The organism is Micromonospora sp. NPDC048907, assembly GCF_055586885.1.
This window is the reverse complement of the sequence record NZ_JBVJHI010000009.1, coordinates 1-113,563: the sequence shown is the minus strand read 5'-3', so window position 1 is coordinate 113,563 and position 113,563 is coordinate 1. Positions and strand designations below refer to the sequence as shown.

Below are 113,563 nucleotides of genomic sequence, written 5' to 3'. Positions count from 1 at the left end.
CTCCCACTGGGAGGAGGCTGACACCCGGCTGCGCCTCAGGGCACGGCTGGCTCGGCCGACCTACCCTCGGTTACATGTCAGCGACCTCGTCTGCCGGCGTCCCGCTCCCCGCACGTCTGAGTCGGAGCGCGGGCCGCGCCCAGGTCCCCGGCTCCGGCCGGGGCACCACCGGGCGCGCCCGCGCGACCGACGCCCGCTGGTACCCCTCGCCCGACGACGAGCCGCGCCCCGGCGGGCCCGGGGGTCCGGGCGGACCGACCGGGCCGGGCGGGTCGGGCGGCGGCGCCGGCGGTCCCGGCCGGCGCGGCCCGCGGCCGCGGTGGGGTCGCATCGGCCTGGTGGCCGGCGTCGCGGTGCTGGTGCTGGCGCTGCTCGGTGGAGCGGGCGCCTGGCTCTACGCCCGCAACCTGAACGGTGACCTGGCCCGGACGGACCCCTTCTCGCAGATCACCGGGGGCCGGCCGGCCAAGCAGGTCGACGGCGCGTTGAACATCCTGCTGGTCGGCAGCGACTCGCGGGACCCGGACGCCGAGGTCGACGCCGCCGGCAAGTGGCGGGCGGACACGTTGATCGTCATGCACATCCCGGCCGACCACAAGCAGGCCTACCTCGTCTCGATCCCGCGTGACCTCTACGTGCCGATCCCGGAGAGCGCCGGCGCGTCCTGCGACTCGGGCTCGCGCAACAAGATCAACGCGGCGTTCGCGTTCGGCGGCCTCCCGCTCGCTGTGAAGACGGTGGAGTGCTTCAGCGACGTCCGGATCGACCACGTCATGGCCATCGACTTCGGCGGCTTCAAGGAGGTCACCGACGCCCTCGGTGGCGTGGACCTCAAGGTGGAGCGCACCATCACCTCGATCCACAAGCCGTACCGGACGTTCACCAAGGGCGTGAACCACATGAACGGCGCCGAGGCGCTGGACTGGGTCCGGCAGCGCAAGCAGTTCCCCGACGGCGACTTCGCCCGGATGCGTCACCAGCAGGAGTTCCTCAAGGCGCTGATGGACAAGGCGGCCAGCACGGGGACATTGACCAACCCGAAGAAGCTCAACGACTTCCTCAAGGCGGTCACCGCCGCCGTCACGGTCGACCAGGGATTCTCGTTGACCGACATGGCGCTGCAGTTCCGGAACCTGCGCGGGGAGAACCTGACCTTCCTCACCAGCCCGAACCTGGGCGGCCAGACCGTCGACGGCCAGTCGGTGGTGGTCTCCGACCGGGAGAAGGCGCTGGCGATGTACAAGGCCATCGCGGCGGACACGATGGGCGACTGGGTGAGGGCCAACCAGAAGACCGACAGTGACGGGAGCGGCGGCTGACGCCGCCCCCGCGAGGCAACGCATCCGGTCGGCGGTGAGGCTCTTCCCATGGTGAGCCAACCGCCGACCGGATCTTTTCAATTGGCCGTTCGGTCACAACCCCGAGCCATTGGCCGAGATTGACGGGAATAGCCCTCACATGAGGTCGCGAGAACGGGAACAGATACGTACAGTGGTCCCGCCCCCGATCACCGAGCTGGAGCACGCATGCCGGTCCAGACCAGCCGTCGCCCTCAGTCACTGGAGCCCGGTTCGCCCGGGCGGGTTCCCCCGATCATCCCCACGCAGCCCGGCCATGGCGGCCACGGGCCCGGCGGTGGAAAGAAGCGCACCAAGCGCAAGGACCCGTTCTGGGCCAAGCTGACCGTGATCTTCGGTGCCGTGCTGATGATGACCAGTGGCGTCGCGATCGTCGGCAGCAAGGCGGTGATCGGCCAGGCGACCAGCAGCATCGACCAGGGCAACCTGCTCGGCGAGGCGGGCAAGACCGACGCCGAGGGTGGCAACAGCCTCGAAGGCCCGATCGACATGCTGCTGCTCGGCGTGGACGCGCGCCAGCGCTGGGCCGCCGACGACGTCCGGTCGGACACGATCATCATCCTGCACATCCCGGCCACCCACGACCAGGCCTATCTGATCTCCATCCCCCGGGACACCGAGGCGCAGATCCCGGCCTTCGAGAAGAACGGCTACCGGGGCGGCACCGACAAGATCAACGCAGCCTTCCAGATCGGCGCCCGCAACGGCGGTGGCTGGGAAGGCGGCGCCCAGTTGATGGCCAAGACCATCAAGTCGATGACCGGCATCAGCTTCGACGGCGCCGCGATCATCAACTTCGGCGGCTTCAAGAACGTGATCGACGCCCTCGGCAGCGTGCGCATCTGTGTGAGCCACGAGGTCAAGTCGCACCACATGTCGATGGTCGACGGCAAGCCGATGTGGAACGCGGACGCGAAGAAGACCGGCAAGTCGTACACGCCGGTGGTGCACAAGAAGGGCTGCAAGGAGATGGAGGGCTGGGAGGCCCTCGACTTCGCCCGCCAGCGCTACGGCCTGCCGAACAGCGACTACGACCGGCAGCAGAACCAGCAGCAGCTGATCAAGGCGATGGCGAAGAAGGCCACCGACAAGGGCATGCTGACCAACCCGATCAAGCTGAACTCGCTGATCAAGGCGGCCGGCAAGGCGTTCATCCTGGACACCGGCGGCGTGCCGATCGCGAACTTCATCTTCACGCTCAAGGGCGTCAGCGGGAACGACCTGGTCACCCTCCGGACCAACGGTGGCACCTACAGCAGCGCCGGCAACGGCCGGGAGAAGTTCAACGAGACGACCATGGACATGTTCCAGGCGGTCAAGAACGACAAGCTCGCGGACTTCGTGGTGTCGAACCCGTCCGTCCTGTCCACCCGCAAATGACCTGGTGACCGGCCGGTAGCCGCGCGAAAGCGGCACCGCCCGGAGCTTCCCCCCGTAGCCTGACGTGAGCGGGTCTCATGTCGCGGCTACGGGGGGACTGTCACGTCCAGGCCAGCACGGAACGCACGCGGGCGGGGTCGACCCGCCCGCTGGCCCCGGTTCCTGCTCGGCGCCGGTCTCGCCCTGCTCCTGCTCGCCACCCTCGGCGTGGCAGGGCTGCACTGGCTCACCAACCGGTACGACCGCACCGTCACCAAGCAGCAGCTGCTCGACGCGGCGGCCCGGCAGTCCCGCACCGACCTCTCCGGCCCGCTCAACTACCTGCTGATCGGGTCCGACCACCGGCCGGGCGCCAACCCCGAGGACCAGCGCTCCGACAGCATCCTGATCGTGCACGTGCCGGCCGGGCTCCGGCAGGCGTACCTGATCTCCGTCCCGCGCGACCTGCTGGTCGCCATCCCGGCGGCGCCGGGATTCGGCGGCGGCCAGGACAAGGTCAACGCGGCGTACGAGCACGGCGGCGGTGGCGAGGCCGGGGCCCGGCTCCTCAGCGCCACCCTCGCCCGGCTCACCGGGATCCGCTTCGACGGCGCCGCCCTGATCGACTTCTCCGGCTTCAAACAGGTCATCGACCTGCTCGGCGGCATCCGGATGTGCGTCGACACCCCGGTCCGGTCGATCCACACGAAGACCCAGTTCGACACCGGCTGCCAGCAGATGGACGGCGCCCGGACGCTGGACTACGTGCGGCAGCGCTACGACCTGCCCGGCGGCGACTACGACCGGCAGCGGCACCAGCAGCAGATGCTCCGGGCGGTGCTCGACCGGGCCGGCGAGACGCACCTGCGCAGCGACCCGGTGAAGCTGGACCGGGTGCTCCGGGCGGTCGGCGGGGCGCTGACCCTGGACAGCAACGGCGTACCCCTGGAGGACCTGCTCCTCGCGCTCCGCGGGCTGCCCGCGGACGCCCTGCACGGCGTCCAGGTGCCGTCCTACCCGCAGACCATCGACCAGGTCTCCTACGTGGTGCTGGACAACGGCGGCGGCGGGCTCTTCGACGCGCTGCGCGGCACCCGGATGCCGGAGTGGGCCGCCGCCAATCCCCGCTGGGTCAACCGCCTCTGACCGGACGGGCCCGTCTAGGCTTGGTAGCCGTGTTCGGACCACAGGTTCCCACCGTGCCCGCGTCGGCCGTGCCCGACGACGTCTACCTGCTCGACGTCCGGGAGGACGACGAGTGGGCCGCCGGCCACGCGCCGGCCGCCCACCACCTGCCGATGACCGAGCTGCCCGCCCGGATCGCCGAGATCCCGGACGACCGCGAGGTGGCCGTGATCTGCCGCTCCGGCGGGCGGTCCGCGCAGGTGGTCGCCTACCTCATGCGCAACGGCTGGGACCAGGTGCGCAACGTCGAGGGCGGGATGGGCGACTGGGCCGCCGCGGGCCGCCCGGTGGTCACCGACGACGGGCGACCGGGCCGGGTCGCCTGAGAGCGACGCGGCCATGGCAGTCCCCCTGGTCTTCGCACACCGCGGCGCGTCGTACGACCTGCCGGAGCACACCCTCGCCGCCTACCTTCGCGCCCTCGACGAGGGCGCGGACGGGCTGGAATGCGACGTCCGGCTCACCCGGGACGGGCACCTGGTCTGCGTCCACGACCGGCGGCTGGACCGGACCAGCAACGGACACGGGCTGGTCAGCGCGCGGACACTCGCCGAGCTGGAGGCGCTCGACTTCGGCTCCTGGCACCCCGGCGGGGTGCCGGCCGACGGGGACGAACAGCTCGACGAGACACACACCCGGCTGCTCACGCTGGAGCGGCTGCTCGACGCGGTGCTGGCCGCCGGCCGGCCGGTCCGGCTGCTGATCGAGACCAAGCACCCGTCCCGCTACGGCCGGGACGTCGAGCGCCGCCTGGTCACCGTCCTGCGCCGGTACGGGCTGGCCGAGCCCGGTCCGGACGACCCGGTCACGGTCACCGTGATGTCCTTCTCCCCGCTCGCCGTACGCCGGATCCGCGACCTCGCGCCGGCGCTGCCCACGGTGCTGTTGCTGGAAGGGCTGCCGCGTTGGCTGCGGCTGGGCCGGCTGCCGTTCGGCACCCGGATCGCCGGGCCGGGGATCGGCCTGGTGCGGGCCCGCCCCCAGCTCGTCCCGGCGCTGCGCGCCGCCGGCAACCAGGTCTACGTCTGGACGGTGAACGAGCCGGAGGACCTGGAGCTGGTGCTGGCCGCCGGGGTCGACGGGGTGATCACCGACCGCCCGGCCCGGACGTTGGCCCGGTTGGGCCGGTGAGGCCCGCCGGTCCGACCGGTGGGCGGTCGCCCGGCCGGGGGTGTCCCCGCACCGGGCGGCGGGGCACACTCGGGACATGCCGGAGCGAATTGACTTCACCGCCCTCATCGCCGGCCACACCAGCGTGATCAAGATGATCAACTCGGGGGAGTCCGGCCTGGCCGTGCTCACCCGGCTGCTCGGCGAGGTGGAGCCCGCCCTCGGCGCGGCCGGCCTGGTGTTCGTGGAGTTCGCCCCCACCGGCGGCCGGGTGATCGCGGCGACCGGCAGCGCCGAGTTCGTCACCGGCCGCCCGCTGCCGGCCACCGACCCGGCCACCGTCTGCCTGCTCTCCGGTCCGCCGGTGCGGGAGGTCCGGGTCGACGCGATCCCCGGCGCGCTCGCCGACGAGGTCGCCGCGCGCGGGCTGCGCCGGATGATCCTGGCGCGCGCCGAGATCGGCGGGCTGACCGTGGGCAGCCTGCACGCCCTCTACCCGGACGGCGAGCCGCTGGACGCCGCCCAGCACGCCGTGGTCGGCTACGTGGCCGCCTGCATCGCCCACATGTACGGCGACCAGACCGGCCTGCCCGTGCACGGCGACGGCCCGGTGGTGGCGGCGCTCGCCGACGGCCTGGCGGTGGTGGACCGCGAGCACCACGTGCGGCTCTGGAACCCGGCCGCCGCCCAGGTGACCGGGCGGCCGGCCGGTGACGCGCTCAACCAGCCGCTGCCGTTCCCCCTCCCCCCGTCCGGGCAGGTCCTCGACCACCGGCTGCCGGACGGCCGCTGGCTGCGGATCACGTCCGGCGAGCTGCCGGGGCCGGGCACGCTGCGGGTGGTCACCTTCCGCGACATCACCGACCAGCAGCGGCGCGACAACGACCGGGACCTCTTCGTCGCGGTCACCAGCCACGAGCTGCGCACCCCGGTCACCGTGATCAAGGGGTACGCGGACACCCTCACCGACCACTGGGAGTCGCTCAGCGACGACGACCGGCGGCAGGCCGCCCGGATCATCGGGCAGCGCGCGAACGAGCTGGCCCGGCTGGTCGACCGGCTGCTCACCGCCGCCACCGAGAACCGCCCCGGCGGCGAGCCGGCCGCCCCGTTCGACCTGGCCGACGCGCTGCGGGCGGCGGTGGCCGACCTGCCGGCGGACGTCCGGCACCGGGTGGTCCTCGACCTGCCGGCCGACCTGCCCAAGGCCCTCGGCGACCGGCACAGCCTGGCCACCGTGCTCACCGAGCTCAGCACCAACGCCGGCAAGTACTCGCTGCCGGACACCCCCATCGAGGTCTGCGCCGAGGCGAACGAACGCACCGTCTCCTTCCGGGTCGCCGACCGGGGCATCGGCATCCGGCCCGAGCACGTGGAGCGGGCGTTCGACAGGTTCTGGCAGGGGGAGTCCGGCGACCGGCGCCGCTACCCGGGGGCCGGGTTGGGGCTCTATCTCGTCCGCCAGATCGTTGAACAGCAGAATGGATGGGTATCCCTACGACCGAGAGCCGGTGGGGGTACGGTCGCAGAGGTGCGGCTGCCGCGGGGGTGACCCGGCCCGCACAGGGGTGGGGAAGGAACGACGGTGGGGACGGGTTCGGTCGAACGATCATGGTGCGTGGTGGTGCCTCACCACGCCACCGGCGCGCGCCTGGCCCGGCACCGACTCGCCGACGAGCTGGCCGACGTCGTACCCCCGACCCTGCTGGCCGACCTGGTGGCCGTCCTCGCCGAACTGGTGGGCAACGCCGTGCGGCACGCCGACCCGCTGCCCGGGGGCGTGGTCCGGGTGGCCTGGCGGCTGCGGCCGGTGGCCGGCGGGCAGACCGTCCAGCTCCGGGTGACCGACGGCGGCTCCGCCTCGGGCCCGCTCATGCGGATCGCGACCCCGGACGCCGTCGACGGGCGCGGCCTGCACATCGTCTCCGGGCTGGCCAGCCGCTGGGGCGTCGAGCGGGACGGCCTCGGGCAGAGCGTCTGGGCCGAGTTCGACCCGACCGGCTCGACCCGACCGGACCTGGTCGTGGCCGGTTGAGGCGAGCGGGCAGGCGGGTCCGGCCCACGGCCGCCCGCTCCGGCATCTAGGCTGTCTCGCCGTGAGCAAGCGTCGAAAGAGCCAGCGGGCCGCCGAAGCCACCCCGAAGCGGGAGAAGGTGCGCGACGTCTTCGTGCCCCGACCGTTCGAGGGCCTGGTCGACGAGCCGGAGTGGATCGCCCTGCGCGAGCTGGTCCCGGCCGCCTCGGCCCCGCTGCGGCTGACCCCCGAGCTGGTCGAGGAGCACGGCGACCGGCCGGTCACCCTGGCCACCGTGCTGCCGATGGCCGCCCCGGCGATGACCAAGCCGGACGGGCGGGTCTTCATCGGGCTCCAGCGGCACCAGCAGTCCGGCGACGTCTCGCGGGACCTGGCCGACGCGCTGCTCTGCGCGCTGCGGGCCGAGCCGGGCGGTCAGGTGAGCGTGCCGCCGCTGCCCGGGCCGGGCCCCCGCCTCCAGGACATCCTGGTGGACGGGCCGCTGGAGATCAGCATGCACGACGGCTTCGAGTTCTGGCTCGACCCGGGCGCCGCCGACGACCCGAACGTGCAGGCGTCCCTGGAGCGGGCCAACGCGGCGATCTACCCGACCGTGAAGCTGGCCGCGGCGCGGGCCGCGTACTGGTGCCAGGTGCCGGAGAAGGCGCACGTGCGCTGGGTGCTGCCGGACGACGAGGACGTGGCGCTGGACGCCCTGTCCCGGCTGAGCGTGGCCGGCACGCTGACCCTCGGCGACGACACCCGCTTCGCCGGCATGTTCCGGGCGCACGGCCGCCTCGTGCCGGTCTGGGACCTGCCGGAGGACGTCCCGGCCACCGCTTGGGAGGAGCCGGTGACCGGGTTCGCCAAGCGGTACGCCGAGGCGCTGGAGGAGCGGGAGCCGCTGGACGCGGCCGGCCGCCGGGCCCGCCAGGGCCTGCTCGGCCGCCAGCTCACCCTGCGCTGAGGGTCAGCGGTTCGCGGACCAGCGGGCAGGACATGCAGCGGGGGCCGCCCCGCCCGGAGCCCAGCTCGGACCCGGCGATGGCGATCACCTCGATGCCGGCCCGTTCGAGCTGGGCGTTGGTCTCCACGTTCCGCTCGTAGCCCACGCAGAGCCGGGGGGCGAGCGCGAGGGTGTTGTTGCCGTCGTCCCACTGCTCCCGTTCCGCGGTGACCGGGTCCAGCCCGGTGTCGATCACCCGGAGCTGGTCGAGGTCCATGGCGTCGGCGGCGGCCCGCAGGAACGGCGCCGGGCCGTCGACCCGCGGGTCCTCGCCGTCCGCCCCGGCGATGACCGTGTACGCGGAGAGTTCGCTCGCGATGTTCGGATACATCAGCACGGCGTCGACGTCGACCATCGTGCAGACCGTGTCCAGGTGCATGGTGGCCCGTTCCTGGGCGATCGGCACCACCAGGATGGTGTGCGCCAGCCCGGCGGCGAAGACCTGCCGGCCCAGCCGCTCCGCCCCGGCCGGCGTGGTCCGCTCGCCCACGCCCACGGCGAGCACCCCCGGTGCGAGCAGCAGCACGTCGCCGCCCTCCAGGTGCTCCAGCTCCGGGTGGTAGACGAACTCGGTGCCGACGAACCGCGGGTGGTAGCGGTAGATCGCGTTCGTCAGCGTGGTCTCCCGCCGGCGGGCCGGCATGGCCAGGCTGGTCACCCCGACCCGGTCCCCGATCCAGACCGACGAGTCGCGGGTGAAGAGCAGGTTGGGCAGCGGGTCGACGATGAAGTCGTGCCGGTCCATCAGCGTCCAGACCAGACCGCCGGGGCGGTCCGGGCCGATCCGCAGCTCCTCGTGGGCGAGCCCGGCGACGAACACGTCGGCCAGCGCGGCCGGGTCGAGGTACGTGAGGTGGTCGGCCACGCGGCGGCGCAGGGTGTCGCCGAGCCGGGGTGAGCGGAGCACCAGCTCGGTCAGCTCGGCCCGCGCGTCCGGCACGGCGAGGGTCTCGGCCAGCAGGGTGGCCAGGTAGAGCACCTCGACCCCGCGGGACCGCAGGGCGGCCGCGAAGGCGTCATGCTCCTCCTGCGCCCGGCCCACCCATGGGATAGCGTCGAAGAGCAAGGAGTCGTTGTTGCGTGGGGTGAGGCGGGCGAGTTCCGGCCCCGGGCGGTGCAGCAGCACCGTGCCGAGGCGACCGACCTCGCTGTCCACGTAGTGGGTCACCTTCGCAGCCTAGGACAGGCTTCCGCACCATCCGAGAAAAGAAGTGTGAATGAATATGGCATTCATCCGCACTCATTCCGGCGCTCCAACTTGCCGAGCACCGGGGTGTGCAACGTAGGGTAGTGGAGACATAACTTCGAGAGACCTTTTGCCGGAGGTCGCGATGACTGTCTTTCCCGCTCGCCGAGCCGTACCGAGCCGGGCACTGCCGCCCGTCTCGGTGCCGCACCCCCGGGCCGAGACCACCTCGGTGCTCGAACCGGCCCGACCGACTCCGCTGGAGTGGGCCCGCCGTCGGCGGGCCGAGCGGGGAGCCCGCCGGTTGGAGGCGGCCGGGGCCCGGGCCCTCGGTCAACTCGACCACCTCGGCCCCGCCTGGCACGTCATCGAGTGGCCCCGCACCGACGCCGCGGACATCCTGCTCGACCGCACCCGGGACGAGCGGGCCGGGTTCCTCGCCATCGGGCCCAGCGGGCTCTTCGCGGTCACCATCGCCGACCACGGCCGGGCCCGGGTGCTCGTCGCCGGCGACGTCGTGCAGATCAACGGCAAGCGTCCGCCCTATGTGGCCGAGGCGCGCCGCGACGCCAAGCGGGCCAGCAAGGCCCTCTCCGACGCCGTCGGCCTGCCGATCCCGGTGACCCCGGTGCTGACCTTCGTCGGCTCCGGGGTCATCAGCGTCTACGGCCTGCCCAAGGACTGCCTCATGGCCACCCACCGGGAGCTGGACCGCCTGCTCGTCGCCGGTGGCAACCGGATCAGCCCGGCCACCGCCGAGAAGCTCTCCCGGGTCGCCCAGGCACCGTCGACGTGGCTCAACGGCACGTACCGTCCAGCGGCCGACTACCGGTGGTACGACGAGGGCCGAACGGCCGCTGACAAGCGGGCCGCCCGCCGGTAACGTCTGCGGCGACGCCACGCGGTCCGCGGGTCCGCCCCGGTGGTCCCGTCGGCCCGCGCCGTCGCCGGCCGCCCGACACCGGGCACCGTCGCACCGACACCTGTCCCCCGGTCCCGCCGAGCCCCGGATCCCCGCGCGGCTCCGGCCACCGGAGAAGCCGCACGGGGCGGGCGGTCGTCGTGACGACCGGCTAGCGTGGACAGACCGTCGGTGTACATAGGAGGCGCGGTGGCCCACGTCGAACTCTCGCTCTCGGAAGTGTTCGTGCCCCCGGCGGGGACACCGACCGAGCAGGAGTCCGACAACGTCGGGCGGTGGTCCGGCATGGTCTCCCAGGCCGCCGAGCCATGCCTGCTGATCGACGCCGACACCACCGTGGTGGCGATCTCCTCGTCCGGCTGCGACCTGCTCTGCCTCGGCGCCCCGGAGGACGTGATCGGCCGGCCGCTGCTGGAGGGCGGCCTGCGCCTGGTCGACTTCACCGCCAGCCCGAGCGAGCTGACCGAGCAGGAGACCGACAAGATCCCGCCACTGCTGGCGCTGCACTCCGGCCGGCTGGCCCGGGGGCTGCTCCGGGTGAAGAGCCCCGGCTCCGACGCCGGCACGACGGTCGACGCCATCTCCACGCCGGTGCTCAGCGACGGCCAGGTGGCCGGCTCGCTCACCTTCTTCTCGGCGGTCTGACCTGCGCCGACGTGTGGCGATCGCCGCACCGGGCGGTGCTGGGGCACAGCCACACCGAGGCCGTAGGGTGCCCTCATGCTCGATGTCGCTCTGTTGCCGGGCGCGTACGCGGTGTGCCGCCTGCCGGCCGGCGCCGTGCTGCCCCCGCACATCTGGGGCGAGCTGGGCGACCGCGACGTGGTGACGGTGAGCTGGAGCGCCGACGGCGTCTCGGTGATCTGTCCCGCCGAGCGGGCCCCCGCCGGGGCCGACCTGGAGACCGAATGGCGCTGCCTGCGGCTGGTCGGCCCGCTCGACGCGGCGGTCACCGGCACCCTCGCCGCGCTTGTCGACCCGCTCGCCCGCGCCCGGGTCAACGTGGTGGCCTTCTCCACGTACGACACCGACCACCTGCTGGTGCCCGCCGTGCGGCTGGTCGAGGCGACGGGCGCGCTGGAGCGGGCCGGCCACCGGGTCCGGACGTGACTTCACCCGCCCGGGTGATCCTCCTACGATGGGCTCGGCCGTCCGGCCATGACGACATCCCTCGATGCCGAGGATCGCACCGTGCCCTGCACCCCGCCCCACCCCGCCCGCCGGCGACTCCCGGTGGTGCTGGCCGTCCTGCTCGCCCTCACCGGCTGCGGCGCACCACCCGAGCTGACTGACCCGGCCGCCTCCGCGACCACCGCTCCGACGGCCTCCGCCACCTCCACCCCGAGCGCGACGCCGACCGCGCCGGTGACCCCGACCGGGCCGGCGCGCACCGCGCCGGCCCCGGACCCGACCGCCACACCCTGCCGCTCCGGCCCGTCCGCCGACCGGGTGGTCGCCCTGCTGCGCGGGTCGGCCCGGGTGCTGCCCCGCGACGTCCGGGTCACGGTGCGGACGGGACCGCTCTGCGCGGAGGGCTGGCAGTACACGGTGCTGGCGGTGAGCGGACACGAGGAACTCCAGGTGGTCACCCGGGGCCGGCCCACCGCCCTGGAACTCGTCACCGCCGGCACGGACGTGTGCGGCGTGGAGGTGCGCGCCGCCGGCCCGTCCGGCATCCGGACCCTGGCCTGCGACGGCACCCCGGGTGCGTAGTCTGGGCGGCATGCCGGGAACACCGCCGACCCGCTTCGTCTACCTGGGGCCCGAGGGCACCTTCGCCGAGCAGGCGCTGCGCACCGTCCCCGCCGCCGAGCGGGGTGGCCGGACGCCGGCGCGCAGCGTGGGCGAGGCGCTGGACGCCGTACGGGCGGGCGAGGCCGACGCGGCGCTCGTACCGCTGGAGAACTCGATCGGCGGCGCGGTCGGGGTGACCCTGGACGAGTTGGCCGAGGGGGAACCCCTGGTGATCACCCGTGAGGTGATCCTGCCGGTCGAGTTCGTCCTCGCCGCCCACTCCGGCATCGCGCTGGCCGACGTGCGCACCGTGGCGGCCCACCCGCAGGCGTCCACCCAGTGCCGGGGCTGGCTGCGCGACCACCTTCCCGACGCCACGGTGGTCGACGTGCTCTCCAACGGCGCCGCCGCCGCGGGCGCGGCGAACGGCGAGTACGACGCCGCCATCTGCGCCCCGATCGGCGCCACCCGGCACCGGCTGGCCGTGCTCGCCGACAAGATCGCCGACCACCCGGACGCGGTGACCCGGTTCGCGCTGGTCTCCCGGCCCGGCCCGCCCCCGCCCCCGACCGGCGACGACGTGACCTCGCTGGCGGTCTACATCGCGCACGACCGGGTCGGCGCGCTGCTGTCGGTGCTCACCGAGCTGGCCACCCGCGGGGTGAACCTGACCCGGATCGAGTCCCGCCCTACCGGCGAGGCGCTCGGCCGGTACGTGTTCTTCCTCGACTGCACCGGCCACGTGGCCGACGTGCGCCTCGGCGAGGCGTTGCAGGGGCTGCGTCGGGTCTGCGCGGACGTGCGCTTCCTCGGGTCGTACCCCCGGCACCGCTGGAACCCGGCGGCGGGCGACCGGCCGGTCCCCGCGCCCGCCGGCCTCTCCGACACCGACTACGCCGACGCGGCGGCCTGGCTGTCCCGGCTGCGCGCGGGCGAGCTGAACTGACGGTGCCGGGGCGCCGCCCGGAGGAGGCGCCCCGCACACCCGGTGGTCACTGCAGGAGGCCGCCGAGCAGGCCGCCCTGCTGCTGCTGGGCGCCGCTGCCCTGCACCGGAGGCTCCTCGGAGGGCTGGACCACGACGAAGCCCTGACCGGCGAAGCTCATGGTGAACGCCTCGCCGGTGCTCCGGCCGAGCAGCGTGCCCAGGCCGAGCTGCTCGGCCCGGTGGTAGCCGGTCTGGAGGTTGGCCGACCAGCAGACCGCGGCCTGCGGGTCGACGTACGTGGGCTGGTCGACGTTGAGCACGACCGGGGTGCCCTTCGTGGTGATCGCGATCCGGCCGTGGCCGGTGAAGACGCAGTTGAACAGGCCGGACGAGGACGCCATCCCGGCGCCGCCGACCATCTTGATGTCGTACTGGAGCGTCGAGTCGAAGGCCAGCACGCTGGAACCGTTGATCGACAGCGCGTCGCCGGGCTCCAGGTCGATGATGTGCACGTCCTTGGCGAGCTCGGCGAGGAAGACGTCGCCGCGCCCGGAGAGCTTCATCAGCGGCACGCCCTCACCGGTGAGCCGCTGCTTGATGAACTTGCCGATGCCGCCGGAGCCGAGGGCCTGGAACTGCACCTGACCCTGGTACGCGACCATGGACCCGACGCGGGCCATCGCCTCGCCGTTCAGCTCGATCTTCAGCATCTTGGAGTTCTGCAGCCGCATGCCCGGCTGCTGGGACTCCTTCTCAAGGTTCTCCGCGGAGAACAGCGCGCTGCGCATGGGTTTCCTCCTGCATCGGGATGTGCCTGCACCGGAGGTTAGGGGACCCGCGCAACAGCGGGGATCGGCCAAGCGGGGCGCGCCGCGGGCCCGGTCAGCCCCAGCCGAGGGCGTGCAGGCGCTCGTCGTCGATGCCGAAGTGGTGGGCGATCTCGTGCACCACCGTCACGGCGACCTCGTCCACGACGTCGTCGTCCGTGTCGCAGATCCCCAGGATGGGGTTGCGGAAGATGAGGATGCGGTCCGGCAGCACGCCGGCGTAGTCCCAGCCCCGCTCGGTGAGCGCGTGCCCCTCGTAGAGCCCGAGCAGGTCCTCGCCCGGCGGCGGGTCGTCCTCGACCAGGATGACCACGTTGCTCATCAGCCCGAGCAGCTCCTCGGGCACCTCGTCGAGCGCCTCGCCGACGAGCTCCTCGAACCGCTCCCGGCTCATCTCCACGGCCACGCGGCCCGGTCACCCCTTCACGGTCGGCACGCGGCGCGGCAGGGGCGCCCAGGCCGGGCACCCCTGCCGCGCCGGGCGCGGTCAGCCCAGGCGGGCGTTCAGCGTGATCTGCGCGCCGGGGGAGAGCAGTCGGGAGATCGGGCAGTTCTCCTTGGCCGCCTCGGCCAGCTTGGTGAACTCGGCCTCGTCCAGGCCCGGGACCTGGCCGACGGTCTCCAGGTCGATCCGGGTCACGGTCATGCCCGCGTCGGTCTTGTCGAAGTGCACCTTGGCGGTGGTCTCCACCGAGGTGTCGGTGGCGCCCGCGTCGGCGAGCTGCTTGGAGAGGGCCATCGAGAAGCAGCTGGCGTGCGCGGCGCCGATCAGCTCCTCGGGGTTGGTGCCCTCGCCCTCCTCGAAACGGGACTTGAAGGAGTAGTTGCCGGACAGGCCGCCCTTGCCGGTGCGGACGGTGCCGGACCCCTCGGTGAGGTTGCCCTGCCAGCGAGCGGAAGCGGTACGGATAGGCATGGCACCGACGCTAACGGAAAGCGGCCGCCCCCGCACCGGCCTGTGGCCCTTGTGGTCCCCGTCATCCCGTGCCGGCCGTGTCATGATTCGGGGCAGGCCCGCGTACGGGAAGGTGGCCGATGTCCCAGGATCTCCCCATCCCCAGGCAGGACAACCGGTCCGACGACACGACCGTCGTGGAGTGGGGCGACGCCGAACCGGCCCCGCCCGGCCGCGTCGGGCGCTCGCTCGCCGGCCTGGGCCGGGACCACCGCCTCCCGCCGGTGCTCGCCGGTCTCGGCGCGGTGGCCGCGGTCGCCTCGCTGATCGGCGAGTGGCTGGTGATGACCGTGCCCGACGAGGGCCCGGACGGGAGCAGCACGGTCCGGCTCCCGAGCGGGGTCGCGGAGGTGGGCGGCTTCGGGGTGGCGTACCTCGTGGGGTTGCTCGGCCTGGCGGTCGCCGTGGCCCTGGCGCTGCGCGGCGCGCCGGCGGTGCGGCAGCACGCCCGGATCGCCGGTCTCGGCCTCGCGGCGGGCCTGCTGGCCGTGCTCGTCGCGACCGCCTCCTCCCTCCAGGAGGTGAGCCGCCGCGCCCTCTTCTTCCCGACCGAGCAGCGGTTGCAGGTGGAGCACGGACGTGGCCTGGTCACCGCCTTCCTCGCCACCGTGCTGCTGGCCGCCGCGCTGCACCTGTCCGGCCGGGCCGCCGCGCCGGCCGGCCGGGCGGACGAGCGCCGGGCGGGGCCGGCCGACGGGGAGCCGGACGGCTGGTCCGGCCGCGGCCGGCGCCGGGCCACCGAGGACGAGCTGCCGCCGGCCCCGGCCGACCTGAGCGTGCAGCCCACCACGCCCTTCGCCCGGCCCGAACCGCCCCGCTGACCGGCCGTCGAGCAGGGCCGTTCCCCGACCCGGAACGCCCGGCGTGAGCCCTGCGCAGCCAGCCGCAAGGGACACCGGACGGCCGCCGCGGGTTGGTGTCCGATTCGCCGAAAAGCCATGGTTGCGACCCGTTCCGCGAGATACGGTTGCTGCCCGCCGTCCGGTGGCCGCGGCACCGAGGACCTGGACGGCCGACGCGACGGCGGCGGGCGAAGGAGGAACCATGACCCGCCCGGGCCTGCCCAAGCTGATCGCCACCGACCTCGACGGCACGCTCGTCCGCAGCGACGAGACCGTCTCGGCGTACACCCACGAGGTGCTCGACCGGGTGCGGGCCGCGGGGATCCCGGTGGTCGGCGCCACCGGCCGGGGACCCCGCCTGACCGAGCTGACCCGCAACGACATCCGTGCCGCCGACTTCCTCGTGATGGCCGGCGGGGGCCGGGTGGTCGACCAGAGCGACCCGGCGGGGCCGCTGGTGCTGCGCGACGAGCGGCTGTCGGGCAGCGTGCTGGCCCGGATCCTGGCCGACCTGGAGGCCGCCGTCGGTCCGCTCACCGTCATGGTGGAGGCGTCGGACGAGCCCGACGCGCCGCTGTGGGGCGACTACCACCCGAGCTGGCCCTACCCGGACCGGTTCGAGGCGCGCAGCCGGGCCGAGTGCCTCTCCGGGGACGTGCTCAAGGCGTTCGCGCGGACCGCCGACCACCACGTGGACGAGCTGCTGGCGGCGGCCCGCCGGATCGTTCCGGCCGGGCTGGCCACGCTCACCCAGGCGGGGCTCGGCTTCGTCGAGATCTGCCCGCCCGGGGTGGACAAGTCCACCGGGCTCAGCGTGGTCGCCGAGCGGCTCGGCGTCGACCCCGCCGAGGTGCTGGTCTTCGGCGACCAGCCGAACGACCTGCCGATGTTCGCGTGGGCCGGCTGGGGCCGCGTGGCGGTGGCCAACGCGCACCCGGAGGTGCGGGCCGCGGCCGACGAGATCACCCTGCGCAACGACGACGACGGCGTCGCGGTCTACCTGGACCGACTACTCTCCCGGTGATGGGAGAGGCACCTCGGCTCGTCGCGACCGACATCGACGGCACGCTGCTCCGGGACGACCGGACGCTCAGCCCGCGCACCGCGGCGGTGCTGGCCCGGATCTCCGCGGCGGGCACGCCGGTCGTGCTGGTCACCGGCCGTCCCATCCGCTGGCTCCAGCTCGTGTACGACCAGCTCGCCGAGCCGCTGCCGGCGATCTGCGCGAACGGCGCGGTGGTGTACGACCCGGTCACCGACGAGGTGCTCCGCGCCGACCCGCTCGCCCCCGAGCTGCTGGCCGAGGTGGCCCGGCGGCTCCGGGCCGAGGTGCCCGACGTGAGCTTCGCGGTGGAGATCGTGGACAGCCGGCAGATGCGGCACGAGGCGCACTACCCGCTGCGCTGGGACGCCGACGCCGAGGCGATCCGGGCCATCGAGTCACCCGAGGAGCTGCTCGCCGCCCCGGCGGTGAAGCTGCTGGCCCGGGCCGGTGAGCAGGACCCGGACGTGTTCGTCCGGGTGGTGGCCGGCGCCCTGCAGGGGCTGGCCGAGGCGACCCACTCGTCGTACAGCGGGCTGGTGGAGATTTCCGCCGCCGGTGTCACCAAGGCGGCCGGCCTGGCCTGGTACGCGACGCGGCTCGGCATCGACGAGCGGGAGGTGCTGGCCTTCGGCGACATGCCGAACGACGTGCCGATGCTGACCTGGGCCGGGCGGGCGGTGGCGGTCGCCAACGCCCACCCGGCCGTCCTGGCGATCGCCGACGAGGTCACCGGGGCGAACACGGAGGACGGTGTGGCCGCGTACCTCGAACAGGTCTTCGGGGTGGCCTGAGCGGCCGGCCGGTCAGAGGTACTGGCCGGGGGTGTGACCCTCGTTGCCCTGCGGCATGCCCGGCATGCCCGGCACCATGCCGCCGCCCGGGCCGCTGGGCAGCGCCTGGCGGCCGGAGCGCATCTGCTCGAGCTGGACCCGGGCGGCCATCTGCTGGGCGACAAGCGCGGCCTGGATCCCGTGGAACAGCCCCTCCAGCCAGCCGACGAGCTGGGCGTGGGCGATCCGCAGCTCGCCCTCGCTGGGCGCCTGGTCCTCGGTGAAGGGCAGCGAGATCCGTTCCAGCTCCTCGCGCAGCTCGGGGGCGAGGCCCTCCTTCAGCTCGACGATCGAGCGCTCGTGGATCTCCCGCATCCGGTTCCGGCTGGCGTCGTCCAGCGGCGCCGCCTTGACCTCCTCCAGCAGCTGCTTGATCATGCTGCCGATCCGCATCACCTTGGCGGGCTGCTCGACCAGGCGGGTCGGATCCTCGCCCTGGCCCTCGTCGGTCTGCACCGTGCCGACCGGCCGGCCGTCCGGCCCGACCACCACCACGGTGCCGGGGATGCCATCGTTGCCCTGTTCGTCGTCCTGTCCGGCGAAGCGCGCTTCGGTCATGGGACCCATCTTTACCCACCTCCACCACGCGCACGCGCCCGGTCCGGCTGCCGCGCCGGGTACCACCCGGCCCGGGCGCGCTACCGTCGCCGTCATGCCCGCAGACCCGCGCGCCGTACTGACCCGGCCGGCCCCGCCGCCGGACGCCACCGTCGCCTACGGCGACCACCCGGACCAGTGCGCCGACCTGCGCCGGCCGGCCGGCGACGGGCCGCCCCGCCGGCTGGTGGTCGTGGTGCACGGCGGTTTCTGGCGGGCGGAGTACGACCGCACCCACACCGGCCCGATGGCGGCGGCGCTGGCCGCGCTCGGCCACCCGGTCGCCCAGGTCGAGTACCGGCGCACCGGCCAGCCGGGCGGGGGCTGGCCCCACACGCTCACCGACGTGCTGGCCGGGGTGGCGGCGCTGCCCGGGTTGGCCGCGGCCGCGCTGCCCGGCGTGGTGGCACCCGCCCCACCGATCGTCGTGGGCCACTCGGCCGGCGGGCACCTGGCGCTGTACGTCGCCGCGCACGCCCCGGCCACGGTCGGCGGTGTGCTGGCGCTGGCGCCGGTCGCGGACCTCGCCGAGGCGTACCGGCTGGATCTGGACTCCGGCGCGGTGGCCGCGCTGCTCGGCGGCGGCCCGGCCGATGTCCCGGACCGGTACGCGGCGGCGGATCCATCGGCGTTGGTGCCGATACGAACACGTACAGTAGTCATGCATGGACTTCTCGACCGGCAGGTCCCGATCGCCATCAGCCGGTCCTGGGTGGCGGCCGCACAGGCCGCGGGCGGTCCGGCCACGCTCATAGAGCTGCCCAATTGCGAGCATTTCGGGCTGATCGCGCCGGACTCGGCGGCCTGGCCGCGGGTGGTCGACGCGTTGCGGTCGCTTCACGATGATCTTCCGGGCATTGACGCAGCGTCGCCGAGCAGGTAGAACGCCGAGGGGGCGTTGCACCCTGGCCGCTCCATCGGGAAGGAAATCGGTGTCACAGATGAACCGCAGGCGGGCGCTACAACTGCTGGCCGCACTGGGTACCACCGGGCTGGCGGCGGGCTGTGGCTCCGGAACCGACACCGCCGACGAGGCGAAGCCCGGCAGCCCGATCAAGATCGGTCTGATCGTCCCGGGCAGTGGCCCGAACAAGGTCATCGGGGACGAGATCACCAACGGCTTCCAGATGTTCCTCACCCTCAACGAGGGGCAACTCGGCGGCCACCCGGTGACGCTGGTGCCGGCCGAGGAGGGCGACACCGCCAAGACCGGCCAGGCCGCCGTCGACCGGCTGGTCAAGGAGGGCGTGCTTGCGCTCACCGGCGTGGTCAGTTCCGCCGTGATGCTGGGCATCCGGGACGCCGTGGAGCAGGCGCGGATGCCGCTGATCGGCTCCAACGCCTCCCCCATCAGCCTGCAGAGCGTCGTCTACATCTGGCGGACCTCCTACGTGCTGAACGAGCCGGGCGAGGCGCTCGGGCAGTACCTGCGCGACAAGCTGGACGCGTCCAGCCGGATCGCCATCTTCGGCACCCAGGGACAGAGCAGCCGGGACGTCATCGACGGCCTCCGGCGCGGCTACGAGCAGGGCGGCCGCCGGCTGGCCGACGACCCGATCCTCACCCCGGACTACCCCAACCCCGGCAAGGGCGCCTACACGGGCTCGATCAACAAGGCCCTGGACCGGCGGCCCGCGCCCGACGCGGTCTTCTGCCACTACTCCGGGGCGCAGGCGGTGCAGTTCGTCAAGCAGCTCTACGCCGCGGGCTACCGGGGCCCCGTCTACGCGCCCGGCTTCCTCACCGAGGGCACGGTGCTCGGCCAGCTCGACGACGGCGAGAAGGGCGAGGAGCGGGGGCTGATCGAGAGGTACGGCATCGAGACCGCGCTGAACTACTCGGCCGACCTGAACAACACCGCCAACCGGGTGTTCGCCTCGGCGTACCGCAAGACCTACAACGTCTCACCCACCACCTACGCGATGGCCTCCTACGACGCCGCCCAGGTGCTGGACAAGGCGATCCGGCTCGTCGGTGACAACCCGACGCCGCAGCAGGTCAACCTGGCGCTCGGCAAGATCGGCCAGATCGACAGCCCGCGCGGCGCCTGGCAGTTCAACCAGTCGCGCACCCCGCAGCAGAAGTGGTACCTGCGCCGGGTCCAGCTCGACGGCCGGATGCTCGCCAACGTCGTGATCAACGAGCTGGCGACGCTCGGCTGATCCACCCCCCGTACGGGAACGGGCGGCCTCCCCCCTCGGGGAGACCGCCCGTTCCCGTACGTTCAGTGGCGCAGCTCGGCGATGCAGCACTTCACGCTGCCGCCGCCCTTCTTCAGCTCGGCCAGCTCGACCGGGACCGGGTGGTAGCCGGCCGCCTTGAGCTTGCCGGCCAGCCGGGTCGCCTCGCTGTTCAACACCACGTTGAGCCCGTCGCTGACCAGATTGAGGCCGAAGGCCAGGGCGTCCTCGTCGTCCGCGACCACCGCGTCGGGGAAGAGCTGGGTGAGCACCTTCTGGCTGGCCGCCGAGAAGGCGCCCGGGTAGTAGACGATGTTCTCGTCGTCGATCGAGGCGAGCGCCACGTCCAGGTGGTAGAAGCGCGGATCGACCAGGCGCAGCGAGACCACCGGCCGGTGGAGCGCCTCCTGCGCCTCGGCGTGCGCGGCCAGCTCGGTGCGGAACCCGTGGCCGGCGAGGATCAGCCCGCCGTGCGCCTCCGGCAGGTAGGCGAAGTCACCCTCGCCCTCGTTGGTCTCGCTCGGCGCGATGAACCGCCAGCCGTTCTCCTCGTAGAACGCCCGGTGCGCGGCGGCCTCGGCGGCCCGCTGCTCGTGCTTGAACTGCGCGCCGTAGACCGTGCCGTCCACCACGAACGCGCCGTTGGCGGCGAACACCATGTCCGGCAGCCCGCGCCCCGGGGTGAGCAGGTGCACCTCGTGGCCGAGGCCGACCAGGGTCTCGCGCAGGCGGTCCCACTGCTTGACCGCCAGCTCGGCGTCGACCGGGGCGGTCACATCCATCCACGGGTTGATCGCGTACTCGACCGCGAAGTGCTCGGGCGAGCACATGAGATATGTCCGCTTTCGCGGGACTCGCTGCTGGTTCACGGTCACCAAGAGTAGGTACGGTACAACTTTGGTAACAGCCACAACCATTGCTTCCCAGAGGCGGAACGTTGCAGATAGACGCGGTCGACCAGCGAATCATTGCGTTGCTCGTGGCGGATGCTCGCGCCTCGTACGCGGACATCGGCACGCGGGTGTCACTCTCCGCCCCCGCCGTCAAGCGCCGGGTCGACCGACTCCGATCCGCGGGGGTCATCCGGGGCTTCACCGCGGTCGTTGACCCGGCCGCCGTCGGCTGGACCACCGAGGCGTTCGTCGAGCTGTTCTGCGCCGGCCGGACCACCCCCGCCCAGATCGGCGCCGCCGCCCGGAGGCATCCCGAGGTGGTCGGCGCGTACACGGTCTCCGGCGAGGCGGACGCCCTCGTACACCTGCGGGCCGCCGACATCGCGCACCTGGAGGAGGCGCTGGAACGGCTGCGGGCAGAGTCCTTCGTCACCTCGTCCCGCAGCACCATCGTCCTCTCCCGGCTGGTCGAGTCCCCCGGCGTCGGCCCCTCCTCCGCTTGACCTGAACCGCACTTCAGGTCGTCAACTGGGACCGGACGTACCGGGGCGGCAAACGGGAGGCGACGTGCGGGCGGTGTGGCTACGGGAGTTCGGCGGGCCGGAGGTGCTGGTCCCCGGACCGGCGCCGGATCCGGAGCCCGGCCCGGGACAGGTGCTCGTCGAGGTGGCGCACGCGAACATCACCTTCGTCGAGACGATGTTCCGGGCGACCGGGTTCGGCCCGTTCGCCGCGACGCTGCCGGTGATCCCGGGCAACGGCGTCGGCGGGACGATCACCGCGGTGGGCCCCGACGCCGATCCGGCGCTCATCGGCCGGCGGGTGGTCAGCACCACCGGCGGCACCGGCGGGTACGCCGAGCGCGTGGCGGTGGACCAGGGTGCGCCGCTCCCCGTACCGGACGGGCTGCCGCTGGACGCGGCCGTGGCGCTGCTCGCCGACGGCCGGACCGCGCTCATGCTGGCCCGGGCGGCCGCGCTGCGGCCCGGCGAGCGGGTGCTGGTCGAGGCGGCGGCCGGTGGGGTGGGCGGCCTGCTCACCCAACTCGCCACCGCGGCCGGCGCCCGGGTGGTCGCGGCGGCCGGCGGGCCCCGCAAGGTCGCCCTGCTCCGCGAGCGCGGTCTCGACGCGGCGGTCGACTACCGGGAGCCGGACTGGACCGACCGGGTCCGGGCGGCCGTCGGCGGGGTGGACGTGGTCTTCGACGGGGTGGGCGGCTCGCTCGCCCGGGCGGCCTTCGACCTGCTCGACCGGGACGGGCGGATGGTCAGCTTCGGGCTGGCCGGCGGCGCCTGGGCGGACGTGCCGGAGACGGAGGCCGCCGCCCACGGGGTGACCGTGCTCCGCCCGCGCGCCACCCCCGACGAGCTGCGCGCCCTCACCGAACAGGCGCTCGCCGAGGGGGCCGCCGGCCGGCTCCGGCCGCTCATCGGGCAGCGGTTCCCGCTGGAGCGGGCCGCCGACGCGCACGCCGCCATCCAGGCCCGCGCCACGGTCGGCAAGACCCTCCTCGACGTGCGCTGACGCCGCCGGGCCGTGCCGCCGCCGTCAGAGGTACATGCCGGTGCGGTGCTCCTGGCTGCGGGCCGGCTTGTCCCCCTCGCCGAAGAAGCGCTTGCCGCCGAACTCCCCGTGCAACCGGTCGTCCAGCTCGTCGGCCAGCCCGGTCATCACCTGCACGGCGAGCATCAGGTGGGTGGCCTGGAAGTTCCGGCCGAACACCGGGATCGAGGCCCACACGGTGTCGTCGGCGCAGTAGAGCCGGCCGATCGGCATCCGGTTGGTCAGCTCGGAGAGCTTCACGTAGAGACGCTCGGTCGGCTCGACCTCGGTGAGCACCGGGGAGAAAACGTCGACCAGGGGCGGATTGTCGCGGACCCGCACGAAGACCATCGCCGAGCCGGCGCGGATGTTGATGTCGCCGTCCGAGTCGACCTGCACCTGGTCGGCCTTGGACTTCAGCATCGTGGAGACGACCGTGCGGACCCGCTCCTCCAGGGCCAGCACGTCGTTCTCGCCCGCCTGCGCGGATGCCGCGGCAGCCAGCGCCTCGTCGAGGTCGGCCTCCACGTCGCGGTCCGGGCCGAACTCGCTGCGCGCCGTGCCGAGCGGCTCCTCCGGCAGCGGCTCCCCCTCGGCGTCGTGCACCAGGTAGACCAGGAAGGCGGGGTGCGGGGCGCCGTAGACGTCGCGGAGCGTCCGGGACAGCACGGCGGACAACCGCGTCGCCTCGTCGGCGAGACAGTCCAGGCCGAACTGCTCACCGGAGCCCGCCACCACGCCGGGCGGGGACCAGCCGAGCGCGATCATGTCGGCCACCGCGGCCCGGTCCAGCCGGTAGCCCTGCGGCAGGGTCGCGTTGCCGACCGCCCGCGCCGAGAGGCGGCCCTCCTCGCCCGCGTCCACGCTCACCGAGTAGACGGCGTCACCGGTGCCGGAGGCGGTCGGGTCGAGGGTGACCTCCAGGTGCGCGCCGGCGGGCAGCCGGCGCAGCCGGTCGGCCAGCGCGCGGGCGAACTCCCGCCAGGCCTCGGTCACCTTGGCCCGCAGGTCGGCCGTGGTGGGCTCGTCCAGCAGGATCGACTCCTGCTGCTCCGGCGTCGCGCCGGCGGGCTCACCAGCCGGCGCCGAGGGGTGGTCTGCCGTCATGATCGCCTCCGTCCGTCCTCGCCACCCTACCCACGGACGACGGGGGCCCAATCACCCCGACCGGCATCGGACAGCGGGCCGGAGGCACTAGTCGGCGGGGGCGGTCCCGTCCAGCTCCACGGGCCACGCGCCGGCCAGCGCGCCGAGCCGGGCGGCCGCCGCGGCCGGGTCCGCGCCGCGGCCCACGGCCACCCCCAGCAGGTACGCGGTGACCGGCGCCCCCGGCCGCAGCACCTGGTGCGCCACGTCCTTCGCCAGGTCGAGCACTGTCGGCACCGGCACCTCGGCCGGGTCCAGCCCCAGCTCGGCACAGGCCGCCGTGACCCAGTCGTCCATCACCGTCATCGCGTCCACTCCTCGGCCCGCCGTACGTCCTCGTCAGTGTCGCAGTCGAACCACGGCGGCGGCCCGGACCAGGACCAGGACACCTCCCGCACGGTCGTGCCGGTCAGCAGGCCGCGCACCGGCGCCCCGTCGACCGTGCCGCCGCGCTCGGCGGCGAGCCGGTCCAGTGCGGCCCGGAGCGCGCTCACCCGCCACACCGCGCAGAGCTGCTGCCGGCGCCCGCCGTCGTCGACGTAGCACGCCATCCCGGCGGCCGAGCCGTCGAGGGCGCCCCGCAGCTCGGCCACCGCCGCGGGCGTGAGCAGCGGCAGGTCCGCCGCGAGCAGGGCGACGGTGGTGGTGCCGGGGTCGAGCAGGGCCAATCCCGCCGCGGTCCCGGCCACCGGGCCGCCGCCGGGCGGCTCCTCGCGGGTCACCCGCACCCCCTCGGGCACCGGGCCGGCCGGGCCGACCACGATCCGCTCGCCCGCGTCGGCCACCGCCGCCAGCACCCGGTGCAGCATGGGCCGGCCGCCGACCGGCCGGGCCGGCTTGTCCACCCCGCCCATCCGGCGGGCCGCGCCGCCCGAGAGCACCACCGCCGCGTACGCCGTCACCGGCCCACGGTAACCGCGGCGGCGTCGCCGTGCGGGTGGGCCGGGGCGCGGGGCAGGATGGGCGGCATGGGACGGGCGACTGACCGGCGGGGCGTGCTCCGGATCGACCTCGACGCGGCGGCCGACGGGCGGGCGCGGATCCGCCGACAGGACAGCCTGGCGGTGGAGGAACCGCTGGAGATCCGGGTCGGCGGGCCAGGCCCCGGCCGGCGCAAGCCGCTCGCGGTGACCATGCGCACCCCCGGCGACGACCTGGACCTGGCGATCGGCTTCCTGCTCACGGAGGGGCTGATCCGGTCGACCGACGACGTCCGCACCGCGCAGCTCTGCGCCGGGGCGGAGACCCCCAACACCTACAACGTGGTCGACGTGGTGCTGGCCCCCGGCGTGCCGGAGCCCGTCACCGACCCGGCCCGGAACTTCTACACCACCAGCTCGTGCGGGGTCTGCGGCAAGGCGAGCATCGACTCCGTCCGGACCCGCTCGCAGTTCGCCGTCCGCGAGGACCCGCTGGCGGTGACCGCCGAGCTGCTCGCCGGGCTGCCCGACCGGCTGCGCGCCGCCCAGCGCGCCTTCGACCGCACCGGCGGTCTGCACGCGGCCGGCCTCTTCACCGCCGGCGGTGAGCTGGTGGTGCTGCGCGAGGACGTCGGCCGGCACAACGCGGTGGACAAGGTGGTCGGCTGGGCCGTCCGGGAACGCCGGCTGCCGCTGGCCGGGCACGTGCTGCTGGTGTCCGGCCGGGCGAGCTTCGAACTGACCCAGAAGGCGTGGATGGCCGGCGTCCCGCTGCTCGCCGCGGTCTCCGCGCCCAGCACGCTCGCCGCCGACCTGGCCGAGGAGGCCGGGATGACGCTTGTCGGCTTCCTGCGCGGCGGGACCATGAACGTCTACACCGGCGCCCAGCGCGTGCCCGGCTGAGCCGGTCACCGGCGGGGACGGCGCCGCCGGCGGCGCAGCACCGTGCCGGCGGTCGCCGGCCAGCCGTCCAGCTCGGACGGGGACATCCCGCGCCGGAGCGCGTCGTCGAGGAGCACGGCGAGCGGGTAGCGCGGATGTGCGGCGAGCACCCGTTCCAGGGCGACCGCCGCCAGGGCGCCGTGCCCGGCTCGCCACGCGGCGAAGGCCAGGAGGCAACCCGGGGCGGCGATCAGCTCCGGCTCGGCCCGGCGCAGCACGTCGGTCCAGAGGCCGATGTCGGCGTCCCGGCCGTCGGTGCGGGACCAGGCGTGGTCACGGACCGGAAGGTGGGTGAGGAGGACGGTCAACCAAGCCACCTCGTCGTCGCCCAGGCGCTCGCCGCGCCGGTGCCGCCGGAACGCGTCGCGCACCGCCGCCACCCCCGCGGACGTGACCGCAGGGCCTCCGGCGAGCCCGGCCAGCCGGCCGCGGGCCCGGGTGGTAGCACGGCACATGGCCACCCGCACCGGCCCGCCGATCGGGGCGACCTGCGCGGCCAGCGCGGCACGGTCGGGGAGGGCGACCTGACCGGCGAACACGGCCGCCGCGCTGACCGGGCTGGCCGCCGGGTCGTAGGGGGTGCCCTCGGGCGGGCAGCAGGCCGGCTCGGCGCAGAGGTAGGACCACCAGCGCCCCTCGGTCACCCGGAGCGCGTCGAGGACCACGAGCCCGGCCCGGTCCAGGGCCTCGCCGACCGCGTCGACAGCCCCGGTGACCCGGGAGGCCGGGCCGTAGCCGAGCACGGTGGCGGCGTCGGCGCCCTGGCGGGCCACCACCTCGGCCAGGTGCCGCGCGGCCGGACGCGGATCGCTGCCCGGCTCGGGCAGGTCGCCCCGCGCCGCGAAGACGACCCGCCGGCCGCGCACCGCCACCACCACGACGCTGTCGGCGGGATGGAAGCCGAGCAGGTACGGCACGGCGGCCACGAGGTCGGCGGGCGAGCGGACGGCGAGGCGGGGGCGCTCCGTGGAGTTCATGCCGGGAGCGTGCGGCGCACGGGCGTCGGCCCGACAGGCCCTGTGGACGACACGCGGGTTGTCCACAGACACGGAGAGTATCGGGCCAGGTGGGCGAGGAACGGCACACCGCTGAGCCGTGCACGGCCCCCGCCGGCCGCGCCGACCGGCTACGTTGCGCTCATGGACCTGGCGTACCTGCGGGCACACCCGGAGCACCTGCCGACCTTCCTGACCCACCAGCGGATCCGGGAGACGCCGGTCTCCGGCGGGGACATCTGCGCCGCGTCCCGGCTCACCCTGGACGACGGGCATTCGGTCTTCGCCAAGACCTGGCCCGAGCACGCGGAACGGGCCGCGCCCGAGGGCTTCTTCACCGCCGAGGCGGCCGGGCTGCGCTGGCTGCGCGAGGCCGGCACGGTCGCCGTACCGGACGTGGTGGTGGCGCTGCCCGAGTTGCTGGCGCTCGACTGGGTCGAGCCCGGCGAGCCGACGCCGGAGGCGGCCGAGCTGTTCGGCCGGGAGCTGGCCGGGCTGCACCGGGCCGGCGCCCCCGCCTTCGGCGCCGAGTGGCCCGGGTTCATCGGCGCGCTGCCGCAGGACAACGCGCCCGACCCGGGCCCGTGGTCGGCGTGGTTCGCGCGGCGACGGCTGCTGCCCTACCTGCGGATGTCGGTCGACAACGGCGCCCTCACCACGGCGGAGGCCGGCCCGGTCGAGGAGCTGGTCGACCGGATCGCCGAGTTCGGCGGCGACGAGCCGCCGGCGCGGATCCACGGCGACCTCTGGCCCGGCAACCTCCTGTGGGGCATCGACGACCGGGTCTGGCTGGTGGACCCCGCCGCGCACGGCGGCCACCGCGAGACCGACCTGGCCCAGCTCGCCCTCTTCGGCGGCCCGCCGCACCTCGACCGGATCACGGCCGCCTACCGGGAGGCGTGGCCGCTGGCCGACGGCTGGCGGGAGCGGGTGCCGCTGCACCAGCTCCACCTGCTGCTGGTGCACACCGCGCTGTTCGGCGCCGCGTACCGGGCAGCGGTGGACTCCGTCGCCCGCGCCGCACTGCGCGGCGCCGGACGCGCTACGGTCGACGGGTGACCGCCGCCCCGACGACGACCGACGGGGTCCTCGTCGACCGCTACGGCCGGATCGCCCGGGACCTCCGGGTCTCGCTGACCGACAAGTGCAACCTGCGCTGCACCTACTGCATGCCCGCCGAGGGGCTGCCCTGGCTGGCCGGGCCGCAGCTGCTCGACGACGACGAGATCGTCCGGTTGATCGGGGTGGCCGTGCAGCGGCTCGGCGTCACCGAGGTGCGCTTCACCGGCGGCGAGCCGCTGATCCGGCCCGGCCTGGCCCGCATCGTGTCGGCGGTGGCCGCGTTCGAGCCGCGCCCGCGCATCTCGCTGACCACCAACGGCATCGGCCTGGACCGCCTCGCGCCCACCCTGCGCGCCGCCGGGCTGGACCGGGTCAACGTCTCGCTGGACACCCTGGACCGCGCGCGGTTCGCCGACCTGACCCGTCGGGACCGGCACGCCGACGTGCTGGCCGGGCTGGCCGGCGCGGCGGCGGCCGGGCTGACCCCCGTGAAGATCAACGCCGTGCTGATGCGCGGCGTCAACGACGACGAGGCGCCCGCGCTGCTCCGCTTCGCCCTGGCTCACGGCTACGAGCTGCGGTTCATCGAGCAGATGCCGCTGGACGCCCAGCACGGCTGGGACCGGTCGACCATGGTCGTCGCCGACGAGATCCTCGCCGCGCTGCGCGCCGAGTTCGCGTTGACCGCCGACCCGGGCGAGCGTGGGGCGGCCCCGGCCGAGACCTGGCTGGTGGACGGCGGCCCGGCCCGGGTCGGCGTGATCGCGAGCGTGACCCGCCCGTTCTGCGGCGACTGCGACCGGACCCGGCTCACCGCCGACGGTCAGGTCCGCAACTGCCTCTTCGCCACCGAGGAGTCCGACCTGCGCGGCGCCCTGCGCGCCGGGGCGGACGACGAGGAGCTGGCCCGGCGCTGGCGTGCCGCGATGTGGGGCAAGCGGGCCGGGCACGGCATCGACGACCCCACCTTCCTGCAACCCGCCCGCCCCATGTCGGCGATCGGAGGCTGACCGGTGCAGCTCACCGTCCGCTACTTCGCCGGCGCGCGGGCCGCGGCCGGGCGCGCCGAGGAGACCGCGGCCGCCGGCCGGTCGCTCGACGCGCTCCTCGACGAGCTGACCGAGCGGCACGGCGAGCGGCTGGCCGTGGTGCTGAAGGCGGCGAGTTTCCTGGTCGACGGGGTGGCCTGCCATGATCGTCAGGCACCGCTGCCGGCCGGGGCGACGGTCGACGTGCTGCCGCCCTTCGCGGGCGGCTGAGGGAGGCTCCCGTGTTGGCGATGGCGTCGTTCGTGGGCTTCGCCGTGCTCGTCACCGCCCTGATCCACCTCTACCTGTGGAAGCGGCTGGTGCGGGACACCACCCGTCCGGGCCGCGTGCGCAAGGCCGGCGGGGTGGTCGCGCTGCTGCTGGCGCTGCTGGTGCCGGCCACCATGGCGGGCACCCGCAGCGGCGCGCAGTGGCTGGCGTGGCCCGGCTATCTCTGGCTGGCCCTGATGTTCTACCTGCTGGTACTGCTGCTGGTCCTGGAGGTGCCCACGGCGGTCGTGAAGCTCGTGCTGCGCCGCCGCGAGCGCGCCGCCGCCACCGCTTCCGAGCCGGCGCTGTTCACGGCCGGATCCACCGCCGGTCGGGGGGACACCGCCGTCGGGCAGGACCCGGTGCCGGCCGGCCGCGCGTCGGCGGCGCCCGTCGCGCTCGCGGACCCGCCGGCCGGGCCGCCGGAGGCGCCGGCCGGCGAAGGCGCCCCCTCGGCCGGCGGTCCGGGCGATCCGCCGCCCGGCACCGACACCCCGGCCGCCGCGCCGGACCACGACCCGTCCCGCCGGTTGCTGCTGGCCCGGGGGGCCGCCATCTTCGCCGGGCTCACCGCCGCGAGCGTCACCGGGTACGGGGTACGCACCGCCATGGGACCGCCCCGGCTGGACCGGGTGCAGATCCCGCTGGCCAAGCTGCCCCGCGCCATGGACGGGCTGCGCATCGCGACCGTCTCGGACATCCACCTCGGGCCGCTGCGCGGCCGGGCGCACACCGAGCGGATCGTCGCGATGATCAACCGGCTCGACGCCGACCTGGTGGCCGTCGTCGGTGACCTGGTCGACGGCTCGGTGGCCGAGCTGGGCCCGGCCGCGGAGCCGCTGCGCGACCTGCGCTCGCGTTACGGCAGCTTCTTCGTCACCGGCAACCACGAGTACTACTCCGGTGTGGAGGAGTGGGTGCGCGAGGTGGACCGGCTCGGCCTGCGGGTGCTCCAGAACGAGCGCCAGGAGATCCGGGCGCGGGGCGGCGTGCTCGACCTGGCCGGCGTCAACGACGTCACGGCCGCCGGCACCGGGCTGGCCGCCCCGGCCGACTACGCCGCCGCCCTCGGCGACCGGGACCCGTCCCGCCCCGTGGTGCTGCTGGCCCACCAGCCGGTGGCCGCGCACGAGGCGGCGAAGTTCGGCGTGGACCTCCAACTGTCCGGGCACACCCACGGCGGCCAGATGGCACCGTTCAACCTGCTGGTGAAGCTCCAGCAGCCGGTCGTCTCCGGCCTGGGCGAGGTGGACGGCACCAAGGTCTACGTCACCAACGGCGCCGGCTTCTGGGGCCCGCCGGTCCGGGTGGGCGCGCCGCCGCAGGTGACCCTCGTCGAGCTGCGCGCCCCATAGCGCGTCCGGGCCGCCCGGTCCAGCACCGCATTGCTCAGGTCACGCGTACGCGTGGCGGCGGGCGGCCGGAGGACCGGGCGTGACAGGATGCGGCGTGCCTCCGTTCAACGCCGCACCCCCCGGTGGCCCCCCGTCGTTCGTCGCGGACCTGCACATCCACTCGAAGTACTCGCGCGCGTGCAGCCGTGACCTGACCCTGCCGAACCTCGGCTGGTGGGCCCGACGCAAGGGCATCGGCGTCCTCGGCACCGGCGACTTCACCCACCCCGCCTGGTACGACCACCTGCGCGAGACCCTCCACCCGGCCGAGCCCGGCCTGTACCGGCTGAGCCCGGAGGCGGAGCGGGACATCGCCCGGCGGTTGCCGCCCCGGCTGGCCAGTGCGGCGGAGGCGGACCCGGTCCGGTTCATGCTCAGCGTGGAGATCTCCACGATCTACAAGCGGGACGACCGGACCCGGAAGGTGCACCACCTCATCTACCTGCCGGACCTGGACGCGGTGGCCCGGTTCAACGCGGCGCTGGGGCGGATCGGCAACCTGGGCTCGGACGGCCGGCCGATCCTCGGGCTGGACTCCCGCGACCTGCTGGAGATCACGCTGGAGGCCAGCCCGGACGGCTACCTGGTGCCGGCGCACATCTGGACGCCCTGGTTCTCCGCGCTCGGCTCGAAGTCCGGCTTCGACGCCATCGCCGACTGCTACGCCGACCTGGCCGAGCACATCTTCGCCGTGGAGACCGGCCTCTCCTCCGACCCGGAGATGAACTGGCGGGTCGGCAGCCTGGACCGCTACCAGCTGGTGTCGAATTCGGACGCCCACTCGCCGCCCGCGCTGGCCCGGGAGGCCACCGTGCTCGACTCGGCGCGGGACTACTTCGCCATCCGCGAGGCGCTGCGCACCGGCGACGGGCTGGCCGGCACCATCGAGTTCTTCCCGGAGGAGGGCAAGTACCACGCCGACGGGCACCGGCTCTGCGGCGTGAACTGGTCCCCGGAGCGCACCCGGGAGGCCGGCGGGCGCTGCCCGGAGTGCGGGAAGCCGCTGACGGTGGGCGTGCTGAGCCGGGTGGCGGAGCTGGCCGACCGGCCCGAGGGGCACCGGCCGGCCCACGCCCGCGAGGTGACCCACATGGTGCCGCTGGCCGAGATCCTCGGTGAGCTGAACAAGGTCGGCGCGCGCTCCAAGAAGGTCGAGGGGAAGCTCCACGAGCTGATCGCCGCGCTGGGCCCGGAGCTGGACATCCTCACCCGTACCCCGCTGGACGAGATCGGCCGGGTCGGCGGTGAACTGCTCGCCGAGGGCATCGGCCGGCTGCGCCGCGGCGACGTGCGCCGGGTCCCCGGCTACGACGGCGAGTACGGGGTGATCACGCTGTTCGACCCGGCCGAGCTGGGGTCGCCGACCGGGGGCGCCGGCCAGGACACGCTCTTCGACGTACCCGTGCCCGTGCCCGCGCAGCGGAAGCCCGCGGAGCCGGCGGCGAAGCCCAGGGCCCGGCGCCCGGCGGCGGCCAAGGCGGAGCCGAAGCGCAAGCCCGCCCCGCCGCCCCCGCCACCGATCGCGCCGGCGCCCTCCCCCCACGAGCCGTTCGAGCCGATGCTCGCCGGGATGGAGGAGGTCGGCACCGGGCTGCTGGACCGGCTCGACGCGATGCAGCGGGTGGCCGCCTCGGCGCCGGGCGGCCCGCTGCTCATCGTGGCCGGCCCGGGCACGGGCAAGACGCGGACGCTCACCCACCGGATCGCGTACCTCTGCGCGGAGCTGAACGTCTTCCCGGAACAGTGCCTGGCGATCACCTTCACCCGGCGCGCGGCCGAGGAGTTGCGGCACCGGCTGGACGGGTTGCTCGGCCCGGTGGCGGAGGACGTCACGGTCGGCACCTTCCACTCGCTGGGCCTCACCATCCTGCGGGAGAACGCGCCGGCCGCGGGACTGCCGGCGGACTTCCGGATCGCCGACGACGCCGACCGGGCCGCCGCCCGCGCGGAGGCCGGCGAGGACGACGAGCGGTACGCCGGGCTGCTGCGCAAGCGGGACCTGGTCGACCTGGACGAGCTGCTCACCCTGCCGGTGGCGCTGCTGAGGGGCGACAAGAAGCTGGTCCGGGAGTACCGCGAGCGCTGGAAGTGGATCTTCGTCGACGAGTACCAGGACGTCGACGCCGTCCAGTACGACCTGCTCCGGCTGCTCAGCCCCGCCGACGGCAACCTCTGCGCGATCGGGGACCCCGACCAGGCGATCTACTCGTTCCGGGGCGCGGACGTCGGCTACTTCCTGCGCTTCTCCCAGGACTTCACCGACGCCCGGCTGGTCCGGCTGAACCGCAACTACCGCTCGTCGGCGCCGATCCTGGCCGCCGCCGTGCAGGCCATCGCGCCGTCGTCGCTGGTCCGTGGCCGCCGGCTCGACCCGGCCCGGCTCGACCCGGAGGCCCCGCTGGTCGGTCGCTACGCCGCGACCTCCGTCGCGGACGAGGCCGACTTCCTGGTACGCACCATCGACGACCTGGTCGGCGGCCTCTCCCACCGTTCGCTCGACTCGGGCCGGATCGACGGGCGGGCCACCTCGCTGTCGTTCTCCGACATCGCGGTGCTCTACCGCACCGACGCGCAGGCCGCGCCGATCGTGGACGCGCTGGCCCGGGCGAACATTCCCGTGCAGAAGCGCTCGCACGACCGCCTGCGTGACCGGCCGGGCGTGACCGCCATCGCCCGCGAGCTGCGGCACGCCGGGCTCGACGGTTCCCTCACCGCCCGGGTACGGCTGGCCGGCCAGGTCCTGGCGGAGCGCTTCGCCGTGCCGACCCTCGACGGCTCCGGCGCGGTACGCCCCGAGGACGTCCGCACCGCGGTCGACCTGCTCACCCCGCTGGCCCGGCGCTGCGGCGACGACCTGGAGCTGTTCCTCGCCCAGCTCGCCACCGGGGCGGAGGTGGACGCCCTCGACCCGCGTGCCGAGGCGGTCACCCTGCTCACCCTGCACGCGGCGAAGGGGCTGGAGTTCCCGGTGGTCTTCCTGGTCGGCGCCGAGGACGGGCTGCTGCCGCTGCGCTGGCCCGGCCGGGAGCCGGACGACGACGCGGTTGCCGAGGAGCGGCGGCTCTTCTTCGTGGGGCTGACCCGGGCGCAGGACCGGCTCTACGTGAGCCACGCGGCCCGGCGTACGCGGCACGGGTCGGAGCGCGAGTGCCGCCCCACCCCGTTCCTCGACGTGATCGACCCGGGCCTGTTCGAGCGCTTCGGCGACACCGAACCCCGCCGCCCCAGGGACCGCCAGCTCCGGCTGATCTGAGCGGTTGACACCGGCTGGGTGGCGGCAACTCGGCACAGCCGGGCCCGGGTCAGGCGAGCAGGACCGCCAGCCACGCGCCGGCGAGGATGGCCGGGCCGAACGGAACGGGGGTGTCCCGGCGGACCCGGCGGGCGGTGAGCAGGGCGAGGACGATCACCCCGTTCAGCAGGTGCGGGAGGAGCAGGCCGAGGCCCAGGGCCGGCCAGCCGAGCCAGCCGAGCGGCAGGCCGAGCGCGGCGGCGAGCTTGACGTCGCCGAAGCCGAGCCGCGAGCGGGGAAGCAGGGCGAGCAGCACGTAACCGGCGCAGGAGAGCGCCGCGCCGGCCAGGGCGACCAGCAGGCGACCCGGCGTGCCGCCGAGCAGCGCCGCCCCGACCAGACCGGTCGCACCCGCGCCCGCGGTGGCGGCCACCAGCCGGTCGGGCAGCCGCAGGCAGGCGAGGTCCACGAGGGCGAGTGCCAGCCCGGGCGCCGCCATCACCAGGAACGCGGGCAGGGCCGGATCACCGCCGCGCGCGGCGGCGAGGCCGCCGAACACCGTCGCCCCGGCCAGCGTCGCGCGGAGCCGGTTTCCGCGGCGGCTTAGCCAGGCATCGGAGGGCGCGTCGCGACGGCCGGTCGAACCTCGCGGGCCGGCGAAGCGGCGGGCGAGCGGCACGGCGGCCCGGCCGGCGAGCGCGCCGAGGAGCGCGACACCCGCCACCAGCCCGGCCGACACGGGCCGGAACGTTACCGGCGGGCCGGCTCCGGGGCCGCCCCGTCGACGGGTGGTGCCGCCGACCGGCGCGGACGCTCGGTGCTCACCACCACGGCGACGCCGACCACGATCACCGCGCCGCCGAGCAGCACCTGCGCGGTCACCGGCTCGGCGACGAACAGCGCGCCGAGCGCCACCGCGACCGCCGGGTTCACGTACGCGTAGGTGGAAACCAGGGAGATCGGGGCGTGGGCCAGCAGCCAGACGTACGCGGTGAAGGCGACCAGCGAGCCGGCCACCATGAGGTACGCCAGCGCGGCCCACGAGCGGCCGGTCACCTCGCCCGGGGAGAAGCCCCGCAGCTCCCCCCGGACGGCGGCGATCACGGCCAGGGCCACCGCGCCGGCGACCATCTCGTAGACGGTGGCCACGAACGGGTCGTCCGGCATCCGCATCCGCCCGGAGAGGTAGGAGCCGACCGACCAGCTGACCGCGCCGGCCACGACGGTCAGCGCGCCGACCATCGGTACGCTCCCCGACCCGCCGCTGGGCAGGACGAGCAGCACGAGACCGACGAAGCCGACGGCGACGCCGGCGAAGGTCCACGGCCGGGGGCGGTCCCCGCCGACGGTCCGCAGCAGCACCACGAGGAGCGGGACGGTGGCCACCAGCAGCGCGGCGATGCCGGAGGGCACCGCGGTCCCCTCCGGGCCGGACTCGGCGAGCACCACGAGGCCGTTGCCGCCGGCCAGCAGCAGCACGCCGACCAGCGCGGCCGAGCCGAGCTGCCGCCGGTCGACGCGGAGCGCCCCCGGACCGCGGCGCAGCCGCAGCACCAGGGCGAGCACCGCCGCGGCCGCGGCGAACCGCATGGCGGCGGAGGTGAGCGGCGGCAGGGATTCGACGGCGACCCGGATGCCCAGGTAGGTCGAGCCCCAGAGCACGTAGACCAGGACCAGCGCGGTCCAGATCAGGGCGGGACGGGCCGGGTTGGCGGCGTGGTCGACGGCGGGCGTCGCACTCGTGGGGCGTGAGCTCATCGGTGGACCACGCTACGGTGACCACGGCGTCGGCGTCCCCTGATGGTGGCCGGCCTCTCAGCACTGGCGTACCCAGGAGGGCGTTCATGTCGAACTTCGGACCACCGGGCGGCGGCTCCCCCGAGCCGTGGGGTGGACGGCGCCCCGACGACGGGTACGCTCCGCCGGCCGATCCCCGCTACGACCCGGGGTACGGCGGGCAGCCGGGCGGCTGGGAGGAGCCGCCGACCCGGCACTACGAGCCGCCCGCCCAGCGCTACGACCAGTCGGCCCCGCGCTACGACCCAGGCCCCGCCTGGAACGCCGGCCCGCCGCCGGCCGCGCCGCCCTACCAGGGTTACCCGGCCGACCCGGGCTACGGCGGCCAGCCGCCGTACGCCGAGCCGGCGCCGCCGAAGCGTGGCCGGGGGCCGCTGCTGGTGGTCCTGGTCGTGCTGGCGGTGCTGCTGCTGGGCGGGGCGGGAGCCTACTGGTTGCTCGGCCGGGACGACGCGGGCGAGGGCGGGACGGCGTCCCCCTCCGCGCCGCCGGCCGCCCCGACCGGGGCCGCGAGCGATCCGGCCGGTGCGCCCACCACCCCGCCGGCCCCGGCCTCCTCGACGGACCCGCGCTTCGTGAAGGCGGGCCAGTGCGTCGCCAACGAGGGCGGCTCCGCCGAGCCGAAGCTGGTGATCACCGACTGCGCGCCGAAGACCTACCAGGTGCTGCGCCGCATCGACGGGTCGACCAGCGGCAAGAAGGACGCCGAGTCGAAGTGCGCCAAGGTCGAGGGCTACACCGACTGGTACTTCTTCGACAGCCGGCTCGACACCCTCGACTTCGTGCTCTGCCTGAAGCGACGGTAGGGCCACGGTAGTCAAAACTAGGGCTGTCTAGCGTGGACGCTAGACAGCCCTAGTTTTGTCTCGACGGGCCGACACGCGGTAGCCGCATCTACGCATGTCTAGCCCCGCCGCTAGACGGCCCGATACTGTGCGATTCGTGGATCCGGTCCGCAACCCCTACGCCCCCGGCGCCGGCCAGCGCCCGCCCGAACTCGCCGGGCGGGGGCGGGAGCTGGACGTCTTCGACGTGGTGCTGGAGCGGATCGCCCGCGGCCGGCCGGAACGCAGCCTCATGCTGACCGGGCTGCGCGGCGTGGGCAAGACGGTCCTGCTGAACACGCTCCGCTCGCAGGCCATCAACCACCTCTGGGGCACCGGCAAGATCGAGGCCCGGCCGGACCAGTCACTGCGCCGGCCGGTCGCCGCCGCCCTGCACATGGCGGTCCGCGAGCTGGCCCCCCGACACCGCGCGCCCGACCGGATCGACGCCTTCCTCGGCGTGCTGAAGGCGTTCGCCCAGCGCGCCGCCCCGGCCGGGCGCGGCGGGGCCGCCCCGAAGCTGCGCGACCGCTGGCAGCCCGGCATCGACGTGCCGGCCAGCAGCGGCCGGGCCGACTCCGGCGACATCGAGATCGACCTGGTCGAGCTGCTCACCGACGCCGCCGCGGTGGCCACCGACGTGGGCACCGGCATCGCGATCTTCATCGACGAGATGCAGGACCTCGGCGCGGAGGACGTCTCCGCGCTCTGCGCCGCCTGCCACGAGCTGTCCCAGCTCGGCGCGCCGCTGATCGTGGTCGGCGCCGGGCTGCCGCACCTGCCGGCCGTGCTCAGCGCCGCGAAGTCGTACTCCGAGCGGCTCTTCCGCTACCAGCGGATCGACCGGCTGGACCGGATCGCCGCCGACCAGGCGCTCTGCGCCCCGGCCGAGCGGGAGGAGGTCGAGTACGAGCAGAAGGCCCTCGACCTGCTCTACGAGAAGTCCGGCGGCTACCCGTACTTCGTCCAGGCGTACGGGAAGGCCACCTGGGACCACGCGCCCCGGTCGCCGATCACCGCCGCGGACGTCCGGGTCGCCGCGCCCGAGGCGGAGGCGGAGCTGGCGGTGGGCTTCTTCGGCTCGCGGTTCGAGCGGGCCACCCCGGCCGAGCGCGAGTACATGCGCGCCATGGCGACGCTCGCGCTGGTCGACGGCGAGGAGGGCGGCCGCGACGACATGGACGCGGCGGTGCCCACCGCGGAGATCGCGCGGGCGCTCGGTCGCAAGCCGGCCAGCCTCTCGCCGGCCCGGGACGCGCTGATCAAGAAGGGCCTCATCTACTCGGGCGAGCGGGGCACGGTCGCCTTCACCGTCCCGCACTTCGGCCGCTACCTGCGCACCCAGCCGGCCTGACCGCGGCTCAGACCTTCGACCAGGGCGGCGGGAAGACCACCTCGCCGGTCGGGGGCGGCGGCTCGTCGCTGGTGGACGGCGGCAGCACCAGCGCCTGCCACGGCTCACCCAGCCCCGACCACGGGCTGGTCAACCCCAGCCGGTCCGCGCGGCCGAACCCGAACCGCCGGTAGTACCCCGGGTCGCCCAGCACCACCACCAGCCGCTCGCCCAGCTCGGTCGCGGCGTCGAGAGCGGCCTGCACCGCCGCCGCGCCGTGCCCGATCCGCTGCCGGTGCGGGGCGACCGCCACCGGGCCGAGCGCCAGCGCCGGCCAGGCGCCACCGTCGGTGCGCACCCGCACCCGGGTGAGCAGCGCGTAACCCACCACCTCGCCGCCGTACTCGGCGACCATGGCCAGCTCCGGGATCCAGGCGTCGCTGCGCCGCAGGTCCTCGACAAGCTCCACCTCGGGCGGGGTGGCCACGTCGGGCCGGGCGAACGCGGCGGCCAGCACCCGGGCGACCGGCTCCTCGTCCGCCGGGTCCTCGGGTCGGAGTCGCAGCGTCGTCACCCGCGCGACCTTACCGCCCGGAGCCGGTCCATCTGCGACGGTCGCTGAAATCGGTACGCTCCGGACGTCCACGTCGGCCGATCCCTTTCGAGTGTTGCGGGGGTGGCGGGGGCCGCAACGGGGTATGACTGAGCCATGAAGCCCGTGCGCTCCCTCGCCCGCGTCATGTTGAGCGGCATCTTCGTGGTCAGCGGCGCCCGCAACCTGCGGAACCCGGGACGGCTGGTCCCGGCCGCGCAGCCGATCACCGAGAAGGTCACGCCGCTGCTCCAGAACATCAACCCCCGCATCCCCACCGACACCGCGACGCTGGTCCGGGCCAACGCGGCCACCCAGCTGGTCGGCGGGCTCATGCTGGCGACCGGCAGGTTCACCCGGCCGGCCGCACTCGTCCTCGCCGCCACCCTGGTGCCGACCACCGCCGCCGGCCATCCCTTCTGGAACACCGAGGACCCGGCCGCGCGGAACAACAACCAGATCCACTTCCTGAAGAACCTCGGACTCTTCGGCGGTCTCCTCCTCGCCGCCGCGGACACCGAGGGCAAGCCGGGGCTGCGCTGGCGCACCGGCCACCGGATCAACCACTCGCGCCGCTCGGTGAAGCGCGCGGTCCGGACCGCCCGCCGGGAGGCGAGGATCGCCGTACGCTCGGCGGCCACCGCCCGTCGAATCCCCGGCTGACCTGCATCAATACGGCCGCCACCCCCCGCAAGGCCGCTAATCACCTGAACCGTCCGAGACCCGTTAACGCGGTGGAAATGTCAAAAACACGTGTGGGATCGGACACGGTCGCATAACGCGGGAGGCACTGACGTGAGGCGCCGTTCTAGGCTCCGTGCTGGACCTGGACGGGCAGGACGACCTTGGTACGGGGGTGGCCACGCCATGCCGACGACAGTCGGTAGACGGATGGACCGCCTCGCTCCCCTCCAGCGCGTCACGCGCGGGATCGACGGCCGGACCGTCGTGCGGACCGGCATCGTGGCCGCCGTCGCCTACGCCGCCTGGCTCGCCATCGGCGCCTTCGGGCGGCCGTACAACTTCTTCGACATGAAGATCTACCACGGCGCCGTGGTGTGGTGGGCGAGCGGCAACGAGCTGTACGACTTCATCGCCCCCTCCACCACCCTGGGCTTCACCTACCCGCCGTTCGCCGCCCTGGCCATGCTGCCGATGTCCTGGCTGCCGGTCGACGCCGCGGGCGGGCTCAACGCCCTGGCCAGCATCGCGGCGCTCGCCGTCGTGCTGGCCGCGCTGCTGCGCCCCATCGTCGACCGGCTGGGCTGGTCGCTCTGGTTCACCGTCGGCATCGCCACCCCGCTGGCCGTCGCCATCGAGCCGTCCCGGGAAACCCTCGGCTACGGCCAGGTCAACCTGCTGCTCTTCGCGCTGATCATGGCGGACCTCGTCGGCCTGCGCTGGCGGGCCCGGCGCGGCACCCACCACGACACCGCCGACTCGGCGCTGGCCCGGTTCGTCTACAGCGGCACCTGGGCCGGGGTCGGCATCGGGCTGGCCACCGCGGTCAAGCTCACCCCGGCGCTGTTCCTGGCCTACCTCGTGATCACCCGGCAGTGGCGGGCCGCGCTGACCGCCGTCGCCACCACCATCGGCGTGACCCTCGCGACCTTCGGCCTGGTCGGCGCGGAGTCGCGCACGTACTTCACCGACGTGCTCTGGCAGACCGAGCGGGTCGGCGCTGCGGACATGACCGCCAACCAGTCCCTCGCCGGCCTGCTGGCCCGGCTCTACGACTCGATCGAGACGCCCGGCCTGCTGTGGCTGGCCTTCGCGGTGCTCATGCTCGCGCTCGGGCTGTCCCGGGCGGCCAGTGCCCGCGCCGACGGCGACGAGCTCACCGCGTTCACGCTGGTCGGGCTCACCGCCAACGTGGTCAGCCCGATCTCGTGGTCGCACCACCTGGTCTGGGTCATCCCGGCGATCATCGTGCTGGCTGACGCCGCCGTACGCCGCCGCGAAGCCAGCCGCGGCGTGCTGCCCCGGGCCACCGGCACGCCGCCGGCCACCGGGGTGCCGGCGCTGCGACCGCCGATCTGGTACCCGACCCTGACCGGGCTCCGGCACGGCGTCGGCGCGCTCGGGCTCTACCTGCTGTTCCTGATCTCACCGATCTGGCCGTACGAGCACCAACTGCCCGAGGTGTCCCACTACCAGGACGGCCTGTTCGGCGCGCTCATGGAGAACTCGCTGGCCCTCGCCCTGATCGTGCTGGTCGCGGCCCTGCCGTGGCGCCCCGGCGCGGAGCCGGCCTTCTACCACGACCGGCTCGCCCGGGTGGCGCAGCCCGCCGGCCGGCGCTGAGCCTCAGGGGCAGTTCACCCACTCCTCGGTGCCGTCGGAGAACACCTGCCGCTTCCAGATCGGCAGCCGCGCCTTCACCTCGTCGACCAGTCGCGCGCACGCCGCGAAGGCCGCCGCCCGGTGCGCGGTGCTGACCGCCGCCACCAGGGCCACGTCGCCGATCTCCAACGGGCCGATCCGGTGCGACACGGCCACCGCGTACACGTCGGGGTCGGCGGCGATCTCGGCCGCCACCTCGCGCAGCACGGCCTCGGCGGTCGGGTGGCCCTCGTACTCCAGCAGCATGACCGTCCGGCCGTGGTCGTGGTCGCGGACCGCGCCCTGGAACGAGACCACCGCTCCGGCCCGGCGGTCGGCGACCGCGGCCTCGTGCGCGGCCAGGTCCAGCGGCCGGTCGGTCACCGCGCCGAGCACGACCTCGCCCGCGCTCACTGTTCCTCCTCGGTTCGCGACTGCGGGGCTCGCAAACCCCGGCTCACTCCTCGCGCTCACTGGGCCTCCCCGGTTCGCGACTGCGGGGCTCGCAACCCCGGCTCACTCCTCGCGCTCACTGGGCCCGCTCCCCGGGAGTCAGCGGCAGCGGCACGAGCGGCACCCGGTCGCCCGCCGCGCCGCTGGTGCCCGGCCGGATCACCGCGAAGCCGTCCGCGCCGGCCAGGCCGCGCAGCATCGCCGAGCCGACGTGGCGGACCGGGTGCGCGGTGCCGGCAACCGGGTCCCACCGCACCAGGGCGAGGTGGGTGTGGTCGCCCCGGCCCGGGACCGGCTCGGCCAGGGTGACCTGCGGCAGCACCGGCATCGGCCGGCCCTGCAGGCCGGCGAGCAGCGGCGCGACCAGCGACACCAGCGCCACGATCGCGGACTGCGGGTTGCCCGGCAGGCCGGCCACGAAGCGCACCCGGCCGTCGCCGTCCACCAGCCGGGCCAGCAGCATCGGGAAGCCCGGCCGGACCGCCACGGTGTTCACCACGTAGTCGGCGCCGAGCGTCTCCAGCGTCGGGTGCAGGTGGTCGACGGGGCCGTGCATGGTGCCGCCCGTGGTGCAGACCAGATCGGCGTCGGCGAGCGCGGCGCGCAGCGCGGCCACGTGGGCGGGGAGGGTGTCGGCCACCGGACCGACCACGTCGGCCGGGCGCACCTGGCAGCCGTACCGGCGCAGCCAGGCGGGCACCGCCGGGCCGAGCGCGTCCCGGACCCGGCCGGCCCCCGGCGGGCCCGCGGTCAGCAGCTCGTCACCGAAGACCAGCAGCGCGGCGCGCGGCCGGCGGCGGACCCGCAGGGTGTCGTGCCCGCAGGAGGCGGCCAGGCCGATCACCGCCGGGTCGACGGGCGTGCCGGCGGGCAGCAGCTCCTCCCCGGCGTACGCCTCCTCGCCCGGCTGCCGCCACTCCGGTGCCGGCCGGGGCGTGCCGGCCACCCGGCCGTCGTCGGTCCGGGTCGACTCCTCGATCCGGAGGATCGCCGTCGTGCCCTCGGGGACCATGGCGCCGGTGGCGATCTCCACCGTGCTGCCGGCGGCCTCCAGCGGGGGCGGGGTCTGCCCCGCGAGCACCCGGCCGACCACCTGCCACGGGCCGTCCCCGCGCACCGCCCAGCCGTCCACGCTGGAGGTCGGGAACGCGGGCAGGTCGGTGCGCGTCGTCAGCGGCTCGGCCAGGGTGTGCCCGTCGGTGTCGGCGAGCGGCCGGCCGGCGGTGGGGAGCGCGGCGGCGAGACCCACCGCATACACCCGGGAGCGGGCCTCCTCCCACCCGGCCGGCGGCGGCGCGGCGACCCCGGCCGCGGCGGCTGCGGTTTCCGTGCTCATCGGCCGAGCCTAGCGCCGGCGCGGCGGGGGTGTGTGGTCAGTGGTCGCCGCCGCGGAGCTGGTCGACGGTGTGCCGCAGGATCGGCCCGAGCACCGCCAACCCGTCCTTCGCCCCGCCCCGCGACCCGGGCAGGTTGACGACCAGCATCCGGCCGGCCACCCCGGCCAGCCCGCGCGACAGCGCGGCCGTCGGGACGGCGTCCCGGCTGTGCGCCCGGATCGCCTCGGCGATGCCGGGGATCTCGTAGTCGAGCAGCGGGCGGGTCACTTCGGGGGTGCGGTCGGTCGGGGTGACGCCGGTGCCGCCACTGGTCACCACCACGTCGACGCCCTCGTCGCGGGCCGCCCGCAGCGCCGCGCCGACCGGCTCGCCGTCGGGCACCACCACCGGCTCGTCGGTCTCGCAGCCCAGCTCCCGCAGGCCGGCGACGAGCAGCGGGCCGCTGGTGTCCGCGTAGACCCCGGCGGCCGCCCGGTTGGAGGCGACGATCACCCGGGCCCGGATCACGGCCGGTCCTCGGGGCGGACCCACTCGCCGGTCTTGCCGCCCTCCTTGCGCAGCACCCGGACCGCGTCCACGGAGGCCGCCGGGTCCACCGCCTTGACCATGTCGACCAGGGCGAGCCCGGCGACGGCCACCGCGGTGAGCGCCTCCATCTCGACGCCCGTCCGGTCGGCGGTTTTCGCCGTGGCGGTGATCTCGACGGTGTCGTCGGTGAGGCACAGGTCGACGGTGACGCCGTGCAGGGCGATGGGGTGGCAGAGCGGGATCAGGTCGGGGGTGCGCTTGGCCCCCATGATCCCGGCGAGCCGGCCGACGGCCAGGGCGTCACCCTTGGGCAGCCCGTCGCGGCGCAGCAGATCCACCACCTCGGCGGTGGTGCGGAGCCGGCCGGCGGCGACCGCGAGCCGGCCGGAGATCGCCTTGGCGGAGACGTCGACCATCCGGGCCGCGCCGGCCGGGTCGACGTGGGTGAGCTGCGCGGGTTCGGTCACGGCCGCGAGCCTATCCGTCCGGTACGACCGGACGCGGGCTTCGGGCCGTCGGCGGGGAGGGGCACCGCGGCCTCTCCCGCACCTGCCGCCGTCGACTCGCTGAGGGGTAACCGGACGGTGGAGGCGTGGTCGCGCTGCTCTCCACCCCGGACAGCCCGGCGCGATGGGTGACCGGGATGTTGTCGTCTGCCCAGCGAGACCTGGGCCGGCCCCCACCACCCCTCAGGAGCCCCCCAGGAGCCGGACGTCCACCAAACCCTTTCCTCCGCAGTGCCGAATTGAATAACCACTGCATTTCCCGCCAATATATGCAGAAGACGCCTTAGCGGAAGATTGTGCGCGATCCGCCGCACGACTTCAAAAGATATCAGAGAGCGACGACATTTTTCCGGTCCGTGGACCTGCGGGGTGTGATGCAACCCCGTGCCCGAACGACTAGAGACATCGCGCATGGGGGACTCGATAATCCCATTGGAACGTCGCTCTAATACGCGTTCAGTCTTCAGGCAAAGACACTGAGTGACAAGATGCGGCGGCATTAGCGCATTCTGCGCATATGGACATCTAATGTTACCAACTCGGCCTAAACGTCATAAGCTGTCGTGCGTCGGTGGGGGTCGACGACAACGGCTCCGCAGGATCGAGCGAAGGGCTGAGCACATGCGCGGCAACGACTGGCTCTGAGGGATCTTTCCGGGCGCCTGAGCGCCCCGTACAGTACGGGTGCACGCACCGCTACGAGATGGGCGCGGTGGAGGGCCAGGACGTGACTCGCACCCTTGCACGCGACAATGGGACCGATCGGCGGCTACGGCTGCTAGTCGGTCTCGTCGTGTTTACCGCCGGCGTCTCGGCGCTGGTCAGCATCCGACTGATTGACAGCCGGGGTCTGGTGACCGAGGCCAACCTCACCCGGGCCGTCGCACTCACGTTTCTGGTCGCCGTCGCCGCGACCGTCAATGTCCGCATCCGCATCCGCGCCACCACTCACGGCATCTCGTGGACGGACGCCGCGACGGTCGTCGGGCTGGCGGTCGCCCCCGTTCCGTGGGTGATCCTCGCCACCGGTGTGGGCGTCGGGATCGCCCGCGCGATCACCCGGCTGACCCCCGTCAAACTGGCCTTCGGCATCGCCAAGGAGATGACGCTGGCCGCCGCCGGCGGACTGGTGCTGGTCACCGCCGGCTGGACCTGGCCGTGGTCCGGGTCGATCAGCCGCTCGCTGCCCGCCCTGGTGCTGGCCTACCTGACGGTCGTGGTGCTCGACGAGCTGCTCATGTTCCCGGTCCTGGCGTTCGCCACCGGGACGCCGATCCTCAACCGCTTCCGGCAGCAACTCGACCTCCGGTTGGCGAGCGTGCTCGCCCGCTTCTCGGTGGTCCTGTCCACCCTCCTCATCCTCCGGATCAACCCCACCTTCCTGGTGGTCGTCCCACCCCTCGTTCTGAGCCTGCACCTGGCCAACTCCAGCCGGGTGCGCAGCCGGGCCGAACGGGAGGCCTGGCAGCGCCTGGCCCGCACCACCGACGCACTGAACGTGGTCGACCTCGACCAGGTGCTCACCACCGCGGTCACCCAGGCCACCGAACTCTTCTCCGCCGACGAGGTGGACATCGAGCTGCGCGAGGAGGGGCGCTTGGTCCGGGGGGCCGGCGGAGCCATCACCCTTCGGGGACCGGCCGGCACGCCCAGCGCGATCGAGGGCTCGGTGCTCACCACCCGCCTCGAAGGGCACGACCAGACCGCCGACATCGGAGTGCTGCGGCTGCGTTTCACGGGGCCGGTCACGCTGTCCGAGCGCGAGCAGTACACCCTGCGCACCTTCGCCTCGGCGCTCTGCACCGCCGTCCGCAACGCCCAGGCGTACGCCGAACTGGCCCGGATCGCCGACGAGCACGCGTACGCCGCCACCCACGACGCGCTCACCGGGCTCTCCAACCGGCGGCACCTGCTCGACGAGGGCACCGAGCAGCTCACCAACCGGCACGCCGACGGCGTCACCGCTCTGGTGCTGATCGACCTCAACCACTTCAAGGAGGTCAACGACACCCTGGGGCACGGTGCCGGCGACCGGGTGCTGATCCAGGTCGCCGACCGGCTGCGTGGCGCGGCGCGACGCGACGACCTGGTGGCCCGCCTCGGCGGCGACGAGTTCGCCGTGCTGCTGCGCGGCCTGCCCGCCCCGGCCGTCGCCGCGCACCGGGCCGAGGCCCTGCTGGCCGCGCTGCACGAGCCGCTCGACCTGGACGGCATGCGGATCAGCGTGGAGGCCAGCGGCGGCATCGCGGTCGCCCCGGCCAGCGGCGGGATGCCCGAGCTGCTGCGCCGCGCCGACGTGGCGATGTACCAGGCCAAGCGGGCCGGCCAGCGGGTCGCCACGTACGCACCGACCCGCGACACCGCCGACCTGGGCCGGCTCACCCTCGGCGGCGAGCTGCCCCGGGCGGTCGCCGACCACGAGTTCATCGTCAACTTCCAGCCGATCGTCGACCTGGGCAGCGGCGAGGTGATCGGCGCCGAGGCGCTGGCCCGCTGGCACCACCCGACGCACGGCATGATCGACCCGCTGCGCTTCCTGGAGGCCGTCGAGCGCTCCGGGCTGCTCCCCGCCTTCGCCGAGGCGATCCTCGACCAGGCGCTGATCGCCGCCGGCTCCTGGCGGGACGCCGGCTTCGACCTGCCGGTCTCGGTGAACGTGTCGCCGCGCAGCCTCCTCGACGCCCGCTTCCCCGGCGCGGTGCTGGCCCGGCTCCGGGCGCACGACCTGCCGCCGGACCGGCTGGTGCTGGAGCTGACCGAAACCCTGACGCTCAGCCAGCTCGACGTCGTCGACCGGGTGCTCAGCCGGCTCCGCGACTCCGGCGTACGGCTCGCGCTGGACGACTTCGGCACCGGCTACTCCTCGCTCTCGCTGCTCTCGCGGATCCCCGTGCACGAGCTGAAGATCGACCGGAGCTTCGTCACCGCGATGGAGAGCGCCGCCGAGGCCGCCGCGGTGATCCGCTCCACCCTGGACCTGGGCCGCAGCCTCGGCCTGACCGTGGTGGCCGAGGGCGTGGAGAGCGAGCCACAGCGGCGAGCCCTCTGGGAGCTGGGCTGCGCCGCCGGGCAGGGCCACCTGTTCGCCCGGCCGCTGCCGTCCGGCGCGCTCCTCGCCGCCCTCCAGCGCGGCGCCGGCGGGCGGCCGGGCGCCCTCGCGCCGCCCCTGCACGACGCCGGCGCGGTGATCCGCCTGCCCGGCCGCCGCACCGGCGGCGGACGCAACCGCACCGCCACCCCCTGACCACGACCCGCCAAGATCCGCAGGCCGGGACGCCGTACCCGTCTGCCAGACTGGCCCGCGTGACCGCCGACGCCGACCGGACCGCCCCCGCCCTCCGCCGCTGGCAGGCGATTGACACCGCCGCCGGCGGCCTCGCCCTCGACGTGGGCCTCTACGCCGTCTCCGCCGCGTTCGCCGCCGTCACCGCCGTCACCTCCACGCTCCTGCCGCACCGCGCCTGGGGCACCCTCGCCACCATCGGCTACGCCCTGGCGGCGCTCGCCGCGACCGCCCAACTCCTCGCCCGGCGCCGGCGACCCGGCACCCGACTCGCCGGGCTGCCCGCCCGCTGGGCGGTCACCGGCTTCGCCTGGGCCACCACCACCCTGCTCCCGGTGGTCGCTCAGAGCATCCAACGCGCCGGCGGCCGGACCGACCGGGCGCAGGAGGAAGTGGTCGTCGTCGAGCACGCCGGCGCGCGGCTCGCCGAGCACGGCACCCCCTACCTCGGGCACGACGCCATCGCCGCCCTGCCCCCCGGCGAACAGCTGCTCGGCTACACCCCCTACCAGCCCGGCATGGCGCTGTTCGGGCTGCCCCGGGCCGCCGCCGACGCCTGGTGGACCGACGCCCGGGTCTGGTTCGCCCTGGTCACCGCGCTGGCGCTGGCGACCGCCGTGCACACCCTGCGGACCACCGCCGGCCCCGCGGCATCCCGGCCCGGCGCCGCCGTGCTGCGCGCCGCGCAGGCCGCCACCGTCCTGCCGATCTGCGCGCTCACCCTGGCCACCGGCGGCGACGACCTGCCCGTACTCGCGCTCTGCCTGCTCGCCCTCGCCCTCGCCGCCGCCGGCCGGCCCGGCCGCGCGGGCCTCGCGGTCGGCGCGGCCGGCGCGCTGAAGCTCTTCGCCTGGCCGGTCGCCGTCGTGCTGGTCTGCTGGGCCGCCACCCGCCGCGCCGGCCTCCGCACGGCCCTCGGAGCCCTCGGCCTGCCGGTCCTTGCGCTGCTCCCCGTGCTCCTTGTCGACCGCGACGCCCTGGTGGAGAACGTGCTGCGCTTCCCCCTCGGGCACGGCCTCGTCACCAGCCCCGCGCAGTCCCCGTTCCCCGGCCACCTCATCGCGAGCGCGCTGCCCGCCGGCCGGCCGGTCGCCGCCGCCCTGCTGGCCGCCGTCGCCGTCGCGATCGCCGTGCGGCTGCTGCGCCGCCCGCCGCGCACCGCCGCCGCCACCGCCCTGATCTGCGGGTACGGGCTGCTCGCCGCGATCCTGCTGATGCCCTCGACCCGCTTCGGCTACCTGCTCTACCCCATCGCCCTGCTCGCCACCGCCCCCGCCCTCGCGCTCGCCGGCCACCGCCCCGAGGCCGCCCCCCAGCCGTCTTTCCCGGCAACTGGCCGGCACGGCCCCGGCGGAGGGCGTAGACCTGAGGCATGACCACCTACCGCGACCGGGCCGAGGCAGGACGCATGCTCGCCGACCAGCTCGGCGAGCTCGCCGGGCGACCCGACGTCATCGTCCTCGGGCTGGTCCGCGGCGGCGTACCCGTCGCCCAGGTGATCGCCCAACGGCTCGGCGCGCCGCTGGACGTGCTGGTGGTCCGCAAGCTCGGCATGCCCTGGGCGCCCGAGGTCGCGTACGGCGCGCTCGGCCCCGGCGGGGTGCAGGTGCTCAACGAAATGATCGCCGACCGGATCGACGCCGACGAACGCGCCGAGGTACGCCGGCGCGAGCAGGCGGAACTGGACCGCCGCGAGCAGCTCTACCGCGGCGACCGCCCGCAGCTCGACCTGGCTGGCCGGACCGCCGTCATCGTCGACGACGGGCTGGCCACCGGCGCCACCGCCCGCGCCGCCGTGCAGGTCGCCCGGCACCTGGGCGCCGCCCGCGTGGTGGTGGCCGTCCCGGTCGGCTCCGACCAGGCGTACGAGATGCTCGCCGCCGAGGCCGACCAGGTGGTCTGCCCCCAGGTCCCACCCGACTTCGCCGCCGTCGGGGCCTACTACGACGACTTCCACGAGGTCGCCGACCACGAGGTGACGCAGGCGCTCACCGCCACCGCGTGAGGTGACCGGGTACCTTCGGTGTCATGCAGCTCACCTGTCCCAAATGCCATGGAGAGATGCGCCAGTACGAGCGCAGCGGAGTGATCATCGACCAGTGCGGCGAATGCCGCGGCATCTTCCTCGACCGCGGCGAGCTCGAAAAGCTGTTCGAGGCCGAGGCGAACTGGAACCAGCAGCACGGCGCGCGGCAGGCCGCGCCCTCCGGAGGCGGCTACGCCCCGCCCCCGCCGCCACCGCCCGCCGCCGCACCCCACCAGCCCGGCTACGGCGCCGTCCCGCCGCCTCCGCCCCCGCCCGGCCACGGCTACCCGCAGCCCGCCTACGGCCACGGGCAGCAGCAGCACTACGGCTACCACGGCCACTACCGCCGGAAGAAGAAGCACGGCGGCTTCCTCGGCGAACTGTTCGACTGACCGTCACCACGCCGGGCCGGCGACCCACCGGCCCGGCGCCGCCGTCGTGCCGACCCCGCCACGCCGTGGCAGGCTGCACGACATGACCGCGATCCGGCCGCACGAGGCGCTGGCGCAGGCGTACGACGGCATCACCGCCGTCGTCACCCGACTGGACGACGCCGGCCTGCAACGCCCCACCCGCTGCCGGGGCTGGCTCGTCGCCGACCTGCTCTTCCACGTGCTCTGCGACGCGCAACGGGCGCTGGTCGCGCTCGCGAGCCCGGCACCCGGGCCCGCCGACGTCGACGACGTCAGCTACTGGCGGGCGTTCACCCCCGGCGGCGACGACGAGGCGAGCGTCAAGCACGCCTGGTGGGCCCGGCGCTCCGCCGCCGCCTTCGACCGGCCCAGCGGCGTCGTACGCATCTGGTCCGACACCGCGCCCGCCGCCGTCCGCGCGGCCGCCGCCGCCGACCCCGACGGGCACGTCACCACGCAGGGGCACGTGCTGCGCGTACCGGATTTCCTCGCCACCCTCACCACCGAGGCGGTCATCCACCACCTCGACCTGGTGGTGGACCTGCCCGACGCTCCGCTCCCGGCCGAGGCGCCCACCCGGGTGGCGGTGGCGACGGTGGACGGCCTGCTCAGCGACGACGCCGTCCGGCCGATCGGCTGGGACGACCGGGACTACCTGCTCAAGGCCACCGGCCGGGTGCCGCTCACCGACCGGGACCGGCTGGAGCTCGGCGAGGCCGCCGGCTGGTTCCCACTGCTCGGCTGACGTCGGACGCTTTCGATTCAGGCCTTCTCGCGCTGCCGCTCAACCATTCTCGGCGCCCACGCGGCGGGGCGGCACTCCGTTGCGACGGAGGACGCCCGGATCGCCTGCCTCGTCATGTCGTAACGCAGGCCGATGGCCGTGATGGTCTCGCCGCCGGTCGCACGGGCGAGGATTTCCTCCCGTTCAGCAGGAGTCAGCCGGCGACCAGCCCGGGTCATACGATGGCCATGTCCACGAAGCGCGACAGGTGGAGTTGAGCCGCCACGGTCACCGTGTCGGTCGGGCCGTTCCTGTGCTTGGCGACTATGAAGTCCGCCTCGCCCGCCCGCGGCGACTCCTTGTCGTAGTAGTCGTCGCGGTGCAACAGCAGGACAACGTCGGCATCCTGCTCAATTGATCCCGATTCACGCAAGTCGGACAGCTGGGGGCGCTTGTCGGTGCGCTGCTCCGGGCCACGGTTCAGCTGGCTCACCGCGATCACCGGGCACTCGACCTCCTTGGCCAGCAGCTTGAGGCCACGCGACAGGTCCGCGACCTCCTGCTGCCGGCTCTCGGTGCGCTTGGGCGAGGTCATCAGCTGGAGGTAGTCGACCACGATCAGCTTGAGGTCGTGCTTCTGCTTGAGCCGCCGTGCCTTGGCCCGGATCTCCATGAGGTTCATGCTCGGCGTGTCGTCGACGAAGAGCGGCGCCTCGCTGATCTCGCCCATGCAGCGGGCGAGCTTGGTCCAGTCGTCGTCGGAGAGCTGGCCGCTGCGCAGCACGTGCAGCGGCACGCGCGCCTCGGCCGAGAGGAGTCGCATGACGATCTCGACCTTGCTCATTTCCAGCGAGAAGATCGCCGAAGCCTGGTTGTAGCGGATGGCCGCGTTCCGGGCGAAGTCCATGCTCGCCGTGCTGTTGTGCGTCGGAATCATGGACCGGCCAGCCAGATAGAGGTGGTCGGGGTTGTCCACGGTCACGCAGCGCACCGGGACGCTGGGCACCGGCCGGACGTCCACGATGAAGCGGGAGGTCGTCCGGACGTCCGAGGCGGTCCGGCGCAGCGCCGCGTGCGCGGTCCGCTTCCGTTCCAGCCGGAATACCGGATCGGGCGTGGAGAAGTTCAGGGTGTAGGCCGTCGATGACGCCTCGGTCCGCCCGCGGACCTGCTTCTCGTTGACCGTGCACCGGTAGCCGAGGCCGACCACGAGTTCCCGGACGCCCTCGATCAGCCGTCGGGAGGTGGACGTGTACTGGAGGTTCCCGGTCGGTGCGGCCGTGCCGTCGGTGTCCATCAGGCCGGCGAGCAGCGCCCGGCGCTGTGCCACCGATGCCCGCAGGTACTCCTGCGGGATGTGCTTGTCATAGGCCACCCCGGCCCGACGGAGCAGGGCCAGGAAGGAGCCGTTCCGGCTGTGGCAGCCGGCGCACCGGCGGGTGGCCGGATTCTCCCGGAGCGCCCGGGTGGAGCCGCCGCAGTCGACGCACGTCCCGTCGGGACTCGCCGCGGAGGCCGGAAGCAGGATGGTGAAGACCATCGGCCCGCTGGGGCGCACCACGAAGCCGTCCTGCGCCACCAGGTCGACCATCTCGGCGTCCGCCGTGGTGAAGCGGCTGGCTCCGGTGTGCCCGTCGCCGAGCCACACCCCCAGGGTGTACGGGGGGACGACCAGCTCGCGCTCCGGCAACTGGAGCGGCGCGCAGTTCTCCACCGCGTGGTTCAGCCGGCGGTCCGCCGTGTCGGTCCGGAGCGTCGCGGCGATCTGGGCGGTCGTCACCACACCGCCGTGGCTGGTCCGGACACTGCTGTCGGCCTGCCGCTCGGCCCGCTCACGGAGCCCGTTGAGGAGCGCTCCGGCGGGGTAGCCCGGCGTGGTCCAGTTGCGTACCTTGCCCCCCCGGCTCACCGGGCGGCTCACCCGGCCGTTCGCACCGACCTGCCGGGCCACGACGTGCAGAACGTTGCGGAACTCGGGACCGACCTGGTCGAGGGTCTGCGCGAGGGTGACCAGGCGGTGCGGCTCGACACCCGCCGCCGCCTCGACGGCCCGCACTCTCGCGAGGGAGGTCTCCGACCAGTGTCGGCGGGGTGGGGCCTCGGTCTGACGGCGGCTGGCCCGGGTGGTCGTCTTCCACAGGTGTTCGGCGTCGGCCACGATGACGGAACCGTCGGAGAACTCGACCTCGTAGCAGGGGCGGTCGTACATCACGTCGAAGACGTTGGTGATGGTGGTCGGGGTGCCGTCCGCCGCCAGCAACTGGTCCCCGAGGCGTACCTCGCCCATCGTGGTCCAGCCGTCCGGAGTGGGCAGCGGGGTGTCGAGCGCCAGCGCCTTGCCCAAGCCAGGCCGGCCAGCCACGATGATGAGCTGCCCCGGGTGGAGGCCGTTGAGCAGTCGGTCGAGGTCGCTGAAGCCGGTCGGGACACCACTCATCACCCCGCCCTGCGCGCCCACCGCCTCGATCTCGTCGAGCGTCGGCTGGAGCATGTCGGCCAGGACGGCGAAGTCCTCGCTGACCCGCTTCTCGGTGACCTCGTAGACGGCCTGCTGGGCGAGGTCGACGATGTCGTCGACGTCGCGGCTGCCGCCCTGGCCGGTGCCGTAGCCGAGCTGGACGATCCGGGTGCCGGCCTCGACCAGCCGGCGGAGCACCGCCCGCTCGCCGACGATCCGGGCGTAGTAGGCCGCGTTGGCGGCCGTGGGGACGCTCGCGATGAGCGTGTGCAGGTAGGGCGCGCCGCCGATCCGGGCCAGGTCGCCGGAGTCGGCGAGCGCCGCGGCGACGGTGATCGGGTCGGCCGGCTCGCCGCGGCCGTAGATGTCGAGGATCGCGTCGAAGATGGTGGCGTGCACCGGGCGGTAGAAGTCGTTCGACTTGAGGATCTCGACGACGTCCGCGATGGCGTCCTTCGAGAGCAGCATGCCGCCCAGGACGCACTGCTCGGCGGCCACGTCCTGGGGCGGGGTCTTCTCGAACTGGCCGTCTCTCTGCGCCGGGGTGGGCTGCTGCCCCCCGGCCCGCTCCGAGCGCGTCTCGTCGGTGACCGACACGGGTCCCCCCTTGCTGCGTCGGATCGGATCCAGCTCTACCGCCGGGGTGTGACAAGTTCCGCCGACCCTCCGGTCGATCGGGGGCCATCGCCCGGACGGTCGGGGGACCACGATACGGAACCCGAGGTCAGCCACTCAACAGCACCGGTGGACGAGCCTCGGGACAACCTGTGGACGCCGGTGGGCAGGCATGTGCGCAGGGTGTGCACAGGGTGTGGATAAGTGATGGGGAATTTGGGCACGCTCGGCTCTGACCTGCGGTTTTACGATCCCCACCCTGTGGACGGAAGATTTCGGGTCGAGCTTGGCCGCCGTTCGTCCCGTACTATCTTGGCGAACGGCTACACCTGGACTGCGGATTGCACTTTCGGTCGAGAAGGGTCACGCTCCCGCCGTGAGAAACCGGGACTGGGGAAGCGGGGAGGGCAGCCCGCGCGAGCGCCGGCCGAGCGCCTCCTGGGACGCTCCCGCCGGTTCGCTTCCGGCCGGTTCGTCCGCCGCCTCCGAGAGCTACCGCACGCCGAGTCGTCGGCGTGCCGTCGAGCGCGGCCAGGACGAGCCGGTGGACGCCTATCTTCCCCGGTGGGCGCTGGAGTCCGGCATCCGTCGGGCCGACGGCGGCGGTCGGCACGCCGCTCGCGACGACGACGAGGACGTCGACCCGCCGTACTCGGGCGGGGGTTGGCGGTCGGACACCGGCTGGCGCCGCGAGGACGACCGCCGTGATCTGCGGGCCATCGGCGCCGGCCCGGTGTCGGAGCACACCGCCGAGTGGACCCTGGACACCCCGCAGGACCAGGGGTACGTCGGGAGCCGGCGCGCCGACGGGATCGAGGGTGAGCCGGTCTCCGGGGTGGCCCCGCGCAGCCGGCCGCGCCGGGCGGCGACCCGGCGGCCCCAGGTGACGTGGTCGGGGCTGGAGGAGGCGCCCGCGTCGGGCGACGACGGCGACCGGTGGGACGCCGAGCGGCCGACCCGGCGGAGCCGGCGCGCGACGACGGATTCGTGGTCGCGGCCGGCGGTGGACCCGTGGGAGCGCGGCCGGGCAACCGAGCCGGACCCGGCGGAGCAGCCGGCGGTCGACCCGTGGGACGCGTCGGGCGTGCACGCGTGGGGTCGTCCCGCCACGGCCGGCCGCTGGGATCAGGCGGAGAGCCGCTGGGACCGCACGGAGCACACCGGTCAGTGGGACCGGTTCACGGATACCGGCCAGTGGGAGCGGCAGGCCGACACCGGCCCGTGGGACCGGGTCCGGGAGGCTGGCGCCCGGGACCGGTACGCGGAGGTCGACCAGTGGGATCGGACGGCGCCGCCGGTGCCGGTGCGGGAGGGTTGGGCGTCGCCGGAGCGGGCGGAGGCGTTCTGGTCCGGGACGCGGCTGGCCGGTGACGATCCCCGCTGGACGGAGACGCCGCCGTCGGCCCCGCGGTCGCCGATGGTCGCCGCGCCCGTGCCGCGTCCGGCGCCCCGCCGTCGCCCGGTGCAGCCGGTGGTCGCGGGGCGGGCCGGGGCGTCGGCGCCGCGGCGGATGGAGCCGGTGGGCGGCGGGTCGTGGGGCCGCCCGCTGGAGGACGACCTGCTCGATCCGGATCCGGGTGGGCCGCTGCGGTCGCTGGTCTACACGGCTTCGTGCTACCTGGTGCCGGCGTTGCTGCTCATCGTGGGGTTGCTGTTCCTCGACGGGCAGCCGCCCGCGGGGTGCGTCACGGACATCACCGGGGGCGGTTGTGACTCGCCGCGGGCGCACGCCATCGCCTCGTTGGTGGCGGGGGCGCCGCGGTTCGGGTTGGCACTGCTGAGCAGTCTCGTGGTGGCGGTGGTGCTGCGGCGGGTGGGCACGACCTGGCGTTCGGCGACGGTGGCGCTGGCGGCGGCCGTGGTGGGCGGCGGGCTCTCGACCGTGGTGATCAGCGCGGTGACGGGCCAGCCGATCGGGTGACGGCGTAGCCCCTCCGACATGCGGAAGGGCCCGCACCGGATGTCGGTGCGGGCCCTTCCGTCGTGCTGGGGTGTGTCAGCCCTTGACCACGTTCAGGTCGAACTTGGCGCTCACCTCGGGGTGCAGCCGGATGCTGACCGGGTAGGCGCCGAGCGACTTGATGTGGCTGGGCAGCACCAGCCGACGACGGTCCAGGGTCGGGCCGCCGGCCGCCTTGACGGCGTCGACGATCTCGGCCGGGGTGACCGAGCCGAAGAGCCGCCCGCCGTCGCCGGCGCGGGCCTTCAGGTTGACCTTCAGACCCTCGATCTGGGCCTTGACCTCGTTGGCGTGGTCGAGGTCGCGGATCTCGCGGGCCGCGCGGGCCCGCTGGATGACCGTGACCTGCTTCTCCGCGCCCTTGGTCCAGGCGATCGCGAAGCCCTGCGGCAGCAGGTAGTTACGGCCGTAGCCGTCCTTCACCTCGACGATGTCGCCCGGGGCACCGAGGCCGGACACCTCCTGAGTCAGGATGATCTTCATATCGGTGCCTCCTCTCAGCGGGTCGTGGCCGTGTACGGCAGGAGCGCCATCTCGCGGGCGTTCTTGACCGCACGGGCGATCTGCCGCTGCTGCTGCGAGGTGACGCCGGTCACCCGCCGAGCGCGGATCTTGCCGCGGTCGGAGATGAACTTGCGCAGCAGCGCGGTGTCCTTGTAGTCGATGTAGGTGATCCCGTCCTTGTCGAGCGGGTTCACCTTCTTCTTCGGCTTGCGAAGTGCCGCAGCCTTGGCCATTGCTCTTGCTCCTGGTTTGCGATCGCGGGCGCTCGGCGCCATTAGAACGGGGGCTCCTCGTCGAAGTTTCCGCCGCCCGAACCACCGCGCGAGGGAGCCGGTGCAGCCGAAGCCCAGGGGTCGTCGAAGTTGCCTCCGCCGCCACCCTGGCCACCACCACCACCGAAGCCGCCGCCACCGCCGCCCGATCGGGACATCTTCTGCACCTTCGCCGTGGCGTAGCGCAGCGACGGGCCGATCTCGTCGACCTCCAGCTCGATGACGGTGCGCTTCTCACCCTCGCGCGTCTCGTACGACCGCTGACGCAGCCGGCCGGACACGATCACCCGGGCGCCGCGCTGCAGCGACTCGGCGACGTTCTCGGCGGCCTGCCGCCAGACCGTGCACGAAAGGAACAGCGGCTCGCCGTCCTTCCACTCGCCGGACGCCTTGTCCATGAAGCGGGGCGTCGAGGCGACCCGGAACTTGGCGACCGCCGCCCCGGAGGGGGTGAACCGCAACTCGGGGTCATCGGTCAAGTTGCCGATGACCGTGATGGTGGTGTCTCCTGCCATGACCATCTCCTCGCGCACTCATCTCTGTGCCCTACAGGCTCTCAGAGCCCTCCGACAGCGTCGATGAGGCTTGATCCGGACGTGCCGGGTCTAGATGCTCAGCGCATCTCCGGGCGGATGACCTTGGTGCGCAGCACCGACTCGTTGAGTCGGAGCTGACGGTCCAGCTCAGCCACGGCCTCCGGCGACGCCTGGAGGTCGATGACGGCGTAGATGCCCTCGGCCTTCTTGTTGATCTCGTACGCGAGGCGCCGGCGGCCCCACACGTCGGTCTTCTCCACCGAGCCACCCGCGGTCCGGATCACGTTCAGGTACGTGTCGAGCGACGGGGCGACGGTGCGCTCCTCGAGGCTGGGGTCGAGGATCACCATGACTTCGTAGTGACGCAAGACGTGCTCACCTCCTGTGGGCTAAGCGGCCACGGTCCTTCCGTGGCAGGAGGTCGTGCGTCGTTGCCGTGACCGGTGCCGGGGGAACCCGGCCGGACGCGGACAACCGGACCAGGATACCCGGTCCCGACGATCATGCCCGGGCCGGTCGTCCACGGGGTCCGGGCGCGGTGACAGGGGCCCACCTTCGGCGTCGCGTGCCGGAAGGTGGGCCCCTGTCCACAGGGCCGCGGGGCGTCCCGTCCGCATTCCTTGGGTGGGACCTGGGGAGGAACGACCACACCGATGAGGTTGGATCGAGGACGCCCCGCGGAGCTTTATCGTGTTGTTACCTGGTCTGACCATACAACGGCTCTCGTCACCTCTTGGGGGAAATGGAGGAATTCGCCGGACTGGTTCGGTGGCCAGTCTCCGGGTCTGACGAGCGAGGATCCCGCCCCGTCGTGCCGGGCCGCACGGCGGGGCGTCCCGTTACCGGGGGCCTCCGCCTCGCCGCACGCGCTGTGGACCCGCGTCCGGCCGGAGCGTCGACCATCGATCCCACCTCGGACAACGACCACCGGGCCGGCTGGTGACGCGATCCGTACCACGGAACCCCCGCGCGCGGGAGCCCCGCGCGTCGGGGGCGCGACGTAGGCTGCCCTGCATGCGAATCGGAGCCCACGTCGATCCGACCGACCCGCTGGCCGAGGCGGCCGCCCGGGACGCCGAGGCGGTGCAGTTCTTCCTCGCCGACCCGCAGGGCTGGAAGGCCCCGAAGCCGCGGGAGGACGCCGAGCGCCTGCGGGCCGCCGACGTCGACCTCTACGTGCACGCGCCGTACGTCATCAACGTGGCCACGCTGAACAACCGGATCCGCATCCCCAGCCGCAAGCTGCTGCTCGGCCACGCCGCCGCCGCGGCGGCGGTCGGCGCCAAGGGGCTGATCGTGCACGGCGGCCACGTCAACGCCGGTGACGACCTCGCCGTCGGCTTCGACAACTGGCGCAAGACCTTCGCGTACGCGGCGGACTCGGGCGGCTTCCCGCTCCCGATCCTCATCGAGAACACCGCCGGCGGCGACAACGCCTGCGCCCGGCACCTGGACGCGCTGGCCCGGCTCTGGGACGCGCTCGGCGACTACGAGGTGGGTTTCTGCCTCGACACCTGCCACGCGCACGCCGGGGGCGAGGAGCTGCTGGGGCTGGTCGACCGGGTGAAGGCGATCACCGGCCGGATCGACCTGATCCACGCGAACAACTCCAAGGGCACGTTCAACTCCGGTCAGGACCGGCACGACAACCTCACCGGCGGCACCATCGACCCGGAGCTGGTGGTCGCGGTGATCCGGGCGGCGGGCGCGCCGGTCATCGTGGAGACGCCGGGCGGCGTCGAGGGCCAGGCGGCCGACATCGCGTTCCTGCGCGGGCAGCTGGGCACCGCGGCATGACCACCGAGCAGTCCGACGCGACCGGCGGCCGGGCCGACAGCGACCCGGCGCCGGCCACGGGCGACAGCGCGTCCGGCGCGAAGCCGAAGGCGACCGCCCGCCGACGGGTCCGGAAGAAGGGCGGCACGGCGGGCGCGGACGCGACCTCGACCGGGCCGGGGGACGCGCCGGCGCCGACCGCCGAGGCGGGCCGGAACGGTGACCGCGCCGAGGGCACCGAGGGCACCGCCGCGGCGGAGACCGCCGCGGCCGCCACCGCCGGCGGCACCGGCACGGCCGACGAGGCCGACGAAGACGAGGGCGGTACCGGCAGCCGGGCCGGAGCCGACGGCGAGGCCGGGTCGGACACGGCGGCGAAGGACGGCACGGCCGGCCCGGGCACCGCGGGAAAGGACGACGAGACCGGGGCCGCCGGCAAGGACGCCGACAAGCCGGCCGATCCCTGGACGGCGTTCGGTCCCGCGCCCGACCCGGTGCTCAGCCGGCCGCGCCGGGTGGTCCGCGCGGTCGGCCGGTCCCTGGTGCACGAGTGGACCCTGGCCGCCGTCGCCTCGCTGGCGCTGGCCGTGCTGATGACCTGGCCGACGCTGCGCTACCCGCGCTACACCCTGCCGCAGGACTACTGGGATCCGAGCCTCCAGGCCTGGCAGATGGCCTGGTCGGGCCACATCCTGCTGACCGACCCGGCGCAGCTGTGGAACTCGAACACGTTCTTCCCCGAGCCGTGGAGCTTCGCCTTCTCCGACACCCTGCTCGGCTACGCCCCGGCCGGCATGATCGGGGTCGGCCCCGAGGACGCCCTGCTGCGCTACAACATCATGTTCGTGCTGGCGCACGCCCTCGCCACGTTCGGGGCGTACGCGCTGGCGCGGCAGCTCGGCGCGGGCCGGATCGGCGGGGCGGTGGCCGGGGCGAGCTACGCGTACGCCCCGTGGCTGCTGGCCCAGGCCGGGCACCTGCACATCATCTCCAACGGCGGCATCCCGCTGGCGCTGGCCATGCTCGCCCGCGGTCACGGCTGGTCGCTGCGGCACGGTTACCGGCCCCGGCGCCGGCACGCCGGCTGGGCGTTCGCGGGCTGGCTGGTGGCCGCCTGGCAGCTCAGCCTCGGCTTCGGCATCGGGCTGCCGTTCGCGTACCTGCTGGCCGGCATCGTGCTGGTCTCGGCGGTCGTCTGGTTCGCGCGGCGGCGCCGCGGGAAGCGTCCCTTCGGTTGGCGGCTGCTCCTGGCCGACCTGCTCGGCGGGCTGGTCTTCGCCGCAGTGGGCGCGCTGCTGGCCGTGCCGTACTTCACCGTCGCCGAACAGCATCCGAACGCGGCCCGGACGCTCGGCGAGATCCAGCTCTACTCGCCGCCGGCCAGCGGGTTCTTCACCGCCCCGGCGGAGTCGCGGGTCTGGGGTGAGCTGCACGAGGGCGCCCGGGCCGTGCTGCCCTGGCATCCGGAGATGACGCTGCTGCCCGGCTTCGCGCTCTACGCGCTGGCCGCCGGCGGGCTCTTCTTCTCGGTCTGGCGGGTCCGCCACCGGCTCTTCCTGCTGGCCGGGGTGCTGGTGACCATGGCGCTGGCGATGGGCACCCGGTTCCTCGACGGCCGGTTCACCTACGTGCCGCTCTTCGAGCACCTGCCGGGCTGGAACGGGTTGCGTACCCCGGGCCGGATGATGCTCTGGACGACGCTCCTGCTCGGCCTGCTCGCGGCCGGCGCGGTCACCGCGTTCTGCGCCCGCGTACGCGAGCTCGCCGCCGAGCGGGTCCCGCCATGGCCGGGGCCGTGGCTGCGACTGGCCACCCTCGTGCCGCTGCTGCTGGTCGTGGTGGAGGGGTTGAACGTGACGCCGCATCCGGTGGTGCCGCAGCAGCCGGCGGTGATGCGGACCGTGGACGGGCCGATGCTGGTGCTGCCCAGCAGCCAGAACCTGGACCAGCCGGTGATGCTCTGGTCGACCGACCGGTTCCAGCGGATGGTCAACGGCGGCAGCGGCTTCACCCCGAACTCCCAGGCCCAGGTCCGCGACGCCACGGTCAGCTTCCCCGACTTCGGCAGCGTCGACTACCTGCGGAAGCTGGGCGTGAAGAACGTGGTGGTGCTCCGCGACCGGCTCGGCGGCACCCCGTGGGAGGGGATGCTCGACCGGCCGGTCGACGGGCTGGGCGTGACCCGGGAAGAGGTCGGCGACGCGGTGGTCTACCGCCTCTGACCGGGTGTCCACCGGTCAGGCGGTGACCGCCTCGGCGGGGCGATCGGCGGCGGTGCCGTGCCGCCAGCGCTGGTACCAGGGCGCGTCCTGCGTGCCGTCGAGCACCCCGCCGTCCGGGTCGTCCGCGTAGGTGTCCCGCACCGCGTCCCGCTCGGGACGCAGGATGTCCCGGATCACGAACCCGCAGAGCACCGCGACGGTGATCAGGCGCAGGCTGGCGGCCAGCACGAAGACGCCCTCGGGGAAGACCGGCCGGGTGGTGGCCGCGCCGAGCAGCTCGCCGTAGAAGGCGGCGAAGTAGCAGACCTCCGCGAGCTGCCAGGCCAGGAAGGCGCCCCAGCGGGGGCGGGCGAGCACGGCGAGCGGCAGGAGCCAGAGCACGAACTGCTGGGACCAGACCTTGCTGAAGATCAGGAAGGCGGCGACCACCAGGAAGGCCAGCTGGGCGAGCCGCGGGCGACGCGGTGCCAGCAGCGCCAGCGCGGCGACGCCGACGCAGGCCAGCCCGAAGAGCAGGTACGACAGCCAGTTGAGGGTGGAGATGTGCGCGTTCAGCCACTCGAAGGGCCCGAGGTCACCGGGCGCGGAGGGGCTGATCCTGCCGTCCAGGTAGCGGCCGATGTACCAGAGCGTGCCCCAGTCGATCGCGCGGGTGGTGTTCAAATCGAAGAAGCGTTCCCAGTTCTCCCGGTAGGGGATCGCCACCGGCAGGTTGACCGCGATCAGGGCCACCGCTCCGGTGGCGGTGGCGGTGAGCGCGGCCCGCAGGCGGCCGGCGCGCAGCGCGAGCACGAGGATCGGGCCGAACAGGAAGAGCGGCCACATCTTCGCCGCCCCGGCCAGGCCGAGCAGCACGCCGGCGGTGGCGGGGTGGCGGCGCGCCCAGGCCAGCAGCCCGAACGCGGCGAGCCCGACGGCGAGCAGATCCCAGTTGACGGTGGCGGTGAGCACCAGGGCCGGTGAGAGCGCGAAGAGGGCCGCGTCCCACGGTCGTCGGCGGCGCAGGCTGAGGATGACCGCCACGGTGGCGACGGCGAGCGCGCTGAGCACCAGCGCGTTGAGGTTGTAGAACCACTGCCCCTGGTTGATGCCGGGCCGGTCCACGCCGAGGGCGTGCACCGGCAGCCCGATCGCGCCCATGAAGTAGCCGGTCAGCACCGGGTACTCCACCGGGTGGTCGGCGTAGGGGACCTTGCCCTCGTTGAGCCCTTCGGCGTAGTAGAGGGCGAGCACGTCCGTGTAGCACATCCGGGTGTACTGGACGTTGTTCTGCCAGGCGCCGTCCTGGCAGGGGGACTTCTGCACCCAGTGCAGGGCCAGCGTCAGGCACACCAGGGCCAGCACGATCCGGGCCGCGGTCCAGAACCGGCCCTCCCGGCCGGGAGGCCGGTCCAGGGCGACGGCGTGGTCACCCAGCGGTCCGCCGATCAGCTCGGCGGCGCCGCGGACGAAGCCGTCCGAGCGGGACGGGTGGTCCACGACGGCGCCGGGCCGCGGCGCGGCCTCGGACGCGCCGGACCGGAGGTGCCGTTCGGAGCCGTTCTCGTCGATGCCTGCCGTCGACTGGGTGCTCATGGAGAGGCATCCTGCCGTACGCCGGGCCCCGCCGTCCCGCCTCGCGCGCACAAATTCCGCTCCGCGAAACGCCGACGGCGGCCGGACCAGGTGGTCCGGCCGCCGTCGTGGCCTACCGCGAGCGTCAGTATGTCTGGCGGGTGGCTGGTGTACTCGGTAGCAGGCCACCGCCTCGGCCGCCGGTGTCGCCCGGTCCCGGCGGGAGGCCCGGCCCGGTGTTGCCACCGTTGTTGCCACCGTTGTTGCCGCCGTTGCCGCCGCCGTTGTTGCCGCCCGGGCAGAACAGGCCCAGCGGGTCACAGCCCGGCTGCTGGCCCGGCAGCGGCAGCTCCGGCGGCGGCGCCGTGCCGTTGCCGGTGTCGTCCTTGCCGACGTGAGCGGCGGGCGGGAAGTCCATCTTCTCCTCGCCCTTGAGCGCGTCGTTCATGAAGCGCTGGAAGATGGCGCCGGGCATCTTGGCACCGCTGATGTCGTTGCCGTTCTTGTCCTTGATCGCCTTGCGATTCTTGAGATTGCCCACCCAGACGGCGGTGGCGAGCTGCGGCGTGTAGCCGATCATCCAGGCGTCGCCGTTGCGGGTGCTGCCGTCACCGAGTTCCCAGGTACCGGTCTTCTCGGCGACCTTCCGCCCCTCGTCGAGCGGACGATGTGAGGACTTGGCCGGATACTGCTCCAGCACGGAGGTGACGTCGGCGACGATGTCCGGGTCGATGCGCGGCAGCGGCTTGAGCTTCTCCCCGCCGACCGTGTCCCACTTGCCGGTGTCCGGGTTCTGCTTCTGCACCAGCTTCACGAAGTGCGCCTTGTTGTAGATGCCCTGATTGGCGAAGGTGGCCACGCCGTTGGCGTGGTCGAGCACGGTGATGGGGTACTGGCCGTAGCCGATGACGTGGAAGAAGGGCGACGGTGCCAGATCCTTCGGGTCCGCCTTGGTGAGGTCGTACGCCTTGACGGTGTTGGTGTCCCACATCGTGGTGACGCCGGCCTGCTTGGCCATGTCGAGCACCTTGTCGGGGCCGATCTGCTCGGTGATGTAGTAGAACGGCACGTTCAGCGACTTGAGGGTCGAGATCTCGAGAGTGCAGGAATCGCCGCAGGAGACCTTGTCCGCACCGGCGTTACTTACCTTGAACTTCGTGTCCTTCGGGGTGAACGCCGAGCCCTTCCACCGCGACTTGATCGAGATGCCCGCCTTGAGGGCCGCCGCCAGAGTGTAGATCTTGAAGCTCGAACCCGGTGAGTGGCCTCCGGAGAGCACCCCGTTGTCCACGTTCTTACCGGCATAGTCGGTGCCGGTGCCGTTGTCCCCGCCGTAGTAGGCGCGCACCGCCCCGGTCTTCGGGTCGATCGACACCACGGCGGCCATCAGGTTCGTCGGCTGCTTGTACAGCTCCGAGCCCTTCTTGGCCCGCTGGGCGGCGTCGAGCGCCGCCTCCTGCATCTTCTTGTCGATGGTGGTGGTGATCTTGTAACCGCCCCGGCTCAGCGCCTTCGCGCAGAGCGGCTTCTTCTCGGTGACCTCGGCCTCGTTGTCGGTGCAGAGGTTCATCTCCCGCAGTTCCTGGGAGACGTAGTTGACGACGTTGCCGTACGGGGTGTCGATGCCGAACCCGCCGCCGTTGTTCTTCGTGGGCTTCTTCAGCGTCTTGGTCGGGTACTCGGTGGGGTGTGGCGGCATGTTCGGCGCGTCGAGCCACTTCTCGGTGATCATGCCGTTGATGACGTAGTTCCACCGGTCCAGCGCGGCCTCTTGGTTGATCGCCGGGTCGTAACCCTTGTGCGTGGCGCTCGGCTCGGGCTGCTTGATGAGCGCCGCGAGCACCGCCGCCTCCGCCACGGTCAGCTTGGAGACGTCCTTGCCGAAGTACGTCTGCGCGGCCGCCTGGATGCCGTACGCGCCCCGGCCGAAGTAGATCACGTTCAGGTAGTGCTGCATGATCGTCTTCTTGTCGTACCGGTCGTTCAGCTTGGAGGCGAGGATCGCCTCCTTCACCTTGCGGCCGTACGTGTCCTGGTTCAGGTTGTCGAAGGCGTTGCGCGCGTACTGCTGGGTGATCGTCGAGGCGCCCTGCTTGTCGCCGCCGCTGATGTTGTTCCAGGCGGCGCGGGCGATGCCCTTGTAGTCCACACCCGAGTGCCGGTAGAAGTTCCGGTCCTCGGCCGCCGCGACGGCGTGCTGCACCCACTCCGGGATCTGCTCGATCGTGACGAGCTGCCGGTTCTGGTCACCGATCTTGGCGATGGCCGTCTTGCCGGTCCGGTCGTAGATGGTGGTCGACAGCGGCGGGATGGTGTCCTCGGGCAGCAGCACCTTCTGGGAGTACCAGGTGAAGCCGACCACGCCCATGCCGGCGAGCATGATGAAGACGGCGAACCCGGCGATCATCATGTTGATCCGCCGGCGCTTCTTCGCCCGGGCCCGCGACGCCGGGTCGTCCCCGCGGCCACCGCGACCCCCGCGACCCGGGCCGGTCGGGCCGCCCGGCCCACCGGGGCCGCCACCGGCCATGCCGGGCACCCCGGCGCGGGCCACCGCGGCCCGGCCACCCACTGCCGCCGAACCGACGCTCGCCCGCCCGGCCGTGCCGACGCTCGCCGCGCCGACCGAGGCACGCCCGGCGGGGCCGGCCGGGGAGATCGGCACGGAGGCGCGGCCCGCCCCGGCGCGCCCGGAGGCGCCAGGCGCCGGCGAGACGGGCACGGAGGCGCGCCCCGGCCCGGCCCGGCCCACCGAGGCCGAGCCGGCGGCGCCACGAGGTGCCGAGGCAGCGCCTCCGACCGAGGCCCGGCCGCCGGACGCGGAGCCGCGCGGCGTCACGGAGGCCCGGGCCGAGGCAGCGCCGTCGGACCCGGAGGACCAGCCGTTCCCGTGCGGGCTCCCGGGAGAACCGGGCTCGCCGTTCGGGCCCGGGATCTGGGCCCGCCCACGCGAAGAACTGGGATCGCCGTAGTTCATTCCTCACACCCTGCCGGTCGCGGTGGGGCGCGGGCGCGCCGCCACCGGGTTGCCGTGAGATGGAACACGAGACGCTACACCCCGGGCGCGCCCGGGCGCAGGCGTCAAATCCGACCTATTCGGATCAATCAGACCTAGTGGCTGTCGGTCGTCCCGCCCTGGGGTCGGGCCGGGATCGAGCGGGACAGCCAGGTTCACCGTTGCGCCTCTCGCCTTCGCCGAGGGGTGGAGCCGGTCGCGGTCTCCTGCTCCACCGTGTCATCCGTGCCGCCGGCCAGCCCGTCCCGGCCGAGCAGGAACTGCTCGACGAGATGGTTCCAGTCGCAGCCGGGGCACACCTCCACCACGAACACCTGGAACTCACGCAGCGTCATGGCCAGGACCGGCAACTCCGCCCGGGTACGCGCCTGGCCGGCCGACTGCTTGAGTTCGTCGCCGTAAATGTAGTGGACGTGGATGAGGTTCTCACTGCGGCAGATCGGGCAGCGCTCGTCGGTGGGCTCGCCGTGGAAGCGGGCGGCGTTCTTCAGGTACGGCGAGGCGTCGCAGACGTCGTAGGTGCCGATCCGCCCGGTGAGGAGTTCACGCAGCACCGCTCGCTTCTGGAGCGAGTAGTCGACGACCTGGCGCTGCGTACGCATGCGGGAAAGGGTACGCGGTCCGGCGGGGCGAGGCGACCATCGTCACGATCCGTGACGGCAGAACCTCGGATTCAGGGGTTTGCCCTGATCACGCGTCTCCGCTAACGTGCGATGTATCGGTTCGATACATCGCGGCGGTTACCGCTCCGCGCCGGGGGTAAGAAGGGATGGCCCGTGCTCGAGTTCGCCATCCTGGGTCTCCTGCAGGAGGCTCCGATGCACGGCTACGAGCTGCGCAAGGAGTTGACCGCCAAGCTCGGCGCGATCCGGGCGGCGATCAGCTACGGCTCGCTCTACCCGACCCTGCGCCGGTTGCAGGCGGCGGGATGGATCACCGAAGCCGCCGAGACACCCGCCACCGCCGAGGAGGTTCCCGCGCTGACCAGCCGACGCGGTCGGGTGGTCTACACCATTACCGCCGAGGGCAAGGAACGCTTCGCCCAGCTCATAGCGCAGGCTGGACCCGAGACGTACGACGACACGGGCTTTGGCGTGCACTTCGCGTTCTTCGCCCGGACCGACCAGGCCACCCGGCTCCGGATCCTGGAAGGTCGTCGTCGAAAGATCGAGGAGCGTCGCGAAGGCCTTCGTGACGTGCTCGGCCGGGCGGCCGAGCGGCTCGACGCGTACACCCTGGAACTGCAACGCCACGGGCTCGACGCCTGTGAGCGCGAGGTCCGCTGGCTGGAGGAGCTCATCGCCAACGAGCGCTCCGGCCGGGCCCCGACGGTCCCCCAACCCGGGACGGCCGGCGGCCGAGGAGAAAACGACAGCCCGCCCCCGCCTGGAGAGTCCAGGACGAAGCGGCCGTGATGAAAGAAGAAGGAGGCAGACGTTATGGGCTCCGTCCGCGTCGCCATCGTCGGTGTGGGTAACTGCGCCTCGTCCCTCGTGCAGGGCGTGGAGTACTACCGGAACGCCGACCCGAACGACCGCGTCCCGGGTCTCATGCACGTCACCTTCGGCGACTACCACGTTTCCGACGTGAAGTTCGTCGCGGCGTTCGACGTGGACGCCAAGAAGGTGGGCATGGACCTCGCCGAGGCCATCGTGGCCAGCGAAAACAACACCATCAAGCTGTGCGACGTGCCGCCGACCGGCGTCACCGTGCAGCGCGGCCCGACCTTTGACGGTCTCGGCCAGTACTACCGCGAGATCATCGAGGAGTCGGACGCCGAGCCGGTCGACGTGGTCCAGGCGCTGCGCGACGCGCAGGTCGACGTGGTCGTCTCCTACCTTCCGGTGGGCTCCGAGCAGGCCGACAAGTTCTACGCCCAGGCTGCCATCGACGCGGGCTGCGCGTTCGTGAACGCCCTGCCGGTCTTCATCGCCTCCGACCCCGAGTGGGCGAAGAAGTTCGAGGACGCGGGCCTGCCGATCGTCGGTGACGACATCAAGAGCCAGGTGGGCGCCACCATCGTCCACCGCGCCCTGGCGAAGCTCTTCGAGGACCGCGGTGTCGAGCTGCTGCGCACGTACCAGCTCAACTTCGGCGGCAACATGGACTTCATGAACATGCTGGAGCGCAACCGCCTCGTCTCGAAGAAGATCTCGAAGACCCAGTCGGTGACGTCCCAGATCCCGCACGAGATGCAGAAGAGCGACGTGCACATCGGCCCGTCCGACCACGTGCCGTGGCTGGACGACCGCAAGTGGGCGTACATCCGCCTGGAGGGTCGCTCCTTCGGTGACACCCCGCTGAACGCCGAGCTCAAGCTCGAGGTGTGGGACTCGCCGAACTCGGCCGGTGTCATCATCGACGCCGTCCGGGCCGCGAAGATCGCGCTGGACCGGAAGATCGGTGGCCCGATCCTCTCCGCGTCCTCGTACTTCATGAAGTCCCCGCCGAAGCAGTACGCCGACCACGACGCGCACGCCGCCGTCGAGGCGTTCATCGCGGGCGAGGTCGAGCGCTGACGCGCTGAGCACACCGAAGGAAGGCCGGGTCCCCGCGGACCCGGCCTTCCTCGTTCGGTACGTCAGGACCAGGCGCGGCGCAGCGCCACGGCCGCCTCGAGTTCCAGCAGGGTCACCTTGCGTGGCAGCCCGCCGCCGAAGCCCACCAGCTTGCCGCCCGCCCCCACGATCCGGTGGCAGGGCACGATCACCGGGATGGGGTTGCGGTTGCAGGCCACCCCGACCGCCCGGGCGGCGCCCGGATCCCCGACCGCCTTCGCCACCTCGCCGTAGGTCTTCGTCTCCCCGTACGGGATGAGGGTCATCTCCCGCCAGACCGCGCGCTCGAACTCCGAGCCCCGCGGCGCCACCACCGGCACGGTGAACCCGGTCAGCTCACCGGCGAAGTACGCCCGCAGCTCGGCCACCGCCCGCCGGGCGACCTCGTCGCCCGGCTCGTCGGTCGCCGACGCCACCCGGCCGAAGTGCGCCCCGCGCACGGCGTCGGCGTCGGTGCCGACGGAGAACTCCCCGATCGGCGAGTCGAGAACGGTCCAACGCATGTCGCCCATTGTCCCGCGCCATGAGGCAAAGTTCCTCCCGCCCCGGGCGTCTGAGCTACGGAGGTGGGCGGTGGCAGAGGTCGACGGGGAGTTCACCGCGTTCGTCAACGAACGAGGAGCGGCCCTGCTGCGCGTCGCGTACGCGCTGGCCGGGAACCAGCACGCGGCGGAGGACCTGCTCCAGAACGCGCTGGCCAAGGCGTACGCCCGCTGGCCGCGCATCCGCGGTGACGCCGAACCGTACGTGAAACGGATCCTCTACCACGACCAGGTCTCCGGTTGGCGGCGCCGGGCGCGGCGCCCGGAGGTGCCGGTGGCGGACGTGCCGGAGCGGGCGGCGCGCGGCGAGGACAGCGATCTGCGGCTGCTGCTGCGGGACGCGCTGCGGGCGCTGCCGCCCCGGCAGCGGGCCGTGCTGACCCTGCGCTACCTGGAGGACCTGAGCGTCGAGCAGACCGCCGAACTGCTCGGCTGCCGCACCGGCACGGTGGCCAGCCAGAGCGCCAAGGCCCTGGCCAAGCTCCGGCAGCTGGTGCCGGGCCTGGACGAGCGGACCAGCCGAGCGGAGGTGACCCGATGAGCATGTCGCTGGACGAGACCCTCCGGGCGGCCGTACGCGACCTCGCGGACGACGCCGGCCCCGCCCCGGATCTGGCCGCCCGGGCGCTTGGCCGTGGTCGCCGGCTGCGCCGCCGGCGGCGCGTGACGGCGGCCGCCGCCGCCCTGGCCGCGGTGGCCGCCGTGACGCTGCCGTTCGTGCTGCTCCGGCCCCGCCCGGTCCCACCCCCGACGACACCACCCGTGACCGCCACCCCGTCGCCCGCGATGCGGCCCACCCCGGGTGCGGACTGGGCCGGGAAACCACTGGCGCTGCCCGGAGACTGGGTGGTGACCCGGGCGCAGGGCGCCGGCGGCTCCGGCGGCGGAGTCCTGCTCGACCGGAAGCGAGGTCGCTACTTCAGCACCGACCGCTATGACGGCATCTTCCCGGCACCCACCGGCACCCTCGTCGCGGTGCGGGACGACGACCGGCCCCGGGAGATCGGCCTGTTCGACCTCTCCAGCGGAACGACCCGCTGGTACGAGGTGGGCCGGGCGCTCTCCGTGCCGCGCTGGTCACCGGACGGGCAGCGGCTGCTGTTCACCACCCACCAACTGGACCACTTCGGCTTCATCGTGCTGCACCTGGACGGCACCAGACAGACCCACCCGGTGGGTCTCCTGGGCTGGCCCTGCGCCGACACCTGCGAGTTCACGTGGATGCGGGACGGCCGGGAGGTGGCGCTGACGCTGAGCAAGCGTCGCTCGGAGAGCCAGCCCCGGGATCTCGCCAAGGGCGTACAGCTCCTGTCGGTGGACGACGGCCGGCCCACCCGGCTGGTGACCATGCCCGGCGGGCCGGTCGGTCCGGACGCCTGGTCGCCGGACGGAAGGCTCGTGGTCGTCCAGGGCCTGACCGAGCCGCTGCTCGTGGAGACGGCGACCGGCCGGGTGGTGAACCCGCTGCCCACCGCCGACGTCGTCTGGGTCACCGGCGACCGGCTGCTCTACCGGCGGCCGTACGGGTCGCGGGACTTCGTGCTCGCGGACACCTCAGGTCGGGAACTGGTCCGTCAGCCACTGCCGAAGCAGCTGGTCGATCTTGAGGTGACTGTCGCTCCACGCTGACCGTTCAGCGGTCGTTGATGTTGCACGGCATCGATACCGTGCAGGTCGTGGCCACGGGGACGCTCATCTTCCTGATCATCGGCGGGGTCGGGGTCGGGGTGCTGACGCTCGCCCTGCTCGGGTCGGGTGTGCTGCACCTGGGTCATCCGGACGTCGACGGGCCGGTGTCGCTGGAGGCGGTCGCCGGATTCACCGGCGCGTTCGGCTTCGGCGCCGCGATCGTCAACGAGCTGCTCGGTGGGCGTACCCCCGCGATGATCGCCGCGGCGGTGGGCGGCGGCGCGCTCGCCGCCGTGCCCACCGGTTGGCTGGCGGCCCGGCTCAGCCGCGCGGCCCGGAACATGCGCACCGACGCCACGCCGACGCGGGACGACCTGGCCGGCGCCATCGGCCTCGTGGTGACCCCGGTCCCCGCCGGCGGCTACGGCGAGGTCCGGGTACGCCTCGCCGGTCAGCCGGTCAAGCTCAACGCCCGCGCCGACCATCCGATCCCGGTCGGCGCCCGGATCTTCGTGGTCGAAGCGCTCAGCGAGACCAGCGTGCACGTCGAGACCTACTGACTCCCCAGCACAGACGGGAACTCCCATGCCCCTGCTCGTCGCCATCGGCGGCGCGGTCCTCCTCGCCGTCGTCCTCGTCCTCTTCGTGCTCTCCCGGATCAAGGTGGCCGGCCCCAACGAGGCCTTCATCGTCACCGGCCGCAAGGGCCGCACCACCCAGACCGCCGACGGCGGACGCTCCACCGACATGTCCGGCCAGAAGGTCGTGCTCGGCGCGTCGGTCTTCGTGCTGCCGGTGGTGCAGAAGCTCCAGTCGCTCGACCTGTCCAGCCGGCGGATCGACGTCGGCATCAAGGGCGCGGTCAGCAAGCAGGGCATCCGTACCGACCTGCACGGTGTGGCGATCGTCAAGGTCGGCGGCACCGAGGACGCCATCCGCGCGGCCGCCCAGCGCTTCCTGCACCAGCAGGACGAGATCGAGGACTTCACCCGGGAGGTGCTGGCCGGCGCGCTGCGCTCGATCGTCGGCCGCCTCACCGTCGAGGAGGTCATCCGGGACCGGGCCGCCTTCGCCAGCGCGGTCGCCGAGGAGGCCGAGCACTCGATGACCAACCAGGGCCTGGTGCTGGACACCTTCCAGCTCCAGGACATCCTGGCCGAGGGGTCCTACCTGGCCGACCTGGGGCGGCCTGAGGCCGCCCGGGTGCTCAAGGACGCCGCCATCGCCGAGGCGCGGGCCCGGCAGCAGGCCGAGCAGGAGCGGCTGCTCGCCGAGGAGGCGATCGCCGAGGCCAACCGGAACCTGTCGCTCAAGCAGGCCGCCATCCAGGCCGAGATCGACGCGGCCAAGGCGAGGTCCGCGGCGGCCGGCCCGCTCGCCCAGGCCGAGCGGGACCAGGCGATCCTCTCCGAGCAGCAGAAGGTGGCCGAGCGCAACGCCGAGCTGAAGCAGCGCCAGCTCGACACCGAGGTGCGCAAGCCGGCCGACGCGGCCCGCTACAAGGTCGAGCAGGAGGCCGAGGCGTCCCGCAACGCGGCGGTGCTCAACGCGGACGCGCAGCGGCAGGCCACCATCGCCGCCGCCCAGGCCGCCGCCGAGCAGGCCCGGCTCACCGGTGAGGGCGAGCGGGCCCGGCGGGCCGCGCTGGCCGAGGCGAACGCGATCGAGGGCGCCAAGGAGGGTGAGGCGGAACAGCGCCGGCGTTCGGCCATCGCCGAGGCGGTCGAGCGCGAGGGTCAGGCGGAGGCCGCGGCCATCCTGGCCAGGGGCCAGGCGGAGGCCGACGCGATGGCCCGCAAGGCCGAGGCGTTCGCCGCGTACGGCGAGGCCGCGGTGCTGGACCTGCTGGTGAAGGTGCTGCCGCAGGTGGTCGAGGCGGCCAGCGCACCGATCGGCGCGATCGACAAGATGACAGTCATCTCCACCGACGGCGCGTCGTCGCTGACCAAGTCGGTCGCCGGCAACGTCGCCCAGGGGCTCCAGCTGGGCAGCGACCTCACCGGCATCGACCTGGCCGGGCTGCTCGCCAAGCTGGGCAGCGCGCACACGAACGGCAAGAACACCGTGGACGGCACCACGGTCACCCCGTGACACGACGGCGCCCGCCGGTTCCCCTGCTGGGGTCCGGCGGGCGCCGTTATGTGAACGGTCAGATGACCGCGACGACGAACTTCTCGCCGATGCCGAGACCCAGGGTCTCGGGGTTGTCCCAGTCGATGGTGCGGCTGGAGATGAGCTCGCTGGCGCCGGTGCTGCCGGCGGTGACCGCCTGCCCGTCGATGTCCGCCCGCAGGTAGACCGAACCGTCCGGGTTGTAGTCGAGGAAGTCGAACGTCTCCCACGGGCCGATCGCGGCGGACCGGGCGATCAGCGGCTTCGCGCCCGCGCTCTCCGCCGTCACGAACTTGCCGTTCGCCAGCGACCGGATGCCGACGTAGCCGTCGCCGGCGCTGACGATCTCGAACTTCTCCCAGGCCCCGACACTGGCGGACCGGGCGATCAGCGGCTTCGCGCCCGCGCTCTCCGCGGTCACGAACTTGCCGTTCGCCAGCGACCTGATGCCGACGACCGGGGCGGAAGCGTCGAAGTCGAACTTCTCCGCCGTGCCGATGGTGGTCTTGCTGGCGATCAGCGGGGAGGTGGTGCTCGGCGCGGTGACGTACCTGCCGTTGATTGTCGCCTTCAAGCTGATCGTGCCGTCGGTGTTGTCGACGATCTGGAAGGTCTCCCAGGCGCCGATCGAGGCGGACCGGGCGATCAGCGGCTTCGCGCCCGCGCTCTCCGCGGTCACGAACTTGTTGTTGGCCCGCGCCCGCAGCCCGACCAGGCCGGTGCCGGCGTCGACCACGTCGTACTTCTCCCACGCCCCGATGCTGGTGCCCCGGGCGATCAGCGGCTTGGTGCCACCGCTCTCCGCGGTCACGTAGCGGCCGTTGACCCGGGCCTTCAGGCCGTACGAGGCCCGGGCCGTCGGGACCGTTCCGACGTGCAGGAGCCGGTCGACGGAGCCCATCGTGTCGTGCACCGCGCCGCCCACACCGGTGGTGACGACGGAGTCGCGCACCTGCTGCGGGGTCCAGGTCGGGTGCGCCTCCAGTAGCAGCGCGGCGGCGCCCGCCACGTGCGGGGAGGCCATCGAGGTGCCGTTCATCGCCACCGAGCCGTCGGTCGTGCCCATCTTCGCGGAGACGATGCCGGTGCCCGGCGCGAACGTGTCCAGGCAGCGTCCGTAGTTGGAGAACCAGGCCCGGAAGTCCACCTGGTCGGTGGCGCCGACCGTGATGGCCGCCGGCACGTTCGCCGGCGAGACGCCGCAGGCGTCCTGCCAACTGTTGCCGGCGGCGACCGCGTAGGTGATGCCGGAGGCGATCGAGTTGGTGAGCGCCTCGTTGACCGCCTGGTCGGTGCCGGGGAAGCCGAGGCTCATGTTCGCCACGGACGGCCCGGTGGCGTGCGTGGTGACCCACTCGATGCCGGCGATGACCTGCTCGCTGCTGCCGCTGCCCTCGCAGTCGAGCACCCGCACGGCGACGAGGCTGACGTCCTTGGCCACGCCGTACTTCGTGCCGCCGATGGTGCCGGCCACGTGCGTGCCGTGGCCGTCGCAGTCCTGGGCCACGTCGTCCTGGTCGACGGCGTCGTAGCCGTTACTGGCCCGCCCGCCGAAGTCCTGGTGGGCGATGTCGATGCCGGTGTCGATGACGTACGCCGTCACACCGGCCCCGGTCGCCGGGTAGGTGTAGACGCCATTGGCCTTCGCGGTGGTCTGGTCGATCCGGTCCAGACCCCAGGACGGCGGGTTGCTCTGGCTGCCGGTGGCCGACCAGCGCTGCACCTGCTGGACGTACGCGACGTCCGGGTCCGCGGCGAGGCGCTCGGCCTGCCGGCGGTCCATGCTGGCGGAGTAGCCGTGCAGCGCCTTGCCGAACACCCGGCGGACGGTGCCGCCGTGCTCGCCAGCGAGGGCCGACGCGGCGGACCGCACCTTCGCGGCACTGGCCTTGCCGTCCTTCAGGACGACGATGTAGCGGCCGGGGACCGCCTCGGCCGCGTCGGCGCCCCGGACCGGGGCACGCTTCGGGCCGGCCGGATCGGCAAGCGCGGGGCCGCTCGTGGCGGCGCACATGATGGAGGTTGCCGAGGTGAGGGCGAGCCCCACCAGGGCGGAGCGGCGCAGCGCGCCGTGGCTTCTCACTGAGAGTTCTCCCCGTGTCCGGCGACCGTCCGAACCGGACGGGCGGATGCGATCAGAACCGCCTCACCCCTGGGAGCGGGAGGCCGGTGATGACCGACATCATGCGGGACACATCGACCCTCGCGCGTCAACCGTTCGGTCGACACGCCGGCGTATCGTCGTCAGCGGGCCGCCGGCGTCAGCCGAGGACGCCCTGTTCGCGGGCCCAGCGCAGCAGTTCGGCCTCGGCCTCGTCCCGCTCCAGCGGGCCGCGTTCCAGCCGCAGCTCCTTGAGGTACTGCCAGGCACGCCCGACGACCGGCCCCGGCGGCACACCGAGCAACTCCATGATCGCGTTGCCGTCGAGATCGGGTCGGACCCGGGCCAGGTCCTCCTCGGCGGCGATCCGGGCGATCCGCTCCTCCAGCGCGTCGTAGTCGGCCGCGAGCTGGGCCGCCTTGCGCCGGTTGCGGGTGGTGCAGTCGGAGCGGGTCAGCTTGTGCAAGCGGGTCAGCAGGTCACCGGCGTCGGTGACGTACCGCCGGACCGCCGAGTCGGTCCACTCGCCCCGGCCGTACCCGTAGAAGCGCAGGTGCAGGCCGACCAGCTTGACCACCTGGGAGGTCACGTCCTTGGGGTACCGCAGCGCCTTCATCCGGGCCTTCGTCAGCCGGGCGCCGACCACCTCGTGGTGGTGGAAGCTGACCCGGCCGTCCGGCCCGACCGCCTTGGTCCCCGGCTTGCCGACGTCGTGCATGAGCGCGGCCATGCGCAGCGCGAAGTCGCAGCCGTTCTCCTCCATCGACATGGCGTTGGCGACCACGGTCAGCGTGTGCTCGTAGACGTCCTTGTGCTGGGCGTGCTCGTCGATCTCCAGCTTGAGCCCGGTCAGCTCGGGCAGGAAGCGCTCGGCCAGCCCGGTGTCGACCAGCAGCCGCAGCCCGGTGATCGGGTCGGCGCCGCAGAGCAGCTTGGTGAACTCGTCCCGGATCCGCTCCGCGGTGATCCGGTCCAGGTCGGCGGCCATCCGGGTCATCGCCGCGCGGACGTCCGGGTGGACCGTGAAGCGCAGCTGGGCGGCGAACCGGGCCGCGCGCAGCATCCGCAGCGGGTCGTCCCGGAACGACTCCTGCGGCGTGCCGGGCGTACGGATGATCTTCGCGGCCAGGTCGGCCAGCCCGCCGTACGGGTCGGTGAACCGGTGGTCGGGAACGCTGACCGCCATGGCGTTGACGGTGAAGTCCCGGCGCTTGAGGTCGTCGACCAGGTTGGTCCCGTACTCGACGACGGGATTCCGGCTGACCTGGTCGTACGCCTCCGCGCGGAAGGTGGTGATCTCCAGCCGGAGCCCGTCGCGCTGGCAGCCGATGGTGCCGAACTCCCGCCCGGTCTCCCAGATCGACTCGGCCCAGCCCCGGATGACGCGGATGGTCTCGTCCGGGTGGGCGTCGGTGCAGAAGTCCAAATCGTCACCGAGGCGACCGAGCAGGGCGTCGCGGACCGAACCGCCCACCAGGTGCAGCTCGTGACCGGCCTGGGCGAAACGTCGGCCCAGCTCGTCGGCGACCGGCGAGACGCGGAGCAGTTCGGCGACGGCGTTGCGCTGCGCGGCGGTCAGGTCGCGGCGGTCGGCGGCGTGGGAGGCGGAGACTTCGGACATGGGATCGCCAGCCTATCGGTCCCGGACCGCATCTCCTGCGCCGGGCGCGGGTAACGGGTCGAGGTTGACTAAGGTCTCGGTTGGGCGGGACCGGCGAGGCCCGGCTCTGACGTACCCCTTGGAGGCTGGTAGATGAGCGGCGGGCTCTACCGCAGCGCGAACGCGCACGGCGACGGCCTGCCGCCGGACGACGGTGCCACCTTCATCTCGGCGGAGCCGCTGAACCAGCCGGGGGTCGAGGCGACCGCGCCGCCCCAGGAGGTGGTGGCGGAGACCAGCGCCGCGGCCAACAGCGCGGTGATGGCGGTCGGCAGCCTGGTCAGCCGGGGCACCGGCTTCGTCCGCAACCTGATGGTCGGGGCGGCCCTGGGCAACCTCGTGGGCAACGTCTTCACCACCGCCCAGTTCCTGCCGAACCAGGTCTACGAGTTCCTGCTCGGCGGCGTGCTCACCAGTGTGCTGATCCCGGTGCTGGTCCGCCGCCGCAAGACGGACCCGGACCGGGGTGAGGCGTACGCCCAGCGGCTGCTGACCCTGGCGGTGCTCGCCCTGGCCGCCGCCGCGCTGATCGCCATGGCCGGCGCGCCGGTGCTCACCGCGCTGTACGCCAGCGGCAAGAACGCGGACTACACGGGCCTGGTCACGAACCTGTCCTACCTCATGCTGCCGATGCTGTTCTTCACCGGCCTGAGCGCGCTGATCGCCGCGGTGCTGAACACCCGGGGGCACTTCGCCGCCCCGATGTGGGCGCCGATCCTCAACAACCTGGTGGTCATCGGCGCTTTCGGCCTCTACATCCTGATCTACGGCGCGGAGGCGATCCGGCCGGAGGACATGGGCTGGGGGCAGATCCTGCTCGTCGGCGGCGGTGCGCTGCTCGGCGTGGCGGTCCAGGCGGCGGGCCTGCTGCCGGCCCTGCGCAAGGTCGGCTTCCGGTGGAAGCTGCGCTTCGACTTCCGGGAGCTGGGGCTGCGCGAGCTGGCCCAGCTCGGCGCGTGGATGTTCTGCTACGTCGCGGTCAACCAGCTCGGCCTGTTCGTGGTGGTCAACCTGCTCACCCGGGCGGCCGGCGAGGACAGCGCCGGTCTGCTGATCTACAACAACGTCTTCCTGCTGCTGATGATGGCGCACGGCATCATCGCCGTCTCGATCATCACCGCGCTCATGCCCCGGATGAGCGGGGCCGCCGCCGACGGCCGGTTCCACGACCTCACCGCCGACCTGTCCCGGGGCACCCGGATGGTCACCGCGGTGCTCGCTCCCGTCGCGGTCTGCTACGCGGTGCTGGCCGGCCCCATCTCGGTGGTGGTCTTCCGGTACGGCGCCTTCACCGGCGACAACGCCGTGGCCACCTCGACCGTGCTGCTGGTGGCGGCGGTCGGCCTGGTGCCGTTCTCGATCAGCCAGCTCTTCACCTTCGCCTTCTACGCACTGCCGGACACCCGCACCCCCGCCCTGGTCAACATCCCGGTGGTGGCCCTGCGGGTGCTCCTCCAGGTGGGCCTCTACCTGGCCTTCTCGGCAACTTTCGCGGCGGCCGGCATGATGCTCGGCAACGCGATCTCGTACGTGGCGGCGGCGGTCGTCTCGGCGCTGTTGCTGCGGCCCCGGGTGGGCCGGATCGGGCTGGGCGGGATCATGCGGACCATGGGCCGGGTGGTGCTCGCCGCGCTGGGTGCCGCGCTGGTCGGCCTGCTCGTGGTGAAGGTGCTTCCGGGCGACCCGGCGCACCTGAGCTGGCTCGCCGCCGCGGCCCAGCTGGTGATCGGCGGTGCGGTGATCGGCGTGACGTACCTCGGGCTGGCCATGGTGCTGCGCATCGGCGAGATCACCGAGGTGGTCGGTATGGTCCGCCGCCGGCTCGGGCGATGACCTCGACCAGCGCCGATGACGGACGGTGAACGACGATCACCAGCCTGGGGATACGGCTGTGGATAACTCAGGGTTCCCCCGCCCAATGGGCCTCTCGGCCTGTGGACAACCAACCGTACGGCTGAGGGTGACCGGCCGGAGCAGGGGAAATCCCGTCGCGTCACGGAGGCCGCCACACCGGTGCGCCCCTGCGCCGACTACTTGCCGTCAACATCTAGATTGGGCGTGCGTGTCCCAGCGACGTGGCCCGACCGGGCCGTTACCCGGCCGATCCCCACGGTCACTGGCGTCCCGCCGACTCCGGCGGGAAGATGACATGTCGGAGAACCGGGCATCCCGGGTAAGGTCACTCTCGACGGGCACGGCGGGTGCCGACGCGGGCGTCGACACCGGTCTGCCGGTTCCAGCCAAGGCAGAGCGGGAAGCCACATGCCCAGCAGCACGGGTCCATCGATCGACACGATCACCGAGGGAGGACGGGTGACCCAGGTCGGCGAGGGTCAGGAGGCGGAGGAGACCTCTCCGCCGGTCGCGACCTTCGGTGCTCCCGCGGTCGGTGAGGTCCTGGCCGAGCGGTATGAGCTGGTCGAGCACATCAACAACGACAGCGCGGGCCGGCTGGTCTGGCGCGGGGTCGACGTCGTGCTGCGCCGTCCGGTCGCGGTGGTCCTCCGCTACCCGGGCGGCGATTCCGCCACCGAGATGCTCCAGGCCGCCGTCGCGGCCAGCCGGGTGATCCACCCCAACCTGGTCGGCGTCTACGACGCGATCGACGAGGCCGACCGGGCCTACGTGGTCCGCGAGTGGGTGGACGGGCAGTCGCTGCGCGAGCTGGTGACCGCCGACGGTCCGCTGGACCCGGCCCGCGCCACGGCCATCGGCAGCGCCGTCGCCAGCGCCCTCGCCGCCGTGCACGCCACCGGCATGGTGCACGGCAACGTCCACCCCGGCACCGTGATGATCAGCGACGACGGCCGCGTGGTGCTGGCCGACGCGCGCACCGACGGGGCCGACAGCCAGGAGAACGACCTGCGGGCGGTCGGCGGGGTGCTCTACTTCGCCCTGACCGGCCACTGGCCGCACGGCGAGGCCCCGCTGCACGGCGCCACCGCCGGCCACGGCCGGGCCGCCCTTCCCGACGCCGTCCGGGATGCCGGTGGCGCCATCGCCGCGCCCCGCCAGGTGCGCGCCGGGGTGCCGGCGTACCTCGACGACCTCACCATGGACCTGCTCGACCCGGAGATCGCCCCGCCCTCGTCCGACGTCCTGTCGGCCGAGCTGAACCGGCTCGACATCCCCGCCGACGAGCACTTCCTGGAGCAGGCCGGTCCGCTGCGCTTCACCGCCGACACCGAGGACGAGCCCTCGCCGCTGGCCGCGGCGGGCGGCCGGAAGGTCGCCCTGGGCATCGCCGCGCTGCTGGCGGTGGCCCTGGTCGGGCTGCTCATCGGCATCAGCGCCCTCGGCGACGACAAGGACTCGGGCAAGGAGCCGGTGGCCCAGCCGTCCAGCAGCGCGCCTGCCGGCGGCACCAGCGTGCCGGCGGCCCCGGTCCGCAAGCTCAACATCCAGGACGTCCGGATCATCGACCCGGACAGCCGGGACCGCGCCGAGGTCCGGGACGCCGAGAAGGTCATCGACGGCGACCCGAACGAGGGCTGGGAGACCCAGAGCTACCGGAACAACGGCAAGTTCGGCGGCCTGAAGGACGGCATGGGGATCTGGATCGACCTCGGTGCCCCGCACACGGTCAAGGCGATCCAGGCCACCCTGTCGTCCACCGGCGCCTCCGCCGAGCTGCGCGCGGGCAAGAAGGAGTTCCCGTCCAGCTCCTCGGGTGACACGCAGCTCGTCGCCGCCTACACCGAGCGCATCGGGCAGCCGTTCGAGGACCACGACGGCACCACGATGGTCTTCGACGGGTTCAACCCGGAGGAGAAGTACCAGTACCTCCTCTTCTGGATCACCGAGCTGCCGGAGAAGGAGGGCGGCGGCGGCTGGAAACTCGGCGTCCAGGAAATCACGGTCCAGGGCTCGTGATCCGTACGCCGCACCCGGTGCACCACCTCCGCCGGACGTGGTGATGGCGGGTCGCGGTGGGCGTACGCCCGGGCCGGCGACCGGTGACGGCCCGCCGGCCGGGATGTCCGACCTCGACCTGCTGCGGGCGCACGTCGCCGGCGACCGGGACGCCTTCACCGAGCTGTTCCACCGGCACCGGGACCGGCTCTGGGCGGTGGCCCTGCGGACGGTCGGCGACCGCGAGGAGGCGGCCGACGCCCTCCAGGACGCGCTGCTGTCGGCGCACCGCGCCGCGGCCCGGTTCCGGGGTGACTCGGCGGTCACCACCTGGCTGCACCGGATCGTGGTCAACGCCTGCCTGGACCGGATCCGGCGGCGCCAGACGCACGCCACGGTCCCGCTGCCGGACGGCGTCCACACCGACGGGGAGCCCGGCCGGCACACCGGCGGGGTGGAGCCGGCCGCGCCGGCCCGGGACCACGACACCGCCCTGGTGGTCCGGCAGGCCCTCGCGGCGCTGCCGGTCGAGCAGCGGGCCGCGCTGGTCCTGGTGGACGTGCAGGGCTATCCGGTGGCCGAGGTGGCCCGGATGCTCGGGGTCGCCGAGGGGACGGTGAAGAGCCGGTGCGCCCGGGGCCGGGCCCGGCTCGCCGTGCTTCTCGGGCACCTGCGGACCGGCTCCGACGAGGCCCCGGACGTGCCCAGCGTCACCGGTGGGAACCCGCGGCCGCCCGAGGGCGTCGGATCCACGTCGGGGTGGTCCCGGCGGGATGCCAGCCAGGAGGAGACGTGACGTCCCGGAAGTTCAGCGAGGTCGACCACGACCTGCTCGCCGACTACCTCGGCGGGGCGCTGGACGGCACCCCGGAGCGGGCGACCGTCGCCCGGCTGGTCGAGCAGGACCCGGCCTGGGGCGAGGCGTACGCGGCCCTGGCCCGGGCGGTCGAGCGGGTCCACGCGGACCTGGCCGGTTGGGCCGCCGAGCCCGGCCCGGAGCTGCCGCCGGCCGTGGCGGACCGGATCACCGCGGCGCTCGCCGGCGCCGGCCCGGCCCCGACGGGTGAGCTGGCGTCCGACCCTCCCGAGCACGGCTCGATTCCGGCCGCCGTGCCGGCACAGCCCGGCCGGGGCGCCCATCCGGCCGGCGCCACGGGCCGTCCCGGCCGGAACACCGGGCCGGGACGGCGCTCCCGGCGCTGGACGCGGCTCGCCGGTCCGGTCGCGCTGGCCGCCGCCTCGGTGACCGCGGTCGGGTTCGGGGTCAGCCACCTGGTCGACGCGGGTTCCGGCGGGATCACCGGGACGGCTGACAGCGCGGGCAGCCGGGCCGAGGGCGGTGCCGCGCCGCTGGCCGCCGGGCCGTTCCAGACCACCGGGCCGGCCCTGCACAGCGGCACCGACTACACCCCGGACGCCCTCTCCCGCGTCCCGGGCGGGTTCGCCGGGCCCTCGACGAAGGCGAGCGACAGGGCGAATCCCGCGGACGGACAGGACGAGCACCGGGTGTTCGAGAGCACCAGCCTGGACCGGCTCGAACGCCCCGAGGCGCTGGCCGGCTGCCTGTCCGAGATCGGCACGGAGCACCGCACCGGCCCGCTCACCGTCCAGCTCGTCGACTACGCCCGGTTCCGGGGCAGCCCGGCGCTGGTGGTGACCTTCACGGACGGGGGCGGTGCCCGCTGGGCCTGGGTGAGCGGACCCGAGTGCGGGGTCCCCGGGTCCGGCGCGGACACCCGCTTCACCGCGCGGGTAGGGTGAGGTCGCGGTCACCCGGGCGGGCCCCGCCGCGTGACGTGACCCACCGGATGACCGGCTCGGGAATCCCCGCTTCGTACGATGACGTTCTGCAAGTCAGGTGCCGACGTCGCTGAGCCGTCGGCGCTCGGGATCGGACATCGGTGCGCGCCGGTGACGAACACACACATCGGGAGACGGCAGTGGACGAGGTCCGCAACCTGATCATCATCGGCTCCGGGCCGGCCGGTTACACGGCGGCGGTCTACGCCGCGCGCGCCAACCTCAAGCCGCTGGTCATCGAGGGCGTGCAGTCCGGCGGTGCGCTGATGACCACCACCGAGGTGGAGAACTTCCCCGGTTTCGCGGACGGCATCCTCGGCCCCGAGCTGATGGACAACATGCGCAAGCAGGCCGAGCGGTTCGGCGCCGAGTTTCTCACCGACGACGTGACGCGGGTCGAGCTGAAGGACACCGGCGAGGTCGGCTCCAACGAGGTGAGCACCGTCTGGGTGGGTGAGACGGCCTACCGGGCCCGGGCGGTCATCCTCTCCACCGGGTCGGCCTGGCGTCCGCTGGGCGTGCCGGGCGAGCAGGAGTACCTGGGCCACGGCGTGTCGTCCTGCGCGACCTGTGACGGCTTCTTCTTCCGGAACCAGCACATCGTGGTGGTCGGCGGCGGCGACTCGGCGATGGAGGAGGCCAGCTTCCTCACCCGGTTCGCCGAGTCGGTGACGATCATCCACCGCCGCGACTCGTTCCGCGCCAGCAAGATCATGGCCGCTCGGGCCCTCGGCAACGAGAAGATCAAGGTCGAGTGGAACAGCGTGATCGAGGAGATCCTCGGCGAGGACGGCAAGGTCAGCGGCGTACGGGTGCGCAACGTGCACAGCGGTGAGAGCAAGGTGCTCGACGTCACCGGCGTCTTCGTGGCGATCGGCCACGACCCGCGCAGCGAGCTCTTCCGGGGCCAGGTGGAGCTCGACGACGAGGGGTACGTGAAGGTGCAGGCGCCGAGCACCCGGACCAGCATCCCGGGTGTCTTCGCCGCCGGTGACGTGGTCGACCACATCTACCGGCAGGCCATCACGGCGGCCGGCACGGGCTGTGCCGCCGCCCTCGACGCCGAGCGCTTCATCGCCACCCTGCAAGGCTGAAACATTTTCACGAACAGGTCCCGGAGGAGGGGTTCATAGTGGGAGCAACCAAGGCGGTCACGGACGCGAGCTTCGCGAGCGACGTGCTGAAGTCCGACAAGCCGGTTCTGGTCGACTTCTGGGCGGAGTGGTGCGGTCCGTGCCGCAAGGTCTCGCCGCTGCTGGAGGAGATCGCGGGCGAGATGGGTGACCAGGTCACCATCGTCAAGCTCAACATCGACGAGAACCCCGAGACGGCGCGCACCTACCGGGTGATGTCCGTGCCGACCCTCACCATCTTCAAGAACGGCGAGCCGGTGCAGTCCATCGCCGGCGCCAAGCCGAAGGGCGAGCTGGTCAAGCTCATCGAGTCGGCGCTCTGAGCCGACACCCGACACCGCCGGAACCCCCGTCCGCCCCACCCCGGGCGACGGGGGTTCCGCGTTTCTGACCTGCGGCGAACCCACAATCGCCGGTGACCGGCCACGGTACGCTCCGTAAGGTCTCCCCAGCGGGGAAGCACCTCCGTCGGAGTCTCCGGCCAGCCAGCGTCCGTGCAGAGGGAGGTCGTCGTGCGTCCCATCCGACCCGGTGACCGGGGACCCGCGGTGGCCGAGATCCGCACCGTCCTCACCGGCCTGGAGCTGCTCCCCGCCGGCCGCGGCGGCGAGGAGTTCGACGCGGAGACCGAACGCGCCGTCCGCGCGTTCCAGCAGTCCCGCGGCCTCAGCGTGGACGGGCGGGTGGGCACGGAGACCTGGCAGGCGCTGGACGCGGCCCGCTGGCGGTTCGGCGCGCGCACCCTCTACCACGCGGTCCCCGAGCCGCTGACCGGCGAGGACGTCCGGTCACTCCAGGAACGGCTCCTGGAGATGGGGTACGACGCGGGGCGTGCCGACGCCATCTACGGCATCCGCACCTCCCGCGCGGTGGCCCAGTTCCAGCGGGAGATGGGGTTGAAACCGGACGGGACGTGCGGTCCGCACACCATCAACGCGCTGCGCCGCCTCGGCCGGAAGGTGGTCGGCGGGCGGCCGCAGTGGCTCCGCGAGTCCGACGCCATCCGGCAGGCCGGGCCGACCCTGGTCGGGCGGACCGTGGTCATCGACCCGGGGCACGGCGGCACCGACCCGGGCGTGGTCGTGCCCGACGGCCCGCTGCGCTGGACCGAGGCGGACCTCGTGCACGACCTGGCCAGCCGGCTGGAGGGGCGCCTCGCCGCGGCCGGCGTACGCGTGCAGCTCACCCGGGGCCCGTCCCCGCGGACCTGCCTGCCGGACGCGGACCGCGCCCAGCTCGCCAACTCCCTCGGCGCCGACGTCTTCATCTCCCTGCACACCGACGGGCACGCCAACCCGGCGGCCGACGGGGTGGCCACCTACCACTACGGCACCGACAACGGCGTCACCTCCGCCACCGGGGAGCGGCTGGCCGGGCTGGTGCAGCGGGAGATCGTGGCCCGCACCGGGCTGCGGGACTGCCGCACCCACGCCAAGACCTGGGACCTGCTGCGGCTGACCCGGATGCCCGCGGTCCGGGTCGAGGTGGGCTACCTGACCTCACCGGCCGACCGCCACCGGCTGGTGGACCCCCGGTTCCGGGACCGGCTGGTCGAGGCGATCGTCGCCGCCGTGCAGCGGATGTACTACCCGATCGAGCGGGACGTGCCCACCGGCTCGATCGACGTGAGCGAGCTGCGGGCGGTGGTGGCCGCCGGCACGGTGGTCGACTGAGCCGCCCCGGCGTCAGCTCATCGAGCGGGTCGCCGCGGCCGGGCGGACCGGGCGGAGCAGCGTCTCCGGGCTCATCGAGCCGAGGAGCTTCTCCAGCGCGTACTCGACGTCGGACTTCCAGCTCAGCGCGGTGCGCAGTTCCAGCCGGAGCCGGGGGTAGCGCGGGTGCGGGCGGACCGTCTTGAAACCCACCGAGAGGAAAAAGTCGGCCGGCGCGAGGCAGGCCCGCGCCGGGTCGTCCCCGTCGTCGCCGAACTTCGCGTCGCCGAACGCCTCGATGGCCTTGATCCCGCGCTTGGTGAGATCCCGGGCGACCCCCTGGACCAGCATCCGGCCCAGGCCGCCACCCGCGAAGGCGGGCACCACGTGGGCGGTCATCAGCAGCGCGGCGTCCGCCGAGACGGGCGAGGTGGGGAAGGCCATCGAGCGCGGAACGTAGGCCGGCGGGGCGTACATGACGAAACCGGCGGGCATGCCGTCCACGTACGCGAGCTTGCCGCAGGAACCCCACTCCAGGAGCGTCTGGGAGACCCAGGCCTCCTTCTCCAGCCCCGGGTCGCCGGCGGCGCACGCGCGCTCGGCCGAGACCGGGTCCAGCTCCCAGTAGACGCACTGCCGGCAGGAGCGGGGCAAGTCCTCCAGCGTGTCCAGGGTCAGACTGACCAGACGTCGCGACATGAGCACCCCACCCATAGGCCCGGAGCGGAGACCCGCGCGGTCTCCCGCCGCCTTTCCTGCCCCCGACGAGCGATCGTACGCTTCCGCCCGGCGCTGCGGGAGGGGACGCGCGAACGCCCACCCGCGCCGGGGAGGGGGCCGGTCCGGGATGTGGACGTACCCACACGGCGGGCCCGGTGCTGGCCGGCGCCGACTACGATCGACCAACCGGCTTTTCCCGCGCGCCGCCATGGTTGCCGGCATCGCGGGTACCACACCGGGCGGCAGCCCCGCCGACACCCGATCGAGGTGATGTCATGACCGGCACGACGCTCGACGACTACACCGACCGGTACGCCCGGCGGGTCCGGGGGATGACGGCCTCCGAGATCCGGGCACTCTTCGCGGTGGCCAGCCGGCCGGAGGTGGTCTCGCTCGCCGGTGGGGCGCCCTACATCGCGGCGCTCCCGCTCGACGCGGTCGGCGAGATGCTCGGCCGGCTCGGCGCCGAGCACGGCGCCACCACCCTCCAGTACGGCATCGGCCAGGGCACCCCGGAGCTGCGCGAGCGGATCTGCGAGGTGATGGCGCTGTCCGGGATCGACGCGTCGTGCGGCGCCTCGCCCGAGGACGTGGTGGTCACCGTCGGCGGACAGCAGGCGCTCGACCTGGTGGCCCGGCTCTTCCTGGACCCGGGTGACGTGGTGCTCGCCGAGGGCCCGACGTACGTCGGCGCACTCGGGGTGTTCCAGGCTGCCCAGGCCCAGGTGGCGCACGTGCCGATGGACGCCGAGGGGCTGATCCCGGAGGCGCTGGAGGTGGCCATCGCCGACCTCGCCCGCGCCGGCCGGCGGGTGAAGTTCCTCTACACGATCCCGACCTACCAGAACCCCACCGGCGTGACGCTGAGCGAGGAGCGGCGCGAGCGGGTGCTCGACATCTGCGAGCGCGCCGGGCTGCTGGTGGTCGAGGACGACCCGTACGGTCAGCTCGGCTTCGAGGGCGAGGCGCCCGCGCCGCTGCGGGCCCGGCGGCGCGACGGGGTCTTCTACCTGAGCACCTTCTCCAAGACCTTCGCGCCCGGCCTGCGGGTGGGCTGGATCCTCGCCCCGCACGCGGTCCGCGACAAGCTGGTCATCGCCAGCGAGGCGCAGATCCTCTGCCCCAGCGGCTTCGCGCAGGCCGCCGTCTCGACCTACCTGGGCACCATGCCCTGGCGGGAGCAGCTCAAGGTCTACCGCGAGGTCTACCGCGAGCGCCGGGACGCCCTGCTCGACGCGCTGGCGGACCTGATGCCGGAGGGCACCACCTGGACCACGCCCGCCGGCGGCCTCTTCGTCTGGGCGACGCTGCCGGACGGTCTCGACTCCAAGGCGATGATGCCGCGGGCGGTCGCCGCCCGGGTGGCCTACGTGCCGGGCACCGGCTTCTACGCCGACGGGACCGGGGCGGGCAACATGCGGCTCAACTTCTCCTTCCCGCCGCCGGAGCGGATCCGTGAGGGCGTCCGCCGGCTGGCCGGCGTGATGGAGCAGGAGATCGCCATGCGCAAGGTCTTCGGCGCGGTCGGCGGGGCGGGTCCGCGGCGCCGGCAGGGCGGCTCGGACGCCCCCGGTCCCGACTTGGCATGATTCCCGCATGTCCGTCAGCCCTGCCGCACACACTTCCGTGACCGGACCCGCCGCCACCGACGAACTGCACGTGCTGGTGCTCGCCGGCGGTCTCTCCTACGAGCGGGACGTCTCGCTCCGGTCCGGCCGGCGGGTGCTCGACGCGCTGCGCGCGGTCGGCGTGGAAGCCGAGTTGCGGGACGCCGACGTGGCGCTGCTGCCCGCCCTGGCCGCCGACCCGCCGGACGCGGTGGTGATCGCCCTGCACGGCGCCACCGGCGAGGACGGCTCCCTGCGCGGCGTGCTCGACCTCTGCGACGTGCCCTACGTCGGCTGCGACGCCCGCGCGTCCCGGCTCGCCTGGGACAAGCCCTCCGCCAAGGCGGTGCTGCGCGAGGCGGGCATCCCGACGCCCGACTGGGTGGCGCTGCCGCACGACCGCTTCTCGGAACTGGGCGCGGTGGCGGTCCTGGACCGGATCGCCGACCGGCTCGGCCTGCCGCTGATGGTCAAGCCCGCGCAGGGCGGTTCCGGGCTCGGCGCCGCCGTGGTCCGGGACGCCGCGTCGCTGCCGGCCGCCATGGTCGGCTGCTTCGCGTACGACCAGACGGCGCTGGTGGAGCGCTACGTGCCCGGGATGGACGTGGCGGTCTCCGTGCTGGACCTGGGTGAGGGCCCGCAGGCCCTGCCGCCGGTCGAGATCGTGCCCCGCAACGGCGTCTACGACTACGCGGCCCGCTACACGGCCGGCCGCACCACCTGGCACGCGCCGGCCCGCCTCGACCCCGAGACGACCGAACGCGTGACCCGGGTGGCGCTCGCCGCACACGCCGCGCTCGGCCTCCGTGACCTGTCCCGCGTCGACCTGATCGTCGACGCGGACGGGCAGCCGCACGTGCTGGAGGTCAACGTCTCGCCGGGGATGACCGAGACCTCGCTGCTGCCACTTGCCGTCCAGGCGGCGGGCCTGGACTTCGGGCGCGCGCTCGGCACGCTGGTGAGCCGCGCCGCCGCCCGCCGCCCCTGAGGTCCGGCTGACCCGGTCGCCGCTACGGCGTCTCGCCCGCTACGGCGTCTCGGCTCGCTGCGGCTGCTCGACCTGTTCCGGCCCGGCCGCCTGCCGCGGCACCTCGGGCCGTTCCGGCGTGCCCGCCCGATCAGGCTGCCCGACCTGCTCCGGCGCGGGGGAACGCTCCGGGTGCGCGGCCTGCTCGGGCGTGGCCGTCTCCTCCGCCGCCTCGGCCTCGGGGATCTCGTCCGCGGCCTCGATCACCGAGGCGGTCTCCTCCTCGGGCTCCTCGGTCGCCCCGCCGGCCGGCGCGGCCGTGAGGCTCGACGGCGCCTGCCACTGGATGCGGGGCGGTTCGGCGAGCGGGCGGCCACCGAACTCGGCAAGCCACGCGGCGACCATCGCCAGGTTCTCCCGCCACTGCGCCTCGGAGATCGGCGGCAGGATCGAATCCCACAGGGACAGGAACGTGCCCCGCAGCTGCAGCCGCCCGTACGGCCGAGCCAGGAACCACATGTGCAGGTGCGCCGAGCCGTCACCCCAGCGGTTCACGTGCACCCGGGCCACGCCGTCCAGCGACCGGATGGCCCGCTCCAGGCGCACGGTCATGACGCCCAACTCGGCGGCGAGCAGGTTCGGCAGGTCGCCGAGGTCGAGGTGCGACCGGGACTCCAGGATCAACACCATGGGCAGGCCGGTCGGCCGGTCCATGGCCCGGACCCGCCATCGTTCACCCACCCAGATGTACGCCTCGTCCGGCGCGTTGCAGGCGGTGCACTCCCGATTCCCCTCGCCGCGGCGGGGAGGCTCGACCGGCACCGGCTCGTCGAGCTGCTTGACGTGGAGATCGCCCTCGAAGGGGAAGGAGGGCCACTGGGTGAAGTCAGGGACTGAGGGAGGGGTGTCCTGCACGACGCTGACCCTAACCGAGTTGGCGACGCCTGTCCCTACCCGAACGCGGGCCGCTGAGCGTTCCTGATCGATCCACAAGTGGTTGTCCACCACGTTGTCCACAGGCCGCTGAGATCACCAGCACAGCGCGTCATCCACTGCTCAGCAAGGGTTTCGACGCGATGTTTCACGTGGAACGGGGAGAGCCTGTGGACAACTGCTGTGGATAACGTTGGCGGCCGTCTTCCGGTCTTCGGGGTGCCTCGACCCTCCCTTCCCAACGAGCGAAACGGCGATCCGCACCGGCCGGGGGCGATGGCTTTCCGAGACGGTCTGCGAGGCGCTGCGCGGGCCCGACAGGCGCCCGATTGGCGGCCGTGTTTCACGTGAAACGGCGGCACGCGTGAGCGGGATCTGGCGAGCGGGATCTGGCGCGAGCTGTCGGGACGAGCGGTGTCGACTAGCGGTGTCGGGACTAGTGGTGCCCGGACGAGCGGTGTCGGACGAGCAGTGTCGAGACGAGCGGTGTCGGACGAGCAATGTCGGACGAGCAGTGTCGAGACGAGCAGTGCCCGGCGAGCCGCCTCCGGTATGAGTCCGGTCAGGGCGTTCCGCGAGCAGGATCCTTGGCGCGACTTCCGGTGATTGCCGCGCGGCTCCGGCCGTGGTTGCCGGGGCGGTTCACCACGCACATCGGCGTCAACGCACAAGTGAGCCCGCCCGGCGGGTCTGCGGTCAGTAGTGGGCGGCGACTGTCTGCGGCGGGCATCCAGCGGGCCTGTGTTCCACGTGAAACAGGAAGCGGATGCGGCGTCGTGGTGGGGCGCTGGCCGGAGACGGACTGGCCCCATGAGGCCGGCCGGCGGGTCCTCATGGTCGGCGGCGAGGCCGACGTCCAAGGGCGGCGGGCCGTCGGAGACGACCGGCACGCCTTCGTGGCAGAAGGATTCATGGAAGGGACCTGACCCTGCCCGCCAGGTCCGGCCGACGCCTACTCGCCGGGTCCGCCTGACGGATACCAGTGGTAGTCGTACTTGGAGGCCGGACCACCAACCCATGGGCGTCTGCGGCGCGCCCCTCGGCCACTTGCCGACCTGTCGGGCGCGGAGGCGAGTTCACACCCCTCGCGTCCGCCCACCGCTGGCGACTGCCGGGCTGCCGAAGTCGGTGTCCAGGGCCCACCCCTAGTCCCTCAGCCACCTCGGGCCTTCCTGCGCCAGTCCGTGTCTGCGCTCCCCGGATCTGGTGGGCATCTGCGTTCCGGCGCCCCAACTGCCGCCACCCAAACCGGAGACGGCCAATTCTGGGCCGGCACCGTCGCGGCGGCGCTCCCTGTTTCACGTGAAACAGGCGTCAGTAGTCGGCGATCGAGCCCTGGCGCGCCCCGTGCGGCATCCATCCGCCGACTGCAGCGCGTGCGCCACCACCATCCAGCCGGCTACGGCGCGTGCGTCGCCCACGGGGGTCGGCCTCGGGGAAAGGCGTCGCCACCCAGCCGAGCTGCCGCGCGTGGCGTCACGGGATCACCTTCCAGGTGTCGAACACCGGCGCGGCCCGGCCCAGCTGCTGCGCGCGACGTTGCCATCCAGGCTTCGCCTGGGGCGCGCGTTGCCAACCAGCCGGCTGCGGGCGCGCCGTTGAGCCACGAAGCGCGCCGGCGGACGTGTTTCACGTGAAACGGCGACGTGGAAGCCTCCTTCCCGGAGCCTCCCGGCCATCGGTGCCCGCGCAAATCGCGACGCCCGACCACTGGCGGTTCGGAGTCCACCGGCCAGCTGGCGGTACCGACAGGTCGAGCTGCGCTACGGCGCTACGAGCGGGGAGGTGACTGGTGATCGCGCGACGGCCTTGGAGGGGGGTGCCAGGACGAGCCGGTAGCGGGACAGGTCGGTGACGCGGGCACCCACGTCGGCGGTGGCCCTGGCCCTTCAGAGCCCGCCGGGCACTCAAACCAGTCCTGCGACGACAAGGTCAGACGATCGGGCGACGACAAGGCGAGCACCGACCTCGCCATGATGGCCGGCGTCACCACCACCTGCGAGCCATCGAGCACGGCGCGGCGATCCCGTCGACCATGGCCTTCGAATAGCTACCCCGTAAACGCCGAGCCCTCAGAAGGCCGTCAGGGCCGAACACGGCCAGGGCGTCCCAGCGCCCCGTCCAGGAGACCGCCGGCCGCCCAGAGGCCCATCAGGACGCCGCGCGGACGCCTCTTCCGGCACGACACCCACGACGGCACCAGGAGGGCACCCAGCGAACCAGAGCGGGCCGCCGGACCCGAGCCGATCCGCTGCCGCAGCCGCCAGAGCAGCCGGCGGGCGAGCACCCCGTCTGGACCCGCGCCGCCGGACCCGCGCCGCCGGACCCGAGCCGCCGGACCCGAGCCGCCGGAACCGAGCCGCCGGCACCGAGCCCGATTGCGGAGCCGCCGACCCGAGTCCGAAACCAGAGCCGCCGGGCCTGAGCCCGGTAGCGGACGCCAGGAGGCAGCCCCGGTCCGCGGTGAGCACGGCCGAAGCGAGCCCATCCCCGCAAGCGGACACCCTCCACCAGCTCCCGGGTGCCGCGGTCCTCCGGCCCGGAGACGACTCGGCCGCGTCGCCCCCGGAGGGACCACGCGGCCGAAATCGACACCGGGCTGTTCACTCCTCGGGCGGCTGCTCCTCCTGCCCGACGCCGATGATTCCCACGATCCGCTCCAGGTCGTCGACGGTCGCGAACTCGATCGTGATCTTGCCCTTGCTCCGGCCGATGTCCACCTTCACCCGGGTGTCGAAGCGATCGGAGAGCCGGTCAGCGAGGTCCGTGAGCGCGGGCGCGTGCGGCTTCGGGCGGCGCTTCGCGGCCGGGGCCTTCGCCGGGCCGTCGGCGAGCGCCAGCGCCACCAGTTCCTCGGTGGCGCGTACGGAGATGCCTTCGGCGACGATGCGCTTGGCGAGCTGCTCCTGCGCCTCGGAGTCGTCGAGGCTGAGCAGGGCGCGGGCGTGGCCGGCCGAGAGCACACCGGCGGCGACCCGGCGCTGCACCTGGGCCGGCAGGTTCATCAGCCGGATGGTGTTGGAGATCTGCGGCCGGCTCCGGCCGATCCGGCGGGCCAGTTCCTCGTGGGTCGCGCCGAACTCCTCCAGCAGTTGCTGGTACGCGGCCGCCTCTTCCAGCGGGTTGAGGTTCGCGCGGTGGATGTTCTCCAGCAGCGCGTCGCGGAGCATCGCGTCGTCCTTGGTGTCCCGGACGATGGCGGGGATGCTCTCCCGGCCGACCGCCTGGGCCGCGCGCCAGCGCCGCTCGCCCATGACGAGTTCGTACTTCTCGCTGTCGAGCTGGCGGACGACGATCGGCTGGAGGAAGCCGACCTCCTGGATCGAGGTCTTCAACTCCTCCAGCGCCTCCTCGTCGAAGACGTGCCGAGGCTGCTTGGGGTTCGGGACGATGCTGTCGACCGGGATCTCGGCGAAGCGGGCTCCGGGGACCGGGCTCAGTTGCGGCTCCGGCTCGGCGGCCGGCGCGGCCGGGGCGGCCACGTCGCCGAAGCCGTTGGCTCCCGTCACCGCCGCCGCGGCACCACCGCTCGGGGTGGCCGGGACGGCCGGCGCCGTACCGTTCTCGGTTTCGGCGGTCGCCGGGGCGCTGCCCGGCGCGGGCCCGGTGGGGATGAGGGCGCCGAGCCCCCGGCCCAGACCGCCGCGAGGACGGTTCTTCATGCGACGCCTCCCAGCGACTTCTCCGTACTACGCATTCCGGCTCACCGGCTCTTTGACGCCCCGCTCCGCGATCTCCTGGGCGGCCTCGAAGTAGCTCGTGGCTCCCCGCGAACCGGGATCGTAGGTCATCACCGACTGCCCGTAGCTGGGCGCCTCGGAGACCCGGACGTTCCGGGGGATCACGGCCTGGAGCACCTTGTCGCCGAAGTGGTTCCGGACGTCCTGCTCCACCGCGTCGGCCAGCCGGGTACGCCGGTCGTACATGGTGAGCAGGATCGTGGACACCTCGAGCTTCGGATTCAGGTGCTGCCGGACGAGGTTGATGTTCTGGATCAGCTGGTTGAGGCCCTCCAGCGCGTAGTACTCGCACTGGATGGGGATCAGCACCTCCTGCGCGGCGACCAACGCGTTGACGGTCAGCAGGCCGAGCGAGGGCGGGCAGTCGATGAACACGTAGTCGAAGTGCCCCGGGTATGCGGCGATGGCCCGGGCCAGCCGGGACTCCCGGGCGACGACGGAGACCAGTTCGATCTCGGCACCCGCCAGGTCGATGGTGGCCGGTACGCACCAGAGGTTCGGGATTCCCTCGACGGCCTGGGCCACCTCCTCCAGCGGCACGCTGTCGATGAGGCAGTCGTAGACGTCCGGCACGCCGGTGTGGTGCGGCACGTTGAGCCCGGTGGAGGCGTTGCCCTGCGGGTCGAGGTCGACCACCAGCACCCGGTTGCCGTGCAGGGCGAGCGCCACTGCCAGGTTCACCGTGGTGGTGGTCTTACCGACGCCGCCCTTCTGGTTGGCGACGCACATCACCCGGGTCCGTTCCGGGCGCGGCATGGTGACCTCACCACTGGGGTTCAGGATCTGCACGGCGCGCATAGCCTCCATAGCCAACGGTGGGTCATCCTCTTCGCGCGTCGGGGTTTCACGTGAAACGTACGTGCTTGCCGGGGCTTCGGCACCGTAGCCGGCATCCGGTGGCGTGTCGGACGGGGACGGGGCCGCGGGCACGTCCGGCGCGGACTCCGGGGTGGGCTGCTGCGGTACGACCACGGCCGGCGGTGGCGGCTCGAACCGTGCGGGGACGGCGGCGTTGCCGCGTACCGGGACCGGACGGGCGGTGGGCGCGTTCACCGGGCCGTCGCTCGGATCGTGCGGGTCCCGCGCCGGCGGAACGTTCGCCGGCACGGACGAGGTCGGCCGCACGGCGCCGGCCGGAGGCACGTCCCGCCGCACCACCGGGTCACAGTCCGGGGGTGGCGTGGACGGGTCGTGCGGCTCGCCGTTCGACGGCCAGCCCTGGAAGTTGGTTTCACGTGAAACGGGGCCGGTGGCAGAGGGTCGTCCGCCTGGCCCGGTCACCCGTGAATCGTCGTACCTGCCGTCGTCATGCACCTGTCATCCCTGCCCGCTCCGGATGGTCGGTCCGCACCCGTCTTTCAGGCCCCCGCGCTCGCCGCGCGGCGTCACCGGCCCGGTGGGAACGGTCGGGTTCGGGTGCCGCCCGGCACCGCCGCTCCACACTATCGGCGCGCGGCCAGCCTACGGCCGACGGGCGTAGCGGGTCCACGTCGGGTTCTGATCACCCAGCTCACGCCCACCCGGTCCAACGACCGGGCGGGCGTCCGGAAAGCCTTGCCGCGTCAGCGATCCCGGCCCTGGGTGCCACGGCGACGACCACCCCGCGAGCGCTTGGGCGCCTTCTTCCTGGCCGGGCCGACCACCCGTTCGCGGACGACCTCGATCACCGTGGCGGGCGGGTCGATCACGTCGACGCCGCACCGGTGCAGTTCCGGCTCGCCGCCGCCGAGCCGGGCCACCGCCGCGGCGTGCTCGGCGATCTCCTCGGCGGCGGAGGCACCCTTGAGCGCCACCAGGCGGCCGCCGGGCACCGCCAGCGGCAGGCACCAGCCGGCGAGCCGGTCCAGCGGGGCCACCGCTCGTGCGGTGACGATGTCGGCGGACAGCGGCGCCCGGTCCCGGGAGCCGACCGCGGCCTCCTCAGCCCGGCCACGGAACACCCGGACCGACTTGGTCAGCCCCAGGTGCTGCACCGCCTCGATGAGGAAGGCGGTGCGCCGGGCGAGCGGCTCGACAAGCGTCACGGTGAGATCCGGCCGCGCGATGGCCAGCACCAGACCGGGCAGGCCGGCACCGGAGCCGACGTCGATCAGGCTGGCGCCCTCCGGGATCCGCTCGGCCAGCGCCGCACAGTTGAGCAGGTGACGCTCCCAGAGCCGCGGCGTCTCGCGGGGGCCGATGAGCCCACGCACCACGCCGTCCGTGGCCAGCAGTTCGGCGTACGCGGCGGCCAGGTCGAGGCGGTCGCCGAAGAGGGTCCGGGCGGCCTCGGCCAACTCGGGCGGCAACGTCGCCTCCGCCGGGTCCGGCTGGTCGCCGGAGGGACGGCCATCACCGTCCACGAGGGACGGTGCCGAGTCGTCCCGCTCGTCGGAGGGTCCGTCGTCCAGGTCACGGCCGGCAGGCGCCGGCTCGGCGAACAGCGGGTCGATCGCGCCTCCCGCGACCGGTGCGGCCGCCGCCTCCACCGGCGCCGACGACTCGGGCCGTCCCTCCGGCTCGCCGGAGAAGGCCGGTGTCACGCCGGTGGCGGGGTCGGCCCCGGCGGCGGGCTGCACGGAGGCCGGAACCGGATCGCCCGAATGGGCGGGTTCGCTTGAGAAGGTCGGGTCGACCGGGCCCGCGGGCGGGACCGGGCTCGGCGGGAGGGCCGAAGCGTCACCCTCGGAGAAGATCGGGTCGACGGCCGGATCGGTGCGGACAGGCGACGGCCCGGGCGGGGTGCCGCCCGGGCCGGTCACGGCACCCGCCGTTGTCTCGTCGGAAGCCACCTACGTCAGTCCGTCACCGGCCGGACGATGATCCGGCGGTTCGGCTCGACGCCCTCGGACTCGCTCTCCACACCGCTCATCGCGTTGACCACGTCGTGCACGCACTTGCGCTCGAACGCGGACATCGGCTCGAGGCGCACCGGCTCGCCGTGCTCCTTGACCTTCTCCACCGCGTTCTTGGCGACCGCGGCCAGCTCCTTGCGCCGGGCGGCGCGGTAGCCGCCGACGTCGAGCAGCAGGCGGCTCGGCGAACCGGTCTGCCGGAACACCGCCAGCCGGGCCAGCTCCTGGAGCGCCTCCAGGGTGGCGCCGCGCTGGCCGACCAGGTTCTGCAGGCGACCGCCGACCACCTCGACGACCGGGCGGCCGCCGGAGACCAGCTCGTCGATGTCGCCGTCGTAGTCGAGGATGTCGAGCAGGCCCTCGACGTAGTCGGCGGCGATCTCGCTCTGCCGGAACAGGTCGCTGTCGGCGGGGGCCTTCTTCTCCCGGGCCTCGGCCTGGGTGTCCTCGGCCTCCTCCGTCGTGGCGGCCGGCGCGGTCTCCTCGTCCAGGGACTGGTCCGCGCTGGGGATGCTGGTGTCGGTCACGGTGTCATCTCCGTACTCGCTCGGCCGGACCGTCGGGTCCGCTGGTCTCCCGGGGGCCGGCGGGAGGTTCGCCGGTGCCCTCGGGCACGTCTGTACGGGCCAGTTTCGCCCGTGACCGCGCTCCGCGCGGCGGTTCCGGCCCGGCGCCGACCCCGGAGGGTGGCAGCTCGGGGACCGGAACGGGCCGCCACCGGTGTCCGGCGGCGGCCCGGTGAGGCTCAGCCCTGTCGCTTGGCGGGCCGGCCGCTGCTCTTCTTCGGGTTGACCGGCTTGGCGCCGGGCTTCGGGCCGGCCACCTTGGGAGCGGCGGCCGGGGCCTTGACGGCCGGCTGGGCGGTCTTGCGGCCGAGCAGGCCGCCGGCCCGGGCCGGCTGGGCGGTGGCCTTGCCCGCGGTGGCCTTGCCGGCGGTGCTGCTCTTCGGCGGCACCAGCGGCGGGAACTTCCGCAGCACCCACTGCTGCTGGCCGAGGGTGAAGAGGTTGTTGGTGACCCAGTAGATGATCACACCGATCGGGAAGATCGAGCCCGAGATGAGCAGCGAGACGGGGATGCCGTAGAGCATCAGCCGCTGCACCATCCGCTGCTGGGGGTCCTCGGCCCAGCCGGTCTTGAGGATCATCTGCCGGCTGGTCAGGTAGGTCGTGGCGATCATGATCAGCACCAGGATGCCGGCGACGATCTTGACCGTGGTGCTGTTGGCACCCAGGTTCGCCAGCTCGTCGGCCGTGGAGCCGAACCGGCCGGAGATCGGGGCCGTGAACAGCTTCGCGTTGGAGGCGCTGTCGAACTGCTCGACGGTCCAGCCGTACAGGGTCTTGCCCTGGTTGTCCGGGTTGAGCCGCTTGAGCGTGTGGAACAGGCCGAGGAAGACCGGGATCTGGAGGAACATCGGAAGGCAGCCCATCAGCGGGTTGGCCTTTTCCTTCCGGTAGAGCTCCATCATCTCCTTCTGGAGCGTCTCCCGGTCACCCTTGTGCTTCTCCTGCAGCTCCTTGACCTTGGGCTGGAGCGCCTGCATGGCCCGCTGCGACTTGATCTGCTTGACGAAGACCGGGAAGAGGATCACCCGGACGGTGACCACCAGGAAGATGATGGAGAGGATCCACGCCCAGTTCGTGCCGATCACGGCGCCGACCGAGACCCCGATGGCGTCCCAGGCCGAGTGCCAGGTCAGCAGGATCCACGAGATCGCGTAGTAGATCCAGTCGAGACTAAACACTCAGGCTCCAGTCACGTCGGAACGGCGGCGGTCGCCCGGCTCCGGGACCGGGTCGTGTCCACCGGGGTGGAAGGGGTGGCAGCGCGACAGCCGACGGACCGTCAGCCAGGATCCCCGCGCCGCACCGTGCCGGGACACCGCCTCGACGGCGTAGGCACTGCACGACGGGTAGAACCGGCAGCGGGCCGGCAGTGCCGGACTTATCCACCGACGGTACGCGATGATGGGCGCCATCAGCATGCGGGCACCGGCAGAGGGCCGCGGCGCGGCAGTGTGCTCGGTCACCGGGACCGCCGTCCCCGGGGGGAGCGTGCGGCCGCGAGAGCGGCGTCCAGATCGACGCCGAGCCGGGCGTACGACGCCTGGGCGGCCGGCGGCAGCGCGCGTACCACCAGGGTGCTGCCGGCGGGCAGGTCGGCCAGCCGCTCGCGGACCAGGTGGCGGAGCCGGCGGCGGACCGTGTTGCGGACCACGGCGTTGCCGACGGCCTTGGACACGACGAAGCCGGCGCGGCGCGGCGCGGAGATCTCCGCACCACCGCTCCGCGCCGGCTCCGACGAGGTTGTCGCGGCGGGTCCGGTCTGCTCGGGGAGGGTCAGGTGCACCACGACGGCACCACGGCCGACGCGTCGGCCACCCCGGACCGCTGCGGCGAAGTCGCTGCTACGCCGCAGTCGTTGCGCGGCGGCCAGCACGACTGCCCACGTCCCCGGACCGGACCGGTCGGCCTCAGGCCGACAGGCGCGCGCGGCCCTTGCTGCGACGGGTCGAGATGATGGCGCGGCCGGCACGGGTGCGCATGCGCAGCCGGAAGCCGTGGGTCTTCGCGCGCCGGCGGTTGTTCGGCTGGTAGGTGCGCTTGCTCACGTCAGGCTCTCCGTTGTCGTAGACCTCGCGCGGGGGATCGCCCGGGGTCGTGTGGTGGTCCAGGCCACCTCGCCGGTGGCCTCCGATCGGTGCTGCCCGGCGACCTGGGGCCCCGGCGATGCGGGGAGGTGACCGCGGACAGCAAGCACCCATCACCCTAGCAGAGGGCGAGAGAGCAGCCGTTCCAGCCTACGCAGGGGGGGCAATGACCGTCAAACCTCACACCAGGGCCGCGACCTGCGCCGGAAGCGCGACCGAAGGGGCGGTTTTCACTGATGTTGACAAGGCTGCCCCGGTGTCGACGGTTGATGGCGCGGGGTCCGCGCTGTTAGCGTGCCCGATTGCGGTCCGCGTCGGGGGTCCGGGACGACGGCTCCAGGTCGCCGCGCGGCGTTTCAGACGCGCCGAGCTGGAGTGTCGGTTGTCGCTGGCTGGCAAGACCGGACAAGGTAGTGAATCGTTCGGCACGGTGAACCCGCTTCGTTGCCTCCGGGAACCAGGGGGCAGGTCCGACCCGCGTCCGGTGGGCGGCCACAATCGGTCGGTACACACAGGCTGTGGATAACTTGTGGATGACGACCGGTCAGCCGTCCGGGCGGGCGTGAGCAGAGGCGAGGGGGTGGCACGACGGTGACCGGAGCGACCGACCTTGCCGCGGTGTGGACGGCGACGACCGACGAGCTCGCCGACGAGATCATCTCCGCGCAGCAGCGGGCGTACCTCCGGCTCACCCGGCTGCGGGCGATCGTCGAGGACACCGCACTGCTCTCCGTGCCCGACGCGTTCACCCGGGACGTGATCGAGTCCCGCCTCCGCCCGGCCATCACCGAGGCGTTGAGCCGCCGGCTCGGCCGGCCCATCCAGGTGGCCGTCACGGTGCGCGTCGCGGAGGATCCGGGTGGCCGACCGGCCGGCACCGTCTACCGCAGCAACCCCGAGCCCGCCCCCGGACCCGACGGCCCACCGGATCTGCTCACCGGCTTCGACCAGTCCGGCCCGGCCGACGCCGCGCCCGGCTTCCCCGACCTCGGTTTCCCTCCGGCCCGGCCGGAGGCCCCGGCGTACGCCGACCCGCGTCCGGAGCCGCCCGCCGAGGAGCCGGCCCCCCGGCAGCGCACCGCCGACGGCGCCCGGCCGCAGCTCATCCCGGCCAGCCGCGACGGGCAGGACACGCTGTTCAGCGCCGCCTTCGCCGAGCCGTTGCGCGCCGCCCCCGAGCGTCGTGGCTACGACGAGCGGTCCCGGGTGGAGCCGACCGCCCCCGACACCGGCCCCTACGAGCCCCGCTACCGGGAGGCGCCCGGCCCGGCCGACGCCCCGCCGCTGCGCGGCCTGCCCCGGGACGGCGCCACGGACAGCGGTCCCGGCCGTGGCGGCCCCGACCACCGGCCCGGTGGCCCGGCCGACCGGCGGATACCCGGCGGCGCGGAGACCGGCGGCAACCGGCTCAACCCGAAGTACATGTTCGAGACGTTCGTCATCGGCTCGTCCAACCGCTTCGCCCACGCGGCGAGTGTCGCGGTGGCCGAGTCGCCGGCGAAGGCGTACAACCCGCTCTTCATCTACGGCCACTCCGGGTTGGGCAAGACCCACCTGCTGCACGCCATCGGGCACTACGCCACGACGCTCGGCAACGCCCGCTCGGTCCGGTACGTCTCGACCGAGGAGTTCACCAACGACTTCATCAACTCGTTGCGGGACGACAAGACCAGCGCGTTCCAGCGCCGCTACCGGGACGTGGACATCCTCCTGATCGACGACATCCAGTTCCTTGAGAACCGGGAGCGGACCCAGGAGGAGTTCTTCCACACCTTCAACACGCTGCACAACGCGAACAAGCAGATCGTGATCACCTCCGACCGGTCGCCGCGCCAGCTCGCCACGCTCGAGGACCGGATGCGGACCCGGTTCGAGTGGGGGCTGCTCGCCGACATCCAGCCGCCGGACCTGGAGACCCGGATCGCGATCCTGCAGAAGAAGGCGGCGCAGGAGCGGATGTACGCCCCGCCGGACGTGCTGGAGTTCATCGCCTCCCGGGTGTCGAACTCGATCCGGGAACTCGAGGGCGCGCTGATCCGGGTCACCGCGTTCGCCAGCCTCACCCGCTCGTCGGTGGAGCTGTCGCTGGCCGAGGAGGTGCTGAGGGACTTCATGCCGGACGGCGCCGGGCCGGAGATCAACGCCGACCAGATCATGGCCTCCACCGCGGACTACTTCGGGGTGAGCCTGGAGGACCTGCGCGGCCACTCCCGCTCCCGCGTGCTGGTCAACGCCCGCCAGGTGGCCATGTACCTCTGCCGGGAGCTGACCGACCTGTCGCTGCCCCGGATCGGGCAGGCGTTCGGCGGCCGCGACCACACCACCGTCATGCACGCCGACCGGAAGATCCGCCAGCAGATGGCGGAGCGGCGCTCGCTCTACAACCAGATCGCGGAGCTGACCAACCGGATCAAGCAGACCACCTGATCCGTACGCCGACGCGACGCCCGGCCGGGTCCACCGGCCGGGCTTTTTCGTGCCTGTCGGTATCCGGCGCTTGACCCTCGACCCGGTGCAGGGCCCACGATCGGTGTCGTGTTCATCCACACCTCGGCCCGGTTGTCCACACCCCCTGTTCCACAGACGGTGGAAAACCACGCTCGGTCTCCGCCCGGTTACCCACAGACTGTGGACAACCCCTGGGGACGAGCCTGTGGACGCCTGGGGACGACGGTCGCGTTGTCCACCGACGACGGTCGGCCTGTGGGGGACCTGTTGAAGGTTCTGGGGACGACCGCGGCCGACGCCCTCGCCGCTGTCCACAGCGCTGGGGAGAAAACCGGTGGATTAGCGGTGGACAACCGGTGGACAGCCGTGGAAAACCCGGCGGCTGGCGACGGCTGTGGACCGGGACACGGGTTGTACCCCTGGTTCTCCACAGCCAAACCACCGGTGGATAACCTGTCTGACCTGGGCGGACGCCGGTTCTCCACAGTTTGCACAGGTGCGATGAAGACGATGAGTTATCTCTTCTAAACAACAAAAACCAATCATCACCGTTGGACTTCCTGTGGATCGGGCCGGAGCACTGCCGCCGGCAGTCACCCGGGCACCTGGATCCACGGGGTCGGGCGCACAGCCGATGCCCACGCGCCCTAAGGTGCGAGGGGTACCCGCACGGTCGGGCGGGACGGGTTGCAGCGGTCGGCATGAGAGAGTTGTCGCTGACGTCGACGCGGAGGCATTGATGAAGTTCCGAGTGGAGCGCGACGCGCTCGCCGAGGCGGTCGCGTGGACCGCCAAGAGCCTGCCCAACCGACCCTCCGTGCCGGTGCTGGCCGGAGTGATGCTCCGGGTGACCGACGGCAACCTCCAGGTCTCCGGCTTCGACTACGAGGTTTCCAGCCAGGTCACCGTCGAGGTGCAGGGTGACGCCGACGGGGCCGCCCTGGTCTCCGGCCGGCTGCTCGCCGAGATCACCAAGGCGCTCCCGGCCAAGCCGGTGGACATCGCCGCCGTCGGCGCGCACCTGGAGCTGGTGTGCGGCAGCGCCCGGTTCACCCTGCCGACCATGCCGGTCGAGGACTACCCGACCCTGCCGGAGATGCCGGAGAGCGCCGGCACCGTCGACGCGGCCGCCTTCGCCGCCGCCGTGGCCCAGGTGGCCGTGGCCGCCGGCCGGGACGAGACGCTGCCGATGATGACCGGCGTCCGGATCGAGCTTTCCGGCAGCACGCTGGCGATGCTCGCCACCGACCGTTACCGGCTGGCCCTGCGCGAGATGGAATGGAATCCGGACGACCCGGAGATCAGCCTCAACGCGCTGGTGCCCGCGCGGACGCTGCACGACACCGCCAAGGCCCTCGGCCCGCTCGGCGGCCACGTCACCATGGCGCTCTCCCAGGGCGGCGCCGGCGAGGGCATGATCGGCTTCTCCGGCGGCACCCGGCGGACCACCAGCCGGTTGCTCGACGGGGCGAACTACCCGCCGGTGCGCTCGCTCTTCCCGGCCAGCCACAACGCCGAGGCCCGCGTCCCGGTCGCCACGCTCATCGAGGTGGTCAAGCGCGTGGCGCTCGTCGCCGAGCGCACGACCCCGGTGCTGCTCAGCTTCAGCTCCGACGGCCTGGTGGTCGAGGCCGGCGGCACCGAGGAGGCCCGGGCCAGCGAGGCCATGGAGGCGACCTTCACGGGCGACGCGCTGACCATCGGCTTCAACCCGCAGTACCTGATCGACGGCCTCACCAACCTGGGCGCCCAGCACGCCCAGCTGGCGTTCGTCGACGCCTTCAAGCCCGCGGTGATTTCCCCCGCCGGCGAGGATGGCGAGGTCATCCCCGGGTACCGGTACCTCATCATGCCGATCCGCGTGTCCCGCTGATCGACGGCAGCACGACCCAGACGTACGGAGGTAGGAGCAGATGCAGCTCGGCCTGGTAGGACTCGGCCGGATGGGCGGCAACATGCGCGAGCGGTTGCGCGCCGCCGGTCACGAGGTGGTCGGCTACGACCGCAACGCGGAGCTGAGCGACGTCGCGAGCCTCGCGGAGCTGGCCGAGAAGCTGGAGTCGCCCCGCGCCGTCTGGGTGATGGTCCCGGCCGGCGTCACGGACGCCACCATCGACGAGCTCGCCGGTGTCCTCGGCGAGGGCGACATCATCATCGACGGCGGCAACTCCCGGTTCAGCGACGACGCCCCGCGCGCCGAGCGCCTCAACGAGCAGGGCATCGGCTACATCGACGTGGGCGTCTCCGGCGGCGTCTGGGGCAAGCAGAACGGCTACGCCCTGATGGTCGGCGGCGCCCAGGAGCACGTCGAGCGGCTGATGCCGATCTTCGAGGCGCTCAAGCCGGCGGGCGAGTTCGGTTTCGTGCACGCCGGGCCGGTCGGTGCCGGCCACTACGCCAAGATGGTGCACAACGGCATCGAGTACGGCCTCATGCACGCCTACGCCGAGGGCTACGAGCTGCTGGCCGCCTCCGAGCTGGTGACGAACGTGCCGGGCGTCTTCAAGTCCTGGCGCGAGGGCACCGTGGTCCGGTCCTGGCTGCTCGACCTGCTCGACCGGGCGCTGGACGAGGACCCGGAGCTGGCCGAGCTGAGCGGCTACACCGAGGACACCGGCGAGGGCCGGTGGACGGTCGACGAGGCGGTGCGGCTCGCCGTGCCGCTGAACGTCATCACCGCCTCGCTGTTCGCCCGGTTCGCCTCCCGGCAGGACGACTCGCCCGCCATGAAGGCCGTCGCCGCGCTGCGCCAGCAGTTCGGCGGGCACGCCGTCCACAAGCGCTGACCGGTATCCACAGCCTGTGTACGTCCGCCGGCTCGAACTGGTCGACTTCCGCTCGTACGAGCGGGTCGGCGTCGACCTGGAGCCGGGCCCGAACGTGCTGGTCGGCGCGAACGGTGTCGGCAAGACCAACCTGGTCGAGGCGCTGGGCTACGTGGCGACCCTGGACTCGCACCGGGTCGCCACGGACGCCCCGCTGGTCCGGATGGGCGCCGCCTCGGCGGTGATCCGCTGTGCGGTGGTGCACGAGGGCCGGGAGCTCCTGATCGAGCTGGAGATCGTTCCGGGCAAGGCCAACCGGGCCCGGCTGGGTCGTTCCCCGGCCCGCCGCGCCCGGGACGTGCTGGGCGCGCTGCGGCTGGTGCTGTTCGCGCCGGAGGACCTGGAACTCGTCCGCGGTGACCCGGCCGAGCGCCGCCGCTACCTGGACGACCTGCTGGTCACCCGCCAGCCCCGGTACGCCGGGGTGCGGGCCGACTACGAGCGGGTGGTCAAGCAGCGCAACGCGCTGTTGCGGACGGCGTACCTGGCCCGGAAGACGGGCGGCTCGCGGGGCGGGGACCTGTCCACCCTCGCCGTCTGGGACACGCACCTGGCGCACCACGGCGCGGAGCTGCTCGCCGGCCGGCTGGAGCTGGTGGCGGCGCTGACCCCGCACGTGGCGAAGGCGTACGACGCGGTGGCGGCGGGCCGGGGGGCGGCGGGGATCGCGTACCGGCCGTCGCTGGAGCTGCCCGAGTCGACCACCGACCGGGCGGCCCTGGTGGAGGCTCTCGGCGCCGCGCTGACCGCGAGCCGGTCGGCGGAGATCGAGCGGGGCACCACGCTTGTCGGCCCGCACCGGGACGACCTGGCGCTGACCCTCGGCCCGCTGCCCGCGAAGGGCTACGCCAGCCACGGCGAGTCCTGGTCGTACGCGCTGGCGCTGCGGCTGGCCGGCTACGACCTGCTGCGCGCCGACGGGATCGAGCCGGTGCTGGTGCTGGACGACGTCTTCGCCGAGCTGGACGCCGGCCGGCGCGAGCGGCTGGCCGAGCTGGTCGGCGGCGCGAGCCAGCTCCTGGTGACCTGTGCGGTCGACGACGACGTGCCGGCGACCCTGCGGGGCACCCGGTACGCGGTGGGCGAGGGGACGGTACGCCGTGTCGGATGAGGTCGAGCTCCCGCCCGCACGGCTGGGGCCGGGACGCGGTGGGCGTACCCCCGAGGGACCGGAAGCGAAGCCGGGCGGCGAGGCCGGTGCGGACCTGCCGGCCGGTGCGGCCGGGCCGGAGCTGGCCCGGGCCGTGCTGGACGCGGCCAAGGCCCGCCGGCAGGCGGCGGCCGGCACGCGGCGGCGCGGCTCGGTCCGCGGTGACGGCGAGAAGCGGCTGCGCGGCTACTCCGGTCCGGGGCCGGACCCGCGGGACCCGCAGCCGCTCGGCGCGGTGCTCGACAAGCTGGTCAAGGCGCGCGGCTGGCAGCAGCCGGCGGCCGAGGCGACGGTCTTCGGCGCCTGGGAGCGGGTGGTCGGGGCGGAGGTGGCGCAGCACAGCCGCCCGGTGAAGCTGGAGAACGGCGAGCTGACCGTGGAGGCCCGCTCGACGGCCTGGGCCACCCAGCTGCGGCTGCTCGCCGGGTCGCTGCTCAAGCAGATCGCCAGCGAGGTGGGCCACAACGTGGTGCGCAAGCTGCACATCCACGGCCCGGCGGCGCCGTCCTGGTCGCGTGGCCCGCGCCGGGTGCGTGGTCGCGGGCCGCGCGACACCTACGGCTGAGCGTCACCGCTCACCGCGGCGTGCCTCCCGTCGGGCGCGCTTGAGCTCCCGCTGTTCGCGGCTCCACTGCTTGCGCCGCTCCAGGTCCTGCTTCCAGGCCTCGCGCGCCAGCCGGGAGCCGCCCTGCACGGCGCCCCGCACCTGGGACGGGCCGGCGAGGTTCTGGAAGACCCAGCCCATCAGGCGACCGCCCCTGCCGGAAACGTCGCCCACCTGCTGCTCGCCGCCGCTCATCCGCCGCACTCTCCCTCGCCGCCGTACGATTGGTGCCCCAATAATTGGTACACCAATCGTTGCTACCATCGCAACGACCGACGAGGAGGACGAGGGTGACCGAGCTGGAGGGCGATCCCCTGGCGCTGGAGGAGCAGGTGTGCTTCGCGCTCTCCGTCGCCGCGCGCGGCGTCGTCGCTGTCTACCGCCCGCTGCTGGAGCCGATGGGGCTGACCCACCCGCAGTACCTGGTCATGCTGGCGCTCTGGCAGCACGCGCCGCTGTCGGTCCGGGAGCTGAGCCGGCTGCTCCAGCTCGACCCGGGCACCCTGTCACCGCTGCTCAAGCGGCTGGAAGCCGCCGGCTACGTGCGTCGGGAGCGCGACGCGTCGGACGAGCGCAGCCTGGCCGTCTCGCTCACCGCCACCGGGCGGGCGCTCCGGGCCGAGGCCGAGCGGATCCCGCCGGCGATCGTGCAGCGGCTCGGCCTGCCGCTGGCGGACCTGCGGCACCTGCACACGGTGCTCACCGAGGTGATCGCGGCGGCCAACCGGGCCACGGCGGCCGGGCCCGGCGAGGCCGGGCAGCCGGGTCAGGCGTCGGCGTAGACCGCGAAGCCCCGCTCGGCGCAGCGCCGGTAGAAGGCGGCCAGCACGCTCAGCTCGGCGCAGGTGAAGTTCCACTGCGGCGGCTCGCCGCTCTCGTCACGCAGCTTGTCCAGCCGGCTGTCGAGCCAGCGGAGCTGCTGCTCGGCGAGGCGCCCGTCGCCGAGCAGCGAGCGCAGCACCTCGCTCACCGACTCGAAGGTGACCGCCTCGCCGAAGGGGCGGTGCCGGGTGACGAACTTCTCGACGCCCTCGGCGATCCAGGAGCAGCCGTCCGGGTCGATCACCGGGTCCTCGTCCTCGGCCGAGTTCTCCGTGGCGTAGAGCACATTTTCCAGGCCCAGGATGAGGTCGACCAGCTCCGTGTACGCGGTCGCCCGCACCGTGCCGGTCTTCGCGATCAGCTCGGCGAGCGCGGCGGTCGGTGCCGAGATGCGTGGCATGTCCACGATCTCGCCGAAGTCGACGAACTCGGCCGGCGCGACCGGATCGTAGAAGCGGCCGGTCCGCGGCCAGTGCACCGCGACGTTGTCCAGCCCCATCTGGCGTCACCTCTCAGCAAGCACGTTGTCCGACCGATCGGGTCGATCGTCCCGGTTCCGGCCGCGAAAGATCAAGACCGCAGGTGGCGGCGCCGCAAAAGGTACGGCACGGTTGGTCTCGCCGCGACCCCCGGTCGGTCACCCGCAGGCACCGATCCGGCGCCGGCCACATCCGCGGCCAGGGGGCCGGTGACTTCAGCCCGGTGCGCCTGACGCCGCGTCGCGACCGGACGCCGCCGAAGGCGTGTAGGGGGAGTCGCGGATAGCACGGTTCGGGCTCCTACGGCATTCTCAGCCGCCTCGGAGGGGTGCCGAGTGGCGGTTTGGTCGGCTGCGCACAGTAAGATTGAGGGCGAGACGAAAGACCCGACACGGAGCGACGGACACGGGCCCACCCGGGCCCTTGATCATTGTCCCGCATCGGGTCGAGCCGATCGCGATCCGCGGGCAACCGCGTCGACCGGCGTACGCGATCCGTGACCTGGAGATCCGGGGACCGGTTTGTGCGCGCCGACGTCGCGTCCTGTCCGCCGAACCCGCGCCCCGCGCCCTGGCGCGGCCGGCGCGAGAAAGTGGCCGAGGGTGGCAGCGGAGGACAACAAGAAGTACGGCGCCGAGTCGATCACCGTTCTCGAGGGCCTGGAGGCGGTCCGGAAGCGGCCCGGTATGTACATCGGGTCCACCGGTGAGCGCGGCCTGCACCACCTCGTGTGGGAGGTCGTCGACAACGCCGTGGACGAGGCGCTGGCCGGCTACTGCGACACCATCGACGTGGTGCTGCTGGCCGACGGCGGCGTCCGGGTCACCGACAACGGGCGTGGCTTCCCGGTCGACCTCCACCCCAAGCTGAAGAAGCCGGGTGTCGAGGTCGCGCTGACCGTGCTGCACGCGGGCGGCAAGTTCGACGGCAAGGCGTACGCGGTCTCCGGCGGCCTGCACGGCGTCGGCGTCTCGGTGGTGAACGCCCTCTCCACCCGGATGGCCGTGGAGATCCACAAGGACGGCCACGTCTGGCGGCAGCAGTACCACAACTCCAAGCCCACCCCGCTGGAGAAGGGCGAGACGACCGACCGGACCGGCTCGGCGGTCTCCTTCTGGCCCGACGCCGACGTGTTCGAGACTGTCGATTTCGACTTCCAGACCATCTACCGGCGCCTGCAGGAGATGGCCTTCCTCAACCGCGGCCTCACCATCCACCTGCTCGACGAGCGGGTGTCCGACGGTGAGGAGGGCAAGCAGCGCGAGGTCACCTTCCTCTACAAGGGCGGCATCGCCGACTTCGTCCGGCACCTCAACGCCTCGAAGAACCCGATCCACAAGACGGTGGTCGAGTTCGGCGCCGAGGAGGAGGGCATGTCGGTCGAGATCGCCATGCAGTGGAACGAGTCCTACGGCGAGTCGGTCTACACCTTCGCCAACACCATCAACACGCACGAGGGCGGCACCCACGAGGAGGGCTTCCGCGCCGCGCTGACCAGCGTGGTCAACCGCTACGGCACGGACAAGAAGCTGCTCAAGGGCGACGAGAAGCTCTCCGGCGAGGACATCCGCGAGGGGCTGGCCGCGATCATCTCGGTCAAGCTGGCCAACCCGCAGTTCGAGGGCCAGACCAAGACCAAGCTCGGCAACACCCCGGTCAAGAGCTTCGTGCAGCGGGTCTGCAACGAGTGGCTTGTCGACTGGTTCGACCGGAACCCGGCCGAGGCCAAGACCATCATCCAGAAGGCGTCGCAGGCGGCGCGGGCCCGGATCGCCGCCCAGCAGGCGCGCAAGCTGGCCCGGCGCAAGTCGCTGCTGGAGTCCGGCTCGATGCCCGGCAAGCTGGCCGACTGCCAGTCGACCGACCCGCGCGAGTCCGAGGTGTTCATCGTCGAGGGTGACTCCGCCGGCGGCTCGGCCAAGCAGGGGCGCGACCCGCGCACCCAGGCGATCCTGCCGATCCGGGGCAAGATCCTCAACGTGGAGAAGGCCCGGATCGACCGGGTGCTGAAGAACAACGAGGTCCAGGCGCTCATCACCGCGCTGGGCACCGGCATCCACGACGACTTCGACATCGAGAAGCTGCGCTACCACAAGATCGTGCTGATGGCCGACGCCGACGTCGACGGCCAGCACATCCAGACGCTGCTGCTCACCCTGCTCTTCCGCTTCATGCGTCCGCTGGTCGAGTTGGGGCACGTCTACCTGGCCGCCCCGCCGCTCTACAAGATCAAGTGGAACAAGAAGGGCGACGACGCGCAGTACGCGTACTCGGACCGGGAGCGGGACGGGCTCATCGCGCTGCGCCAGCAGAAGAAGCCCAACGCCCGGCCGGACGACATCCAGCGGTTCAAGGGTCTCGGCGAGATGAACTATCCCGAGCTGTGGGAGACCACGATGAACCCGGCCACCCGCACGCTGCGCCAGGTGACGCTCGACGACGCCGCAACCGCCGACGAGCTGTTCAGCGTCCTGATGGGTGAGGACGTCGAGGCGCGCCGGTCGTTCATCCAGCGCAACGCCAAGGACGTGCGGTTCCTGGACATCTGACGGGCCTCGCCGGGCCGGCCGGAGATCTACCGGCCGGCCCGGCGGTCCACAGAGTTATCCACAGTCTGGCCGGTATCCACAGCCGTTATCCACAGCACGAAAACGACTCTGAGTCTGATAAGGGTTAACAGTGACCGATACTCCCGAGTCCACGCCGAACGAGCCGGAGACCCCGGAGACCCTGGCCGCGGTCGTCGCGCACGACCGCATCGAGCCGGTCGGGCTCGAGGTCGAGATGCAGCGCTCGTACCTCGACTACGCGATGAGCGTGATCGTCGGGCGGGCCCTGCCGGACGTCCGGGACGGGCTCAAGCCGGTCCACCGCAAGATCCTCTACGCGATGTTCGACTCCGGCTACCGCCCGGACCGGGGCTACGTGAAGTGCTCCCGCGTCGTCGGTGACGTGATGGGTCAGTTCCACCCGCACGGCGACTCGGCCATCTACGACGCGCTGGTCCGGATGGCGCAGCCGTGGTCGCTGCGCTACCCGCTGGTCGACGGCAACGGCAACTTCGGCTCGCCGGGCAACGACCCGGCCGCGGCTATGCGGTACACCGAGTGCAAGCTCGACCCGCTGGCCATGGAGATGCTCCGGGACATCGACGAGGACACCGTCGACCTCCAGGACAACTACGACGGCCGGGCCAAGGAACCCACCATCCTGCCGTCCCGCATCCCCAACCTGCTGATCAACGGCTCCGAGGGCATCGCGGTCGGCATGGCCACCAAGATCCCGCCGCACAACCTGCGCGAGATCGGCGCGGCCGTGCAGTGGTGCCTGGAGAACCCGGAGGCCGACGAGGCCACCACCCTCGAGGCGCTGCTGGAGATCGTCAAGGGTCCGGACTTCCCGACCCACGGCCTGATCGTCGGTCAGGCCGGCATCCAGGACGCCTACCGGACCGGGCGCGGCTCGATCCGGATGCGCGCCGTGGTCGAGGTCGAGGAGGACAAGCGCGGCCGGCCGGCCCTGGTGGTCAGCGAGCTGCCCTACCAGGTCAACCCGGACAACCTGGCCGAGCGCATCGCCGAGCTGATCAAGGAGGGCAAGCTCGGCGGGATCGCCGACATCCGCGACGAGTCCTCCGGGCGCACCGGCATGCGGATCGTGCTCGTGCTCAAGCGCGACGCGGTCGCCAAGGTGGTGCTGAACAACCTCTACAAGCACACCCAGCTCCAGGAGACCTTCGGCGCCAACATGCTGGCGCTGGTCGACGGCGTGCCGCGCACGCTCAACCTGGCCCAGTTCATCCGCTACTACGTCGAGCACCAGATCGAGGTCATCCGCCGGCGGACCGCGTTCCGGCTGCGCAAGGCCGAGGAGCGGGCGCACATCCTCCGCGGTCTGGCCAAGGCGCTGGACGCGCTCGACGAGGTGATCGCCCTGATCCGGCGCTCGCCCACCGTCGAGGACGCCCGCCAGGGCCTCATCCGGCTGCTGGAGATCGACGAGGTCCAGGCGACCGCGATCCTCGACATGCAGCTGCGCCGGCTGGCCGCCCTTGAGCGGCAGCGGATCCTGGACGACCTGGCCAAGCTCGAGGTGGAGATCGCCGACCTCAAGGACATCCTGGCCAAGCCCGAGCGGCAGCGGCGGATCGTCTCCGAGGAGCTCGGCGAGATCGTCGCCAAGTGGGGCGACGACCGGCGCACCAAGATTGTGCCGTTCGACGGCGAGGTCTCGATGGAGGACCTCATCGCCCGCGAGGACGTGGTCGTCACGATCACCCGCACCGGGTACGCCAAGCGCACGAAGGTCGACCTCTACCGCTCGCAGCGGCGGGGCGGCAAGGGCGTGAGCGGCGCGACGCTGCGGCAGGACGACATCGTCAGCCACTTCTTCGTATGCTCCACCCACGACTGGATCCTGTTCTTCACGAACAAGGGCCGTGTCTACCGGGCCAAGGCCTACGAGCTTCCCGAAGCCAGTAGGGTGGCCAAGGGCCAGCACGTGGCCAATCTGCTCGCCTTCCAAGCGGACGAGCAGATCGCGCAGATCATCGAAATCCCGAACTACCAGGTGGCGCCCTACCTGGTACTGGCCACGAAGAACGGCCTGGTGAAGAAGACGCGGCTCGAGGAGTTCGACTCCAACCGTTCCGGCGGAGTCATCGCGATCAACCTGCGCGATGAGGACGAGCTGGTCGGTGCTGCCCTCGTGGCGCCGACCGACGACCTGCTGCTGGTCTCCAAGAACGCCCAGGCCATTCGCTTCAACGCGAGCGACGAGGCGCTGCGCCCGATGGGCCGGGCCACGTCCGGGGTGATCGGCATGCGGTTCAGCGACGAGGACGTCCTGCTGGCGATGGAGGTCGTCCGCGAGGGCATGGACATGGACGTGCTGGTCGCGACGAACGGGGGGTACGCGAAACGAACCCCGATCGAGGAATACCCGGTCCAGGGCCGGGGAGGTAAGGGCGTGCTGACTGCGAAGATCACCGAGCGACGCGGTGGTCTGGTTGGCGCGGTGGTGATCAACCCGGACGACGAGTTGTTCGCCATCACCAGCAACGGTGGCGTCATCCGGACTCCGGTGAAGCCTGTACGCCGTACGCGTGACCGGAACACAATGGGGGTCAAGCTGATGGACCTCCCGGACGGCGTGACTATCGTGGCGATTGCTCGCAATGCCGACGAGCCTGACGAACAGGACTAGTTGATGACGGAGACACAGGCGAAGTCGGGGAACACGGGGACCTCGGCCAACCCGGTCGACGAGGAGGCCGCACAGGGCGGCACACCAGCGACCGGCCGCGCGGCCGTGGGTCGGGCCACCGTCCCCGCCGACGCGCCTGCCCCGAAATTCACCCGGGCTCCCGGCATGGCCCCGCCGCCGGAAACCACCGGCGAGGGCTCGCCGCCGGCCGACCAGGCCGAGACGAAGGTCGACGCTCCGACGTCGGCCGACGGCCTGGCCGCGCCGGCCGCCGTGAAGCCCGGTGCAACCCCGCAGCCGCCCAAGCCCGCGGCGGCCGCCCGGCCGTCCACCGGCACGACCGGCACCCAGCCGCGCGTCGGCGCCGGCCTGGGCACCGCGCCGAAGCCGTCACCGGACGGCGGCCGTCCCGCCGCCGCAGGCCGCCCCGCCAACGGTGGCGGCCTGCCACCGGGCATCAGCGGTGCGGCCGCCGTCGGGGCCGCCCGCGTGGGTGAGGCGGTACGCGCCGCGCGTACCTCGGTCAGCTCGGCCGCGTCGCGCGGACCGCGCCGGGCCCGGCTGAACCTCAAGCGGATCGACCCGTGGTCCGTGATGAAGTTCGCGTTCGCGGTCTCCGTGGTGCTCTTCATCGTGGTGGTCGTCGCCACCTCGGTGCTCTACCTGGCGCTGGACGCGATGGGTGTGTTCAAGAGCGTCAACGACAGCCTCACCGACCTGGTCAACGCCGGCGGCGGTCAGGGTGGCGGCGGCTTCCGGATCACCGCCAAGGGCGTGATCCTCAGCTCCGCGCTGATCGGCCTGGTCAACGTCGTGCTCTTCACCGCGCTGGCGACGCTGGGCGCGTTCGTCTACAACGTCTGCGCCGACCTGGTCGGCGGGATCGAGCTGACGCTCGCCGAGCGGGACTGACCCGACGACGACGCCGGGGCACCGCGTAAAGCGGTCGCCCCGGCGTCGCGTATCCGGGTAGTTTCGAAGGGGCGCGGGTGAGCTCGCCACGACGGCCCCCCGATTTGGGGGCCACGGCGGCGATGGGTTAACCTTGCTCGTCGCTACGCGGGGCTATAGCTCAGTCGGTTAGAGCGCAGAGCTGATAACTCTGAGGTCGCTGGTTCGATTCCAGCTAGCCCCACCGCACACCGTCCGACGGTCGTCGAGCGCGAGGGGTCAAGCCCATGTTCAAGAAGCTCCTGATCCTGGCCGGCGTCGTCGGCGTCGCCGCCGTCGTGGCCAAGAAGATCAAGGCCTCGAACGACGAGCGCGCTCTCTGGCACGAGGCGACCACCGCGCCCGACCTGCGCTGACCGCGCCTGACCTCAGCACCGGGCGAATCCGCCCGCCTCGGGGCCCTAGCTCAACTGGCAGAGCACTGCCTTTGCAAGGCAGGGGTTAGGGGTTCAAGTCCCCTGGGCTCCACCATCTTCACTCCGCACCTGCGGTTTCCCGTTTTGCTTGATCGACTAGTACAGCCTCAGTACAGATCAGGCTTGATCTTGGCCGGAACGCGCCGACCGCAGGACGCTCCCGACGATGCCGCGAGGCCGGTCCCGCTTCGGCCACCAATGCACGTACGTCTCCAACGTGATTCGCAGAGTCTTGTGCCGTAGCTGCCGCTGGACGTCCTGTGGCTCGGCGTGGTTGGTGATCAGTGTGGTGGCGAAGAAGTGCCGCAGAGCGTGGAAGGTCCCGTGCTCCTTCGGCCATCCGGCCGCATCCCGCCAGTCCGCCCACTCTCGCGACCAGGTCCGATCGGTGAACGGATTACCGCGGCGAGTCGTGAACAGCAGCGGCACCGATCGCCGGACGGGATCACCGTTGGTCACGTCGACCAGCTCCACCGGCACGGGCGGGAACTGGCGGACGTGCTCGGCGAGGACCTGGCCGACGACCGGGTCCAGGTCGACCGTGCCGGACGAGCCGGCTTTGGGCTCGCTGAGGTAGAAGCCGCCGTGCTGTTGCGGCGCGTATCGGAGCTGCTGAATGATGTGCAGCTCTGACCGCTCGTGGTCTACACAGCGGGCACCCTGCTCAATCCCCAGGGCCTCCCCCAGCCGGCATCCTTGTCCGGCGCCAAGCCAGATCGCCGCCCGGTAGCGGGCCGGCACCGCGTCGATCAGCGCCAGGACCTCGCCCTCAGTTGGCACCCACTTCGGCGCACGGGAGAAACCCCGGAGCACCTGAGCCAGCTTCACCCCGTCGCAGGGGTTGTCCGGGATGACCTTGTCGGTTACCGCAGCATTCAGCACCGTGTCCAGGAGTTCGAAGTACAGCTTGAGTGAGGTTCGCGGGGTGCCTTCCTCCAACCGTCGTGTCAGCCACTCCAGCACTGAGGTCAGGTGGATAGCCCGGAGCGGCCGATCACCGAACGCCGGATAGAGGTGGCACCGGAGGTTGGACTCCACCCGCTTGCGTGTCTCCAAGGCCCACCCGACCTCGCGGGAGAGCCGCCACCGTTCCCCGTAGTCCCGCAGGGTCAGGTGGCGCTCAGAGTGCTGAACCTTCATTTCCTCGGCCACACCAGCACGAGCGCGAGCGTCGAAGGCTTCCGCGTCGACCTTCCGCTCGAAGAACCGCGTCCGAGGATGGTCAGCGGCATCAGTGAAGCGAACCCGCCAGCGCTTGCCCTGCCCGTGTCGCCGGGACGGTAGGCGCTTGCCGTCAGCACCACGTTTGTTGAGGTACCAAAGGTCATCGACGGGCATCTCAGGCCGCCTGCTGGTCAAGCCAGGCACGCACGTCGGCGGGCTGGTAGCGGAGGTGACGTCCGACGCGCGAGGCGCGCGGCCCGGTCCGGCGGTGGCGCCACTGGTAGAGGGTTCCGACCGGGACACCCAGGAATGCGGAGACATCCTGAATCGTCCAGAGCGGTTCGATCGTCGGCGCGGTCATCAGTCCTCCCGAGGGGTCGCGGCGGCCAGATCGGTGAGTACGCAGGTCTGTGCCGCCTCGTCTCGCGCGGCGAGGAGTGCGGCCTTCCATTGG

General features: G+C 73.0%; 105 protein-coding genes and 2 tRNA genes. 65 read left to right on the top strand and 42 right to left on the bottom strand.

Going from position 1 to position 113,563, the window contains the following annotated elements; genetic code table 11:
* The first annotated feature begins 74 nt into the window (after positions 1-74).
* The 8 genes from ACZ6PY_RS26880 to ACZ6PY_RS26845 all read left to right on the top strand — a co-directional run bounded on the left by ACZ6PY_RS26880 (position 75) and on the right by ACZ6PY_RS26845 (position 7,993).
* The gene (locus ACZ6PY_RS26880; RefSeq protein ID WP_466076814.1) at positions 75-1,319 is read left to right on the top strand and encodes an LCP family protein; all 1,245 of its coding nucleotides are present in this window, start codon (positions 75-77) and stop codon (positions 1,317-1,319) included.
* Between the two features lie 207 nt (positions 1,320-1,526).
* A complete protein-coding gene (locus tag ACZ6PY_RS26875; RefSeq protein ID WP_466076811.1) occupies positions 1,527-2,738 on the top strand; it encodes an LCP family protein in 1,212 nt (403 codons plus the stop codon).
* Between the two features lie 207 nt (positions 2,739-2,945).
* Positions 2,946-3,863: an LCP family protein gene (locus tag ACZ6PY_RS26870; RefSeq protein WP_466076808.1), complete on the top strand. Its 918-nt coding sequence runs from the start codon at positions 2,946-2,948 to the stop codon at positions 3,861-3,863.
* Between the two features lie 29 nt (positions 3,864-3,892).
* A complete protein-coding gene (locus tag ACZ6PY_RS26865) occupies positions 3,893-4,228 on the top strand; it encodes a rhodanese-like domain-containing protein (RefSeq protein ID WP_466076805.1) in 336 nt (111 codons plus the stop codon).
* A 13-nt stretch (positions 4,229-4,241) separates the two neighbouring features.
* Complete coding sequence (locus tag ACZ6PY_RS26860; RefSeq protein ID WP_466076802.1) at positions 4,242-5,033, top strand: glycerophosphodiester phosphodiesterase; 792 nt, start codon at positions 4,242-4,244, stop codon at positions 5,031-5,033.
* Positions 5,034-5,109: 76 nt separating this feature from the next.
* Positions 5,110-6,564 carry a sensor histidine kinase gene (locus ACZ6PY_RS26855; RefSeq protein WP_466076799.1) on the top strand — a complete coding sequence of 485 codons (1,455 nt, stop codon included), beginning with the start codon at positions 5,110-5,112 and terminating at the stop codon, positions 6,562-6,564.
* A gap of 66 nt (positions 6,565-6,630) precedes the next feature.
* Entirely contained in the window at positions 6,631-7,047 is a 417-nt protein-coding gene (locus tag ACZ6PY_RS26850) for an ATP-binding protein (protein ID WP_466076796.1), read from the top strand.
* A 61-nt stretch (positions 7,048-7,108) separates the two neighbouring features.
* Positions 7,109-7,993 (top strand): DUF5926 family protein, encoded by an 885-nt coding sequence (locus ACZ6PY_RS26845; protein WP_466076793.1) that lies wholly within the window; start codon positions 7,109-7,111, stop codon positions 7,991-7,993.
* On the opposite strand, the gene ACZ6PY_RS26840 is transcribed toward ACZ6PY_RS26845, so the two are convergent.
* Entirely contained in the window at positions 7,980-9,200 is a 1,221-nt protein-coding gene (locus ACZ6PY_RS26840; protein ID WP_466076790.1) for an arginine deiminase, read from the bottom strand. The two genes, ACZ6PY_RS26845 and ACZ6PY_RS26840, sit on opposite strands and share 14 nt — an antisense overlap.
* 163 nt (positions 9,201-9,363) lie before the next feature.
* Here ACZ6PY_RS26840 and ACZ6PY_RS26835 point away from each other — a divergent pair, with 163 nt between their 5' ends.
* The 5 genes from ACZ6PY_RS26835 (at position 9,364) to pheA (ending at position 12,820) form a co-directional block, all read left to right on the top strand.
* Positions 9,364-10,101, top strand: a complete 738-nt coding sequence (locus ACZ6PY_RS26835; protein WP_466076788.1) for a hypothetical protein — start codon at positions 9,364-9,366, stop codon at positions 10,099-10,101.
* Between the two features lie 228 nt (positions 10,102-10,329).
* Entirely contained in the window at positions 10,330-10,785 is a 456-nt protein-coding gene (locus ACZ6PY_RS26830; RefSeq protein WP_466076785.1) for a PAS domain-containing protein, read from the top strand.
* A gap of 75 nt (positions 10,786-10,860) precedes the next feature.
* Entirely contained in the window at positions 10,861-11,250 is a 390-nt protein-coding gene (locus ACZ6PY_RS26825; RefSeq protein WP_466076783.1) for an ACT domain-containing protein, read from the top strand.
* Between the two features lie 48 nt (positions 11,251-11,298).
* Positions 11,299-11,853, top strand: a complete 555-nt coding sequence (locus tag ACZ6PY_RS26820) for a hypothetical protein (protein WP_466076780.1) — start codon at positions 11,299-11,301, stop codon at positions 11,851-11,853.
* A gap of 10 nt (positions 11,854-11,863) precedes the next feature.
* Positions 11,864-12,820, top strand: a complete 957-nt coding sequence (pheA, locus tag ACZ6PY_RS26815; RefSeq protein ID WP_466076777.1) for a prephenate dehydratase — start codon at positions 11,864-11,866, stop codon at positions 12,818-12,820.
* Between the two features lie 46 nt (positions 12,821-12,866).
* Here the strand turns inward: pheA and ACZ6PY_RS26810 are convergent, their stop codons facing one another.
* The 3 genes from ACZ6PY_RS26810 to ACZ6PY_RS26800 all read right to left on the bottom strand — a co-directional run bounded on the left by ACZ6PY_RS26810 (position 12,867) and on the right by ACZ6PY_RS26800 (position 14,544).
* Positions 12,867-13,589, bottom strand: coding sequence for an AIM24 family protein (locus tag ACZ6PY_RS26810; protein ID WP_089011966.1), 723 nt, complete (start codon positions 13,587-13,589; stop codon positions 12,867-12,869).
* A gap of 94 nt (positions 13,590-13,683) precedes the next feature.
* Positions 13,684-14,028: a metallopeptidase family protein gene (locus ACZ6PY_RS26805; RefSeq protein ID WP_466077093.1), complete on the bottom strand. Its 345-nt coding sequence runs from the start codon at positions 14,026-14,028 to the stop codon at positions 13,684-13,686.
* An 87-nt stretch (positions 14,029-14,115) separates the two neighbouring features.
* On the bottom strand, positions 14,116-14,544 hold the full coding sequence (locus ACZ6PY_RS26800; protein WP_466076774.1) for an OsmC family protein: 429 nt from the start codon (positions 14,542-14,544) through the stop codon (positions 14,116-14,118).
* Between the two features lie 119 nt (positions 14,545-14,663).
* On the opposite strand from ACZ6PY_RS26800, the gene ACZ6PY_RS26795 reads away from it, so the two are divergent.
* The 3 genes from ACZ6PY_RS26795 (at position 14,664) to ACZ6PY_RS26785 (ending at position 17,261) form a co-directional block, all read left to right on the top strand.
* Entirely contained in the window at positions 14,664-15,404 is a 741-nt protein-coding gene (locus ACZ6PY_RS26795; RefSeq protein ID WP_466076771.1) for a hypothetical protein, read from the top strand.
* Between the two features lie 223 nt (positions 15,405-15,627).
* Positions 15,628-16,449 carry an HAD family hydrolase gene (locus ACZ6PY_RS26790; protein WP_466076768.1) on the top strand — a complete coding sequence of 274 codons (822 nt, stop codon included), beginning with the start codon at positions 15,628-15,630 and terminating at the stop codon, positions 16,447-16,449.
* Positions 16,449-17,261, top strand: coding sequence for an HAD family hydrolase (locus tag ACZ6PY_RS26785; RefSeq protein ID WP_466076765.1), 813 nt, complete (start codon positions 16,449-16,451; stop codon positions 17,259-17,261). Before ACZ6PY_RS26790 ends, ACZ6PY_RS26785 begins: the two co-directional genes overlap by 1 nt.
* A gap of 12 nt (positions 17,262-17,273) precedes the next feature.
* Here the strand turns inward: ACZ6PY_RS26785 and ACZ6PY_RS26780 are convergent, their stop codons facing one another.
* A complete protein-coding gene (locus ACZ6PY_RS26780) occupies positions 17,274-17,867 on the bottom strand; it encodes a bacterial proteasome activator family protein (protein WP_466076762.1) in 594 nt (197 codons plus the stop codon).
* An 85-nt stretch (positions 17,868-17,952) separates the two neighbouring features.
* Here ACZ6PY_RS26780 and ACZ6PY_RS26775 point away from each other — a divergent pair, with 85 nt between their 5' ends.
* Entirely contained in the window at positions 17,953-18,780 is an 828-nt protein-coding gene (locus ACZ6PY_RS26775; RefSeq protein WP_466076759.1) for an alpha/beta hydrolase family protein, read from the top strand.
* A gap of 49 nt (positions 18,781-18,829) precedes the next feature.
* Positions 18,830-20,059, top strand: a complete 1,230-nt coding sequence (locus tag ACZ6PY_RS26770) for an ABC transporter substrate-binding protein (RefSeq protein WP_466076756.1) — start codon at positions 18,830-18,832, stop codon at positions 20,057-20,059.
* A gap of 62 nt (positions 20,060-20,121) precedes the next feature.
* Here the strand turns inward: ACZ6PY_RS26770 and ddaH are convergent, their stop codons facing one another.
* Positions 20,122-20,955, bottom strand: coding sequence for a dimethylargininase (gene ddaH / locus ACZ6PY_RS26765; RefSeq protein WP_466076754.1), 834 nt, complete (start codon positions 20,953-20,955; stop codon positions 20,122-20,124).
* Positions 20,956-21,014: 59 nt separating this feature from the next.
* On the opposite strand from ddaH, the gene ACZ6PY_RS26760 reads away from it, so the two are divergent.
* Together ACZ6PY_RS26760 and ACZ6PY_RS26755 are read left to right on the top strand one after the other, a co-directional pair.
* Positions 21,015-21,473, top strand: coding sequence for an Lrp/AsnC family transcriptional regulator (locus ACZ6PY_RS26760; RefSeq protein ID WP_091265141.1), 459 nt, complete (start codon positions 21,015-21,017; stop codon positions 21,471-21,473).
* A 64-nt stretch (positions 21,474-21,537) separates the two neighbouring features.
* Positions 21,538-22,494 carry a zinc-binding dehydrogenase gene (locus ACZ6PY_RS26755; protein WP_466076743.1) on the top strand — a complete coding sequence of 319 codons (957 nt, stop codon included), beginning with the start codon at positions 21,538-21,540 and terminating at the stop codon, positions 22,492-22,494.
* A 24-nt stretch (positions 22,495-22,518) separates the two neighbouring features.
* Here ACZ6PY_RS26755 and ACZ6PY_RS26750 read toward each other — a convergent pair whose 3' ends face one another.
* The 3 genes from ACZ6PY_RS26750 to mobA all read right to left on the bottom strand — a co-directional run bounded on the left by ACZ6PY_RS26750 (position 22,519) and on the right by mobA (position 24,560).
* Positions 22,519-23,619 (bottom strand): T3SS (YopN, CesT) and YbjN peptide-binding chaperone 1, encoded by a 1,101-nt coding sequence (locus ACZ6PY_RS26750; protein ID WP_466076738.1) that lies wholly within the window; start codon positions 23,617-23,619, stop codon positions 22,519-22,521.
* An 87-nt stretch (positions 23,620-23,706) separates the two neighbouring features.
* The gene (locus ACZ6PY_RS26745; protein ID WP_466076735.1) at positions 23,707-23,964 is read right to left on the bottom strand and encodes a DUF6457 domain-containing protein; all 258 of its coding nucleotides are present in this window, start codon (positions 23,962-23,964) and stop codon (positions 23,707-23,709) included.
* The gene (gene mobA, locus ACZ6PY_RS26740; protein WP_466076732.1) at positions 23,961-24,560 is read right to left on the bottom strand and encodes a molybdenum cofactor guanylyltransferase; all 600 of its coding nucleotides are present in this window, start codon (positions 24,558-24,560) and stop codon (positions 23,961-23,963) included. Before mobA ends, ACZ6PY_RS26745 begins: the two co-directional genes overlap by 4 nt.
* A gap of 66 nt (positions 24,561-24,626) precedes the next feature.
* Between mobA and fdhD the strand changes: the two genes are divergently transcribed.
* Complete coding sequence (fdhD, locus tag ACZ6PY_RS26735; protein WP_466076729.1) at positions 24,627-25,481, top strand: formate dehydrogenase accessory sulfurtransferase FdhD; 855 nt, start codon at positions 24,627-24,629, stop codon at positions 25,479-25,481.
* A gap of 5 nt (positions 25,482-25,486) precedes the next feature.
* Here fdhD and ACZ6PY_RS26730 read toward each other — a convergent pair whose 3' ends face one another.
* Positions 25,487-26,497, bottom strand: a complete 1,011-nt coding sequence (locus ACZ6PY_RS26730) for a DUF4192 domain-containing protein (protein WP_466076726.1) — start codon at positions 26,495-26,497, stop codon at positions 25,487-25,489.
* Positions 26,498-26,659: 162 nt separating this feature from the next.
* Between ACZ6PY_RS26730 and ACZ6PY_RS26725 the strand changes: the two genes are divergently transcribed.
* The 5 genes from ACZ6PY_RS26725 (at position 26,660) to ACZ6PY_RS26705 (ending at position 33,522) form a co-directional block, all read left to right on the top strand.
* Complete coding sequence (locus tag ACZ6PY_RS26725) at positions 26,660-27,574, top strand: fructosamine kinase family protein (RefSeq protein ID WP_466076723.1); 915 nt, start codon at positions 26,660-26,662, stop codon at positions 27,572-27,574.
* Positions 27,571-28,587: a GTP 3',8-cyclase MoaA gene (gene moaA, locus ACZ6PY_RS26720; protein WP_466076720.1), complete on the top strand. Its 1,017-nt coding sequence runs from the start codon at positions 27,571-27,573 to the stop codon at positions 28,585-28,587. Before ACZ6PY_RS26725 ends, moaA begins: the two co-directional genes overlap by 4 nt.
* A 3-nt stretch (positions 28,588-28,590) precedes the next feature.
* Positions 28,591-28,836, top strand: a complete 246-nt coding sequence (locus ACZ6PY_RS26715) for a MoaD/ThiS family protein (protein WP_466076717.1) — start codon at positions 28,591-28,593, stop codon at positions 28,834-28,836.
* Between the two features lie 20 nt (positions 28,837-28,856).
* The gene (locus tag ACZ6PY_RS26710; protein ID WP_466077090.1) at positions 28,857-30,230 is read left to right on the top strand and encodes a metallophosphoesterase; all 1,374 of its coding nucleotides are present in this window, start codon (positions 28,857-28,859) and stop codon (positions 30,228-30,230) included.
* Between the two features lie 94 nt (positions 30,231-30,324).
* The gene (locus tag ACZ6PY_RS26705) at positions 30,325-33,522 is read left to right on the top strand and encodes a UvrD-helicase domain-containing protein (protein ID WP_466076714.1); all 3,198 of its coding nucleotides are present in this window, start codon (positions 30,325-30,327) and stop codon (positions 33,520-33,522) included.
* A 49-nt stretch (positions 33,523-33,571) separates the two neighbouring features.
* Here ACZ6PY_RS26705 and ACZ6PY_RS26700 read toward each other — a convergent pair whose 3' ends face one another.
* A complete protein-coding gene (locus ACZ6PY_RS26700) occupies positions 33,572-34,240 on the bottom strand; it encodes a prepilin peptidase (RefSeq protein WP_466076711.1) in 669 nt (222 codons plus the stop codon).
* 11 nt (positions 34,241-34,251) lie between these two features.
* Positions 34,252-35,259 carry an EamA family transporter gene (locus ACZ6PY_RS26695; RefSeq protein ID WP_466076708.1) on the bottom strand — a complete coding sequence of 336 codons (1,008 nt, stop codon included), beginning with the start codon at positions 35,257-35,259 and terminating at the stop codon, positions 34,252-34,254.
* A gap of 86 nt (positions 35,260-35,345) precedes the next feature.
* On the opposite strand from ACZ6PY_RS26695, the gene ACZ6PY_RS26690 reads away from it, so the two are divergent.
* Both ACZ6PY_RS26690 and ACZ6PY_RS26685 read left to right on the top strand, forming a co-directional pair.
* Positions 35,346-36,104, top strand: coding sequence for an LppU/SCO3897 family protein (locus ACZ6PY_RS26690; RefSeq protein ID WP_466076705.1), 759 nt, complete (start codon positions 35,346-35,348; stop codon positions 36,102-36,104).
* Between the two features lie 136 nt (positions 36,105-36,240).
* On the top strand, positions 36,241-37,476 hold the full coding sequence (locus ACZ6PY_RS26685; RefSeq protein WP_262285047.1) for an ATP-binding protein: 1,236 nt from the start codon (positions 36,241-36,243) through the stop codon (positions 37,474-37,476).
* 7 nt (positions 37,477-37,483) lie between these two features.
* On the opposite strand, the gene ACZ6PY_RS26680 is transcribed toward ACZ6PY_RS26685, so the two are convergent.
* Positions 37,484-38,029 (bottom strand): GNAT family N-acetyltransferase, encoded by a 546-nt coding sequence (locus tag ACZ6PY_RS26680; protein WP_466076701.1) that lies wholly within the window; start codon positions 38,027-38,029, stop codon positions 37,484-37,486.
* Between the two features lie 135 nt (positions 38,030-38,164).
* Here ACZ6PY_RS26680 and ACZ6PY_RS26675 point away from each other — a divergent pair, with 135 nt between their 5' ends.
* Positions 38,165-38,710 (top strand): DoxX family protein, encoded by a 546-nt coding sequence (locus tag ACZ6PY_RS26675; RefSeq protein ID WP_466076698.1) that lies wholly within the window; start codon positions 38,165-38,167, stop codon positions 38,708-38,710.
* Positions 38,711-38,914: 204 nt separating this feature from the next.
* Positions 38,915-40,351 (top strand): glycosyltransferase 87 family protein, encoded by a 1,437-nt coding sequence (locus ACZ6PY_RS26670; protein ID WP_466076695.1) that lies wholly within the window; start codon positions 38,915-38,917, stop codon positions 40,349-40,351.
* Positions 40,352-40,354: 3 nt separating this feature from the next.
* On the opposite strand, the gene ACZ6PY_RS26665 is transcribed toward ACZ6PY_RS26670, so the two are convergent.
* The 4 genes from ACZ6PY_RS26665 to moaC form a co-directional block, all read right to left on the bottom strand.
* Complete coding sequence (locus ACZ6PY_RS26665; RefSeq protein ID WP_466076692.1) at positions 40,355-40,783, bottom strand: molybdenum cofactor biosynthesis protein MoaE; 429 nt, start codon at positions 40,781-40,783, stop codon at positions 40,355-40,357.
* A 115-nt stretch (positions 40,784-40,898) separates the two neighbouring features.
* Complete coding sequence (locus ACZ6PY_RS26660) at positions 40,899-42,158, bottom strand: molybdopterin molybdotransferase MoeA (RefSeq protein ID WP_466076689.1); 1,260 nt, start codon at positions 42,156-42,158, stop codon at positions 40,899-40,901.
* A 37-nt stretch (positions 42,159-42,195) separates the two neighbouring features.
* Positions 42,196-42,666, bottom strand: coding sequence for a MogA/MoaB family molybdenum cofactor biosynthesis protein (locus tag ACZ6PY_RS26655; protein ID WP_466076685.1), 471 nt, complete (start codon positions 42,664-42,666; stop codon positions 42,196-42,198).
* The gene (gene moaC / locus ACZ6PY_RS26650) at positions 42,663-43,154 is read right to left on the bottom strand and encodes a cyclic pyranopterin monophosphate synthase MoaC (RefSeq protein WP_466076682.1); all 492 of its coding nucleotides are present in this window, start codon (positions 43,152-43,154) and stop codon (positions 42,663-42,665) included. The genes ACZ6PY_RS26655 and moaC overlap by 4 nt, the downstream gene beginning before the upstream one ends.
* A gap of 742 nt (positions 43,155-43,896) precedes the next feature.
* Here moaC and ACZ6PY_RS26645 point away from each other — a divergent pair.
* From ACZ6PY_RS26645 to ACZ6PY_RS26625, 5 genes are all read left to right on the top strand, one after another.
* Positions 43,897-46,437, top strand: coding sequence for a putative bifunctional diguanylate cyclase/phosphodiesterase (locus ACZ6PY_RS26645; protein WP_466076679.1), 2,541 nt, complete (start codon positions 43,897-43,899; stop codon positions 46,435-46,437).
* Positions 46,438-46,496: 59 nt separating this feature from the next.
* A complete protein-coding gene (locus tag ACZ6PY_RS26640) occupies positions 46,497-47,852 on the top strand; it encodes a glycosyltransferase 87 family protein (RefSeq protein WP_466076676.1) in 1,356 nt (451 codons plus the stop codon).
* Positions 47,849-48,481, top strand: a complete 633-nt coding sequence (locus ACZ6PY_RS26635) for a phosphoribosyltransferase (protein ID WP_466076673.1) — start codon at positions 47,849-47,851, stop codon at positions 48,479-48,481. The genes ACZ6PY_RS26640 and ACZ6PY_RS26635 overlap by 4 nt, the downstream gene beginning before the upstream one ends.
* 23 nt (positions 48,482-48,504) lie before the next feature.
* Positions 48,505-48,894: a TFIIB-type zinc ribbon-containing protein gene (locus ACZ6PY_RS26630; RefSeq protein WP_466076670.1), complete on the top strand. Its 390-nt coding sequence runs from the start codon at positions 48,505-48,507 to the stop codon at positions 48,892-48,894.
* 82 nt (positions 48,895-48,976) lie between these two features.
* Complete coding sequence (locus tag ACZ6PY_RS26625; RefSeq protein ID WP_466076667.1) at positions 48,977-49,660, top strand: maleylpyruvate isomerase N-terminal domain-containing protein; 684 nt, start codon at positions 48,977-48,979, stop codon at positions 49,658-49,660.
* Positions 49,661-49,874: 214 nt separating this feature from the next.
* Here the strand turns inward: ACZ6PY_RS26625 and dnaB are convergent, their stop codons facing one another.
* Positions 49,875-52,694, bottom strand: coding sequence for a replicative DNA helicase (dnaB, locus tag ACZ6PY_RS26620; protein ID WP_466076664.1), 2,820 nt, complete (start codon positions 52,692-52,694; stop codon positions 49,875-49,877).
* A gap of 394 nt (positions 52,695-53,088) precedes the next feature.
* On the opposite strand from dnaB, the gene ACZ6PY_RS26615 reads away from it, so the two are divergent.
* Positions 53,089-54,633 (top strand): hypothetical protein, encoded by a 1,545-nt coding sequence (locus ACZ6PY_RS26615; RefSeq protein ID WP_466076661.1) that lies wholly within the window; start codon positions 53,089-53,091, stop codon positions 54,631-54,633.
* Positions 54,634-54,708: 75 nt separating this feature from the next.
* Here ACZ6PY_RS26615 and rplI read toward each other — a convergent pair whose 3' ends face one another.
* The 4 genes from rplI to rpsF all read right to left on the bottom strand — a co-directional run bounded on the left by rplI (position 54,709) and on the right by rpsF (position 56,352).
* Complete coding sequence (gene rplI / locus ACZ6PY_RS26610) at positions 54,709-55,155, bottom strand: 50S ribosomal protein L9 (protein ID WP_151460617.1); 447 nt, start codon at positions 55,153-55,155, stop codon at positions 54,709-54,711.
* A gap of 14 nt (positions 55,156-55,169) precedes the next feature.
* Entirely contained in the window at positions 55,170-55,409 is a 240-nt protein-coding gene (rpsR, locus tag ACZ6PY_RS26605) for a 30S ribosomal protein S18 (RefSeq protein WP_013289355.1), read from the bottom strand.
* Between the two features lie 41 nt (positions 55,410-55,450).
* A complete protein-coding gene (locus tag ACZ6PY_RS26600) occupies positions 55,451-55,981 on the bottom strand; it encodes a single-stranded DNA-binding protein (protein WP_172967885.1) in 531 nt (176 codons plus the stop codon).
* An 80-nt stretch (positions 55,982-56,061) separates the two neighbouring features.
* Positions 56,062-56,352 carry a 30S ribosomal protein S6 gene (gene rpsF, locus ACZ6PY_RS26595; protein WP_046563719.1) on the bottom strand — a complete coding sequence of 97 codons (291 nt, stop codon included), beginning with the start codon at positions 56,350-56,352 and terminating at the stop codon, positions 56,062-56,064.
* Positions 56,353-56,998: 646 nt separating this feature from the next.
* Between rpsF and ACZ6PY_RS26590 the strand changes: the two genes are divergently transcribed.
* Positions 56,999-57,781 (top strand): deoxyribonuclease IV, encoded by a 783-nt coding sequence (locus tag ACZ6PY_RS26590; RefSeq protein ID WP_466076656.1) that lies wholly within the window; start codon positions 56,999-57,001, stop codon positions 57,779-57,781.
* Positions 57,778-59,982, top strand: coding sequence for an ArnT family glycosyltransferase (locus tag ACZ6PY_RS26585; RefSeq protein ID WP_466076653.1), 2,205 nt, complete (start codon positions 57,778-57,780; stop codon positions 59,980-59,982). The genes ACZ6PY_RS26590 and ACZ6PY_RS26585 overlap by 4 nt, the downstream gene beginning before the upstream one ends.
* 15 nt (positions 59,983-59,997) lie before the next feature.
* Here the strand turns inward: ACZ6PY_RS26585 and ACZ6PY_RS26580 are convergent, their stop codons facing one another.
* The 3 genes from ACZ6PY_RS26580 to ACZ6PY_RS26570 form a co-directional block, all read right to left on the bottom strand.
* Positions 59,998-61,557, bottom strand: a complete 1,560-nt coding sequence (locus tag ACZ6PY_RS26580; RefSeq protein WP_466076650.1) for a glycosyltransferase family 87 protein — start codon at positions 61,555-61,557, stop codon at positions 59,998-60,000.
* A gap of 124 nt (positions 61,558-61,681) precedes the next feature.
* Positions 61,682-64,513 carry a transglycosylase domain-containing protein gene (locus ACZ6PY_RS26575; protein ID WP_466076647.1) on the bottom strand — a complete coding sequence of 944 codons (2,832 nt, stop codon included), beginning with the start codon at positions 64,511-64,513 and terminating at the stop codon, positions 61,682-61,684.
* 194 nt (positions 64,514-64,707) lie between these two features.
* A complete protein-coding gene (locus ACZ6PY_RS26570) occupies positions 64,708-65,154 on the bottom strand; it encodes a DUF5318 domain-containing protein (protein ID WP_262285027.1) in 447 nt (148 codons plus the stop codon).
* Between the two features lie 174 nt (positions 65,155-65,328).
* Between ACZ6PY_RS26570 and ACZ6PY_RS26565 the strand changes: the two genes are divergently transcribed.
* Together ACZ6PY_RS26565 and ACZ6PY_RS26560 are read left to right on the top strand one after the other, a co-directional pair.
* The gene (locus ACZ6PY_RS26565; RefSeq protein ID WP_262285026.1) at positions 65,329-65,967 is read left to right on the top strand and encodes a PadR family transcriptional regulator; all 639 of its coding nucleotides are present in this window, start codon (positions 65,329-65,331) and stop codon (positions 65,965-65,967) included.
* A gap of 24 nt (positions 65,968-65,991) precedes the next feature.
* Positions 65,992-67,071 (top strand): inositol-3-phosphate synthase, encoded by a 1,080-nt coding sequence (locus tag ACZ6PY_RS26560; RefSeq protein WP_091264990.1) that lies wholly within the window; start codon positions 65,992-65,994, stop codon positions 67,069-67,071.
* A 62-nt stretch (positions 67,072-67,133) separates the two neighbouring features.
* Here the strand turns inward: ACZ6PY_RS26560 and ACZ6PY_RS26555 are convergent, their stop codons facing one another.
* The gene (locus ACZ6PY_RS26555) at positions 67,134-67,613 is read right to left on the bottom strand and encodes a methylated-DNA--[protein]-cysteine S-methyltransferase (protein WP_466076641.1); all 480 of its coding nucleotides are present in this window, start codon (positions 67,611-67,613) and stop codon (positions 67,134-67,136) included.
* A gap of 70 nt (positions 67,614-67,683) precedes the next feature.
* On the opposite strand from ACZ6PY_RS26555, the gene ACZ6PY_RS26550 reads away from it, so the two are divergent.
* From ACZ6PY_RS26550 to ACZ6PY_RS26535, 4 genes are read left to right on the top strand one after another with little or no spacing between them, the layout of a single operon-like run.
* On the top strand, positions 67,684-68,193 hold the full coding sequence (locus ACZ6PY_RS26550; protein ID WP_466076637.1) for a SigE family RNA polymerase sigma factor: 510 nt from the start codon (positions 67,684-67,686) through the stop codon (positions 68,191-68,193).
* Positions 68,190-69,281, top strand: a complete 1,092-nt coding sequence (locus ACZ6PY_RS26545; RefSeq protein WP_466076633.1) for a TolB-like translocation protein — start codon at positions 68,190-68,192, stop codon at positions 69,279-69,281. Before ACZ6PY_RS26550 ends, ACZ6PY_RS26545 begins: the two co-directional genes overlap by 4 nt.
* 17 nt (positions 69,282-69,298) lie before the next feature.
* Positions 69,299-69,841, top strand: coding sequence for a hypothetical protein (locus ACZ6PY_RS26540; protein WP_466076628.1), 543 nt, complete (start codon positions 69,299-69,301; stop codon positions 69,839-69,841).
* Positions 69,842-69,866: 25 nt separating this feature from the next.
* Complete coding sequence (locus ACZ6PY_RS26535) at positions 69,867-71,372, top strand: flotillin family protein (protein ID WP_466076625.1); 1,506 nt, start codon at positions 69,867-69,869, stop codon at positions 71,370-71,372.
* Positions 71,373-71,430: 58 nt separating this feature from the next.
* Here ACZ6PY_RS26535 and ACZ6PY_RS26530 read toward each other — a convergent pair whose 3' ends face one another.
* Together ACZ6PY_RS26530 and ACZ6PY_RS26525 are read right to left on the bottom strand one after the other, a co-directional pair.
* Complete coding sequence (locus ACZ6PY_RS26530; RefSeq protein ID WP_466076620.1) at positions 71,431-73,476, bottom strand: S8 family serine peptidase; 2,046 nt, start codon at positions 73,474-73,476, stop codon at positions 71,431-71,433.
* A gap of 178 nt (positions 73,477-73,654) precedes the next feature.
* Positions 73,655-75,115, bottom strand: coding sequence for a CCA tRNA nucleotidyltransferase (locus ACZ6PY_RS26525; protein ID WP_466076617.1), 1,461 nt, complete (start codon positions 75,113-75,115; stop codon positions 73,655-73,657).
* A 132-nt stretch (positions 75,116-75,247) separates the two neighbouring features.
* Between ACZ6PY_RS26525 and murJ the strand changes: the two genes are divergently transcribed.
* From murJ to ACZ6PY_RS26490, 7 genes are all read left to right on the top strand, one after another.
* Positions 75,248-76,987, top strand: coding sequence for a murein biosynthesis integral membrane protein MurJ (gene murJ / locus ACZ6PY_RS26520; protein ID WP_466076614.1), 1,740 nt, complete (start codon positions 75,248-75,250; stop codon positions 76,985-76,987).
* Positions 76,988-77,416: 429 nt separating this feature from the next.
* The gene (locus ACZ6PY_RS26515; RefSeq protein WP_466076611.1) at positions 77,417-79,027 is read left to right on the top strand and encodes a protein kinase family protein; all 1,611 of its coding nucleotides are present in this window, start codon (positions 77,417-77,419) and stop codon (positions 79,025-79,027) included.
* Between the two features lie 43 nt (positions 79,028-79,070).
* Positions 79,071-79,802 (top strand): RNA polymerase sigma factor SigM, encoded by a 732-nt coding sequence (gene sigM, locus ACZ6PY_RS26510; RefSeq protein ID WP_466076609.1) that lies wholly within the window; start codon positions 79,071-79,073, stop codon positions 79,800-79,802.
* Positions 79,799-80,767 (top strand): hypothetical protein, encoded by a 969-nt coding sequence (locus ACZ6PY_RS26505; protein WP_466076606.1) that lies wholly within the window; start codon positions 79,799-79,801, stop codon positions 80,765-80,767. The genes sigM and ACZ6PY_RS26505 overlap by 4 nt, the downstream gene beginning before the upstream one ends.
* 179 nt (positions 80,768-80,946) lie before the next feature.
* On the top strand, positions 80,947-81,900 hold the full coding sequence (gene trxB / locus ACZ6PY_RS26500; protein ID WP_466076603.1) for a thioredoxin-disulfide reductase: 954 nt from the start codon (positions 80,947-80,949) through the stop codon (positions 81,898-81,900).
* Positions 81,901-81,938: 38 nt separating this feature from the next.
* Positions 81,939-82,262, top strand: coding sequence for a thioredoxin (trxA, locus tag ACZ6PY_RS26495; protein ID WP_073836974.1), 324 nt, complete (start codon positions 81,939-81,941; stop codon positions 82,260-82,262).
* Positions 82,263-82,451: 189 nt separating this feature from the next.
* Positions 82,452-83,612: an N-acetylmuramoyl-L-alanine amidase gene (locus tag ACZ6PY_RS26490; RefSeq protein WP_313723835.1), complete on the top strand. Its 1,161-nt coding sequence runs from the start codon at positions 82,452-82,454 to the stop codon at positions 83,610-83,612.
* Positions 83,613-83,624: 12 nt separating this feature from the next.
* Here the strand turns inward: ACZ6PY_RS26490 and ACZ6PY_RS26485 are convergent, their stop codons facing one another.
* A complete protein-coding gene (locus ACZ6PY_RS26485) occupies positions 83,625-84,290 on the bottom strand; it encodes a GNAT family N-acetyltransferase (RefSeq protein WP_466076600.1) in 666 nt (221 codons plus the stop codon).
* Between the two features lie 296 nt (positions 84,291-84,586).
* On the opposite strand from ACZ6PY_RS26485, the gene ACZ6PY_RS26480 reads away from it, so the two are divergent.
* Positions 84,587-85,900 carry an aminotransferase-like domain-containing protein gene (locus ACZ6PY_RS26480; protein ID WP_466076597.1) on the top strand — a complete coding sequence of 438 codons (1,314 nt, stop codon included), beginning with the start codon at positions 84,587-84,589 and terminating at the stop codon, positions 85,898-85,900.
* A gap of 7 nt (positions 85,901-85,907) precedes the next feature.
* Positions 85,908-86,906 carry a D-alanine--D-alanine ligase family protein gene (locus ACZ6PY_RS26475; protein ID WP_466076594.1) on the top strand — a complete coding sequence of 333 codons (999 nt, stop codon included), beginning with the start codon at positions 85,908-85,910 and terminating at the stop codon, positions 86,904-86,906.
* Between the two features lie 39 nt (positions 86,907-86,945).
* Here ACZ6PY_RS26475 and ACZ6PY_RS26470 read toward each other — a convergent pair whose 3' ends face one another.
* The 9 genes from ACZ6PY_RS26470 to rpmH form a co-directional block, all read right to left on the bottom strand.
* Positions 86,946-87,800, bottom strand: a complete 855-nt coding sequence (locus ACZ6PY_RS26470; protein ID WP_466076591.1) for a hypothetical protein — start codon at positions 87,798-87,800, stop codon at positions 86,946-86,948.
* Positions 87,801-90,421: 2,621 nt separating this feature from the next.
* Positions 90,422-91,480 carry a ParB/RepB/Spo0J family partition protein gene (locus ACZ6PY_RS26465; protein ID WP_466076588.1) on the bottom strand — a complete coding sequence of 353 codons (1,059 nt, stop codon included), beginning with the start codon at positions 91,478-91,480 and terminating at the stop codon, positions 90,422-90,424.
* 27 nt (positions 91,481-91,507) lie between these two features.
* Positions 91,508-92,872 (bottom strand): ParA family protein, encoded by a 1,365-nt coding sequence (locus ACZ6PY_RS26460; protein WP_466076585.1) that lies wholly within the window; start codon positions 92,870-92,872, stop codon positions 91,508-91,510.
* A 248-nt stretch (positions 92,873-93,120) separates the two neighbouring features.
* Positions 93,121-93,900, bottom strand: coding sequence for a 16S rRNA (guanine(527)-N(7))-methyltransferase RsmG (rsmG, locus tag ACZ6PY_RS26455; protein WP_466077087.1), 780 nt, complete (start codon positions 93,898-93,900; stop codon positions 93,121-93,123).
* A gap of 434 nt (positions 93,901-94,334) precedes the next feature.
* Positions 94,335-94,919 (bottom strand): Jag family protein, encoded by a 585-nt coding sequence (locus ACZ6PY_RS26450; protein WP_466076582.1) that lies wholly within the window; start codon positions 94,917-94,919, stop codon positions 94,335-94,337.
* A gap of 218 nt (positions 94,920-95,137) precedes the next feature.
* Positions 95,138-96,139: a membrane protein insertase YidC gene (gene yidC, locus ACZ6PY_RS26445; RefSeq protein WP_466076577.1), complete on the bottom strand. Its 1,002-nt coding sequence runs from the start codon at positions 96,137-96,139 to the stop codon at positions 95,138-95,140.
* Complete coding sequence (gene yidD / locus ACZ6PY_RS26440; RefSeq protein ID WP_466076574.1) at positions 96,140-96,379, bottom strand: membrane protein insertion efficiency factor YidD; 240 nt, start codon at positions 96,377-96,379, stop codon at positions 96,140-96,142.
* Positions 96,380-96,420: 41 nt separating this feature from the next.
* Positions 96,421-96,834: a ribonuclease P protein component gene (gene rnpA, locus ACZ6PY_RS26435; RefSeq protein WP_466076570.1), complete on the bottom strand. Its 414-nt coding sequence runs from the start codon at positions 96,832-96,834 to the stop codon at positions 96,421-96,423.
* A gap of 34 nt (positions 96,835-96,868) precedes the next feature.
* Positions 96,869-97,006, bottom strand: coding sequence for a 50S ribosomal protein L34 (rpmH, locus tag ACZ6PY_RS26430; RefSeq protein WP_013289388.1), 138 nt, complete (start codon positions 97,004-97,006; stop codon positions 96,869-96,871).
* A gap of 630 nt (positions 97,007-97,636) precedes the next feature.
* Between rpmH and dnaA the strand changes: the two genes are divergently transcribed.
* The 5 genes from dnaA (at position 97,637) to ACZ6PY_RS26405 (ending at position 104,033) form a co-directional block, all read left to right on the top strand.
* A complete protein-coding gene (dnaA, locus tag ACZ6PY_RS26425) occupies positions 97,637-99,472 on the top strand; it encodes a chromosomal replication initiator protein DnaA (protein WP_466076566.1) in 1,836 nt (611 codons plus the stop codon).
* Positions 99,473-100,232: 760 nt separating this feature from the next.
* Positions 100,233-101,366 (top strand): DNA polymerase III subunit beta, encoded by a 1,134-nt coding sequence (dnaN, locus tag ACZ6PY_RS26420; RefSeq protein ID WP_151460585.1) that lies wholly within the window; start codon positions 100,233-100,235, stop codon positions 101,364-101,366.
* A 40-nt stretch (positions 101,367-101,406) separates the two neighbouring features.
* The gene (gene gnd / locus ACZ6PY_RS26415; RefSeq protein WP_313723824.1) at positions 101,407-102,279 is read left to right on the top strand and encodes a phosphogluconate dehydrogenase (NAD(+)-dependent, decarboxylating); all 873 of its coding nucleotides are present in this window, start codon (positions 101,407-101,409) and stop codon (positions 102,277-102,279) included.
* A 16-nt stretch (positions 102,280-102,295) separates the two neighbouring features.
* Complete coding sequence (recF, locus tag ACZ6PY_RS26410) at positions 102,296-103,429, top strand: DNA replication/repair protein RecF (protein ID WP_466076558.1); 1,134 nt, start codon at positions 102,296-102,298, stop codon at positions 103,427-103,429.
* Positions 103,419-104,033 carry a DciA family protein gene (locus ACZ6PY_RS26405; RefSeq protein WP_466076554.1) on the top strand — a complete coding sequence of 205 codons (615 nt, stop codon included), beginning with the start codon at positions 103,419-103,421 and terminating at the stop codon, positions 104,031-104,033. Before recF ends, ACZ6PY_RS26405 begins: the two co-directional genes overlap by 11 nt.
* Positions 104,034-104,036: 3 nt before the next feature.
* Here ACZ6PY_RS26405 and ACZ6PY_RS26400 read toward each other — a convergent pair whose 3' ends face one another.
* The gene (locus tag ACZ6PY_RS26400) at positions 104,037-104,267 is read right to left on the bottom strand and encodes a hypothetical protein (RefSeq protein ID WP_466076551.1); all 231 of its coding nucleotides are present in this window, start codon (positions 104,265-104,267) and stop codon (positions 104,037-104,039) included.
* Between the two features lie 104 nt (positions 104,268-104,371).
* Here ACZ6PY_RS26400 and ACZ6PY_RS26395 point away from each other — a divergent pair, with 104 nt between their 5' ends.
* The gene (locus ACZ6PY_RS26395; RefSeq protein ID WP_466077084.1) at positions 104,372-104,854 is read left to right on the top strand and encodes a MarR family winged helix-turn-helix transcriptional regulator; all 483 of its coding nucleotides are present in this window, start codon (positions 104,372-104,374) and stop codon (positions 104,852-104,854) included.
* Here ACZ6PY_RS26395 and ACZ6PY_RS26390 read toward each other — a convergent pair.
* Positions 104,839-105,393 carry a hypothetical protein gene (locus tag ACZ6PY_RS26390; protein WP_262284999.1) on the bottom strand — a complete coding sequence of 185 codons (555 nt, stop codon included), beginning with the start codon at positions 105,391-105,393 and terminating at the stop codon, positions 104,839-104,841. The genes ACZ6PY_RS26395 and ACZ6PY_RS26390 overlap by 16 nt on opposite strands.
* 582 nt (positions 105,394-105,975) lie before the next feature.
* On the opposite strand from ACZ6PY_RS26390, the gene gyrB reads away from it, so the two are divergent.
* The 6 genes from gyrB (at position 105,976) to ACZ6PY_RS26360 (ending at position 112,000) form a co-directional block, all read left to right on the top strand.
* A complete protein-coding gene (gyrB, locus tag ACZ6PY_RS26385; protein WP_466076548.1) occupies positions 105,976-107,922 on the top strand; it encodes a DNA topoisomerase (ATP-hydrolyzing) subunit B in 1,947 nt (648 codons plus the stop codon).
* A gap of 130 nt (positions 107,923-108,052) precedes the next feature.
* Positions 108,053-110,578, top strand: coding sequence for a DNA gyrase subunit A (gyrA, locus tag ACZ6PY_RS26380; protein WP_466076546.1), 2,526 nt, complete (start codon positions 108,053-108,055; stop codon positions 110,576-110,578).
* Positions 110,579-110,581: 3 nt separating this feature from the next.
* Positions 110,582-111,490 carry a DUF3566 domain-containing protein gene (locus tag ACZ6PY_RS26375; protein ID WP_466076543.1) on the top strand — a complete coding sequence of 303 codons (909 nt, stop codon included), beginning with the start codon at positions 110,582-110,584 and terminating at the stop codon, positions 111,488-111,490.
* A gap of 149 nt (positions 111,491-111,639) precedes the next feature.
* Positions 111,640-111,713: transfer RNA gene (locus tag ACZ6PY_RS26370), tRNA-Ile, on the top strand.
* A 43-nt stretch (positions 111,714-111,756) separates the two neighbouring features.
* Positions 111,757-111,885, top strand: a complete 129-nt coding sequence (locus tag ACZ6PY_RS26365; protein ID WP_208818042.1) for a DLW-39 family protein — start codon at positions 111,757-111,759, stop codon at positions 111,883-111,885.
* A 39-nt stretch (positions 111,886-111,924) separates the two neighbouring features.
* Positions 111,925-112,000: transfer RNA gene (locus tag ACZ6PY_RS26360), tRNA-Ala, on the top strand.
* A gap of 62 nt (positions 112,001-112,062) precedes the next feature.
* Here the strand turns inward: ACZ6PY_RS26360 and ACZ6PY_RS26355 are convergent.
* Together ACZ6PY_RS26355 and ACZ6PY_RS26350 are read right to left on the bottom strand one after the other, a co-directional pair.
* Positions 112,063-113,283, bottom strand: coding sequence for a tyrosine-type recombinase/integrase (locus ACZ6PY_RS26355; RefSeq protein ID WP_466076540.1), 1,221 nt, complete (start codon positions 113,281-113,283; stop codon positions 112,063-112,065).
* Position 113,284: 1 nt separating this feature from the next.
* Complete coding sequence (locus ACZ6PY_RS26350; RefSeq protein ID WP_466076537.1) at positions 113,285-113,470, bottom strand: helix-turn-helix transcriptional regulator; 186 nt, start codon at positions 113,468-113,470, stop codon at positions 113,285-113,287.
* Between the last annotated feature and the right edge of the window lie 93 nt (positions 113,471-113,563).

Coding starts and splice junctions, on each gene's coding strand:
- gnd (WP_313723824.1), top strand. CDS start 101,407: ATGCAGCTCGGCCTGGTAGGACTCGGCCGGATGGGCGGCAACATGCGC.
- ACZ6PY_RS26485 (WP_466076600.1), bottom strand. CDS start 84,290: ATGTCGCGACGTCTGGTCAGTCTGACCCTGGACACGCTGGAGGACTTG.
- ACZ6PY_RS26835 (WP_466076788.1), top strand. CDS start 9,364: ATGACTGTCTTTCCCGCTCGCCGAGCCGTACCGAGCCGGGCACTGCCG.
- ACZ6PY_RS26390 (WP_262284999.1), bottom strand. CDS start 105,393: ATGGGGCTGGACAACGTCGCGGTGCACTGGCCGCGGACCGGCCGCTTC.
- ACZ6PY_RS26725 (WP_466076723.1), top strand. CDS start 26,660: ATGGACCTGGCGTACCTGCGGGCACACCCGGAGCACCTGCCGACCTTC.
- ACZ6PY_RS26800 (WP_466076774.1), bottom strand. CDS start 14,544: ATGCCTATCCGTACCGCTTCCGCTCGCTGGCAGGGCAACCTCACCGAG.
- ACZ6PY_RS26560 (WP_091264990.1), top strand. CDS start 65,992: ATGGGCTCCGTCCGCGTCGCCATCGTCGGTGTGGGTAACTGCGCCTCG.
- ACZ6PY_RS26880 (WP_466076814.1), top strand. CDS start 75: ATGTCAGCGACCTCGTCTGCCGGCGTCCCGCTCCCCGCACGTCTGAGT.
- ACZ6PY_RS26570 (WP_262285027.1), bottom strand. CDS start 65,154: ATGCGTACGCAGCGCCAGGTCGTCGACTACTCGCTCCAGAAGCGAGCG.
- ACZ6PY_RS26540 (WP_466076628.1), top strand. CDS start 69,299: ATGTTGCACGGCATCGATACCGTGCAGGTCGTGGCCACGGGGACGCTC.
- ACZ6PY_RS26745 (WP_466076735.1), bottom strand. CDS start 23,964: ATGACGGTGATGGACGACTGGGTCACGGCGGCCTGTGCCGAGCTGGGG.
- sigM (WP_466076609.1), top strand. CDS start 79,071: ATGGCGGGTCGCGGTGGGCGTACGCCCGGGCCGGCGACCGGTGACGGC.
- yidD (WP_466076574.1), bottom strand. CDS start 96,379: ATGCTGATGGCGCCCATCATCGCGTACCGTCGGTGGATAAGTCCGGCA.
- ACZ6PY_RS26730 (WP_466076726.1), bottom strand. CDS start 26,497: ATGAACTCCACGGAGCGCCCCCGCCTCGCCGTCCGCTCGCCCGCCGAC.
- ACZ6PY_RS26535 (WP_466076625.1), top strand. CDS start 69,867: ATGCCCCTGCTCGTCGCCATCGGCGGCGCGGTCCTCCTCGCCGTCGTC.
- ACZ6PY_RS26710 (WP_466077090.1), top strand. CDS start 28,857: ATGGCGTCGTTCGTGGGCTTCGCCGTGCTCGTCACCGCCCTGATCCAC.
- ACZ6PY_RS26575 (WP_466076647.1), bottom strand. CDS start 64,513: ATGAACTACGGCGATCCCAGTTCTTCGCGTGGGCGGGCCCAGATCCCG.
- ACZ6PY_RS26675 (WP_466076698.1), top strand. CDS start 38,165: ATGAAGCCCGTGCGCTCCCTCGCCCGCGTCATGTTGAGCGGCATCTTC.
- ACZ6PY_RS26365 (WP_208818042.1), top strand. CDS start 111,757: ATGTTCAAGAAGCTCCTGATCCTGGCCGGCGTCGTCGGCGTCGCCGCC.
- ACZ6PY_RS26525 (WP_466076617.1), bottom strand. CDS start 75,115: ATGTCCGAAGTCTCCGCCTCCCACGCCGCCGACCGCCGCGACCTGACC.
- fdhD (WP_466076729.1), top strand. CDS start 24,627: ATGGGACGGGCGACTGACCGGCGGGGCGTGCTCCGGATCGACCTCGAC.
- ACZ6PY_RS26860 (WP_466076802.1), top strand. CDS start 4,242: ATGGCAGTCCCCCTGGTCTTCGCACACCGCGGCGCGTCGTACGACCTG.
- pheA (WP_466076777.1), top strand. CDS start 11,864: ATGCCGGGAACACCGCCGACCCGCTTCGTCTACCTGGGGCCCGAGGGC.
- ACZ6PY_RS26660 (WP_466076689.1), bottom strand. CDS start 42,158: ATGAGCACGGAAACCGCAGCCGCCGCGGCCGGGGTCGCCGCGCCGCCG.
- ACZ6PY_RS26635 (WP_466076673.1), top strand. CDS start 47,849: ATGACCACCTACCGCGACCGGGCCGAGGCAGGACGCATGCTCGCCGAC.
- ACZ6PY_RS26580 (WP_466076650.1), bottom strand. CDS start 61,557: ATGAGCACCCAGTCGACGGCAGGCATCGACGAGAACGGCTCCGAACGG.
- ACZ6PY_RS26475 (WP_466076594.1), top strand. CDS start 85,908: ATGTCCGTCAGCCCTGCCGCACACACTTCCGTGACCGGACCCGCCGCC.
- murJ (WP_466076614.1), top strand. CDS start 75,248: ATGAGCGGCGGGCTCTACCGCAGCGCGAACGCGCACGGCGACGGCCTG.
- ACZ6PY_RS26630 (WP_466076670.1), top strand. CDS start 48,505: ATGCAGCTCACCTGTCCCAAATGCCATGGAGAGATGCGCCAGTACGAG.
- ACZ6PY_RS26590 (WP_466076656.1), top strand. CDS start 56,999: ATGCGAATCGGAGCCCACGTCGATCCGACCGACCCGCTGGCCGAGGCG.
- ACZ6PY_RS26750 (WP_466076738.1), bottom strand. CDS start 23,619: ATGACGGCAGACCACCCCTCGGCGCCGGCTGGTGAGCCCGCCGGCGCG.
- ACZ6PY_RS26875 (WP_466076811.1), top strand. CDS start 1,527: ATGCCGGTCCAGACCAGCCGTCGCCCTCAGTCACTGGAGCCCGGTTCG.
- ACZ6PY_RS26690 (WP_466076705.1), top strand. CDS start 35,346: ATGTCGAACTTCGGACCACCGGGCGGCGGCTCCCCCGAGCCGTGGGGT.
- ACZ6PY_RS26375 (WP_466076543.1), top strand. CDS start 110,582: ATGACGGAGACACAGGCGAAGTCGGGGAACACGGGGACCTCGGCCAAC.
- ACZ6PY_RS26555 (WP_466076641.1), bottom strand. CDS start 67,613: ATGCGTTGGACCGTTCTCGACTCGCCGATCGGGGAGTTCTCCGTCGGC.
- dnaN (WP_151460585.1), top strand. CDS start 100,233: ATGAAGTTCCGAGTGGAGCGCGACGCGCTCGCCGAGGCGGTCGCGTGG.
- ACZ6PY_RS26790 (WP_466076768.1), top strand. CDS start 15,628: ATGACCCGCCCGGGCCTGCCCAAGCTGATCGCCACCGACCTCGACGGC.
- ACZ6PY_RS26670 (WP_466076695.1), top strand. CDS start 38,915: ATGCCGACGACAGTCGGTAGACGGATGGACCGCCTCGCTCCCCTCCAG.
- ACZ6PY_RS26810 (WP_089011966.1), bottom strand. CDS start 13,589: ATGCGCAGCGCGCTGTTCTCCGCGGAGAACCTTGAGAAGGAGTCCCAG.
- ACZ6PY_RS26545 (WP_466076633.1), top strand. CDS start 68,190: ATGAGCATGTCGCTGGACGAGACCCTCCGGGCGGCCGTACGCGACCTC.
- ACZ6PY_RS26515 (WP_466076611.1), top strand. CDS start 77,417: ATGCCCAGCAGCACGGGTCCATCGATCGACACGATCACCGAGGGAGGA.
- ACZ6PY_RS26795 (WP_466076771.1), top strand. CDS start 14,664: ATGTCCCAGGATCTCCCCATCCCCAGGCAGGACAACCGGTCCGACGAC.
- ACZ6PY_RS26480 (WP_466076597.1), top strand. CDS start 84,587: ATGACCGGCACGACGCTCGACGACTACACCGACCGGTACGCCCGGCGG.
- ACZ6PY_RS26820 (WP_466076780.1), top strand. CDS start 11,299: ATGACGACATCCCTCGATGCCGAGGATCGCACCGTGCCCTGCACCCCG.
- ACZ6PY_RS26645 (WP_466076679.1), top strand. CDS start 43,897: ATGGGCGCGGTGGAGGGCCAGGACGTGACTCGCACCCTTGCACGCGAC.
- ACZ6PY_RS26825 (WP_466076783.1), top strand. CDS start 10,861: ATGCTCGATGTCGCTCTGTTGCCGGGCGCGTACGCGGTGTGCCGCCTG.
- ACZ6PY_RS26400 (WP_466076551.1), bottom strand. CDS start 104,267: ATGAGCGGCGGCGAGCAGCAGGTGGGCGACGTTTCCGGCAGGGGCGGT.
- ACZ6PY_RS26465 (WP_466076588.1), bottom strand. CDS start 91,480: ATGAAGAACCGTCCTCGCGGCGGTCTGGGCCGGGGGCTCGGCGCCCTC.
- ACZ6PY_RS26350 (WP_466076537.1), bottom strand. CDS start 113,470: ATGACCGCGCCGACGATCGAACCGCTCTGGACGATTCAGGATGTCTCC.
- ACZ6PY_RS26695 (WP_466076708.1), bottom strand. CDS start 35,259: ATGAGCTCACGCCCCACGAGTGCGACGCCCGCCGTCGACCACGCCGCC.
- ACZ6PY_RS26780 (WP_466076762.1), bottom strand. CDS start 17,867: ATGGGTCCCATGACCGAAGCGCGCTTCGCCGGACAGGACGACGAACAG.
- ACZ6PY_RS26785 (WP_466076765.1), top strand. CDS start 16,449: ATGGGAGAGGCACCTCGGCTCGTCGCGACCGACATCGACGGCACGCTG.
- ACZ6PY_RS26625 (WP_466076667.1), top strand. CDS start 48,977: ATGACCGCGATCCGGCCGCACGAGGCGCTGGCGCAGGCGTACGACGGC.
- ACZ6PY_RS26855 (WP_466076799.1), top strand. CDS start 5,110: ATGCCGGAGCGAATTGACTTCACCGCCCTCATCGCCGGCCACACCAGC.
- rpsR (WP_013289355.1), bottom strand. CDS start 55,409: ATGGCCAAGGCTGCGGCACTTCGCAAGCCGAAGAAGAAGGTGAACCCG.
- ACZ6PY_RS26585 (WP_466076653.1), top strand. CDS start 57,778: ATGACCACCGAGCAGTCCGACGCGACCGGCGGCCGGGCCGACAGCGAC.
- ACZ6PY_RS26355 (WP_466076540.1), bottom strand. CDS start 113,283: ATGCCCGTCGATGACCTTTGGTACCTCAACAAACGTGGTGCTGACGGC.
- ACZ6PY_RS26775 (WP_466076759.1), top strand. CDS start 17,953: ATGCCCGCAGACCCGCGCGCCGTACTGACCCGGCCGGCCCCGCCGCCG.
- rplI (WP_151460617.1), bottom strand. CDS start 55,155: ATGAAGATCATCCTGACTCAGGAGGTGTCCGGCCTCGGTGCCCCGGGC.